This window comes from Hyphomicrobium sp. (assembly GCF_041674905.1).
GTDB lineage: Bacteria > Pseudomonadota > Alphaproteobacteria > Rhizobiales > Hyphomicrobiaceae > Hyphomicrobium_B.
Genome location: NZ_JBAYUV010000004.1, coordinates 57,672 through 148,712 on the forward strand (window position 1 = coordinate 57,672; position 91,041 = coordinate 148,712).

The 91,041-nt window shown below is 61.3% G+C and carries 78 protein-coding genes, 1 tRNA gene, 1 pseudogene and 1 riboswitch (1 of these 81 cut by a window edge); of the genes and pseudogenes, 27 read left to right on the forward strand and 53 right to left on the reverse strand.

Annotation, left to right across the window (positions count from 1 at the left end):
* Nucleotides 1-906, forward strand: the 3' portion of a protein-coding gene (locus WC026_RS02735; protein WP_372709271.1) for a 5-(carboxyamino)imidazole ribonucleotide synthase. 189 nt of this gene lie to the left of the window's left edge; the window shows 906 of its 1,095 coding nt (coding positions 190-1,095); its start codon lies beyond the left edge, outside the window; it ends in the stop codon at nucleotides 904-906.
* Nucleotides 907-1,121: 215 nt separating this feature from the next.
* Nucleotides 1,122-1,415, forward strand: a pseudogene (gene rpsU / locus WC026_RS02740) (30S ribosomal protein S21); the annotation flags it as partial.
* Between the two features lie 211 nt (nucleotides 1,416-1,626).
* On the opposite strand, the gene WC026_RS02745 reads toward rpsU, so the two are convergent.
* The 9 genes from WC026_RS02745 to WC026_RS02785 all read right to left on the reverse strand — a co-directional run bounded on the left by WC026_RS02745 (nucleotide 1,627) and on the right by WC026_RS02785 (nucleotide 12,185).
* The gene (locus WC026_RS02745; protein WP_372709272.1) at nucleotides 1,627-2,445 is read right to left on the reverse strand and encodes an alpha/beta hydrolase; all 819 of its coding nucleotides are present in this window, start codon (nucleotides 2,443-2,445) and stop codon (nucleotides 1,627-1,629) included.
* A 58-nt stretch (nucleotides 2,446-2,503) separates the two neighbouring features.
* Nucleotides 2,504-3,892: a YiiX/YebB-like N1pC/P60 family cysteine hydrolase gene (locus WC026_RS02750; protein WP_372709273.1), complete on the reverse strand. Its 1,389-nt coding sequence runs from the start codon at nucleotides 3,890-3,892 to the stop codon at nucleotides 2,504-2,506.
* A 216-nt stretch (nucleotides 3,893-4,108) separates the two neighbouring features.
* Nucleotides 4,109-5,530 (reverse strand): NAD(P)(+) transhydrogenase (Re/Si-specific) subunit beta, encoded by a 1,422-nt coding sequence (locus WC026_RS02755; RefSeq protein WP_372709274.1) that lies wholly within the window; start codon nucleotides 5,528-5,530, stop codon nucleotides 4,109-4,111.
* Nucleotides 5,531-5,582: 52 nt separating this feature from the next.
* Nucleotides 5,583-6,149 (reverse strand): hypothetical protein, encoded by a 567-nt coding sequence (locus WC026_RS02760; protein ID WP_372709275.1) that lies wholly within the window; start codon nucleotides 6,147-6,149, stop codon nucleotides 5,583-5,585.
* Nucleotides 6,146-6,574 (reverse strand): NAD(P) transhydrogenase subunit alpha, encoded by a 429-nt coding sequence (locus WC026_RS02765; RefSeq protein WP_372709276.1) that lies wholly within the window; start codon nucleotides 6,572-6,574, stop codon nucleotides 6,146-6,148. Before WC026_RS02765 ends, WC026_RS02760 begins: the two co-directional genes overlap by 4 nt.
* A gap of 105 nt (nucleotides 6,575-6,679) precedes the next feature.
* Nucleotides 6,680-7,822 carry a Re/Si-specific NAD(P)(+) transhydrogenase subunit alpha gene (locus WC026_RS02770; RefSeq protein ID WP_372709277.1) on the reverse strand — a complete coding sequence of 381 codons (1,143 nt, stop codon included), beginning with the start codon at nucleotides 7,820-7,822 and terminating at the stop codon, nucleotides 6,680-6,682.
* Nucleotides 7,823-7,930: 108 nt separating this feature from the next.
* Nucleotides 7,931-8,074, reverse strand: coding sequence for an aa3-type cytochrome c oxidase subunit IV (locus WC026_RS02775; RefSeq protein ID WP_372709278.1), 144 nt, complete (start codon nucleotides 8,072-8,074; stop codon nucleotides 7,931-7,933).
* A gap of 168 nt (nucleotides 8,075-8,242) precedes the next feature.
* Nucleotides 8,243-10,153, reverse strand: a complete 1,911-nt coding sequence (locus WC026_RS02780) for a potassium transporter Kup (protein ID WP_372709279.1) — start codon at nucleotides 10,151-10,153, stop codon at nucleotides 8,243-8,245.
* A 184-nt stretch (nucleotides 10,154-10,337) separates the two neighbouring features.
* Nucleotides 10,338-12,185 carry a M3 family oligoendopeptidase gene (locus WC026_RS02785; RefSeq protein ID WP_372709280.1) on the reverse strand — a complete coding sequence of 616 codons (1,848 nt, stop codon included), beginning with the start codon at nucleotides 12,183-12,185 and terminating at the stop codon, nucleotides 10,338-10,340.
* A 358-nt stretch (nucleotides 12,186-12,543) separates the two neighbouring features.
* Here WC026_RS02785 and WC026_RS02790 point away from each other — a divergent pair, with 358 nt between their 5' ends.
* From WC026_RS02790 to WC026_RS02800, 3 genes are all read left to right on the forward strand, one after another.
* A complete protein-coding gene (locus tag WC026_RS02790) occupies nucleotides 12,544-14,052 on the forward strand; it encodes a sigma-54-dependent transcriptional regulator (protein WP_372709281.1) in 1,509 nt (502 codons plus the stop codon).
* Between the two features lie 334 nt (nucleotides 14,053-14,386).
* On the forward strand, nucleotides 14,387-16,351 hold the full coding sequence (locus tag WC026_RS02795; protein WP_372709282.1) for a murein L,D-transpeptidase: 1,965 nt from the start codon (nucleotides 14,387-14,389) through the stop codon (nucleotides 16,349-16,351).
* 222 nt (nucleotides 16,352-16,573) lie between these two features.
* On the forward strand, nucleotides 16,574-18,112 hold the full coding sequence (locus WC026_RS02800) for a DUF882 domain-containing protein (RefSeq protein ID WP_372709283.1): 1,539 nt from the start codon (nucleotides 16,574-16,576) through the stop codon (nucleotides 18,110-18,112).
* A 37-nt stretch (nucleotides 18,113-18,149) separates the two neighbouring features.
* On the opposite strand, the gene WC026_RS02805 is transcribed toward WC026_RS02800, so the two are convergent.
* From WC026_RS02805 to WC026_RS02815, 3 genes are all read right to left on the reverse strand, one after another.
* On the reverse strand, nucleotides 18,150-19,079 hold the full coding sequence (locus WC026_RS02805) for a LysR substrate-binding domain-containing protein (RefSeq protein ID WP_372709284.1): 930 nt from the start codon (nucleotides 19,077-19,079) through the stop codon (nucleotides 18,150-18,152).
* Between the two features lie 312 nt (nucleotides 19,080-19,391).
* On the reverse strand, nucleotides 19,392-19,685 hold the full coding sequence (locus WC026_RS02810; RefSeq protein ID WP_372709285.1) for a DUF2312 domain-containing protein: 294 nt from the start codon (nucleotides 19,683-19,685) through the stop codon (nucleotides 19,392-19,394).
* Nucleotides 19,686-20,560: 875 nt separating this feature from the next.
* On the reverse strand, nucleotides 20,561-20,869 hold the full coding sequence (locus WC026_RS02815; protein ID WP_372709345.1) for a DUF1244 domain-containing protein: 309 nt from the start codon (nucleotides 20,867-20,869) through the stop codon (nucleotides 20,561-20,563).
* Between the two features lie 179 nt (nucleotides 20,870-21,048).
* Here WC026_RS02815 and WC026_RS02820 point away from each other — a divergent pair, with 179 nt between their 5' ends.
* The 3 genes from WC026_RS02820 to pyk all read left to right on the forward strand — a co-directional run bounded on the left by WC026_RS02820 (nucleotide 21,049) and on the right by pyk (nucleotide 24,299).
* Entirely contained in the window at nucleotides 21,049-22,344 is a 1,296-nt protein-coding gene (locus WC026_RS02820) for a glycerate kinase (protein ID WP_372709286.1), read from the forward strand.
* Nucleotides 22,345-22,410: 66 nt separating this feature from the next.
* Nucleotides 22,411-22,857, forward strand: coding sequence for a DUF1036 domain-containing protein (locus WC026_RS02825; protein WP_372709287.1), 447 nt, complete (start codon nucleotides 22,411-22,413; stop codon nucleotides 22,855-22,857).
* Nucleotides 22,854-24,299 (forward strand): pyruvate kinase, encoded by a 1,446-nt coding sequence (gene pyk / locus WC026_RS02830; RefSeq protein WP_372709288.1) that lies wholly within the window; start codon nucleotides 22,854-22,856, stop codon nucleotides 24,297-24,299. Before WC026_RS02825 ends, pyk begins: the two co-directional genes overlap by 4 nt.
* A gap of 467 nt (nucleotides 24,300-24,766) precedes the next feature.
* On the opposite strand, the gene WC026_RS02835 is transcribed toward pyk, so the two are convergent.
* From WC026_RS02835 to cpdR, 4 genes are all read right to left on the reverse strand, one after another.
* Nucleotides 24,767-25,489 (reverse strand): tetratricopeptide repeat protein, encoded by a 723-nt coding sequence (locus WC026_RS02835; protein ID WP_372709289.1) that lies wholly within the window; start codon nucleotides 25,487-25,489, stop codon nucleotides 24,767-24,769.
* A gap of 83 nt (nucleotides 25,490-25,572) precedes the next feature.
* On the reverse strand, nucleotides 25,573-25,698 hold the full coding sequence (ykgO, locus tag WC026_RS02840) for a type B 50S ribosomal protein L36 (protein WP_013216601.1): 126 nt from the start codon (nucleotides 25,696-25,698) through the stop codon (nucleotides 25,573-25,575).
* A 19-nt stretch (nucleotides 25,699-25,717) separates the two neighbouring features.
* A tRNA-Val gene (locus tag WC026_RS02845) sits at nucleotides 25,718-25,792 on the reverse strand.
* An 89-nt stretch (nucleotides 25,793-25,881) separates the two neighbouring features.
* Nucleotides 25,882-26,268 carry a cell cycle two-component system response regulator CpdR gene (gene cpdR / locus WC026_RS02850; protein WP_013216602.1) on the reverse strand — a complete coding sequence of 129 codons (387 nt, stop codon included), beginning with the start codon at nucleotides 26,266-26,268 and terminating at the stop codon, nucleotides 25,882-25,884.
* A gap of 265 nt (nucleotides 26,269-26,533) precedes the next feature.
* On the opposite strand from cpdR, the gene WC026_RS02855 reads away from it, so the two are divergent.
* Nucleotides 26,534-27,433: an N-formylglutamate amidohydrolase gene (locus WC026_RS02855; RefSeq protein ID WP_372709290.1), complete on the forward strand. Its 900-nt coding sequence runs from the start codon at nucleotides 26,534-26,536 to the stop codon at nucleotides 27,431-27,433.
* Between the two features lie 549 nt (nucleotides 27,434-27,982).
* A complete protein-coding gene (gene hisN / locus WC026_RS02860; protein WP_372709291.1) occupies nucleotides 27,983-28,813 on the forward strand; it encodes a histidinol-phosphatase in 831 nt (276 codons plus the stop codon).
* Between the two features lie 24 nt (nucleotides 28,814-28,837).
* On the opposite strand, the gene WC026_RS02865 is transcribed toward hisN, so the two are convergent.
* Complete coding sequence (locus WC026_RS02865; protein ID WP_372709292.1) at nucleotides 28,838-29,806, reverse strand: alpha/beta fold hydrolase; 969 nt, start codon at nucleotides 29,804-29,806, stop codon at nucleotides 28,838-28,840.
* 204 nt (nucleotides 29,807-30,010) lie between these two features.
* Between WC026_RS02865 and WC026_RS02870 the strand changes: the two genes are divergently transcribed.
* The 3 genes from WC026_RS02870 to WC026_RS02880 all read left to right on the forward strand — a co-directional run bounded on the left by WC026_RS02870 (nucleotide 30,011) and on the right by WC026_RS02880 (nucleotide 37,265).
* A complete protein-coding gene (locus tag WC026_RS02870; protein ID WP_372709293.1) occupies nucleotides 30,011-30,463 on the forward strand; it encodes an Hsp20 family protein in 453 nt (150 codons plus the stop codon).
* 591 nt (nucleotides 30,464-31,054) lie between these two features.
* A complete protein-coding gene (gene gltB / locus WC026_RS02875) occupies nucleotides 31,055-35,779 on the forward strand; it encodes a glutamate synthase large subunit (protein ID WP_372709294.1) in 4,725 nt (1,574 codons plus the stop codon).
* A 46-nt stretch (nucleotides 35,780-35,825) separates the two neighbouring features.
* On the forward strand, nucleotides 35,826-37,265 hold the full coding sequence (locus WC026_RS02880; RefSeq protein ID WP_372709295.1) for a glutamate synthase subunit beta: 1,440 nt from the start codon (nucleotides 35,826-35,828) through the stop codon (nucleotides 37,263-37,265).
* 82 nt (nucleotides 37,266-37,347) lie between these two features.
* On the opposite strand, the gene WC026_RS02885 is transcribed toward WC026_RS02880, so the two are convergent.
* Together WC026_RS02885 and WC026_RS02890 are read right to left on the reverse strand one after the other, a co-directional pair.
* Complete coding sequence (locus WC026_RS02885; protein ID WP_372709296.1) at nucleotides 37,348-38,700, reverse strand: DUF459 domain-containing protein; 1,353 nt, start codon at nucleotides 38,698-38,700, stop codon at nucleotides 37,348-37,350.
* 105 nt (nucleotides 38,701-38,805) lie between these two features.
* Entirely contained in the window at nucleotides 38,806-40,059 is a 1,254-nt protein-coding gene (locus WC026_RS02890) for a lytic murein transglycosylase (protein ID WP_372709297.1), read from the reverse strand.
* Nucleotides 40,060-40,369: 310 nt separating this feature from the next.
* On the opposite strand from WC026_RS02890, the gene galU reads away from it, so the two are divergent.
* Nucleotides 40,370-41,266 carry a UTP--glucose-1-phosphate uridylyltransferase GalU gene (gene galU / locus WC026_RS02895; protein ID WP_372709298.1) on the forward strand — a complete coding sequence of 299 codons (897 nt, stop codon included), beginning with the start codon at nucleotides 40,370-40,372 and terminating at the stop codon, nucleotides 41,264-41,266.
* Between the two features lie 65 nt (nucleotides 41,267-41,331).
* Here the strand turns inward: galU and WC026_RS02900 are convergent, their stop codons facing one another.
* The gene (locus tag WC026_RS02900; protein WP_372709299.1) at nucleotides 41,332-43,002 is read right to left on the reverse strand and encodes an outer membrane beta-barrel protein; all 1,671 of its coding nucleotides are present in this window, start codon (nucleotides 43,000-43,002) and stop codon (nucleotides 41,332-41,334) included.
* Between the two features lie 204 nt (nucleotides 43,003-43,206).
* Here WC026_RS02900 and WC026_RS02905 point away from each other — a divergent pair, with 204 nt between their 5' ends.
* The gene (locus WC026_RS02905; RefSeq protein ID WP_372709300.1) at nucleotides 43,207-44,235 is read left to right on the forward strand and encodes an SIS domain-containing protein; all 1,029 of its coding nucleotides are present in this window, start codon (nucleotides 43,207-43,209) and stop codon (nucleotides 44,233-44,235) included.
* Between the two features lie 32 nt (nucleotides 44,236-44,267).
* Here WC026_RS02905 and hemH read toward each other — a convergent pair whose 3' ends face one another.
* The 5 genes from hemH to thiS form a co-directional block, all read right to left on the reverse strand.
* The gene (hemH, locus tag WC026_RS02910; RefSeq protein ID WP_372709301.1) at nucleotides 44,268-45,329 is read right to left on the reverse strand and encodes a ferrochelatase; all 1,062 of its coding nucleotides are present in this window, start codon (nucleotides 45,327-45,329) and stop codon (nucleotides 44,268-44,270) included.
* A gap of 41 nt (nucleotides 45,330-45,370) precedes the next feature.
* Complete coding sequence (locus WC026_RS02915; protein ID WP_372709302.1) at nucleotides 45,371-46,420, reverse strand: CHAD domain-containing protein; 1,050 nt, start codon at nucleotides 46,418-46,420, stop codon at nucleotides 45,371-45,373.
* Between the two features lie 98 nt (nucleotides 46,421-46,518).
* The gene (locus WC026_RS02920) at nucleotides 46,519-47,133 is read right to left on the reverse strand and encodes a thiamine phosphate synthase (protein WP_372709303.1); all 615 of its coding nucleotides are present in this window, start codon (nucleotides 47,131-47,133) and stop codon (nucleotides 46,519-46,521) included.
* A 16-nt stretch (nucleotides 47,134-47,149) separates the two neighbouring features.
* On the reverse strand, nucleotides 47,150-47,965 hold the full coding sequence (locus WC026_RS02925) for a thiazole synthase (protein ID WP_372709346.1): 816 nt from the start codon (nucleotides 47,963-47,965) through the stop codon (nucleotides 47,150-47,152).
* A gap of 18 nt (nucleotides 47,966-47,983) precedes the next feature.
* Nucleotides 47,984-48,202, reverse strand: a complete 219-nt coding sequence (gene thiS, locus WC026_RS02930) for a sulfur carrier protein ThiS (RefSeq protein WP_372709304.1) — start codon at nucleotides 48,200-48,202, stop codon at nucleotides 47,984-47,986.
* A gap of 174 nt (nucleotides 48,203-48,376) precedes the next feature.
* Between thiS and WC026_RS02935 the strand changes: the two genes are divergently transcribed.
* The gene (locus WC026_RS02935; protein WP_372709305.1) at nucleotides 48,377-51,823 is read left to right on the forward strand and encodes an acyl-[ACP]--phospholipid O-acyltransferase; all 3,447 of its coding nucleotides are present in this window, start codon (nucleotides 48,377-48,379) and stop codon (nucleotides 51,821-51,823) included.
* On the opposite strand, the gene WC026_RS02940 is transcribed toward WC026_RS02935, so the two are convergent.
* Both WC026_RS02940 and ggt read right to left on the reverse strand, forming a co-directional pair.
* Nucleotides 51,776-52,783, reverse strand: coding sequence for an FAD-dependent oxidoreductase (locus WC026_RS02940; RefSeq protein ID WP_372709306.1), 1,008 nt, complete (start codon nucleotides 52,781-52,783; stop codon nucleotides 51,776-51,778). The genes WC026_RS02935 and WC026_RS02940 overlap by 48 nt on opposite strands.
* A 31-nt stretch (nucleotides 52,784-52,814) precedes the next feature.
* The gene (gene ggt, locus WC026_RS02945; protein ID WP_372709307.1) at nucleotides 52,815-54,560 is read right to left on the reverse strand and encodes a gamma-glutamyltransferase; all 1,746 of its coding nucleotides are present in this window, start codon (nucleotides 54,558-54,560) and stop codon (nucleotides 52,815-52,817) included.
* A 99-nt stretch (nucleotides 54,561-54,659) separates the two neighbouring features.
* On the opposite strand from ggt, the gene WC026_RS02950 reads away from it, so the two are divergent.
* The 5 genes from WC026_RS02950 to otnI all read left to right on the forward strand — a co-directional run bounded on the left by WC026_RS02950 (nucleotide 54,660) and on the right by otnI (nucleotide 59,209).
* A complete protein-coding gene (locus tag WC026_RS02950) occupies nucleotides 54,660-55,106 on the forward strand; it encodes a cupin domain-containing protein (RefSeq protein WP_372709308.1) in 447 nt (148 codons plus the stop codon).
* Between the two features lie 246 nt (nucleotides 55,107-55,352).
* Nucleotides 55,353-55,610, forward strand: a complete 258-nt coding sequence (locus tag WC026_RS02955; protein WP_372709309.1) for a hypothetical protein — start codon at nucleotides 55,353-55,355, stop codon at nucleotides 55,608-55,610.
* A gap of 378 nt (nucleotides 55,611-55,988) precedes the next feature.
* Complete coding sequence (locus tag WC026_RS02960; protein ID WP_372709310.1) at nucleotides 55,989-57,077, forward strand: L,D-transpeptidase; 1,089 nt, start codon at nucleotides 55,989-55,991, stop codon at nucleotides 57,075-57,077.
* Between the two features lie 168 nt (nucleotides 57,078-57,245).
* Entirely contained in the window at nucleotides 57,246-58,205 is a 960-nt protein-coding gene (gene lipA / locus WC026_RS02965) for a lipoyl synthase (RefSeq protein WP_372709311.1), read from the forward strand.
* A gap of 215 nt (nucleotides 58,206-58,420) precedes the next feature.
* Entirely contained in the window at nucleotides 58,421-59,209 is a 789-nt protein-coding gene (otnI, locus tag WC026_RS02970) for a 2-oxo-tetronate isomerase (protein WP_372709312.1), read from the forward strand.
* Between the two features lie 16 nt (nucleotides 59,210-59,225).
* Here the strand turns inward: otnI and WC026_RS02975 are convergent, their stop codons facing one another.
* The 13 genes from WC026_RS02975 to WC026_RS03035 all read right to left on the reverse strand — a co-directional run bounded on the left by WC026_RS02975 (nucleotide 59,226) and on the right by WC026_RS03035 (nucleotide 71,532).
* Nucleotides 59,226-60,158 carry a CysB family HTH-type transcriptional regulator gene (locus tag WC026_RS02975; RefSeq protein ID WP_372709313.1) on the reverse strand — a complete coding sequence of 311 codons (933 nt, stop codon included), beginning with the start codon at nucleotides 60,156-60,158 and terminating at the stop codon, nucleotides 59,226-59,228.
* Nucleotides 60,155-61,249 carry a sulfate/molybdate ABC transporter ATP-binding protein gene (locus WC026_RS02980; RefSeq protein ID WP_372709314.1) on the reverse strand — a complete coding sequence of 365 codons (1,095 nt, stop codon included), beginning with the start codon at nucleotides 61,247-61,249 and terminating at the stop codon, nucleotides 60,155-60,157. Before WC026_RS02980 ends, WC026_RS02975 begins: the two co-directional genes overlap by 4 nt.
* Entirely contained in the window at nucleotides 61,246-62,139 is an 894-nt protein-coding gene (gene cysW / locus WC026_RS02985; RefSeq protein WP_372709315.1) for a sulfate ABC transporter permease subunit CysW, read from the reverse strand. The genes WC026_RS02980 and cysW overlap by 4 nt, the downstream gene beginning before the upstream one ends.
* A complete protein-coding gene (cysT, locus tag WC026_RS02990) occupies nucleotides 62,139-62,975 on the reverse strand; it encodes a sulfate ABC transporter permease subunit CysT (RefSeq protein WP_372709316.1) in 837 nt (278 codons plus the stop codon). The genes cysW and cysT overlap by 1 nt, the downstream gene beginning before the upstream one ends.
* 139 nt (nucleotides 62,976-63,114) lie before the next feature.
* Nucleotides 63,115-63,756, reverse strand: coding sequence for a helix-turn-helix domain-containing protein (locus tag WC026_RS02995; RefSeq protein ID WP_372709317.1), 642 nt, complete (start codon nucleotides 63,754-63,756; stop codon nucleotides 63,115-63,117).
* A gap of 325 nt (nucleotides 63,757-64,081) precedes the next feature.
* Nucleotides 64,082-65,413 carry a porin gene (locus tag WC026_RS03000; protein WP_372709318.1) on the reverse strand — a complete coding sequence of 444 codons (1,332 nt, stop codon included), beginning with the start codon at nucleotides 65,411-65,413 and terminating at the stop codon, nucleotides 64,082-64,084.
* Between the two features lie 251 nt (nucleotides 65,414-65,664).
* Nucleotides 65,665-66,258, reverse strand: coding sequence for an RBBP9/YdeN family alpha/beta hydrolase (locus WC026_RS03005; protein ID WP_372709319.1), 594 nt, complete (start codon nucleotides 66,256-66,258; stop codon nucleotides 65,665-65,667).
* 240 nt (nucleotides 66,259-66,498) lie between these two features.
* Nucleotides 66,499-67,542, reverse strand: a complete 1,044-nt coding sequence (locus WC026_RS03010; RefSeq protein ID WP_372709320.1) for a sulfate ABC transporter substrate-binding protein — start codon at nucleotides 67,540-67,542, stop codon at nucleotides 66,499-66,501.
* Between the two features lie 251 nt (nucleotides 67,543-67,793).
* Nucleotides 67,794-68,363 (reverse strand): DUF3299 domain-containing protein, encoded by a 570-nt coding sequence (locus WC026_RS03015; protein ID WP_372709321.1) that lies wholly within the window; start codon nucleotides 68,361-68,363, stop codon nucleotides 67,794-67,796.
* 31 nt (nucleotides 68,364-68,394) lie between these two features.
* The gene (locus WC026_RS03020; protein WP_372709322.1) at nucleotides 68,395-69,654 is read right to left on the reverse strand and encodes an ABC transporter permease; all 1,260 of its coding nucleotides are present in this window, start codon (nucleotides 69,652-69,654) and stop codon (nucleotides 68,395-68,397) included.
* On the reverse strand, nucleotides 69,651-70,409 hold the full coding sequence (locus WC026_RS03025) for an ABC transporter ATP-binding protein (protein WP_372709323.1): 759 nt from the start codon (nucleotides 70,407-70,409) through the stop codon (nucleotides 69,651-69,653). The genes WC026_RS03020 and WC026_RS03025 overlap by 4 nt, the downstream gene beginning before the upstream one ends.
* Nucleotides 70,410-70,413: 4 nt before the next feature.
* Nucleotides 70,414-70,986, reverse strand: coding sequence for a DUF2796 domain-containing protein (locus WC026_RS03030; RefSeq protein ID WP_372709324.1), 573 nt, complete (start codon nucleotides 70,984-70,986; stop codon nucleotides 70,414-70,416).
* Between the two features lie 159 nt (nucleotides 70,987-71,145).
* Nucleotides 71,146-71,532, reverse strand: a complete 387-nt coding sequence (locus WC026_RS03035; protein ID WP_372709325.1) for a hypothetical protein — start codon at nucleotides 71,530-71,532, stop codon at nucleotides 71,146-71,148.
* Nucleotides 71,533-71,741: 209 nt separating this feature from the next.
* Here WC026_RS03035 and WC026_RS03040 point away from each other — a divergent pair, with 209 nt between their 5' ends.
* Entirely contained in the window at nucleotides 71,742-73,760 is a 2,019-nt protein-coding gene (locus tag WC026_RS03040; protein ID WP_372709326.1) for a sensor histidine kinase, read from the forward strand.
* 374 nt (nucleotides 73,761-74,134) lie between these two features.
* A complete protein-coding gene (locus WC026_RS03045; protein WP_046847968.1) occupies nucleotides 74,135-74,308 on the forward strand; it encodes a DUF1328 domain-containing protein in 174 nt (57 codons plus the stop codon).
* A gap of 94 nt (nucleotides 74,309-74,402) precedes the next feature.
* Here WC026_RS03045 and WC026_RS03050 read toward each other — a convergent pair whose 3' ends face one another.
* The 7 genes from WC026_RS03050 to cbiE form a co-directional block, all read right to left on the reverse strand.
* Complete coding sequence (locus tag WC026_RS03050; RefSeq protein ID WP_372709327.1) at nucleotides 74,403-75,209, reverse strand: response regulator; 807 nt, start codon at nucleotides 75,207-75,209, stop codon at nucleotides 74,403-74,405.
* Nucleotides 75,210-75,283: 74 nt separating this feature from the next.
* Nucleotides 75,284-75,847 carry a sigma-70 family RNA polymerase sigma factor gene (locus WC026_RS03055; RefSeq protein WP_372709328.1) on the reverse strand — a complete coding sequence of 188 codons (564 nt, stop codon included), beginning with the start codon at nucleotides 75,845-75,847 and terminating at the stop codon, nucleotides 75,284-75,286.
* 3 nt (nucleotides 75,848-75,850) lie between these two features.
* A complete protein-coding gene (locus tag WC026_RS03060) occupies nucleotides 75,851-76,033 on the reverse strand; it encodes a NepR family anti-sigma factor (RefSeq protein ID WP_372709329.1) in 183 nt (60 codons plus the stop codon).
* Between the two features lie 198 nt (nucleotides 76,034-76,231).
* Nucleotides 76,232-77,554 carry a cobyrinate a,c-diamide synthase gene (locus WC026_RS03065; RefSeq protein ID WP_372709330.1) on the reverse strand — a complete coding sequence of 441 codons (1,323 nt, stop codon included), beginning with the start codon at nucleotides 77,552-77,554 and terminating at the stop codon, nucleotides 76,232-76,234.
* Nucleotides 77,555-77,568: 14 nt separating this feature from the next.
* Nucleotides 77,569-78,324, reverse strand: a complete 756-nt coding sequence (gene cobM, locus WC026_RS03070) for a precorrin-4 C(11)-methyltransferase (RefSeq protein ID WP_372709331.1) — start codon at nucleotides 78,322-78,324, stop codon at nucleotides 77,569-77,571.
* Entirely contained in the window at nucleotides 78,321-78,704 is a 384-nt protein-coding gene (locus WC026_RS03075; RefSeq protein WP_372709332.1) for a cobalamin biosynthesis protein, read from the reverse strand. Before WC026_RS03075 ends, cobM begins: the two co-directional genes overlap by 4 nt.
* Nucleotides 78,701-79,924, reverse strand: a complete 1,224-nt coding sequence (cbiE, locus tag WC026_RS03080) for a precorrin-6y C5,15-methyltransferase (decarboxylating) subunit CbiE (RefSeq protein WP_372709333.1) — start codon at nucleotides 79,922-79,924, stop codon at nucleotides 78,701-78,703. Before cbiE ends, WC026_RS03075 begins: the two co-directional genes overlap by 4 nt.
* A 17-nt stretch (nucleotides 79,925-79,941) precedes the next feature.
* On the opposite strand from cbiE, the gene WC026_RS03085 reads away from it, so the two are divergent.
* Nucleotides 79,942-80,727, forward strand: a complete 786-nt coding sequence (locus WC026_RS03085) for a cobalt-precorrin-6A reductase (protein WP_372709335.1) — start codon at nucleotides 79,942-79,944, stop codon at nucleotides 80,725-80,727.
* On the opposite strand, the gene cobJ is transcribed toward WC026_RS03085, so the two are convergent.
* From cobJ to cobW, 6 genes are read right to left on the reverse strand one after another with little or no spacing between them, the layout of a single operon-like run.
* A complete protein-coding gene (gene cobJ / locus WC026_RS03090) occupies nucleotides 80,697-81,455 on the reverse strand; it encodes a precorrin-3B C(17)-methyltransferase (protein ID WP_372709336.1) in 759 nt (252 codons plus the stop codon). The two genes, WC026_RS03085 and cobJ, sit on opposite strands and share 31 nt — an antisense overlap.
* A complete protein-coding gene (locus tag WC026_RS03095; RefSeq protein ID WP_372709337.1) occupies nucleotides 81,452-82,195 on the reverse strand; it encodes a precorrin-2 C(20)-methyltransferase in 744 nt (247 codons plus the stop codon). Before WC026_RS03095 ends, cobJ begins: the two co-directional genes overlap by 4 nt.
* Nucleotides 82,192-82,833 (reverse strand): precorrin-8X methylmutase, encoded by a 642-nt coding sequence (locus tag WC026_RS03100; protein ID WP_372709338.1) that lies wholly within the window; start codon nucleotides 82,831-82,833, stop codon nucleotides 82,192-82,194. The genes WC026_RS03095 and WC026_RS03100 overlap by 4 nt, the downstream gene beginning before the upstream one ends.
* Nucleotides 82,830-84,107, reverse strand: a complete 1,278-nt coding sequence (gene cobG, locus WC026_RS03105; protein ID WP_372709339.1) for a precorrin-3B synthase — start codon at nucleotides 84,105-84,107, stop codon at nucleotides 82,830-82,832. The genes WC026_RS03100 and cobG overlap by 4 nt, the downstream gene beginning before the upstream one ends.
* A complete protein-coding gene (gene cobN / locus WC026_RS03110) occupies nucleotides 84,104-87,391 on the reverse strand; it encodes a cobaltochelatase subunit CobN (protein WP_372709340.1) in 3,288 nt (1,095 codons plus the stop codon). Before cobN ends, cobG begins: the two co-directional genes overlap by 4 nt.
* Nucleotides 87,391-88,428 carry a cobalamin biosynthesis protein CobW gene (gene cobW / locus WC026_RS03115; RefSeq protein WP_372709341.1) on the reverse strand — a complete coding sequence of 346 codons (1,038 nt, stop codon included), beginning with the start codon at nucleotides 88,426-88,428 and terminating at the stop codon, nucleotides 87,391-87,393. The genes cobN and cobW overlap by 1 nt, the downstream gene beginning before the upstream one ends.
* A 153-nt stretch (nucleotides 88,429-88,581) precedes the next feature.
* Nucleotides 88,582-88,764, reverse strand: a riboswitch (cobalamin riboswitch).
* Nucleotides 88,765-88,823: 59 nt separating this feature from the next.
* Here cobW and cobU point away from each other — a divergent pair.
* The 3 genes from cobU to WC026_RS03130 form a co-directional block, all read left to right on the forward strand.
* A complete protein-coding gene (gene cobU / locus WC026_RS03120) occupies nucleotides 88,824-89,348 on the forward strand; it encodes a bifunctional adenosylcobinamide kinase/adenosylcobinamide-phosphate guanylyltransferase (RefSeq protein ID WP_372709342.1) in 525 nt (174 codons plus the stop codon).
* Nucleotides 89,349-89,350: 2 nt separating this feature from the next.
* Entirely contained in the window at nucleotides 89,351-89,971 is a 621-nt protein-coding gene (cobO, locus tag WC026_RS03125) for a cob(I)yrinic acid a,c-diamide adenosyltransferase (protein WP_372709347.1), read from the forward strand.
* Nucleotides 89,972-90,229: 258 nt separating this feature from the next.
* On the forward strand, nucleotides 90,230-91,041 hold an 812-nt coding region (locus tag WC026_RS03130), incomplete at its 3' end, for a cobyric acid synthase (RefSeq protein ID WP_372709343.1).

Genomic DNA, 91,041 nt, shown 5'->3' on the forward strand with positions numbered 1-91,041 from the left:
GCGTTCGCGAAGGCCGTCGACGTCGCCACTTATGAATTCGAGAACATTCCGGTCGCAACCGTCGAGTTTCTATCGCGACGAATTCCTGTTCGCCCCGGTGCGAAGGCGCTCGCCTGCGCGCAGGACCGTCTCAACGAAAAGTCTCTGGCGCGTGAGCTTGGCGCGATGACGGCGGCATTCGCGACCGTCGATAGTCTCGCCGATCTCGAAAACGCGCTCGACGGCGGGTTCGCCATTCCATCCGTCCTGAAGACGCGCCGCTTCGGCTATGATGGCAAAGGGCAGGCAAAAATCCTCCATCGCAAGGATGCGGCGACGGCGTGGGCCGCGATGCGCGATGCGCCATCGATCCTCGAATCCTTCGTCGACTTTCGCGCTGAAGTTTCCATCGTTGCGGCGCGCGCGGCCGACGGAACCTTCGCCGCCTTCGACGTCACCGAGAACGAGCATCGCGACCACATCCTGCATCGCTCCGTCGCTCCGGCGAGCCTCGCTCCGGACGTTGCGGATGAGGCGATCGCCACGGCGCGAAAGATCGCGGAGCGGCTCGATTATGTCGGCGTGTTCGCGATTGAGTTCTTCGTCGTCTCGGACAATGGCCGCGACGGGCTTTTCGTGAATGAAATGGCGCCGCGAGTACACAATTCCGGGCACTGGACGATCGACGGGGCGCTGACCTCGCAATTCGAACAGCATATTCGAGCGGTGGCCGGCTGGCCGCTCGGCGCGACGGACCTCAAGGCTGCAGGCGCCGAGATGATCAATCTCATTGGCGACGACATTCTGACGTGGCCCGAGATTGCCGCCTCGCCCGGCTCGTTCTTCCATCATTATGGCAAGAGGGACGTTCGGCTGGGCCGCAAGATGGGGCACGTCAACCGGCTGCTGAGCAAGGCGCCCGGCTGAGCGAAGCTGGCCCAGTTTTCTGCAGCTTTGAGTTGCGGGCCGGCCCGGCTGGCTCCTCGACCGGCCAGGATTATCCAGGTTTAGCCCCGATTGCCAATCTTCACCGTGTTTGCTACAAGCCCTCAAGAAATCAACGCGAGCCTCGGCGGCAAGGCCCCGGAGCTCGTGTTTTCGTGCATTCAACATCGTCATAATTCTATAGAGGATACAACCGCTTGCAGGTTCTCGTTCGCGATAACAATGTTGATCAGGCTCTGAAGGCGCTCAAGAAAAAGCTACAGCGCGAGGGCGTCTTCCGTGAAATGAAGCTTCGCGGACACTTCGAGAAACCTTCGGAAAAGAGAGCGCGCGAAAAGGCGGAAGCCGTGCGCCGCGCCCGCAAGCTGGCTCGCAAGAAACTGCAGCGCGAAGGTCTTCTGCCGAGCAAGCCGGCGACGGCTCGCGGCGGCCCTGGCGGTAAAGGTGGTCCGGGTGCGGGTCGTGGCGGTCCGGGTGCCGGTGGCGCGGGCGGTGGTTTCCGTGGCGGTCAGTCGGGCGGTGGCTTCAATAGCGGCAACACCGGCGGCGGCTTCAGCGGTGGCGGTGGTGGCTTCAGCAGTGGCGGCGGTGGTGGCGGCGGCTTTAACAGCGGTAGCGGTAGCAGCTTCTAAGAAGCCCTGCTTTTGCGATCGGAATTTCGAAGGCTCGCGATTTTCGCGGGCCTTTTATTTTGGGCAGGGCTCATTCCGCGGCGGTCGCCTGAGCCGAGCGCAACTTGTCGATCCAGAGGTTGATGATCGCAAACGTCATGTCATCGTGCACGGCATGCCCAACGCCGGGGATTGTGATGATGTCTTTCGGGTTGTTGGCGGCCGCAAAAAGACGGCGACCCATTTCGACAGGCACGATGTCGTCGGCCTCTCCGTGCATGACGAAGACTGGCTCGTGCACGTCGCGGATATGGAGCATCGAGTCGTAACGATCCTTGAGCAGGAAGCTCACCGGCAGCCACGGATAGAACTTCTCCGCCAGCTCGACCATCGACGTAAATGGACTGTCGAGGATCACGCCTGACGCCTTTTTCTCGGACGCGACCTGAACGGCGACACCGGTGCCGAGAGATTCTCCATAAAGAATGATGTCTTGCGAGCTTACGCCTTCTCCGAGGAGAGCATCGTAGGCGAGCTTGGCGTCGGCGACGTTCGCCGTTTCCGACGGCGATCCGGTCGAGCCGCTGTAGCCGCGATACGACATCATGAAGATGCCACGGCCGCGGTTGAGATAGCGGCGGATGCTGGCGCTCCTGAATTCCAGCGCACCGCCGTTGCCGTGGAAATAAAGCAGGGTCGGTTGCCCGGGCTTCGCCTTGCCGTACCAGGCGATCAGTTTTTCGCCGTCTGGCGTTGCGATGATGCGCTCGGCGACGTCGGGAAGTCCGGCGGCCTGCGGAAGCGTGCGGGACGGTTCGGGGAAATAGATGAAGCGGCGTTGCGCATAATACATCACTGCCGAGGCGACCGCATAAAGGCCAACGCCGATGATGATAACGGTCTTGAGCAAGACGGTGCCTCAGGCTGTCTCAACACCCCGGAATTCAACTTCGGATCGCCAGTGTTCACTAAAAGCCCTGCCGCACCAAATATCCGATCCGATTGCCGCAACGCTCGCGAATGGATTCGAGTGCTGAAAAGATGTCGAGGCCATGCATCGGCACGCCAGTCTCCATGACCAGTTGCTGATTTTGGCGCTGCAGTTCGTGATAGATCGGTTCGGCCGTCTTGTGAAGCATGGCGACGACGGCAACCGTTTTCCTCGGCATGTTTGAGGGAACGCGCGGAAACACCGAGGACAGCGTCTGCTTCGCGCCTTCGGAAAAATACGATGAAAATCGCCCGAGGAGCGAAACGAGCTTGATCGCCGACGTTTCTTCGAAACGATAGTTGTAGCGCTCCATCCATTCGAACAGCTTGTCCATCGTGAAATCCTGCAGCCGGATGTTGGCTGTCTCACGATAGTCCTGCCATTCGGCGACGAGGTCGAAGCTCGATTCCATATCGATGTCGGCGGGCGCGAACGTCATATCGGTTGCGACGCCGACGCGATCGAGAAAATCGCGGTTCTTGCGGGCGATGTGGGTCGGATACGTCGGCAGAACGAAGCGGCCGCCGCTGGCCTGAGAGAACGCCAGCCTGACGAGCTTCGAGCAGAACAGATTGCGCGTCTCATCAGTTCGCATCGAGAAGTCATAAAGGATGCGCTTGCCGCCCCTGACGCGCGACGCCGCGACGTAATCGAAAATCGATTTGGCGGCGCGGGCCGCGAAATCGGCGTCGCGATTGCGATAAAGCACCGCGCGGACGATGTTGTGGTCGAGCGCCTTACCGAGCGAGCCGATGATCGCGCCGTCCTCAATCAGGCTTTCCACCATCCAGTGGCTGCCGTGATCGTCGATGTGAACGATGCCGATGTGGCTGAACTGGCTGTCGACGTCTCCGATGCGCGCGATGGCGGCGCTATTGTGGGCGCGCCCCCGAACGAGGATGACATCGCCCGACTGGAACGCCACCGCCCGGCCATCGCGGTAGAAGGCGTAGTTGATCAGCGTATTGTTTTCTTCACCCGTAAAGCCGCGCAGCAGGTAACCGGGGTCGCCGGAGTTGGGCTCCAGGCTGGCGATTTCGCCGAGCATGTCCGACATATAGCGAAGCACGCGGAAGACGTCGCGAAAGCCCTGGACGGCGGCGGGCGTCATCAAGCCCAGCATTTCGTAATGCGCGAGCTTTTCGCGCAGGCCGACACGCAGGTCGAAGATCCGGTACATCACCGCGGGCGCGACCCTGGCGATGCTCACGACGTCGTAGTCATCGAAGCGGGCGGCGGCGGCCTGTTCGTAGATGCAGTTCAGGTTGCGTTCGAGAAGCGCCGAACTCGTGACGGGGGAAGCAGCGAGGATCTCGATGCGCTCAAGATCGTTTTCAAATGACGACGACGCCACGGGAGCCAACACGCAAAACCCTCAACCACGGAATGCTGCGCTTATAGCAGACCAATCCGGCTGCCGAGCAGGCGATGCAGCGATGGCTGCACACCTGTTGCAGATCAGCCCCGGACGGCGCGCAGAAAAGACCTAGAGCCCTTCCGCTTCGTTGAATGCGGATCGGCTCTCAATCTTTGTTTATCGTGCTTCTTACCGGAAAACCGTTCCCACTTTTCCGGAAGCACTTTAATGGGCGAGCGCTTTAACAATCTCGTCGGTCATTTTCTTGGCGTCACCAAGAACCATGACCGTATTGTCGCGGTAGAAGACCGGGTTGTCGATACCGGCATAGCCGGACGCCAGCGAACGCTTATTGAAGAACACGGTTCCGGCTTTCCAGACCTGCAGGACGGGCATCCCGTAGATCGGCGAGGTCTTGTCATCTTCCGCTGCCGGGTTGACCACGTCGTTGGCACCGATCACGTAGACGGCGTCAGCCTGGGAGAACTCGCTGTTGATGTCCTCAAGCTCGAAGACCTCGTCGTAGGGGACGTTGGCCTCGGCCAGCAGCACGTTCATGTGGCCCGGCATGCGGCCGGCCACCGGATGGATGGCGTACTTAACCTCGACGCCCTTCTTCTTCAGGGCATCGGCCATTTCGCGAAGCGCGTGCTGCGCCTGGGCGACCGCCATGCCGTAGCCCGGGACGATGATGACCTTGCTGGCGTTGCCAAGCACGTAGGCGGCGTCCTCGGCCGATCCGAGCTTGACTGGCTTCTGCTCGCCGCCACCTGCGGCCGCCGCCGTCTCGCCGCCGAAACCACCGGCGATGACCGACAAGAACTGTCGGTTCATGCCTTTGCACATGATGTAGGACAGAATGGCGCCCGACGAGCCGACGAGCGCACCGGTGATGATCAGCGCGATATTGCCGAGCGTGAAGCCGATGCCAGCCGCGGCCCATCCCGAATACGAATTCAGCATCGAGATGACGACCGGCATGTCGGCGCCGCCGATCGGGACAATGATCAGGATGCCGATCAGCAGGGAGAGAAGAACGATCAGCCAGAACAGCAGCGCCGATCCGCCCGACTGAATGAAGCTGTAGACAACGAAGATCAGGATCAGGCCGAGCGCCGCATTGATGAGATGGCGCGCCGGAAGAAGGATCGGTTTGCCGGACATGCGTCCCGATAGCTTGGCGAACGCAATCACGGAGCCCGTAAACGTGATGGCGCCGATGGCGACGCCGAGCGCCATTTCGAACAGGCTGCCGCCCTTGATGCCAAGCGCGGGGTTGGCGGGGTCGGCAAGAATTCCGAACGCCGACGGCGCGTAAAGGGCGCTGGCCGCGACGAACACGGCGGCAAGACCGACGAGCGAATGGAAGGCCGCGATCAGCTCGGGCATCATCGTCATCGGGATTTCGCGCGCCGTCTTGGCGCCGATGAAGCCGCCGATGCCGAGGCCGAGGCCGAGAACGATCAAGATCCAGGACGTCGCCGTCGGCGCCGCAAGGCCGAGTGTTGTCAGGATGGCGAGCGTCATGCCGATGATGCCGAACAGGTTGCCCTGCCGAGACGTCGCCGGACTCGACAAACCTCTAAGCGCCAGAATGAAGAGCACGCCCGCGGCGAGGTAGGATAATGCGGCGACGTTGGCGCTCATGACGGTATCCTTTGACGGCAGGGATTTTTGGAGTTCATGGCGGAGGTACGCATCAGTTCAGCGTCTCCGTGGTGCTCTCGGGAAATTTCTCGGCGACAAAATTTGGGTAGGCTTCGCGCAGAAGCATGACCTGTTGATCTTCGCTGACGCGCACGAGATACCAAGTTTCTCCGTCAAGCAGCGCCAGCGTGTGCGTCGAAACCTTGAAGCGCTGGCCTTCGACGTTGAGAGAAACCTTGGTCGGGATCAGCGCATAAGGATCGCCATTAGGCGTTTCCTTGAACGCTGCATGCTCCACGTCCATGCTGAAGTCCTCGAACGGGGCTTCCTGCATCGTCGACTTCAGCATGCGCGTCATCGTTTCACGGATCACGGCGGCGTTGATATTCGCCTTCTTGGCGAGGAGGTCAAAAATTCTCGGCGGGACGGTTTGCGAGATGCGGTCGATATTGGCGGACTTGATGGCGCCGTTGAAGTCGCTGACCGTTGTTGAAAGCGACGTCTTCTCCGCATCGCTCAGCGCGCGCGCGTGGCTTGCGCCAGCCAGCGCCAGCGTCAGGCTCAACGCCAGGGCGATGGCCGCGCCTAAAATCCGGAAAATCGAGCCGAGGCCGGTCATTTTTTCGGTGCGTCTTTCTTTTTGTACATCGAGAGCATCCGATTGGTGACGAGGAAGCCGCCGAAGATGTTCACGGAGGCCATCGTCAGCGCGAGAAACCCGAAGATCTTGGCCACCACGCTGTCGGCGGCCGTCAGAGATACACCGACCGCCAGCAGAGCTCCGACGACGATGACGGAGGAAATCGCGTTCGTGACGCTCATCAGCGGCGTGTGCAGCGCCGGGGTCACGGACCAGACGACGTAATAGCCGACGAAGATCGCGATGATGAAGACCATGAATTCGTAGACCGCAGGGCTGACCGGACCGCCACCCTCGGACGCGAAGGCCGCGGTCGGAAGCAACAGCGCCGCGATCAGCGCCGGCAGGAAAGTGCGTCCTGCGGGGGTTGGGTGAAGCGCCTCTAGAGATTTTCCCTTCGGCATTTTGACACTCCAAATGATCGTTCGAACGGCGTGTTTCGTATCGTTTAGGTCCCCCGCCCGCGCCCTCCCCGTAATGGCGAGGGGCGTGCAGCGGCGGCTCAAATTCTAGCTTGCCTGCGTCTGCAAATTGGGATGGACGATCTGGCCGCCCTTGGCGACCAGCGTGCCCTTGATCAGTTCGTCGTCCCAATTGACCGCCAGCGTCTTTTCCTTCTTGTCGAACATCGTCCCGTCGAGGAACGCGAGAAGGTTCTTGGCGTAGAGGCTCGAAGCGTTGACGGCGATGCTGCCCGCAAGGTTGAGGGGCGCGAAAATCCTGACGCCGTTCGGCGTCTCGATCGTCTTGCCGGGTTCCGTCAACTCGGTGTTGCCGCCGCGCTCGGCCGCGAGATCGACGATCACCGCGCCCGGCTTCATGCTCTCGATCATGGCACGCGAAATGAGCTTTGGGGCCGGGCGGCCGGGAATCAGCGCAGTTGTAACGACGAGATCCTGATTCTTGACGTGTTGCGCGACAAGCTCGGCCTGTTTGACCTGATACTCCGCGCTCATCGGCTTGGCGTAGCCTGCCGCTGTCTGGGCCTGCTTGAACTCGTCGTCCTCGACAGCGATGAATTTCGCGCCCAAGGACTGAACCTGCTCTTTGGTTGCGGGGCGAACGTCCGTCGCCGTCACCTGCGCACCGAGGCGGCGCGCCGTCGCGATCGCCTGCAGACCCGCGACGCCGACACCCATGATGAACGCCTTCGCGGCTGGAACGGTGCCAGCCGGAGTCATCATCATCGGCAGCGCCTGGCCGAACATCGCCGCACCGTCGATGACGGCCTTGTAGCCTGCGAGGTTTGCCTGGCTGGACAGCACGTCCATCGACTGGGCGCGCGTCGTTCTCGGCATGAATTCCATCGAGAAGACCGTGGCGCCGGTGCCGGCAAGCGCTGCAAGCGCCGCCCGGTCGCCGTAAGGGTCAATCATCGCGGCGACGATGGCGCCGGGCTTCAACGCGGCGACATCCTCAATGCTCGGCCGCCGGACGGCGAGGAGAATGTCGGCGCCGTGAAGCGCTTCCGAGCGAGTCACGGTCTCCGCGCCAGCGGCCCGATAAGCGTCATCGGAGAAGCGCGATCTCGCTCCAGCCCCCGATTCGATACGCACCTTGGCGCCAAGCGCGGTGAATTTCTTCACCGTATCGGGCGAAACCGCAATGCGTGGTTCGTCCGCCGATTCACTGGTGACAGCTATCGTGACCATGTCTCAGCCCAATTGAATTGAAGTGATGTGGCCGGAAGCCGGGATCAGAAAGGGCAGAACCCGTGAGAGCCTGCCCCGCATGAAGTCACTTGCGTGGCCTGTGGGGCCTCAGACCAAGAAGACTTTCATGCCGAGAAGTATGAGTGCCGCGAATATGATGCCAAATTTCGCAAACCGCAGGAAACCGGCATAGGTTTTCTGATGCTCTGAATAGTCCATGGCAGAGTGGCCGTTCGAATAATCGACACTCACGTTTCTTCTCCCCGGATGCGGATCAGTATTTTCTACCCAGGTAGGTACCTTAAGACTTCGCGTGCTTCAAGTAATTCAGCGGCTTGACTTTTGGTACATGAGGCAGTCCGCCCCGCGCCTTTCGGAGGAGAAGCGGTTGCACCGGCGGCCGCCGCAGCCGCCCCGGGGCTAAATCGCGACCTGGGTTCCGACCTCGACGACACGGTCGGTGGGGATTTGGAAATAGGTCGTGGCGTCCTCGGCGCTGGCGGCAAGGAGGATGAACAGGCGCTCCTGCCAGCGCGGCAATTCCGACTTCGGCGTCTTGCGCAAGGAGCGGCGCGACAGGAAGAACGAGGTTGCTCCGATATCGATGTTGCAATCCTTGCGGCGGGCGTGCTCGAGGATTTTCGGCACGCTCGGCGTTTCCATGAAGCCGTAGCGGGCAACGATACGGATGAAATGATCGGAAATGCGCTCGATCGTGATCCGTTCATGGCGCGCGACGCGCGGCGTTTCCACCGTGCGAATGGACAGCAGAATATTGCGTTCGTGCATGACGCGATTGTGCTTCAGGTTGTGCATCATGGACGTTGGGGCGGCATAGGGATCGCCGGTCAGGAATACCGCCGTTCCGGGTACACGGTGCGGAGGTTTGGCTTCGAGCTTGCGCACGAGCCAATCGAGATCGGCCTCGTTGCGCTTCGTCAGCTTAACCAGCAGTTTCGAACCCTTGACCCAACTGAACATGATGATCGCCAGCATCAAGGCGATGACGAGCGGCACCCAGCCGCCTTCAAACAGCTTGAGCACGTTGGCTGAGAAGAATGCCTGTTCGATCATCAGCAGCGGAATGACAACCAGGGCGACGCGCCATAGCGGCCATCGCCAGCACTTCCAGATCACGAAGAAGGCCATCAGCGTATCGATGACCATGGCGGCCGTAACCGAAACGCCATAAGCGGCCGCAAGATTGGACGATGTGCGGAACGCGAAGATTGCCAGCACGACGAAGACGAACAGCATCCAGTTGACGCGCGGAATATAGATCTGGCCCGCGATGCTCTCGGACGTGTGGCGGATTTCGAAGCGCGGAATGAGCCCGAGCTGGATGGCCTGGCGTGTCAGAGAAAACGCGCCGGTAATGACAGCCTGGCTGGCGATCACAGTCGCGAACGTCGAAAGGATCAGCATCGGGATCAGGGCGAACTGCGGATAGAGACGGTAAAACGGATTCTCGATGGCGTTCGCGTCGTTCATGACGAGCGCGCCCTGGCCGAAGTAGTTCAGGACCAGCGCCGGCATCACAAAATAGAGCCACGACACCGTGATCGGCCTGCGGCCGAAGTGGCCAAGGTCGGCGTAGAGCGCTTCGGCGCCGGTGCAGGCTAGAAACACAAGGCCCATGACGGTCAGCCCGAGCACGCCGTTGGAATAGACGAATTCGATGCCGTAAAGCGGGTTCAGAGCCAGAAGAACGTGCAGGTTGTCGGCGATGTGCATCAGGCCGCCAAGCGCCAGAACGGCGAACCAAACCACCATGATGGGGCCGAAAAACCGGGCAACCCTCGCCGTGCCGTGGGACTGCATCCAGAACAGCACCGTCAGCACGATCAGAGCCACCGGAATGACGGCGACCTCGAACTGCGGCGCGATGAGCCGCAAGCCTTCGACGGCCGAGAGGACCGAAATTGCAGGCGTGATGACCGCGTCGCCGTAAAAAAACGAGGCGCCGGCGATCCCGAGAGCCCCAAGCAAGGGAGCGCTGCGGCGGGCCACAGTCTGGCCGAGGGCCATCAAGGCGAACATGCCGCCCTCGCCCTTGTTGTCGGCACGCAGCAGCAGGAGCACGTACTTGATCGTCACGACCAAGGTCATGCTCCAGAAGATCAGCGACAACACGCCGAGCGTCGCCTCCGCTACAGTAGCGTGGTGCGATGCCGCCGTGATCGCTTCCTTGAAGGCGTAAAGCGGACTCGTACCGATGTCGCCAAAGACGACGCCGACGGAGCCTAAAGCCAGAGCCCAGAAGTTTTTATCGTCGTGCCCCTCTGCCGCACCGAAGTCCGCGGCGGGGAGAGAGGCTTGCGGTTGTGCCATTCAGGCGCCTCAACCTGTGGAAAAGCTGCGATGCAGCAAAGTGGCGGGGGTCTACTCCGACAGGGTGGGAATGGGAAGCAACAAAATCGACCGCCCCCCGCCTGCGACAGGTTGACAATGCGCCGGGCGCCGGATTCGTTTCCCGGCGCTTTCGTAATTTCCCGCCAGCGTGCCCAATATGCACTCACGCCATGGTTTCAAGCTCGTCAATCATCCCCTCGATGACTTTCAGCCCCTTGTTCCAGAATTCAGGATCGCGGGCGTCCAGGCCGAACGGGGCGAGCAACTCGGAATGGTGCTTCGATCCTCCGGCTTTCAGCAGGTCGAAGTATTTCGCGACAAAGCCCGGATGGGCTTCCGCGTAGAGGCCGTAAAGCGAGTTCACGAGGCAGTCGCCGAAGGCATAGGCGTAAACGTAGAACGGCGAGTGGATGAAGTGCGGAACGTAGGTCCAGAACACTTCGTATCCGGGCTTGAGATCAATCGCCGGCCCTAGGCTTTCAGCCTGGACTTCGAGCCAGATGGCGTTGATCCGGTCGGACGTCAGCTCGCCTTGCCGCCGCTCCTCGTGGACTTTGCGCTCGAACGTGTAGAACGCGACCTGGCGCACGACCGTATTGATCATGTCCTCGACCTTGCCCGCGATCATCGCCTTGCGTTCGCGCTTGTCCTTCGTGTCGGCGAGGATGGCCTTGAACGTCAGCATCTCGCCGAAGACGGATGCCGTTTCGGCGAGCGTCAGCGGCGTCGGAGCGAGAAGCGGGCCCTGGGCGCGCGCCAGCCACTGATGCACGCCATGGCCGAGCTCGTGCGCCAGCGTCATCACATCACGCGGTTTGCCGAGGTAGTTCATCATCACGTAGGGATGGACCGACGGCACGGTCGAGGCGGAAAAAGCGCCCGGCGCCTTGCCCGGTTTCACCGCCGCGTCGATCCAGTTCTTGTCGAAAAACTGCTTGGCGATCGTCGCCATTTCAGGCGCGAAATTGCCGTAGGCTTTGAGGACAATCTTCTCGGCTTCCGCCCAGCCGATCGTGCGCTCGGGCTTGTCGGGCAACGGTGCGTTGCGATCCCACGACGCCAGCTTCTTCTTGCCGAGCCACTTGGCCTTCATCGCGTAATAGCGATGCGAAAGCTGCGGATAGGCGGCGCGGACACTTGCAACCAGCGCGTCGACGACAGGGGCCTCGACCCGGTTCGCGAGGTTGCGGCTGTCGGCGACATCCTTGAAGCTGCGCCAGCGGTCGGAAATTTCCTTGTCCTTTGCCAGCGTGTTGGTGATCAGCGTGAACAGCGGCAGATTGGCCTTGAAAACCTTGCTCAAGGCTTCGGAGGCGGCCTTGCGCTTCTTTTCATCGGGGCTCGACAGGAAATTCAGCGTCAGCTCGAGCGTCAGCGGTGTTTTTTCGCCTTTGACCTCGAACTTCAGCGCGGACATCGTCTCGTCGAACAGACGGTTCCAGGCGCCGCGGCTCGTCTGCGATTTCTCCGTGAAAAGCCGTTCGATCTGTTCATCGAGCTGATGCGGCTTTTCCTTGCGAAGGTCTTCGAGCCACGGCTTGTAGCGCTTCAAGTCCTTGTGCTTGACCGCCGCGTCGATCGTCGCGTCGTCGATCTGGTTCAGCTCAAGCTCGAAGAAAATCAGGTCCGTGTAGAGTTTCGTCAACGCTTCGGAGACGTCGCCGTTGAACTTGGCGCGCACCGGATCGGTCTGATTGAGCACGTAGTAAAGACCCGAATACGATCCGAGCTTGCCGACCAGATCCGACAGCTTTTCATAGTCCTTGATCGCACCCGCGAGCTTGCCGCCGTCCTTAGCGAGGTCGCCGAGACGGCCTTGATATGCCGTCTTGATGCGCGCCGCTTCCTTCGCCGCAGCCTTGAGATCGCGCTGAACCTCCGGCGCGTCGGGCGCCTTGTAAAGATCGCTCAAGTCCCATTCCGGCATCGCGCCAAGCCGCGGCGCTTTCGTCGAGCGGCTGGATACGGCTCGCGGCGCGGACGTCGATTTGCGGGAAGGTTCGCGGCCCATGGAATTCCTTTCGGGGGACTTGGTGGTGGCTGGGAGGGTGAGTGGCTGGGAGCGTTATCACACCCGCAGCGAAACAAATTTGGCGATCGGCCGGCGAGCGCGCAAGGCCTTGCTGACCGCCATCCCCGTCCGCGAAGCCACACGCCCGACGGATTAGCAGCCGGAGTGCCAACTTTTCATGGTGTTTTAACTCGCTCAAAAAATGCAGCACGCGGAAACGATCCATTTACTCAAATACGTCACTCTCGCCCCTGTTGCGTTATTTGCCGGTCACCGAATGTCAGAAGCTGGGTCAATCCCGGCTCGGCGCCAGGGGGAGACGGCGCCCAGTGTCAGTAAATGTAAAGTTGCGTGCCCCATGTCCAAGCGTGTTCTGATCGTTGATGACGATCCTGCCCAACGGCGTATTCTCGAAGAGACGGTCAAGCGTTTCGGCTTCGAAACCAAGACGTGCGGTTCGGGCGAACAGGCCCTGCAAATTCTCGAATCCCAGGATCGCGACCCCATCGCGCTGGTGATCCTTGATCTCGTCATGCCCGGCGTCGACGGCATGGCCGTCCTCGAGCGTGTCGGTCACGCACAGGGGATGCCGCCGATCATCGTGCAGACCGCGCACGGCTCCATCGAGACGGCGATCAACGCGATGCGGCGCGGCGCGGTCGACTTCGTCGTCAAACCGGCGTCGCCGGAGCGGCTCGAAGTTTCGATCAAGAGCGCGCTGAAAATTGAAGCCCTGGCGGGCGAAATCAACCGTATCAAGAAGAAGGTCGAAGGCACGCTGACGTTCAGCGACCTCGTCATGCGCGGCGACACGATGAAACGCGTCATCTCGCTCGGCAAGCGCGCGGCCGCATCGACCATTCCGGTTCTCATCGAAGGCGAAAGCGGTGTCGGCAAGGAATTGATCGCACGCGCCATCCAGGGCGAGAGCGATCGCGTGGGCCGTCCGTTCATCACCGTCAACTGCGGCGCGATCCCCGAGAACCTCGTCGAAAGCATCCTCTTCGGGCATGAAAAGGGTGCGTTCACCGGAGCCGTCGACAAGCGGATCGGCAAATTCCAGGAAGCCGACGGCGGAACGCTGTTCCTCGACGAAGTCGGCGAACTCCCCCTCGACGCGCAGGTGAAGCTGCTGCGCGCGCTGCAGGAAGGCGAGATCGATCCCGTCGGGTCGAAGAAGCCCGTGAAGGTCAACTTCCGGCTGATCTCGGCGACGAACCGCGACATGATCCAGCAGGTCAAAGACGGCAAGTTCCGCGAAGACCTTTATTACCGGCTGAACGTGTTCCCGATCTTCGTGCCGCCGCTGCGCGAACGCATCGATGACGTGCCGGAGCTGGCGCGGCATTTCGCGGCCCGGTTCGCTGCCGAAGAAGGCAAGCGCGTCGCTGCGATTTCCGAGCGCGCCATGTCGCTGCTGCAGGCCTACTCGTGGCCGGGCAACGTGCGTCAGCTCGAGAATACGATTTTCCGCGCCGTCGTGCTTGCGGATGGGCCGGAGTTGACGGTCGCGGAGTTCCCGCAGATCGCCGCTCATGTCGACGGTTTCGAGACGGAAATTCCGGCGGCGCCCGCAACGGTTCAGAAGCAACCCGCCTACACGGGACCAGCGCTCATCGGTGCGGAGAATACGGTTCCCCATACGGTTGAAATGAAATCGCCGTCATCGGGCAGTTCGCTCGGCATTCAGGCGGTCGCAGAGGACGGAGAGATCCGTTCGCTCGAAGCGATCGAGGCCGACATGATCCGCTTGGCGCTCGGACGTTATCGCGGACACATGACCGAAGTCGCCAAGAGGTTGAACATCGGCCGCTCGACGCTTTACCGGAAAATGCAGGAATACGGCCTCGAGCCGAGGCCGAACTGAGGTTTCCGTCCGCGTAACTGCGGACGGGACTGCATGTGCGCGGGTCCGGTGGGACGGCCGCGCGCAACCGGAGCGCATCCGTGCCACCACCATACCTCCGTCGGCTCGACATCACGCTTGTCGAACCCAAGCGAGTGCGAACCCCCCTGTCGCCCTCGACGCAAAAGCCTCGGCTGCATCCGGGGCTTTTGCATTTTCTGGCGACGCGGAAGCGGCAACACTTTCGCCATAGCTTCATGCAATACAGTTATCCGGCCATCGGGCTGGTCAGGCAGAATGCCGGCGGCTATCAGTGAACTTCGCAGGCTCCGACGGGTGGAAGGTAAAATTCGTAATGCGGGTGTCGTGTCTCGTTGCAGTCGGCCTGTTGCTGGGCTGCGGTTCTGTTTCGACCGTGTACGCGGCAAACACCGAAGAAAGCTCGGAAGGTTCGCCCACTGCGCGCGGCGACACCGAAACCGCGATGCGGCCGCAATCCGCGCCGACGGAGGCGCCTTCAGCCAATGCCACAGCCGAACCGGTCAAGCCCGACGAACCTGCTCCTTCCGTAGCCGCATCCGATCATCTCGTTTATCCGCAGGTCGGGCGCTACCTGGACGCGAATAAGAAGAAGCTGTTCGCCAATATCGATGGCGGCGATCGTGAGGCGCTGACGCAATTTTATGCGGCGCGCATGGGCGCGGCGCTGTGGGTCGACAAGAGCGGATATACTCCAGACGCTCAAAGCCTGATGACGACTCTTCGCGATGCGGACAACTGGGGGCTGCGCTCTCAAGACTATAAAATTCCCGACCTCAAGGCAGCGGCGGACGGCGGCTACAGCCTCGACGATCTAACGGACGCCGAGACGCGGCTATCGCTCAGCGCGCTGGCCTATGCGCGCGATGCGCGTGGCGGCCGGATCATCAACCCGCCCGAGCAGCTTTCGGCCTATCTCGATCGCAAGCCGCAGCTGATCGCGCCGCGAACGGTCATCGAGGCGCTGGCCTCGGCGACGGACAAGGGCGCTTATCTCAAATCGCTGCAACCGCAGCACAAGCAGTTCGAATTGCTGCGTCAGAAGCTTCTGGCCCTCCGATCTGGCGGCAACGGCGAAACGGTAAAAATTCCGGATGGCGCGAACATCGCGCCCGGTAAAAGCAGTCCGCAGATCGTGCTGATCCGGAAGGCTCTGAAGGTTGCGCCGCCGCCGGCCAATGCCGATGGCAAGCCCGTCGATGAAAGCTATTTCGACGACGAGCTGGCGCGCGCGGTCAAAGCCTACAAGATCGAGAAGGGCATCGAGCCTGCGACGCCAACGATCACGACGGCGCTTCGCCGTTCGTTGAACGGCGGCGACGGTATCATCGAAGCAAAGCTGCTCGCCAATATGGAAGAGTGGCGCTGGATGCCGGACGACCTCGGCGACTTCTACGTCACGGTCAACATTCCCGACTTCAAAGTCCGCGTCGTCAAAAATGGCGAAGTGGTCTTCGATGAGCGCATCGTCACCGGCAGCGTCAACCGGCAAACGCCGATCTTCTCCGATATGATGCGCACCATCGTTTTCCAGCCGCGCTGGAACGTGCCGGATTCGATCAAGGTCAAGGAATTGCTGCCTGGCCTCCGGGCCGGTGGCGATCCGCTTCGCCGCCAGGGTCTGGTGATGGAACGCAACGGCCGCCGCATCAGTGCGACGAGCATCAATTGGTATCGGAGCGATATCCGGAACTTCCACGTCTATCAGCCGCCGAGCGGCGGAAACGCGCTTGGCGTCGTAAAATTCCTGTTCCCGAATGCGCACGCCGTTTACCTGCACGACACACCGAGCAAGGGGCTGTTCAACGAGAGCGTCCGGGCGTTCAGCCACGGCTGCATGCGTGTGCGCAATCCGCTGCAGCTTGCGGAGGTCGTCCTGGCTCAGGACAAAGGCTGGGATAAAAGCGCGGTCAACGAACTCGTCACTAAGGGGCCGGAAGAAAACGAAATCGCGCTCGACCGGCCGATCCCCGTCCACATCACCTATTTCACCGCGCGCGCCGGCGATGATGGTGCGATCGAGAGTTTCGGCGACATCTACGGCCACGAAAAGCGCATCACGCTGGCGCTCGCAGGCAAGTGGAATCAGATCGACGTCACCAAGGAACCGAAGGTCACGCCGGACGATATCGGCTTCGACGAATACGCCGACAGCCGGCGGCGCAATGACGATGACTGGTTCGGCATGAGTGACAACGACGACCGCGACCGCCGCAAGCGCGGTAAAAAGTACGACGGCGGGCTCAATAACTTCTTCCAGAAGGTCCTCGGCGGCCTCTGAGTACGCCACATCATCCGCTCACTGACGGGGCTATCCGACTGTTCGGCTAGCCCCTTTTTGCGCGGGCGAGCACCCCCGCCCTTTTGTCGCCCCTTCCCGGTCGTTAGATGCGTGCGCCGGATAGTTACCGGGTCTTAAGGGTTTTGGGGTTAACCCATTGGGAGCCGAGCATTGTCGGCCCCAGTCGGGCTCGGGGGTTTTGCGTAGGGACGGGGGAATTTCGTGGCTCTTCGCCGCACAGGCGTCGTTTTAGGTTTTGCTGCGCTGGCCGCGGCCACGTTCCTGCATGCCGATAACATCACGGCTGCCGGGCCAGCCAACGAGCGCACGATCTCGTTTTATCACATCCATACGCACGAACGCCTGACGGTTACGTACAAGCGTGGCACGCAATACGATCCCGAGGCCCTGAAGCAGATCAACTGGATCATGCGCGACTGGCGCAAGAACGAGGTCAAGGAGATTTCTCCGGCGACCATCGATCTTGCCTGGGAGATGCACGAGGAACTCGGCTCCAAGGAGCCGATCAATATCATTTGCGGCTATCGCTCGTCGGGTACGAACGAGATGCTGCGGCAGACGCGCGGCGGGCAGGCCAAGGCGAGCCAGCACATCACCGGCAAAGCCATCGACATCACCTTCCCCGACGTTCCGCTCAAAAGAATGCGCTACTCGGCGTTGATCCGCGAACGCGGCGGCGTCGGCTATTATCCGACGTCCGGCATTCCGTTCGTCCACGTCGATACCGCGAACGTCCGGATGTGGCCGAGGATGCCGCGCTATGAGCTGGCGCTGCTATTTCCGAACGGGCGTTCGAAATACGTGCCGACCGACGGGCGTCCGATCACGCCGGGCGACGTGCAAGCCGCGCAGAGCAAGAATCGTGAGCTTGCCGTCCAAGTTGCGGATTTCTTTCGTGCGCGATTGACGCCCGGCTCGCGCACAATGGTCGCCTCGGCGGAATTCGGAACCGGCAGCAAGCGTCTCTCGGTCGTCGCCTCTCTCGGCGGCGGCTCGACACGGCGCAGCGTCAATCTGACGACGGAGCCTGATCCGGCGATCAAAGATCCGAAGCCATTCGCCCCGGCGCGGGTCGCGTCTCTGTCTCCCGCCGTCATCGGCGAGGGCGCCCCGCATCTCGTGTCGACACCGCGTGCCGTCGAGCGTCCGTCGCGCTTCACGCCGACGCCGTCGAAAGCCGACCGTTCGAAGCTCGATGCGCTGGTCATGGCGGCCGCGACGACGCCGATACCGGAACTGGTCGCGGGTCCGAAACCGGCCGTGCGTCCGCAAAAGGCACTGGCCGCCGCGGCATTGGCTGAATCCGGCCATGCGCCGAAAGCTCAGCCGACGGCGCGCGTCGCGAGCCTCGATCCGGCCGCCGCAGCCAGCGTTTCCGACATGAGTCCGGACAGCCTCGGCAACGGCTGGGCGGAAGCTCCGGCATTCGATGAGGATCATCCGGAAGAGCTGGCTTACAGGCCGTTTCCGCTGGCGCCGCTCCTGACCGACAATGCCGAAGCGCGCGATGCGCCGCTCGCGGACCTGCAGCGTCCGGACGTTGCGGCGACGCTTGACGCCCTCGATGACAGGGGCAGCATTCCTCCGATGAAGTTCCGGCCTGGCCAGCAGTTCGCCGAGGAAATGTGGGCGCAGCAGTTCCAGGGCAAGGCCGTACATGCCGAAGCGCTGATGGAGTTGGCGCAGCGTCCGCCGCCGTCAGGCATTGAGAGCCGCTCCGTACAGACCAGCGCGCGCTGATCCGGCTTTAAGGTCGCGTCGCGGGAATTCTGCCTGCTCAGGCCTGCATCGCCGAGGCGCCGCGTTTCAGCGAGGCTTGCCAGGCGACCGAGATCAGCTTCGATAGAGCCAGGAAATCTTCGCGTCTCGGGCTTGTGCGGCGCCAGGCAAGGCCGATCTCGCGCGACGGCTCCGGCTCGACGAAGCGCATGACTTTGATCTCACGATTGCGCCCTTCGACCCCGACGCAAATCTCCGGCAGCAGCGTGATCCCGAGACCGGCCGAGACCATCTCGACGATCGTCGACAGGCTCGACGCGCCAAACGTGTTGACGGCATCGACCTGCCTCAAGGTGCAATAAGTCAATGCCTGATCGCGGAGGCAGTGCCCTTCTTCGAGCAACAGCAGCCGATCGCCCTCGACCATGTCCTTGGTGGCCCGCACGCGGCCCGACAGTTTTTTCGATTTCGGAACCGCCAGCAAAAAGCGGTCGTCGAAGATCGACAATGTTTCGACGTCGGAATTCTTGATCGGCAGCGCCAGCAGCAGGACATCGAGCTTGCCTTCGACAAGCTCGTCGGTCAGCAGCTGGGTCTGCGTCTCCCGAACGTGGAGTTCGAGATTCGGGTATTTGTCTTTCAGCAGAGGCAACAGCGGCGGCAGCAGGTACGGCGCGACGGACGGGATGACGCCGAGACGTAGCACGCCGGAAAGAATGCCGCCGGTGTGCTGAGCGTAATCGATCAGATTGCGCACGTCATTGAGCAGCCGCTGGGCACGGTTGGCGATTTCCTCGCCCTTGGGGGTCAGCTTGATGCCGTTTCGCGTGCGCTCGACGAGGGAAATACCCAACGAGGCTTCGAGATCCTGGATCTGCATCGAGAGCGCGGGCTGGGTCACCGCGCACGCCTCCGCCGCCCGGCCGAAATGCTGCTCCCGCGCCAGGGCGTCAAAGTACCGTAACTGCTTCAGAGTAACGTGCGCCATCAGCTAGCCTAATGCCCAGAACAAGAAATTGCGATTTGTCCTTATCATAGACTGGGCCTACCTTGCCAGCAACGGATGCGCGGGTGAGGCTTCACTTTTCCGAGCGCAACCGCTGAATGGCAGTCGCGAGGCTGTCTCTGCCAGCGCCGCCTGACCCTATCGCCGAATGGGGACAAGCGGCGCTGCTTTTGTTCAGAGCGTCGATCAAGCAAAAGATCGAGCCGCAGCGACGAATGCCGTGCGGCCCTTTCAATCTTCTTATTTGATGCGGGCTTTTTAGGCTGGCTGGGGCGTTCCGCCCTGGCGGAGCCTTTATTCGGCGGCGATCATCGTGTCGACGACGTGCTCCGCCGGAGCCTGGTCGAGCATGCCCAGCGCATGCATGTAGACTTCCAGGATGCTTTCTTCTTCCTGGCGCTCCTGGTTGGATTTCTTGCGCAGGCGCACGATCTGGCGAAGCGCCTTGACGTCGAAGCCGACAGCCTTCGCCTCCGTGTACTTATCGCGGACGTCGCTTGCGATCTGCTTCTTTTCCTCTTCGAGGCGTTCGATCTGCTCGACGAACTGCCGCAATTGATTTTGCGCCGATGCCTGAAGCGTACTCATGAAGGCTCCTTGCTGATTTCAAGCTTTGCCGGACGCTATCGGCGCGGGCCGGATGCAGCAAGGCGAGAAGCGAAGCAATCCATAGGGATATGTCAGAGGATGCACTTGACGTCGTGAATGCCGCGCACCGACTCAGTCGCCGGGCGTGTGTGCATGTCGTGGATGGCCGCCTGCGCGGCCATGCCGTGTGGGCATGCGTTCAGAGCCTTGGCATAAGCGCGCGCAAAGTTTTGCTCGCGCGCCATGACGTATGTAGGGAAAGTATCGAACCAATAACCGTGGCGACGACGGGACTATGATCCGCTTCCTATTACCGTCACGGCGACGCAGGCGGCCGTCTCCGGCAAGCAAGCCGACGATGCGCGGATCGCAGCGTGGATGGCCGCCTCCGCGGCCATGACGTGAATTATGTCTTTGATGATGTAGCCCATGCGCGGTTGCCTGATAAGTCATCAACGAATGACATCCCAGCGACTGGACTGATCCTTGGTTTCTTACGTCGTTTCAGCCGAACGCCGCGCCTCGGCAATCAACAGCTCCCGGGCCGAGTTTTGATTGCAGCGCAAGACCTTCGCAGACCAAGCACCGATCCCCCGCCGTCACGGCCGCGCAGGCGGCCGTCTCCGGCAAGCAAGCCGACGATGCGCGGATCGCAGCGTGGATGGCCGCCTGTGCGGCCATGACGTGAGGATATGCGTTCAGAACCTTGGCATAAGTGCGCGCAAAGTTTTGTTCGCGCGCCATGACGGCGATAGCTGGCGCGACTAAATCCCGTCGATGCCGCGATTTGCTGGTTCGACATTTCCCACATTCGTCATGGCCGCGCAGGCGGCCATCCACGCGACGTCAGGCAGTGGGACGCGGACTTGGATAGGCTAATGCCCGTGCGGGTGAGATTTTGCGAGGGCCGCCTGCTGCTCGGCGGTCGCTTCCTTCTGATACTTGGCCTGCCACTCGCGATACGGCATGCCGTAGACGATCTCGCGCGCTTCGTCCTTCGATAGCGCGAGGCCCTTGGCCGACGCCGCTTCGGCCATCCAATTCGACAGGCAATTGCGGCAAAATCCGGCGAGATTCATCAGGTCGATGTTCTGGACGTCGGTTCGCTCGCGGAGATGTTCAACGAGCCGCCTGAAGGCCGCCGCCTCCAACTCGAGCGTCGTCTGAGCATCGAAAGACTTCATCATGATCTCCTAGTGAACGTCCCGGACCAACCGGTCCTACCCAGCAAGATAGGCCGGAATTGGCCTGAGGCACAGGCTCGGCGCGCCTTCTATAAGCCTGCGGCCGATGATGCCTTGACGGGGGGAAGGCGATTGCGCAAATCACACCGATAACAAAGTACCAATGGCTGGGGATGGATATGGCAGACGGAACGAACGGCAGCGTTCGCCAGACACTCGGCGCGCTGTTTGAGGCCGCCTACACCACCGCGCATCCCTCCACGTGCCTTCCTCCGCACCTGCCGCCGGTGCCACCGGGCGGGCGCATCATCGTCATCGGCGGCGGCAAGGGCTCTGCGGCTATGGCGGTCGCGGCCGAAGAGCATTACGTCGCCGCCGGAGCCGCTGACGGCATTTCGGGGCTCATCTCGACGCGCCATGGGTTCGGGGTGCCGACGAAGATCATCAAGATCCTGGAGGCCGGGCATCCGGTGCCGGATGCGAACTCGGTCGTTGGGGCACAGAAGGCTATTGAACTCGCGAAGAGCGCCGGACCAAACGATCTCGTTCTGTGCCTGCTCTCGGGCGGGGCGTCGGCGATTTGGGCGGCGCCGGTTCCGGGCGTCAGCTTCGAAGCCAAGCAAGCGCTGACCAAGCAGCTTTTGAAATCGGGCGCGCCGATCTCGGAAATGAATTGCGTCCGGAAGCATATCTCGCAGATCAAGGGCGGCAAGCTCGCGGCGGCTGTCTATCCGGCGAAGCTCCTCACGCTCGCCATCTCGGACGTGCCCGGCGACAATCCGGATGAAATCGGATCGGGGCCGACCGTCGCCGATCGCTCGACGCTCGCCGACGCGCGCGCCGTACTTGCCAAATGGAAGATTACGCCCGATCCCGAGATCGCGCGCGCCCTGGACGATCCGCAAAACGAGACGCTCAAGGCGGGCGATCCAAGGCTTGCGAATTCCAGCTACGCCATCGTCGCCGCGCCGAAAGCCTCGCTCGAGACAGCCGGGCGCATCGCCAGCGATCTCGGCTACCGCGTCGTCATTCTCGGCGACGATCTCGAAGGCGAAGCGCGGGAGGTTGCGCGCAAGCACTCCGAGATGGCGCTCGACGCCAAGCGCCGCGGCGAGAAGATCGCCATCATGTCGGGCGGTGAACTGACTGTCACGGTGCGCGGCAACGGCTCGGGCGGACCGAACCAAGAGTACGCTCTCGGGCTTGCGATCGCACTCAATGGCGAGCCTGGAATTTCCGGGCTTGCCGGTGATACCGACGGCATCGACGGCGGCGGGGGCAATGCCGGCGATCCCGCGGGGGCGATGGTCTTCGCCGATACCCTTGCGCGGGCAGAAGCTTTCAACCTCAATGCTGCCAGAATGCTTGAGAACAACGACTCCACGGGCTTCTTCCGCCCTATTGGCGACCTCATCCTGTGCGGACCTACGCAGACCAACGTCAACGATTTCCGGGTCATTCTCGTCGATCCGTAGGCGAGGTCGTCATCGGCGCGTCGCCAGGCGCATCCGAAACGTACCCGATGCAGACGGAGGGCAAACTTGCCGCCATATTTCATTTCGCGCGCCGCCATGCATCCTCTGGCGCTGTCGCTCGGTCTCCTTCTCTCGGTTAATGTCGCGCATGCCGACCTGAAGTTATGCAATATCACGTCGAGCCGAGTTGGTGTTGCAATCGGCTATCAGGACAAAACCGGCTGGGCGACCGAAGGCTGGTGGAACATCGCCTCGCAGACGTGCGAAACACTGCTCAAGGGTGCGCTGCCAAGCCGCTATGTTTACGTTCACGCCCTCGACTACGATCGCGGCGGCGAATGGGGCGGCAAGAACGATATGTGCACCAGTGAAAAGTCGTTCGCCATCCGGGGGGTTCAGGATTGCGAAAAACGCGGATATAAGCGCACGGGATTTTTTGAAGTTGATACCGGCGAGGCGAAGGAATGGACCATCCGCCTCACTGATCCGGGGCAAGGAAAAGCGGAAAAATGAGACGTAACCGGCGGGTCAAGATCGTTGCAACGCTTGGCCCCGCATCTGCCGCTCCGGAGATGGTGGAACGTCTTTTCATCGCGGGCGTCGACGTTTTCCGGATCAATATGAGCCACTCGTCGCACGATGGCTCAAAGGCGCTTTACAATACCGTTCGCGCATGCGCGGCGCGCCACCGCCATCCGATCGGCATCCTCGCCGACCTGCAAGGCCCCAAGTTCCGCATCGGAAATTTCGAGACCGGGCGCGTGCAGGTCAAATCCGGCTCGATCTTTAAATTCGATCTCGATGAGACGCTCGGCAACAACGAGCGCGTTTACCTGCCGCATACGCAGATTTTTGACGCCATCAAGCCGGGGCACATGCTGGTGCTGGACGACGGCAAACTGCGGATGCGCGTCGTCGAAGCGTCAAAAGTCCAGATCCGCGCGGAAGTCACTACGGGCGGCATGCTGGCGAGCCGCAAGGGCATCTCGATGCCCGATACGCTCCTGCCGATCAGCCCGTTGACCGAGAAAGACAAAGCCGACTTGGCTCATGCCTTGAAGCTCGGCGTCGACTGGGTGGCGCTGTCGTTCGTGCAGCGCGCCGAGGACATTCAGGAAGTCCGCAATCTCATCGGTACGCGGGCCGCGATCCTGTCGAAGATCGAGAAGCCGTCGGCGGTTGCCGATCTTGAAAATGTCATTGCGGCATCCGACGCCATCATGGTGGCGCGCGGCGACCTTGGCGTTGAAATGCCGGTCGAGCGCGTGCCGGGCATCCAGAAAAAGATGACGCGCATGGCGCGCGCCGCAGGCAAGCCCGTCATCATCGCGACGCAGATGCTCGAGAGCATGATCTCGTCGCCGATGCCGACGCGCGCTGAAGTTTCCGATGTCGCCAACGCCGTGTTCGACGGCGCCGACGCGATCATGCTGTCGGCGGAGAGCGCGGTCGGCCAATATCCGGTCGAAGCGATCCAGATGATGGACAAGATCGCCATCGAGGTCGAGCACGACCCAATTTACGAGCCGATGCTTTATGCGACGCAGACCGAGCCGCAGCCGACCGGCGCCGACGCCATCGCCGCCGCCGCCTCGGCGATCGCCGATACGGTGCAGCTCGGCGCCATCGTCTGCTACACGGCGACGGGTTCGACGGTCTTGCGCGTGACGCGTGAGCGGCCGGGCATTCCGGTCATCGGGCTGACGCCGATCGAGTCGACGGCGCGGCGTCTGTCGCTCGTCTGGGGCGTGCAAACGATCCTCACCGGCGACCCCGAGAACCTTTCGCACATGGTGCGTAAAGCGTGCCGCATCGCGTTCGAGGAAGGCCTGGTGAAGGCGCGCGAGGGCGTGCTCATCACGGCGGGCATTCCGCTCGGCAGCCCGGGCGCGACGAACATGATCCGCATCGCGTTCGTGGACGAATCCGGTGCGCCGATCGCGGAAGAAGTGTGAGCCTCGCTCCGCCTCACGTCGATAAATCCAAACATCTATCTCACGTCATGGCCGCGAAGGCGGCCATCCACGCCGTGAGCAGCGTATCGACGGCTTACTTGCCGGAGACGGCCGCCTCCGCGGCCGTGACGGGGGAGGAGGCGGCATGTCTGTTGACCACGCAAAAGTTGGGCTTCGATTGCGCCTCAGGCTAATCGTTCGCAGAATTTCCGGCCTTCAACGCGGGCGTTCTTGATTGGCATTACCGACCCTTCTGCGTCGAACCTGTCGGCAAACGCATAATTCACGTCATGGCCGCGAAGGCGGCCATCCACGCTGCGATCCGCGCATCGTCGGCTTGCCTGCCGGAAACGGCCGCCACGGTGGGGGGCGCATTGCCGACTCGCCTGCGTCGAGCCGACCAGGAGTGCCATCGGCGCGCTCGGCAAAGGATGACGGCGGCCTAATGCGGGTCCTCCGTCAAACGATCAGATGCCCTGGCCTTCGACGGCTTTCTTGAGTTCGTCGCGGGACGTTTGGGCGCCCTCGATGTTCGGGTGGATTTTCAATAGCTGATCGTAGGCTTCGAGCGCGGCTTTCTTCTCGCCCATCTGCATCAGGATCTTCGCCATACCGTCCAGCGCCCGGAAATGGTTCGGATCGAGCGCCAGAGCACGGCGCAAATCTCCCAGCGCCGCCGGATAATTATTGAGTCGGTATTCAATATAGGCGCGATGGCTCCAGGCCTCGGCGTAGTCGGGCGCCAGATCGACCGCCGCGTCGAGCAGCGGCATTGCCTTGTCGTTCTCGTTCTTCGCGGAGAACAGCTCGGCGCGATCGATCAGCAGGTTGACCGTATCGCCGCCAGAGAGCCGCCAGAGCCGCTCGATGGAGGCACCGATCTCGCCGCCAAGCTGATGGTCATCGGTCGTCGCCAGGAACGCGTAGAGATTGCTGAGGGTCTTGAAGGCTTCCTCCGGCGACTTCGGCCAAGGCAAGCCCATCATGCCCGGATCGCCGCGCTCAGCCGTTCTCGGCGCTGGAGCGGTTGGCGGTGGGGACTCGCGCTTCGGTGGCACTGATGGCGGCGGTGCCGGGACTTGCCGTTCGGGAAACGGCTGAGTTTTCAGAAGCTCGTCGTCTGCTGCCGCAGGCGCGGCAGCCGCAGCTATGGCTAGTCCGACGACAAGAATGCGCGCGCGAGCTATCATTCCCCGACCCTAGCGAGCGGCGGGGAAGCGGTCAAAAAGAGTCTCGTGAATTCGCAGTAACGTCCAGGGGCGCCAAACGGGCATCAGCCCTGGCGCGCCTTGAACCTGCGATGCGTCTTGTTGATCACGTAGACGCGACCCTTGCGACGGACGACGCGATTATCGCGGTGTCGCGAACGAAGGGATTTCAAAGAATTTCTAACTTTCATAACGACACCGGTTAAAGGATGGTGGGCACTACAGGGATCGAACCTGTGACCCCTACCATGTCAAGGTAGTGCTCTACCGCTGAGCTAAGTGCCCGAAGAAGCGAGCTTCTAGGGGGATTGATCCCTGTTGGTCAAGCCCTGACCGAGGGGTTTCTTGAATTATGCCGGAGTTGCCGCATGGGATCATGCCGCAAGCAGGCGATCCACCTCACGCACAAGGTCCTTGAGGTGGAATGGTTTTGACAGGACACGGGCCTCTTTCGGCGGCTGGTTCTCGCTATTGAGCACCACCGCGGCAAAACCCGTTATGAACATAATCTTGAGGTCGGGATCGATCTCGCTGGCGCGACGGGCAAGCTCGATGCCGTCCATCTTCGGCATCACGATATCCGTGAGCAGAAGCGTAAACGGCTCGCGCTTCAAACGCTCATAAGCCTCTTCGCCGTTTTCGAAGGCGACGACGTCGTAATTCGCTTTTTCCAGCGCTTTAACGAGAAAGCCGCGCATCGAATCGTCATCCTCCGCAAGCAGGATGCGGCGCAGCGGCAGACTTGATGGCTTAACAGGCATGGGAACTCTGAATTGAAGCGGAACTTGAACGTAACCGATACTGCACAGTCCGTCTGGCGCAAACTTGGCCCCAGTTTGGTAAACGTTGCATGAAATTGTGGAGAGTTGCAGCGAAGTCGCGCTTCGAGAACTTCTCCAGGCATTCGGCGTTATCTCCCGCCGGCTAGCTTAAGTCACGCATGGACTTCCCCGCTACTCGTTGGCAGAGTGTCAAATCTTTCGTCGCCAATTTGTCGCGGAAGCAATCGAAGGCATCCTATCCCGAATGTCCGAAGCCCACCTTCACAGCGTGCCGTCCGCCTTCTTTCCATCCTTCGATGTTCTTTCGCCGCGTCTGCAAACTGCGCCTTTCGTTTTTTCGTCGCCGCATTCGGGCAGGCTTTATCCGCCGGAATTTCTAGCGATTTCACGGCTCGATCCGAAAACGCTGAGGCGATCGGAGGATTGCCTCGTCGATAAGCTGTTCGAGCCTGTCGCCGCGATGGGCGCGCCGCTGATCAGCGCCCGGTTTCCGCGCGCATATCTCGATCTCAACCGCGAACCCTATGAGATCGATCCGGAACTTGTCGAAGACGACGTGCCCGCGCATGCCAACACGCAATCCGTTCGCGTGGCGGGCGGACTTGGAACGGTGGCGCGGATCGTCGCTGATGGAGAAGACATTTATCCCAGCCGGCTGAGCCTCGACAGCGTGCTCTCGCGAATCGAGCAGCTCTATTTTCCGTTCCATGCCGAACTCTCGCGGCTCATTGCCCAGACGAGCGAAATGTTTGGCTACGCGGTCCTGATCGACTGCCACTCGATGCCGTCGGCGGCGATGGCGCCGGGCGGGGCGCTCCGGCCCGACATTGTGATCGGCGACCGGTTCGGAGCTTCATCCGACCCGCGGCTGACGCTGCTCGTCCGCGACGAGTTTCAGCGGCAAGGTTTCAAGGTGCAACTGAATCGTCCCTACGCGGGCGGCTACATCACCGAGCATCATGGTCGTCCGGCGCACGGCACGCATGCCATCCAGCTGGAGATCAATCGCGGGCTTTACATCAACGAAATGACGTTCGAGCCGAACAGCGGCTATGTCGCGCTCGCCAGCGCGCTCAAGGACATCGCGCAGCATCTCTTTGCGGAAGTGCCGGCTCTGCTCGATTTCCGCACTGCAGCAGAGTAACTGCCCTCGCCTCCTTATTAACCTTCCGAGACATGCCGGCTACCGGCGTCGGTGCGGCCAAGAAAAAAGGGCCGTCCGATACCGAACGGCCCAAGTCTAGGGAGGAAACGCCCAAGGAGGGCTGCGAAGCGCGAGCACAAGCTCACATATCGCACTGCACAAAATAACGATGCATTGCATTACAGACAATTGCGATTTATGCAGGTCTGAGAAGTGGAAAGCGCGGATCTCCCATAGCCTTATGGCGGTGCAATATGCCGCATAAAGAAAGGCCGTTCGTGAGAACGGCCCAAGTCTAGGGAGGAAACGCCCAAATTGGGCAGCGATCGCGAAAAGCGTGTTCACACAACCGCATCATAAAGATGATATGCTTCGGTGCCGCTCGCAATCTCTACGAGTATACCGATAGCGCATTCACAAATAGATGTATCTAGCGCGCCACAACTTAGGTTACTTGGATGTAACTATTTTAATATTGTACCTTGTTCTCAATAGATTTGCTCAAGTTGTACAATCAGAGGCAAGCAACTGAATTCACGGGGTGAGCGCGTGTCCGGGTCGTTACCCGCAGCAGATTTTCAAGCCATCGTGCGAGTGGCCCATGAACTGGCCGATATCTCCGGACCGGTGATCCTCAAGCACTTTCGCAAAGCCGTACCTGTGGAAAACAAGGCTGCGGGCGGCGCCTTCGATCCCGTCACGAAGGCCGACCGGGGCGCCGAAAAGGCGATCGTACAAGCTCTCGCGGCAAAAATGCCCAACGACGGGGTTGTCGGCGAGGAATTCGGCACGAAGCCCGGCACGAGCCCCTATCAGTGGGTGATTGATCCAATCGACGGGACGCGGTCTTTCATCATCGGATCGCCGCTGTGGGGCACTTTGATCGGCGTCCTCCGAGACGGAAAGCCGCTCTTCGGGCTGATGGACCAGCCGTTCACGGGCGAACGCTTCTGGTCCGGCGACCGCGCGTCGTATCATAGCGTCGGCGGCGGGCGGCCTCAGCGCCTCAAGACACGGGCGTGCGCGAGCCTCGAAGACGCGGTGCTGGCGTCAACACATCCGGATCTGTTCGAGGGCGACGATCAGGTTGCGGCGCTGAACAGCCTCAAGGCCGTTGCACGACTGACCCGATACGGCGGCGACTGCTACAATTACTGCCTGCTCGCGGCCGGGTTCATCGACATCGTGCTGGAAACCAATCTGAAGCCCTACGACATCGTCGCGCTCATTCCGATCATCGAACGGGCGGGCGGGCGCGTCACGACATGGACGGGCGGCGACGCGGCGAGCGGCGGCGACGCGGCGAGCGGCGGCGACGTCATCGCGTGCGGGGATGCCCGCCTGCACGAAGCCGTGCTGCGGCTGATCAACAAGGCTTAGACTTTTCAGTTTCAGGCTTTTTCTTCACGCTTTTTCAGGCGATGCGGCCGTGATGCCCATGTAAGCGTCGAAGGCCGCCCAGAAGCGCTGGCGCACGGAGTCCGTCTCTTGCAGGATTTCGTGGCGCGATCCCGGCATCAGGATCTGCGCACCAAACTTCAGGTCGACGGCGAAGTCTTCGATCGCCTGGGTGGAGACGACCTTGTCGGCTCCGGCAGCGAATAGCATCATTGGCACGCAGACATACTTCGGATATTCCGGCCGAAGCAGCATCGCCGTGCTTCTGAGCGCCGCTCTCAGCCAACCGACGGTCGGCGAACCGGTCGCGAGTTCCGGCGCGGCTTCGATGATCGCCTTGTTGCGCGACCAGCGCACATGGTCCGACGTCAGCCGGTTGGTTTCGAAATCCTTGAAGTCATCCGGCTCATCGCCTCCGCCCCGGACATACGTGCCCGCGAAGCCGAACAGGCACGCGACATTGGCATATATCCGCGCGACAGCGGGGCTGACGCCGAGCATATTTTCGTGAATCGCGATCATCGGCGCCATGAGGATCATGCGGGCGAAGGGACTCGCCTCGTCCTGCGCGCCGCGGAGCAGGATGTTGCCACCGAGCGAATGCCCCAGCCCGATCAACGGTTGCGGCAGCGCCGGCTTTACGATCTCGTCGATGAAGATCGCCAGATCGCGGTCGTATTCCGTGAAGGCGAGTACGTGGCCCTTGCGCGGGTTCGACAGGAGGCGCTCGGAGCCGCCCTGGCCACGGAGATCGAAGGTCGCGACGGCGAAACCGCGGCGGCGGAGGTCGGCGATCACTTCGAAATATTTTTCGATGAACTCGGCACGCCCTTGCACGATGCAGACGGTTCCGCGAACGGGGCCGCGCGTCGGCTCCCACAGCGCGTAACGCAGCTTCAGGCCGTCGTAGCCGTCAAATTCCGAAACCGTCGCGCCGCTCGGCACCGGATTGATCGAGAGTGATACGAGTTTCATGGCGCTCTCTGGCTTTCGGACGCATCGACGGCATTAACGAAGTCTAGCGTGCCCGGGCCATGCTTGGCAGCCCATCGTCAGACCTCTTGAAGTGGAATTTGGCCTTCCTACTTCTCTGTTGCGGTTGCCGCGAAGCGGGGCCGCAACGAAGAGCCGGACCCGATCCGGACGGCTCACATGTCGCTTCTCATGGAGGATATGTTCATGCGACACACTGAATTTGCTCCCTTCTATCGTTCCGCAATCGGTTTCGACCGCCTGTTCCAGATGCTGGACCAGTCGACGGGCTTCGATAGCGAATCGACTTATCCGCCGTACAATATCGAGCGGACCGGCGAAAATGCGTATCGCATCTCTCTCGCGGTCGCAGGTTTTTCGTCGGAGGAGCTGAAAATCGAAGTCAAGGAGCAGACGCTGTCTGTCTCCGGTGAGAAAGCCGCGGAGACCGAAGGCAAGACGTTCCTGCATCGTGGCATCGCGGCGCGCGCCTTCGAGCGGCGCTTCCAGCTTGCCGACCACGTCGACGTGACGGGCGCCAAGTTCGAGAACGGCTTGCTGCATGTCGATCTCGTGCGCAACATCCCGGAAAGCAAAAAGCCGCGAACGATTGCGATCGGCTCGAGCGAAGCTAAGCAGCTTGAGGCGAAGGCCGCCTAAGCTCGCATTCGAAGTTATTTGAAAATACTTGGCAGCCGCGCTCCCCCCGGACGCGGCTGCTTTGCTGTGCCACCGAGTGCAGGCGCTGCCTGACGTCCCGTGGATGCGGCCTGCGCGGCCATGACGACGGGAGGGAAACTGCGTCGTGAGGCCTGCAAAATATAGCGCTCACTGCAATTTTTGAATGCGAAAAACATCGTCCAAAAGTTATATGCTTTTCCGCTTGTGCGGTGAACGCAAATATGTAGAATGCAGCACATAGGTCAGTATTACTGACCTTTATTGGAACGCCGATGCTGCATTTGAAAGCACGTCCGCCAGATGTCCGGTCGCCCTTCACGGCGGCCGCGATAAAACGCATGCGTCGAAAATCGACGCGTTAATCGCCACGGCCCCTGCGCGCTTTTCCGGCATCCTTCGGCAGACGCTGAGCCTGGGACATAGTTTCGCCGACACGTAAGCGCGCAGTTCGGGGGCACCGCCGCCACTCATATAGAAATGCAAATCGCGGCCATCTCTCACGAGCGAGCCGCGCGACCCGACCCCGACAGACATTCGCAGAGAGGCCCAACGAGGCCTGACGAGGCAGAGATGAGCGAAGGTTACCTACCCCCGCTGGAAGATGAGACCGGACCGGACGGCCGCCCGGCGCCTGAGGGACTTTTTGATCCGGCGCTCGAGCGGGATGCGTGCGGCGTCGGCTTTATCGCCAATCTGAAGGGTAAGAAATCGCACTCGATCGTCGAGAGCGCGCTCAAGATTCTGGAAAACCTCGAACACCGCGGCGCGGTCGGAGCCGATCCGCTGTCGGGCGACGGTGCCGGCATCCTCATTCAAATCCCGCACGATTTTCTGCAGGCAGAAACGAAGGCGCTCGGCTTCGATCTGCCGAAGTTCGGCGATTATGCAATCGGTCATGTGTTCATGCCGCAAGACGAGCGGCTGCGAGCGCATTGCGAACGGGTCTGGGCCAGATGCGTCAAGGAAGAAGGCTTGAAGTTCCTCGGCTGGCGCTCGGTTCCGGTCGACAACGGCTGTCTTTCGCCGGCGGTGCGCACCAGCGAGCCGGTGCACCGTCAGGCTTTCATCGAGCGTCCGAGTTCGATCGCGGACCAGGATGAGTTCGAACGGCGTCTTTATATCGTTCGCAAGGTCGTCTCCAATGCGATCCACGACGCCTACAAGGGCCGTGACATTGGCCACTATACCGTGTCGCTGTCGACGCGGACGGTCGTCTACAAGGGCATGTTCCTGTCGTACCAGGTGAAGGCCTACTTCAAGGACCTGTCGGATACACGCCTGACATCGGCGCTGGCGCTCGTGCATCAGCGCTTTTCGACCAACACGTTTCCGTCGTGGAAGCTCGCGCATCCCTACCGGATGGTCGCTCACAATGGCGAGATCAACACGCTGCGCGGCAACGTCAACTGGATGGCGGCGCGGCAAGCCTCGGTCTCGTCGCCGTTGTTCGGGTCCGACATTTCGAAGCTCTGGCCGATCTCCTACGAAGGTCAGTCCGATACAGCATGCTTCGACAACGCGCTCGAATTCCTGACGATGGGCGGCTACAGCCTCGCGCACGCGGCGATGATGCTGATTCCGGAAGCGTGGGCCGGCAATCCGACGATGGATACGAAGCGGCGCGCGTTCTACGAATATCACGCCTGCCTGATGGAACCGTGGGATGGCCCGGCGGCGATGGCCTTCACCGACGGCCGTCAGATCGGCGCGACGCTCGACCGGAACGGGCTCCGGCCCGCGCGCTATCTCGTGACCAAGGACGACACCGTCATCATGTCGTCGGAGTCCGGCGTGCTGCCGGTCGAGGAAGACCGGATCATCAAGAAGTGGCGGCTGCAGCCCGGCAAGATGCTGCTGATCGACCTCGAAAAGGGTCGCATCATTTCGGACGAAGAATTAAAGGCCGAGATCGCGGCGAGCCATCCTTACGAAACTTGGCTGAAGCGCACGCAGATCAAAGCGTCGGAGCTGCCGCTGCCGGCCAAGTCCGCTGCTTCGGCGAAGTCGAACATCGCGCTTCTCGACCTGCAGCAATGCTTCGGCTACACGCAGGAAAGCATCAAGTTTCTCCTCGCGCCCATGGCCGAACGCGGCGAGGAAGCGATCGGCTCGATGGGTACCGACACGCCGATTTCGGCGCTGTCGTCGAAGTCGAAGCTCTTACACACCTACTTCAAGCAGAACTTCGCGCAGGTCACCAATCCGCCGATCGACTCGATCCGCGAAGAGCTGGTGATGAGTCTCGTCTCGTTCATCGGGCCGCGTCCGAACATCCTCGAACTCGAAGGCACGTCGAAGCAGAAGCGCCTCGAGGTCGACCAGCCGATCCTGACGAACGAAGACCTTGAACGCATTCGCGGCATCGGCGCGGTCAAGGACAACGATTTCGCGTCGATCACGATCGATATCACCTACCCGGCCGAAAAGGGCGAGCTGGGCATGGGCTCGGCGCTCGACGGCGTCTGCGCGGAAGCGGAAGAATTCGTGCGCGCGAAAGAATACAACATCATCATTCTGTCGGACCGTCGCGCAGGCCCGGATCGCATTGCCATTCCGTCGCTGCTCGCGACGTCGGCGGTGCATCATCACCTCATCAAGCAAGGTCTCAGAACGTCGGTCGGTCTCGTCATCGAGACGGGTGAAGCGCACGAGATCCATCAATTCTGCACGCTCGCCGGATATGGCGCGGAAGCGATCAATCCCTATCTCGCATTCGAGACGCTGTATTCGATGATCCCGGATCTGCCCGAGGGCACGACGCCGGATCTGGCCAAGAAGCGGTTCATCAAGGCGATTGGCAAGGCCATCATGAAGGTGATGGCGAAGATGGGCATCTCGACCTATCAATCCTATTGCGGCGCGCAGATTTTCGATGCTGTCGGCCTCAGGTCGAGCTTCGTCGATCGCTACTTTACCGGCACGCACACTCAGGTCGAAGGCGTCGGCCTGCGTGAGATCGCGCGCGAGACGGTCGAGCGCCACAAGGCGGCGTTCGGCGATTCTCCGGTACTGGAAAACGCGCTCGACGTCGGCGGAGATTACGCCTACCGCGTGCGCGGCGAAGCGCACATGTGGCGGCCGGCAACGGTTGCCGACCTGCAGCATGCTGTACGCGGCACCGATAACGCCGCCGCGATGAGCGGTCGCGTCCCGCAAAAGTTCCGCGACTATTCGAAGTCGATCAACGATCAATCCGAACAGCTGATGACGCTGCGCGGCATGTTCCGCATCCGCTCGGCGGAAAGCATGGGCCGCAAGCCGATTCCGCTCGACGAGGTCGAATCGGCGGCCAGTCTCGTGAAGCGCTTTTCGACCGGCGCGATGAGCTTCGGCTCCATCAGCCGCGAAGCGCACACAACGCTCGCGATCGCAATGAACCGTATCGGCGGCCGCTCCAACACCGGCGAAGGCGGCGAAGAATCCGATCGCTTCAAGCCGCTGCAGAACGGCGACTCGATGCGCTCGGCGATCAAGCAAATTGCGTCCGGCCGCTTCGGCGTGACGACGGAATACCTCGTCAATTCCGACATGATGCAGATCAAGATGGCGCAGGGCGCGAAGCCCGGCGAGGGCGGGCAGCTTCCGGGACACAAGGTCGACGCGACGATCGCGAAGGTGCGTCACGCGACGCCGGGCGTCGGCCTGATCTCGCCGCCGCCGCATCACGACATCTATTCGATCGAAGACTTGGCGCAGCTCATCTACGATCTGAAAAACGTCAATCCGCAGGCTGACGTTTCCGTCAAGCTCGTGTCGGAGGTCGGCGTCGGCACCGTTGCCGCCGGCGTCGCGAAGGCGCGCGCGGACCATGTGACGATCTCAGGCTTCGAGGGCGGCACAGGCGCGTCGCCGCTGACGTCGATCAAGCATGCAGGCAGCCCGTGGGAAATCGGCCTTGCCGAAACGCATCAGACGCTGGTCGGCAATCGCCTCAGAGGGCGCATCGCGGTCCAGGTCGACGGTGGCGTCCGCACCGGGCGCGACGTCGTGATCGGAGCGTTGCTCGGCGCAGACGAGTTCGGCTTTGCGACCGCGCCGTTAATCGCGGCGGGCTGCATCATGATGCGCAAGTGCCATCTCAATACCTGCCCGGTCGGCGTCGCGACGCAGGACCCGGTTCTGCGCGCCCGGTTCACCGGCAAGCCCGAGCACGTCATCAACTTCTTCTTCTTCATTGCGGAAGAGGTGCGCGAGATCATGGCGCAGCTCGGCTTCCACACGTTCAGCGAGATGATCGGGCAGACCGACCAGCTCGACAAGGATCGCGCTATCGAACACTGGAAGGCGCGCGGCCTCGATTTCACGAAGCTATTCCACAAGCCGAACGCGCCGAAGGGTGTGGCGATCTACAATAGCGAGCGCCAGAACCACGGCCTCGAAAAGGTTCTCGACGTCAAGCTGATCGAAACTGCGAGGCCGGCGCTCGAGGCGAGGAAGGCGGTCAAAGCCGAATTCGCGATCAAGAACGTCAACCGTTCGACCGGCGCCATGCTGTCGGGCGAGGTCGCGCGGCGCTACGGCCATGCGGGGCTTCCCGAGGACACGATCTGGCTGTCGCTCAAGGGCACGGCGGGGCAGGCCTTCGGCGCGTGGGCGGCGCACGGCGTAACGCTGGATCTGATCGGCGAAGGCAACGACTATGTCGGCAAGGGTCTTTCCGGCGGCAAACTGATTGTGCGGCCCAATCCGAAATCCAGTATCACGCCGGAAGATTCGATCATCGTCGGCAATACGGTGCTGTACGGCGCCATCGCGGGCGAATGCTATTTCCATGGCGTTGCCGGTGAGCGGTTCGCCGTTCGCAACTCGGGCGCCTATGCGGTCGTCGAGGGCACAGGCGACCACGGCTGCGAATACATGACCGGCGGCGTCGTCGTCGTGCTCGGCGCGACGGGGCGCAATTTCGCGGCCGGGATGTCGGGCGGCATTGCCTACGTGCTCGACGAAAAAGGCGAGTTCGAAAACCATCTCAACAAGGACATGGTGCAGCTCGAGGCGCTGACGGCCGATCCCGGCTCTCTGCAGAAGCTGGCGCAGCAGGGCGGAGACGTCGCGATTGCGGTGCGTAACGTGATGGTCGACATGCGCGAGCAGGATGCTGAGCGCCTGCACACGCTGATCGCGCGTCATGCGCATTACACCAACTCGAAACGGGCGCAGACCATTCTCAAGGACTTCGGCGCCTACCTGCCGAAGTTCAAGAAAGTCATGCCGGTCGAATATCGCCGCGCGTTGACCGAGCTAGCGAAGTCTCGCGAGACGAACCGCGAAGCTGAAACTTCGGCGAAAGTCTAATTGAAATCGCGACCGGACAACGGAACGAACAGGAAGTCGAAATACAATGGGCAAGCCGACGGGTTTTCTCGAGATCGATCGCGCCGAGCGCACTTACCGGCCGGTCGAGGAGCGACTGAAGCACTGGAAGGAGTTCATCGAGCCGCTGGCGGAAGCGAGCGTCAAAGGCCAGGCCGCGCGCTGCATGGACTGCGGGATTCCGTATTGTCACAACGGCTGCCCGGTCAACAACCAGATCCCCGACTGGAACGACCTCGTCTTTCACGGCGACTGGAAGAAGGCGGCGCAGAACCTCTATTCGACGAATAACTTTCCGGAAGTTACGGGGCGCATCTGCCCGGCGCCTTGCGAAGCGTCCTGCACGCTCAATATCGACGACAAGCCGGTGACGATCAAGACCATCGAGTGCGCGATCGCCGACCGCGCGATCGAGGAAGGATGGCTGCAACCGCAGCCGCCGCACAGAAAGACCGGCAAGAAGGTTGCGATCATCGGATCGGGTCCGGCGGGGCTCGCGGCGGCGCAACAGCTGGCGCGAGCCGGTCACGACGTTCACGTCTACGAAAAGAATGCGCGCCCCGGCGGTCTGCTCGTTTACGGCATTCCGGACTTCAAGATGGAAAAGATCGTCATCGCGCGGCGCGTGAAGCAGATGGAAGCCGAGGGCGTGACATTCCATTGCGGCATTCATGTCGGACAGGATCTTTCGGCGAAGTATCTCGAAGGCAAGCACGACGCGGTGCTGCTCGCGTTGGGTTCGGAGACGCCGTTCGACTTTTTCGCCCAGTCGTCCGGCCGCGATCTCGAAGGCCTGCACTATGCGATGGATTTCCTGCCGCAGCAGAACCGGCGTAACGCTGGCGAACCGCAGAAGCCGAAGACCGACGAGATTTCGGCGAAGGGCAAGCATGTGATCGTCATCGGCGGCGGCGACACGGGCTCGGACTGCATCGGCACATCGTTCCGGCAGGGTGCAAAGAGCGTCACGCAGCTCGAAATCATGCCGGTGCCACCGACGAAGGAGAACAAAGCTCTGTCCTGGCCGCACTGGCCGCTGAAGCTGCGCATCTCGACGTCTCAGGCCGAGGGCGCGAAGACCGAGTACTCGATTTCGACGACGGGATTCGGCGGCGAAGGCGGCAAGGTGAAAAAGCTGAACTACACGCGCGTCAACGCGAACCTGCAGCCGATCAAGGGTACGGAAGGCGCGCTCGATGCCGATCTCGTCCTGTTCGCGATGGGCTTTTCCGGCCCGGCCGAGGGCGACGTCGTCAAGGAGTTGCAGCTTCCGGTCGTTGCGCGCGGACGCTTCAAGGGTCTCGATGCGACGGATCGCGACTATAAGCTCGGGAATTCACCGAAGCTGTTCTGCGCCGGCGACGTTCGCCGGGGCCAATCGCTCGTCGTGTGGGCGATCCGCGAAGGTCGCCAAGCCGCGCACGCGATCGACAAGTTCTTGATGGGAACGACGGAGCTTCCGCGCTGAAGGCGGCAAAGGTCGAAGAAGAGCGCGGACGCTTCGAGCTACGTCAACGCTTCTCTATTAGAGAGGATCGCGTTTTCGCGCCTCAGCCGCGCGGCAGCGGGTCCGCCGGTTTTGCGTCCGTGGTCGAGTCGTTTTTCGGCGGCCAGGAGACATCATCGGCGCGGCCAGGCTTCGGCTGCAGGCGCTCACCCTTGACGAGCAAGCGGAAGTAAGGCGCCTGCGTCGGCGACAAACGCCCGCGATCCCGATTTCCGGGCGGCGTGATCGAACTCATCAACGTCAGGCCGCCGCCGATCTGATCGACGACGAGATCGCCGCGAGACACCGAACCCTCGCGCCGCGCCATCAACGCGACGACGGACGCCGGGATCGCCGGGCGGAGAACCTCGATCGTTTGCGTTTCCTCGCGGCCGTTGCTGCCGATGAGCCTCAGCGTGATTTTTCCATTGTCGGCCTTCTGATCGCCGGAGGCGGCGCTCGTCGACGACGGCGGCGTGCCATCGGTCGCGGTATTGCGAACCACAGGGACTTTCGCATTCGCCGACGCTGCATCGGCAACGGGCGACGACGGCGCGGGCGTTTTGACTGCGTTTCCGGGATTGATCTTTTCCTGTTCGGCTTCAGCGCCGAGCAGCGGGAGATTGCGATTGCTCTTGGCCTGCGTCAGATCGGATCGCAGTTCCTTTTCGACGAAGTGCGCCAGCCTGCGATTGCCCGCCGCCGTGAAATTCACCCCATCGCGCCCACGCAGCAGACGGATCGCACCTTCGAGATCAGGCCCGTAAGCGGAGTATGCGCCGTTTTCGTCGGCAAACCCCTGATAAACGTCGATGTACTTATAGCCGTTGAGATAAGCGCGCTCGCGAATGACGTCGTTCATGCGCTGCGCCAGCTCGCTGGCGTCGCCACGCGCGAAGTTCGGCAAGCCCACCCAATAGACGCTGGTATTCTTGCGTTTGAAGGCGCGCATCAGCCTGTCGATGCGTCGCGTGTATTCGGTGATCCAGGCATCGCTGCCGACTTGAATGCGCTTGCTGTCGGGATTGCGGAACGGGTTGCGGTCGTCCTCGCCCGTCATCACGACGGCGATATTGAGCGGCTGCTCGGTGATCTTCTGTTCCAGCGCGGCCGTCTTGCCTTCGAAATCCCAAGTCGAGATATTGGCGATCGGCGTGATCTGGCGCTGAACATTAAGGCGGACATCGGAGCCGAACGCCTGCACGAGGCCGGCGAGCAGGCCTTCCGCAAAGCCATCTCCGAAAACGGTCACCTGATAGATATCGTTGTCGGGGAAGGGCGTCAGAAAGGTTGTGCCTTGCTCCATATCCACGGCGTTTGCCGGGACGGGAACGGCCGCGCCGAGTGCGATCACGAGTGCGATCAGGGTCGCAATCGCCGCGAACGAACGCCGGAGTTTCTGCCAAGCCTCAGCCATTCGTGTTCGTGCCTTCGCCTTTCCGAAACGCGATTTCAGACCCCGCGATTCCTGCCGGACCATAGCGCGTCGGCGGCCGCACTCCAACGCCTGGACGCGCAGGGCTCAGCGATTTGCCTGCGCATTGGCGGAGGCCAGCACCGAATCCGACGGCCAGCAGTCGATTTTGATGCGCGCGGCCTTCTGATAGAGCCCGATCTGCTTGCGCGTATTCGAGCCGATCTTGCCGTCGATCTTGTCCATCGGGTAGCCGAGTTTCTGAAGCTGGACCTGCAGATTGTGGACGGTCGTGGTTCGCGGCTGCGCGAAATTTTTCCACGGTGTCACGAAGTTGCCGCCGCCGCGAATCCGGTCCGAAAGGTTGCCAACGAACAGCGCGTAGAGGTCGGATGTGTTGTAGAGCCGGATGACGCGGAAATTCTGCCCCGCCAGGAACGCCGGGCCGTAAGCGCCGCCCGGCATCATCAAATAGGCGTCCTGCTGAAGTTCGTCGCGCGAAAACGGTTTGCCGCCGGCGCGCTTGAAACCCATCCGCACCCAGTCGGCGATCGGACGCGCGTCGGGCGGACCTTCGAGCGAGCAATCGGCGTGATCCGGCGCGATGACCTCATATCCCCAGCGCGCGCCACGCACCCAGCCCTTGCCTTCGAGCTGCTTGGCGGTGAAGGCGAGCGCGTCGGCCACCGAGCGCCAGATGTCGATCTTGCCGTCGCCATCGCCGTCGATGGCGAATTGCAGATACTCGGTCGGCATCGCCTGGGTCAGTCCGACGGCGCCGGCCCAGGACGATCGCATGTCCGAACGCGGGACGCCCATCTGAAGCATCTTCAGCGCCGCGATCAGCTCGTCGCGAAATTTCTCCTTGCGCTTGCCGGTGTAGGCGAGCGTCGCGAGCATGCGGATCGCATCCTTCGGCGGATGATACGATCCGTAGGCGGTCTCGCGTCCCCAGATCGCGACCAATGTGAAACGGTCGACGCCGGTCAGCGCCTCAATGCGCTTCAGCGCCGTCTCGTGATCCTTCAAAAATGCGCGGCCCTGACCTCCGAGCTTTTCGAGATACGGCGCCGACAGATAATCGGCGGCGGTTTTCGTGAACTCAGCCTGGCCGCTGTTGTCGATCTTGGGGCGGTCGGGCAGATCGAGGTCGGGAATGGAGTAGTCGGGCTCGACGCCGGCAAAAGCCGCGTCGAAGGTCTTGCGGCTGACACCGGCGGCCTTCGCGTCCGGCCAAACGCTTTCGACGAACGTCTTGAAATCCGTGGCCGGGCGCGCGTTGACTGCCGTACTGACAACGATCGACGCGAGGCCAAGGGCAAGCGCTGCGGCGAAACCTTGAATCATCATGTTCAGCCGCATCTCGCCGTTATTCTCCCTGATCGGGGCGCGTTGCAATCGTGTCCCGGATGCTCGGATTTCAGGGCATTTTTGCGGCCTTAGGGGCCAGGGGAGATTTTCAATTGCCGATGTCTCGCCGAGGCGAGCGCCGCGTCTCGAGTTTTATAGACATATTGTTCGCGCCAGCAGGAGCAGTCTACCCGTGGCGGCAAATTGGCGCTAACAGTCGCCGCCGCCGCGTTTTACGCACGCCTGTGCGTTTACGGCAGCCGGCAGGTTTGATCCCTTCTCAGACCGCTCTCGCCAGCAGGTTCCATTTCCGGAGCAAGACATGAACGCCGCGATCAGGCCTATCCGTAAAGCCGTATTTCCAGTCGCCGGGCTGGGGACGCGCTTTCTTCCCGCAACCAAGGCCGTCCCGAAAGAGATGCTGACGGTCGTCGACCGGCCGGTGCTGCAGCACGTCGTGGACGAAGCGCGCGCCGCCGGGATCGAGCATTTCATTTTCGTCACCGGGCGCAACAAGGGCGTGATCGAAGATCATTTCGACAGCCAGTTCGAGCTTGAGGCGACGCTGGCGTCGCGGAACAAGACCAAGGAACTCGAAGCGCTGGCGCGCGATCTTCCCGCCGCGGGTCAGACGAGCTTCACGCGTCAGCAGGCGCCTTTGGGGCTCGGCCACGCCGTCTGGTGCGCGCGCGAGATTGTCGGCGACGAGCCGTTCGCGCTGCTGCTTCCGGATATGATTCACCACGGCCGAACAGCATGTCTCGCGGAGATGATCGCCGCTTACAGTAAGAATGGCGGCAATCTCATTGCCGTTGCGCCGGTGCCGGACGACCAGACGCATCAATACGGCATCGTCGGCGTGAAGGACGCGAAGGCCGGGGTTTCCGAAATCACCGGAATGGTCGAGAAGCCGAAGCCCGGAACGGCACCGTCCAATCTGCACATCACGGGGCGCTACATTCTACAGCCGGAGATTTTTTCGCTGCTCGAAAAGCAGGAACGCGGCGCGGGCGGCGAAATCCAACTCACGGATTCGATGATCCGGCTGATGCAGGACGGCAAGCAGCCGTTCCATGCCGTGCGTTTCGACGGCACGATTTACGACTGCGGCTCGAAGCTCGGGTTCCTGACAGCGAACGTGGCTCTGGCGCTGGAACGCGATGAGCTTGCGGGCGACTTCAAGCGCGAAATTCAGCGGTTGCTCGGCGACAAAGCGTAGGGACGGCCCCTTATCCGGCCTCCGGCCACCTTTTCCCCGAGGAGAAGGAATTGGAAAGCCATGCGTCAGCGGCGGAGCCTCACTCCGACGTGGATTTCGTCGCCGACGTAGTCGTTCGGAATGCCGATGCCGTCGAAATTGACATGCTCATATCGACCGTAAAGCACGGTGTTGCGGTCGGCGAAGTATTCGATGCCCAGGATTTCGCGGAACTCGTTGTCGCTGATGACGCCGTCCTGCGAATCCTGGTTCGAATAATTGAAGGCCGCCGAGACGACGAGATAACGTCTCAGCTCGTGGCGGATACCGATGCTAGCGGATCTGTAGAAAGCGCCGCCGACGTCCGCCGTCGTCGTTTCCGACACGTCAGACATGGCGTTGAACAGGATCGACGTCAGCGGCGTCACGCGCCAGGTGGCGTTGGCGTCGATGATCAGGCCGTCGACGGGATGCAGTCGCCGGTCGCTCGGTGTCTGGACGCCGTAGCCGAGGCTGATTTCGCCGCGCACGATGTCGCCGTCGTTTCCGAATGAGATGCCGAAGCGATAGCGCTCACCATTCGACGTGCGATTGATGCCGTCCGACTGCGCGGCTTCCGAATAGTCGCGATGGTTGACGGCGACCTCGAAAAACGGCGAGAGCTGGGGCTTCAGTTCCCACGTCGCGCGCGCGGCTTCTTCGTATTGCGTGTAGTCGCGATCCTTGTTGTTCGTGACCGTGCCCGCATCTTCGGTCGAACCGTAGCTGTAATCGCTGATGCTGCCGCGAAATTGCAGCGACAGGCGATTGAATTTTTGATTGTAAGCCGCCACGGCTTGATCTTCGATGATTTTGGCGCGCGTGCCGGCCGAACTCGCATCGAGCGCGGAACGATCCTCGAAAGACTGTTGACGCGAGATCAGCGCCTGGATGTTGGCGCGGCTCGTGATGTCCAGCCGGCCGCGCGCTTCCAGTTGATAATCGCGATCGTCTTCCGTCGCGTAGTCGTTATAGAAGCTCAGGATGCCCGTGGCGCTGAATTCCAGTGCGTGACGCGACCAGTTCGAAACGAGCCGCGCGGACGGCACGACGTCGAAGGCAACGTCCGACTTCGCGGACGGTGCGTGAAAGACATTGGAATAGTAGGACGTTCCGAGGTCCAGTTCCGGGAAGAGAACGAAGCTGCCAATTTTTATGCCGACCGGATCGTAGGGCTCCTGGCGAAACAGGCGTGCCGTCGTCCGGTTGTCGGTAATCGGATTCAAATCCTCGATTTGATAGAGCAGCGGATCCCGGCGTGCCGCGCGCTGATCGGCAAGCTCAATTTCGGCTGTATCGCGAGCGCTTGCAGGAGAGACGTCGACGCCTTGCGGCGGCGTCAGTGGTTCGCCGCTGGCGAGGTCGCCTACATTGACCTCGCCCGGATCACGCGCGACGGCAGGCGGTGCGCTCTCATCGTTATCGTTTTGATCAGCGGACGAATTCGGGTCTGCCGGGTCGGTTGCGTCTTCCGGCGCCGGATTATCGTCGGCATCGGGCGAGGCTGCGGCGGGATTTGGGTTGCTTTCATCGAGGCCCTGGGTGTCGGTATCATCCAATCCAGGTTCAGATGTGCCGGCAGCGCCGGTGTCTTCGATGCTGGAGACGCTTTGCTGGCTCGTGCCTCGAGCATGCGCGAATCGCGCTACTGCAGGCACCGAAATCAGTACCGCAGCGACCAAGCTCCACTTAAACCAGGCATGATGCCGGTCGCTCATTTGCGAGCGTCCCCATGAGAGAATCACGTGAACGCAAACAATTGAACGCAGTCACCGTAGAAACCGTTGGTTAATGTGCCTTTAAAGTCGGGGGTAAGCGTCGGCTACGACGTGGCGGCAAGCTCGTGGAATTGCTAAGCTAAACTCAGATCTTGCGGGCTCTCTCAAAGACTCGCCTCAAACGGGGAAGGACACGTCTCAACAATGGCCAAAGTCGTCCCGTTCCGCGGCGCAGCGAAAGCAAGCGCTTCGAGCGCAAAGTCAGGCGTCAAAGCCAGCGTCGCCTCGGCGGTCAGAACGCTCAATCTCGAATCGGAAGGACTGGTTCAGCTCGCAAGTGAGCTGAACGGCGAACTGGCCGGTCCGTTCGATGAGGCGATGCGCCGTCTCGTGGCCGTCAAGGGCCGGGTCATCATCACCGGCATCGGGAAAAGCGGCCACGTCGGGCAGAAAATCGCCGCCACGTTCGCCTCGACCGGGACGCCCGCGTTTTTCGTGCATCCGAGCGAAGCTTCGCATGGCGACCTCGGGATGGTCACGCGCTCCGATCTGATCCTGGCGTTGTCATGGTCGGGCGAAACCGTTGAACTGAAGCCGATCATCACCTATTCGCGCCGCTTCGCCGTGCCGCTGATCGCGATTACCTCGCAAGCGAAGTCGGCGCTCGGCGAACAGGCCGACGTCGTGCTGCTTTTGCCGCGCGCGAAGGAAGCCTGTCCGCACGGGCTCGCACCCACGACGTCGACGACGATGCAGCTCGCCCTTGGCGATAGTCTCGCGATCGCGCTGCTCGAATCCCGCGGGTTCACCGCTCACGATTTCAAGATTTTCCATCCCGGAGGTTCGCTCGGCGCCAATCTCAAGTATGTCTCCGATATCATGCACAAAGGCGAACGGTTGCCGCTGATCAAGAGCGGCGAGTCGATGGCCAACGCGCTGGTGGCGATGACGGAAAAAAGCTTCGGCTGCGTCGGAGTCCTCGAAAAGCGCGGTCGTCTCATCGGGGTCATCACAGACGGCGACTTGCGCCGTCACATGGGCGCCGATCTGCTCAAGGCCAGCGTCGATCAGATCATGACGGCGAAGCCGAAAACGATCTCGCCAACGATGCTCGTGTCAGCGGCGCTCGAACTCATCAACGCGTCGTCGATTACGGCGCTGTTCGTGGTCGAGAAGCAGAAGCCCGTTGGCCTCGTGCACATCCACGACCTGCTCCGTCTCGGAGTTGCTTGAGGACGCAGCGTTCGGGACGCAGCCTTCGGTTCTTAAATCCAGCCTTTCAACTCGCGGCGCGTGACCGCCTCGATGACGTCGATGCCCTCGGAGCTGTCGTTGAGCGCGGGCAAGTAGGCGAATTTCTCGCCGCCGTTCGATTCGAAATAATGCCGGTTCTCGCCGTTGAGTTCTTCCAACGTCTCGAGACAATCAGCGGAAAATCCCGGCGCGACGAGCGCGATCCTTTTCGTTCCTGATTTAGCGAGGGCTTCGACCGTCTTATCCGTATAAGGCTGCAACCACGGATCGTTGCCGAAGCGAGACTGAAATGTCGTCAACCAACGATCCGGAGCGATGCCGAGCGTCTCGCGCAGAAGCCGTGACGTCTTCTGGCATTGGCAGTGATAGGGATCGCCCGCCGCGAAATACTTCTCGGGCATTCCGTGGAACGTCGCGATGATCTTCTCCGGCTCGAAGTCGAGCTTGCCAAGGCTTTGCCGCATCGAACGCGCCAACGCGTCGATATATGCGGGATCATCGTAGTAGGCGGGCGCCAGGCGGATCGCCGGCTGCCATCGCATTTTCATTAAAGCCCGAAAGGCTTGGTCCGCGGCCGTCGCGGTCGTCGGCGCGGCGTATTGGGGATAAAGCGGAAACAGCAGGATGCGATCGCAGCCTTGTTCCTTTAGCGCCAGGATGCGGCTTTCGGTCGTCGGATTGGCGTAGCGCATCGCCCAGTCGACGATGACGCCGTCGTGGTCTTGCAGACGCTTAGCGAGTTCTACGGCTTGGTTCCGGCTGATCGTCTTGATCGGGCTTTCGTTTTTCTCTGTGTTCCAGATCGTCGCATAATCCTTGCCCTTGCGGCCGGGCCGGACCGTCAGGATAACGAGATTGAGGATCGGCCACCATTTCCAGCGCGGCTCTTCGATGACCCGCTCGTCCGACAGGAATTCCTTGAGATAGCGGCGCATCGGCCAATAGCCAGTGCCGTCGGGTGTCCCGAGATTGAGCAACAGGACGCCGATGCGTCCGTGCGCAACATTCTTATGACCCGGCGGGAAGGCCGAGGCCGTATCCGCAGGTGCAATCGACTTCGACGCCTCGTTCATCAGCAATCCGTTCCGTAAAATCGTTAGCACAGACTAGCGGATCAAGCGCGCCGTTGCGATGGCGATGGGGTCTCCTCCTTCGCCGCAAGCCGGGGCTTGGCCAGCGCGGGTTTGGCCTCGCTATGGGCTTTCGGAGTGTCGGACGCCGCCAAGTGCAGGGGCTGCGGTTCTTCCGGATGTGTGCGATACGCGATTTCCAGTGGCCGCATCGCGCTCCCGAACTTCCAGTAGGCTCGCATGCGCTTGATGAAGGCGTCCGGCGTCTCGGCAAAAAGCCGCTTGGCACGAAATTCTACCGCGAGACGCAGCGCCTGCTGCTTGCGACGGCATACGGCGACGATATCTTCCTTCTGCTCAGCTGATATATCGTCAGCCCTCGCGGTCTCGGCAATCAGCAGCGCCAGATCGTGATCGTCTCCGAGACTTTGTGACAGCTCCCGCGCATCCGTCACCCTGATCGCGAATTCCTCGGGCCAGGCGCGGGCGAGCAGGCTCATCTGCCGCCAATGCCACTGCACCGATTTGCGCAACGTGTGGAACGTTTCGTCCGCCGGCTCGCTGTAGGCGATTTTCAAAGATTTGCGGGCGTGGCGATAACTTTTCTCAAGCCCGCCTTCGAGAGCGTCGAAACCTCTTTTGTGAATTCGTACGCGTGAAAACTTCTTGGCTTCTTGCAGAAGCATCAGCCGGGCCTGCGCAGCAGAACCCGGATCAAGCGGTTGCTCGGCATCGGCTGAGGCCTTGACGAAATGCGCGGTTAAGGGCGCGAGCGTTGCCGCTCCATCCGGACCGGCCTCTCCCTTGAGCTTTCCCAGCGTCTCAAGCATGACCGCCTGATCGCGGTGACCAGCCAGCAGCTGCGCAATCTCGCTTAGGGCTTTTCCGCGCTTGCGTGCCTTGTCCGTGCCGAGCGCGGACGCCGCCAATCGAACGAGCGCGCGCAGACGCTTCAGCGCCTTCCGGCTTTCGTGCACGCCCTTGGGTTGCACGTCCGGGGCGGCGAGTTCCTGCAGGGCCAGATCGAGCTGCTCGCGCGCGATGCGCCGAAAACCCTTCTCAACCGGCTCGTCGATTTTGAACCTGTACGGCATGCGCGCGAGGCACCTTCATCGGTTATCGGAGAGTTGAGCCGGGAATTAATCCACCGGAACCGGCGCCGCTGTCAAATCGGCTTCTGCAAGCCGATTGGTTAAAGCCGTTTGCCAGCCGCCCAATCAAGCCACTCCCCGATGCGGGCATTTGGATCTGCAGCGGTTACGAAATCGGTAATCACCGCCAAGCTGTCGGCCCCGGCATCAGCGACGCCGCCGGCTCTTTCAGGCGTCAACCCTCCGATGGCGACCAGCGGAAGCGTCCTGATCTTTCCGCGCCATAACTTAAGGCGTTCAAGGCCTTGCGGCGCCCAGGGCATGACCTTCAATTTGGTTTCATAGATCGGTCCCAGCGCGATGTAGTCCGGGTTTACCGATAAAGCCGTCGCAAGCTCAGTTTCATCATGCGTCGAGACGCCGAAGCGGATACCGGATTTCCTCAGCGCGGCGAGATCGGCGGTCTGAAGGTCGTCCTGGCCGAGGTGGATGAAATCCGCGCCGGTTTCGATGGCCACATCCCAGTGGTCGTTCAGGATCAGCTGGCAGCCATGCGCGCGGGTGACGTCGAGTGCACGTCGCGTCTGCACGACGATGTCAGCGCGCGTTGCATCCTTAATCCTAAGCTGCACGAGCTTGACGCCGAGCGGCACGATGCGCTCCAGCCATCCGATATCCGGAACGATGGGATAGAAGGGCGCGAGCTTCACCGGCATGCGAATCACATCCGGCCTATTCGATATCGAAAAAGGGCGTGCCCGCGACCGGCGTCGATGGGACGGCCATGTCGCGCGGCGGCATCAAGCCTGCTTCGTAGCCAGTGCGTCCGGCTTCGATTGCCTTGGCGAAGGCCTCTGCCATGCGGACGGGATCGGCAGCTTTGGCGACAGCGGTGTTGAGGAGCACGGCATCATAGCCAAGCTCCATCGCGTGTGCCGCATGCGAGGGTGCGCCGATACCGGCGTCGATCACGAGCTTTGCATCCGGAAAATAGGCGCGCAGACTTTTCAGCGCCGCGACGTTCGCAAGGCCCCGGCCACTGCCGATCGGCGCCGCCCACGGCATGATGACCTCGCAGCCCGCCTGCTGCAGCCGCTCGGCCACCGAAAGATCATCCGTTGTATAGGGAAACACCTTGAAGCCGTTGGCATTGAGGATGCGCGCGGCTTCGACAAGTCCGAACACATCGGGCTGCAAGGTGTCGTCGTTGGCGATGACTTCGAGCTTGACCCAATCGGTGCCGAACAGCTCGCGCGCCATTTCGGCCGTTGCGATCGCGTCGCGCGCCGTCCGGCATCCGGCGGTGTTGGGAAGCACGCGAACGCCCAGATTTTTGACGATGTCGAGAAACCGTTCACCGACCTTGCCTCCCGCCGCTTCACGACGGAGAGAAACCGTCACGACGGACGCTGCGGAGGCTTTGGCGGCGTCCGCGAGGATTGCAGGCGATGGATAACCGGCCGTGCCGAGCAGCAGTCGCGACGGCACCGTCACGCCGTAGAACGACAGCGTTTGCTCTTTATGCAGACTTTGATCCCGGACGTTCATTGATTTTGGAATGCTCACTCAACCGCCCTGGCGCGCGGAGACGATCTCGACGCTATCGCCAGCCTGGATGTTTGTCGTAGCACGCTTGGCCGCGGGCACGAAATGACCGTTCAGCGCGGTCGCGACCCTGGCATCGGAGAGCTCCTGCTCATCCAAAAGCCCGGCCAGCGTTTGTGCTCGCGTTTCCGACTTACGGCCGTTGACGATCAGTTCAATTTTCGGCATCGCGTTCAGCATTGGCTCGTCCTCGCGCACCCGCTGCAAGTAGGCCTTTTCGCGGCGTTTGCTAGAGGATTTTCTGAATTATTACAGTAAACGCCGTGAACGGGTCAAAGTACCGCCAATCTGCCGTAATGCCTGAGTTCCTTCCCCGCCTGGCTGACCCGCACACCCGCACCGAGGATGACCCGGATGTTTTCGCACTTGATGGCCTCCCGACGCTTCGCTCCTCTGTTCTGGAGCCAGCTGCTTGCGGCGCTGAACGACAACCTGCTGAAGAACGCGCTGGCGATGCTCGTCGTCTATCGGCTGGCAATGGAAAACGGTCCGGCGATCGGGACGCTGGCGGGGGCGGCGCTGATCGTGCCGTATTTCCTGTTTTCGGCACTCGCGGGGCAATATGCCGATAAGTTTGACAAGGCCCAAGTTGCGGCGCGCGTCAGGCTCGTCGAAATCCCAATCGCGCTGGCGGCGGCGGCCGGCTTCCTGCTGCCTTCGGTCGTCTTGTTGTTCGTCACGCTCGTCCTGTTCGGCACGCTCAGCGCATTTTTCGGGCCTGTGAAATATGGTCTCCTGCCGACGCATCTCGAACTCAAAGAGCTTCCAGCGGGCAACGCGCTGATCGAGGGCGCGACGTTCATTGCCATCCTGCTCGGCACGATCGGCGGCAATCTGGCATCCGGCGGCGACCGCGAGATCGGCCTCGTCGCTGTCGCCATCGTCGCGATCTCGATCGCAGGCTGGCTGTGCGCGCGGCTTATTCCCCCGGCACCCTCCGCCGTTCCGGACCTCGTCGTCGACAAGAACATCGTCACGTCGACGATGACGCTCATCAAGGATCTGCGCAGCGACAAGCGCATCTGGCAGGGCGCGCTCATTACGTCGTGGTTCTGGCTTGTCGGCGCGATCGTGCTGGCGCTGTTGCAGAACCTCATTCCGCATACGCTGAACGGAGCGCCGTCCGTTTATACGCTGGCTCTCTTCACGTTTGCGGTCGCGGTCGCAGCCGGCTCGATGGTCGCCGCAAGCGCAAGCAAAAACAGGCCGAATCTGGCGCTCGTTCCGATCGGCGCGCTGATGATGGGGTTGTTCCTCATCGATCTCGCGCTGCTGGCGTCGCGGATCACGCTAGCTCCGCAGCCGATCGGCATTTCCGAATTGCTTGCCTCGTTCAAGGGCATTCACATGCTCATCGATCTCGCGGGCATCGCGTTCGCGGGTGGGCTTTACATCGTGCCGTCGTTCGCCGCCGTGCAGGCTTGGTCGCCGGTTGAACGCCGGTCGCGGGTGATTGCCGGATGCAATGTCCTGTCGGCGGCATTCATGACGCTCGCTGGACTGGGGATCGCCGCGCTCCAGTATGAAAAGGTTTCCGTCGCGCTGCTTTATGCCGGCATCGGCGTCGCCAACCTCATCGTCGTTGCGCTTGTTCTGCGCGCCTGGGGCGCCGAAGGCGTCAAGGATGTCGGCGTCTTCCTGTTCAAAACCTTTTTCGGCGTGGAGGTGAAGGGCCTTGAATACCTGCCTGCTCCCGGCGAGAAGGCGATCATCGCGCCGAACCATGTCAGTCTTCTCGATGCCGGTTTGATGCACGCGCTTCTGCCCTCGCATGCGATTTTCGCGGTCGATACCGGCATGGCCAATACCTGGTGGGTGAAGCCGTTTCTCAAGCTCGCCAAATCCTACGCCATCGATCCGACACGGCCGCTCGGCATGCGACATCTCATTCAGGAGGTGAAGGACGGCTCGTCGCTCATCATTTTTCCGGAAGGCCGCCTGACGGTAACCGGCGGGTTGATGAAAGTTTACGACGGCACGGCAATGATCGCGGACAAGGCTGATGCGCCGGTCATTCCAGTTCGCATCGACGGTCTCGAGCGATCGCACTTCGGATATCTGAGCAAAGCACAAACCAAAAAAGCGTGGTTCCCTAAAACGACGGTCACGATCCTGCCGCCCGTCAAACTGAAGATTGATCCGAACCTGCGCGGCAAGCAGCGGCGGTTGGCGGCGGGCGCGGCTTTGCAGGATGTGATGACCGACTCCGCCGTTCTGACGACGCCGATCGACCAGACACTGTTTGAAGCGCTTGTTCAGGCACGGCAGACACACGACACCGGCAAGCCCGCAATCCAGGACCCGCTCGGATCGAAGCTTTCCTACAAGAAGCTCATCATCGGCGCGCAAGTGCTTGGAGCAAAGCTCGTGCCGATGCTGCCGGAGCCCGGGCAATCGGTCGGCGTTCTTCTGCCGAACTCGGCTGGCGTCGCAGTGACGTTCTTTGCCCTGCAAACTGTCGGCCGGGTGCCTGCGATGCTGAACTTCACGGCTGGTCCGGCGAATGTCATCGCAGCCTGCAAGGCGGCGAACGTCACCGTCGTGCTGACGTCGCGCGTATTCGTCGAGAAGGGGCATTTCGAAGCGCTCGTGCAGGCAATCAGCACCGTTGCGCGGATCGTCTATCTCGAAGACGTGCGCGCGACCGTCTCCTTTTCCGACAAGATCAAAGGACTTGCACAAGGCGGCAAGCCGCAGGTCGAGCGCGACTGCAACGCTCCGGCGGCGATCCTTTTCACGTCGGGTTCGGAAGGCTTGCCCAAGGGCGTCGTTCTTTCCCATCGCAATCTGCTCGCCAACTGCGCGCAGAGCCTGACGCGCGTCGCGTGCAACGGCAGCGACAAGGTTTTCAACGCGCTGCCGGTCTTTCATTCGTTCGGGCTGACGGCCGGATTGCTGATGCCGCTGGTCGCGGGCGTGCAAGTCTATCTCTATCCGACGCCGCTGCACTATCGCATCATTCCGGAACTCGTTTACGGCTCGAACGCGACGATCATGTTCGGCACGGATACGTTCCTCGCCGGCTATGCGCGTGTTGCACATCCTTACGATTTCGCGCGCGTGCGCCTCGTGCTCGCGGGCGCGGAGGCCATCAAGGATCGTACGCGGCAGCTCTACATGGACCGTTTCGGCGTGCGCATTCTCGAAGGCTATGGCGTGACCGAGACCGCACCCGTGCTCGCCATCAATACGCCCCTCGCCAACAAAGCCGGGACTGTCGGGCGCCTGTCGCCGCTGATGGAGGCGCGTCTCGATCCGGTGCCTGGGATCGAGACGGGCGGACGGCTCTACGTGCGCGGGCCGAACGTCATGCTCGGCTATTACCGCGCGGAAAATCCCGGCGTTCTCGAGCCGCCCTCGAACGGCTGGCATGATACCGGCGACATCGTCGAGATCGATCCGCAAGGCTTCATCACGATCAAAGGACGCGCGAAGCGCTTCGCCAAGATCGCGGGAGAAATGGTGTCGCTATCGGCCGTCGAAGCGCTGGCGGCGGAACTTTGGCCCAACCTGACCACGGTCGTCGTCGCGCTTCCCGATGCGCGCAAAGGCGAACGTCTGGCGCTGCTGACGACCGATCCGAAGTGCACGCGCGAGGCGTTCATTCAGTTCGCGCGGCGCAAGGGCGCGACGGAGCTGATGGTTCCCGCGGACATCCTTGTCGTCGGTAAAATTCCGCTGCTCGGCTCCGGCAAGTCCGACTATGTCGCGTCGCTCGAGCTTGCGAAAAAGACCCTTGCGGAAAGGCAGGGATCAGGCGCCGGGACTGTCGAACAGCGGACTGTCACGCCTGCCGTCTGACAAGAAACCGGCGACAGCCCGTGCCAGCGCGGGCGCCAAAAGAAATCCGTGGCGATAGGTGCCGTTCACGCGGATCGTGCGACCTTCGTTTTCGATGACCGCGCGTGGAATGTTGTCCGGGAAGGCGGGCCTGATACCGGCGCCCATATCGAGAATCGACGCTTCGCCGAAAGCGGGGTGCAGCGCGTAGGCGGAGCCTAAGAGATCGAGCGCCGACTTCACCGTCATCGGGATGTCGTCCTCGCGCTCGAGCAGGCTTGCGCCGATGACGTAGCGGCCGCCGCCTTGCGGCACGATGTAGATCGACTGGCGCGGATGCAGCAGGCGCACCGGTCGTGACAGCCCGACGTCGCGCGATTGAATGAGGATGCGTTCACCGCGAACGCCACGAAGCGACGGCAGTTCCTCCCGTGCGCCTATTCCGCGACAGTCGATCGTTACGTCTTCGCCATTAGGCTTATACGCGTGGCCGAACTCTGTCGCGATTCCCAGAGCGCGCCCTTCGGACAGAAGCCATCGCAATGCCTCCGTCGCGACGACGTGGGCTTCGTCCGGATAGAAAAGCCCGCGCTCGAAGCGTCCGGAGAGATCGGGTTCGAGCTTCGCGATCCCTTGCGCGGCAATGATCTCGTGCCGTTCCGTCATCTGCTCGAACCGCGTCAGGTCGGCGCCGTCGCGCGGCGGCGCAACGACAAGCGTGCCGTTGACGACCGTGCTCGGATACGCGTTGCGCCACAGCGCGATGCTTTCGCGGCCGAGATCGCGAACGATTGCAGGCGCGCCTTCAGCTTCGCATTCCGGCGCGATCATCGCCGCCGCCAAGCGGCTTGCGCAGGTGGAAAAAGGCTCGCTGCTTCGCTCGATGAGGCGGACGCGGTGACCCGCGCGTGCGTGCGTATAAGCCTGCCACAACCCCGTGATGCCGGCGCCGACAACAGCTATCGATAGTTTGCTCAACATTTCTCTCCTAATCGCGCGCCATCCCGTTGCGTCAATCGCCCAGCGCCACGCCTTCACGGCGCGGATCGGCTCCGCCTTCCAGATGCCCGTCCTTGCGCACGATCGTATGGATGCCGGAGGTCATCGTCGAGTTGCCGATGGCATGTCCATAGGACGTCAACTCGAACGCGGGCCAGACGTAATATGGAGAATATTCGATTATGAAAGGCCCGCCTTGACTTCCGAAGTTCGCCAGCGAGGCGGACTTCTGCGCATCGAGGCCCCAGTCGAGCAATCCGATGAGCGTTTTGACGACATAGAGAATGATTTGCGATCCGCCCGGCGATCCAGTCACGATCTCGGGCGTCCCTTGCGCATCGAGCACGATTGTCGGCGCCATCGAGCTGCGCGGGCGCTTGCCTCCGGCGACGGCGTTGGCAACCGGCACGCCTTTGTCATCGAAGGGGACGAAGGAAAAATCGGTCAGCTCATTATTCAAAAAGAAACCGGCCGCCCAGAGATGCGATCCGAACGCGCTCTCAATCGTCGCCGTCATCGACAGCGCATTGCCGTCTGCATCCACAATGGAGATGTGCGTCGTGCCCGGAACTTCGTTGGTGAAATCCTTGCCGAACGTTTTCTTGGCGAGCCCAGGTGGAAGGCCGGGCTCTGCCTTGTCCATCGCCTTTTGCGGATTGATCAGCTTTCGGCGCTCGGCGAGATAGGCCTCGTCCATCAGCCCCGACGGAATGGAAATCTGGTCGGGGTCGGCGATGTAGCGATTGCGGTCGGCAAAGGCGAGTTTCTCAGCTTCCGCGATGATGTGGAGCGCGGGGGCGCTCATCATGGCCGCCGAACCCTGCACCTCGGGGAAGGGTTCGATCAGCTTCAACACCGTTCCGACAGACATCTCGCCTGACGACGGCGGACCCATGCCGCAGACTTTCCTTGCGCGATAATCGACACAAACCGGATCGCGTTCCTTCGCGACGTAGCCTGCAAGATCAGCCGCCGTCATATCGCCCGGAATGCTCGACGCACTTTGCACAGCCTTTACGATCGCGTCGGCGATAGGCCCGGAATAAAATGCGTCGGCGCCCTTCTCGGCGATCGCCTTCAGCGTTGCCGCATAGGCGGCGTTCATCATGACGTCGCCTGCCGCGGTCGGCCTGTCGTTCTCATCGAAAAAGCGGGCGCGCGCACCGGCGGAGAAGTTTTCGGCTTTCGTCGCCGCGAGTAGAGCCGCGAGGCGCGGGGAGACGGAAAAGCCTTCCTCGGCGAGCTTGATGGCCGGTGTAACGAGCGCCGCCCACGGAAGCTTTCCGAAGCGCTTATGGACCGCCTCCAGCGTTCGCATCAGACCGGGAACGCCGACGCTCAGACCGGAGCGCACCGCCGCCTCGAACGGCATCGGCTTGCCGTCACGCAGAAAACGATCGGGCTTTGCGGCTGCGGGCGCGGTCTCCCGGCCGTCGAATGTCGCAAGCGACCGGGATTGCGCATCCCAGTACACAAGAAACGCCCCGCCGCCCAAGCCCGACGACTGCGGCTCAACCAACCCGAGAACGAGTTCCGTTGCGATGGCCGCATCCGCCGCCGATCCGCCCTGGCGCAAAATCTCGCGCCCGGCTTCGGCGGCAAGCGGGTCGGCGGCGACGACCATCTGGTGCTGCGCGACGACAAGCGACTTCTCCGTCGTGCCCGATGCACCTTCCGGTGCAGGCCGGGCTTGCTCGGCTGCCAAAGTCGACGCGCCGGCGAGAAGGCACAAAAGAGCGGTCAGCGATCGGGACGTCATTCGTGCTCCTGGGCGGACTGCGGGACACAGTTGGCGGTGGACGAGAACGCGAACATACCTCATCGTCGCGTTCTTAAATCAAAGCCGCGAGAGACACACATGTCCATTTTGAAAGGCCGGGACCTCCGGCTCGGCATCGTCGCGCTTGCCCTTTTTGCAGCTGGAGCGGCGAGCACGAGGGCCCTCGACGCCACGACGCGGGTGATCCCGCTTCTTTCGACCGGAAAAACCGTCATGGACGAGCCGATCGTCTATCCAACAGGCGCGCCAGCGAAGATCACGGCCGCGATCGTCGAGATGCAGCCCGGCGCTGAGACTGGCTGGCATACGCATGGCGTTCCGCTGACGGGGCTGATCCTCGACGGCGAGCTGACCGTCGACTACGGCGCGAAGGGCACGCGCACGTACAAGAAGGGCCAGTCGGTCGCGGAAGCGATCAGCATCCCGCACAACGGCCGGAACACCGGCACGGGCGTTATGAAGCTGTTCGTCGTCTATATCGGCGCGGAAGGCGTCGCGACATCGATCGCGGACAAGCACCCCTGAAGACCGGCCCAATGGCGAGGTCCTTGCCGGAAAGCGAGGCGAGTGTGCCGCCTGATCGTCGAGACGCGTCCGCGCCGTGCGCGCATTCAAACCAGACGCCGGGTTTAACGAATGAGTTGCAATTGCAGCACGTCTTCCAATTCGTTGCTGTCGATGTGCGTCGCACGTTGCGGCGTCTGTTGCGGGGGGTGGAGCGCTCCACTAGGTTCCGGCGCGATATCGTTGCTATATCCTTTGGAGGGGCAAATGCGTTCATTCAAAATCGGCGTCGCGGCAGCGGCCATCGTGTGCGCGCTTTCAGTGACGGCAGAAGCCGGCAGCTGCGTGAAGGTCGGCGCCATCGGCGACGGGCTGACGCATGATCTGGCCGTCGTCATGTCGACCCACGGCTTGGCCAACATCATCGAAGCAAAGGGCTTGAAGGGCAAAGGTCCGGTGCACACGACGTGCGCGCCAGGCTCGGTGCTGACCGAATGCCGGTCCTCGCAGCTCGCCTGCAAGTAGCCTCCGCGATTTCAAATTCGCAGATCAGATGCCATCGCACGGGGCGCGTGCGGTGGCTTTTTTTTGCATCGCACTCCAGTGAGGCCGTGCTTAGACCGTGTTCTTCTTTTGTTTCAAAAACGCCCACCTCGCGCTTCCTCAAGTGCGAGACAAAAAACGAACTTCGCAGGCGGCGTCGTCAAATGGCAACATAGGACGTCAGAAAATTTCAAAAACATCAACAAACTCAGGCTCAAGGGTGGAATCATGATTGAACTGTGACTTCCCTGCTCTGCCGTTGAAAACGGGACTGATTTATACCCGCCTTTCATTAATCAGGGCCAGGATAACCCCCGTTACCCTGTGCCTTAAGTTTTGTCGCCATTGGAGCATCCCCCGATGACCCTTCACCGCCGTTTGAGTGGAATTGCCGTCGCCGCCCTGATCATGGCCGGAGGATTTATCTCCTCGACCGCTGCCCAGGCCGAAGATCTGGTCGATTTCCTCTGGGGGGGCAGCGAGGAATACGGTGGCGGACGCCGGGTGGTTTCCTTCGATTCCAAATATAAGCCGGGACAGATCATCGTTTCGTTTTCTGATCGCCGCCTGTACTTCATCACGAAGCCAGGCGAAGCCATTACGTATCCCGTCGCGGTTCCCAAGGGCGACGCGCGCTGGCAGGGCGTGACGTCCGTTACCAACAAGCGGGTCAATCCGTCGTGGACGCCGACGCCCGAGATGGTGCGCGAAAATCCGCGCCTTCCGCGATGGGTGCCCGGCGGCCATCCGATGAACCCGCTCGGCATTCGGGCCATGTACCTCGGCTCCAGCGCCTACCGCATTCACGGAACCGATGCGCCGTGGACCATCGGCCAAGCCGTTTCGCATGGCTGCATTCGCATGACGAACCAGGACGTGCTCGATCTTTATCCGCGCGTGCCTGTCGGTATGCGCGTGACGGTGACATGGCAGCACTTCACGACCGGATCGGCCGTCTCCAGCAACGCCTATCCGCGTTACGGCGACGACCAGGACGGCAAGTCGAACAACAACAACGGCTACGGGCAGGCCGCCACGCCGACGCGTGCGACCTACACTCGGCCGCAAAACACTTCCGGAGCCCTGTTCTCCTGGGATGACGATGCTCCGCCGCGCACCCAGCGTGCCAGCGTTCGCTCGGAACAGCCGAACGATGCCATCGATTCCGGCGACGCCGTCGATGCGACGGTAGATGCACCGATCGAGACGCAGCCTGCAAAGAAGAAAACCGCAGCCGTCGCAACGCAATCCGAGTCGAAGCCGGTTGAACCGAAGAAAAAGAAGCCTGCCGTTGTCGAGAAAAAGTCTGTCTCGACACCGCCGGTCGTGACGCCGGCTCCGGCCCACTCCCGTTCGGTTCCCGATCCGGTCAAGCCGCGCGAGGCTGCGCCGGCCGATCCGACGCCGACCAAATCGTCCATGGTCGCGCATCCGGAGAAATCGTCCTAACGTCTTCTGGCGATCTGAGTTCGACGGGCGGCCCAAGGGCCGCCCGTTTTTGTTTCGTTACCTACTATTCGGGGATTGCCTACGGGCCGCCTGTCCGCCATGTCAGGCTGTAAGATATCGGCGATCGGGTTATCATCCGGTCATCGCTCGAACCTGAGTTGAACAGCCTTGGTAACGCTTCTCGATACGACCGACCCCAAGCCGCGCCTGCGCCATCCGGAAAAGGCTTCGCGGCCGGACACCCCTTATTTGCCGAAGCCGCCTTGGCTGCGCGTGCGGGCACCCGGTTCGCGGGGATTTTCGGATACGCATAAAATCATGCGCGATCACGGCCTCAATACGGTCTGTGAGGAAGCCGCCTGCCCCAACATCGGCGAATGCTGGGAGAAGCGTCACGCGACGATGATGATCATGGGCGACATCTGCACGCGCGCCTGCGCCTTCTGCAACGTCGCCACCGGCCGGCCGGGGCATCTCGATGCCGATGAACCGGCGCGCGTCGGCGATGCGGTGGCGCGTCTGGGACTCGAGCACGTCGTCGTCACGTCGGTCGATCGCGACGATCTCGCAGACGGCGGAGCGCAGCATTTCGCGGAGACGATCGCCGCGATCCGCAGGCTCGCGCCGCGGACCACGATCGAAGTCCTGACGCCGGACTTCCTGCGCAAGGACGGCGCGCTCGACATCGTCATCGCGGCCCGTCCCGATGTCTTCAATCATAACCTCGAGACCGTACCCGGCCTCTACCCAAAAATCCGCCCCGGCGCGCGCTACTTTCATTCGCTCCGCCTGCTGCAGCGCGCGAAAGAGATCGACGCGCGGATGTTCACGAAGTCCGGCATCATGGTTGGGCTCGGCGAAACGCGCGAAGCCGTTCTACAGGTGATGGATGACCTCAGGTCGGCGGACGTCGATTTCCTGACGATCGGGCAATATTTGCAGCCGACGCGAAAGCACGCCGCCATCGAGCGGTACATGCCGCCCGAGGAATTCGAAGCGCTGGCAACATCAGCCTACGCCAAGGGCTTCCTGCAGGTCTCGGCGTCTCCGCTGACGCGCTCGTCCTACCATGCGGGAGATGATTTCCGCCGTCTTCGTGAGGCTCGCGAGGCGCGTCTCAGCGCCTAGAGCCTGTGCGCTTTTCGTTGAACCGCGGATCGGCTCGAGGTCTTTGTTTTGTGATGCTTCTTGCCGGAAAACCGGTTCCCACTTTTCCGGAAGCTCTCTAAAGCCTTTCCGATTGGTGGAATCCCGGAAAGGCTTTAGCTTTCATTTTTGTCGTGCTTCTTGCCGGAAAACCGGTTCCCACTTTTCCGGAAGCTCTCGTCAACGAAAGCAAATCCATGCCGAGATTCGCGGCCAACCTGTCGATGCTCTTCACCGAGCTTCCGTTTCTCGACCGTTTCGACGCGGCGGCATCGGCGGGCTTCGAGGGCGTCGAATTTCTCTTTCCCTACGACTACGACGCGGACGATCTCGCCGCGCGGCTCAAGGCGAACGGGCTGACGCAGGTGCTGTTCAACCTGCCAGCGGGCAACTGGGCCGCCGGAGACCGGGGCATCGCGATCTATCCGAACCTGACGGCAGAATTCCGCGAAGGCGTTCAGCGCGCCGTAAAATATGCGAAGGCGCTCCGCTGCACGCAGCTTCACTGCCTCGCGGGAACCGCGCCGCCTGGCGCCGATCATCGTACAATGCGCAAGACCTACGTCGATAACCTGACATTCGCGGCGCGCGCGCTTGCCGATGAAGGCATGACGCTGCTGATCGAGGCGATCAACACGCGCGACATTCCAAATTATTTCCTGAATTTCACGGCCAAGGCGGCGGACATCATCGAAAGCGTCGCGGCGCCAAATCTGCGGCTTCAGTACGACGTCTATCACATGCAGATCATGGAAGGGGATCTGACGCCGACGATCGACAAATATCTGCCGCTCATCGCGCACGTGCAGATCGCGGATACGCCGGGGCGGCATGAGCCGGGAACGGGGGAAATCAATTACCCGTTCGTGTTCGACCATCTCGATCGCGCGGGCTATCGCGGCTGGGTCGGCTGCGAATACAAACCCCGCACGTCGACTTCCGACAGCCTTCAGTGGTGGCGCAAGCTGAAAACGCCACCCGCCTGACAATAGCCGATACGCATCACGCTTCGGCGGTTACTTCGGTTCCGGCCTTGACGACCTTTTCGGTGAGATCCGGCGCGCAGAGTTCGATGAACCGATACGCGAAGCGGCGCAGGAAGCGCCCTCGTCGCAATGCGACGCGTGTCGTCGTCTTCGGGAAGAGGTGACTGTTGTCGAGCAGCCGGAGCCCCGCGTCCCTCTCCTTGTCGTATGCCATCGACGCGACGATCCCGATGCCGAGCCCGACCTCGACGTACGTCTTGATGACGTCGGCATCGAGCGCGACCATCACGATGTCCGGCGTCAATCCTGCCTTCGCGAATGTCGCGTCGACGCCAGGGCGACCCGTGAAGCCCTCATGATAGGTGATGATCGGCCACTCGGCGATCTTCTCGATCGTCAGCGGCTTGACGCTTTCGAGAGCATGCCCCTTCGGCACGATGACGCCGTGATGCCAGGAGTAGTAAGGAAACGAGACAAGCTCGGGTGAATTTTCCAACGCTTCGGTCGCGATGCCGATATCCGCGAGGCCGTCGTGCAGCATGGCGGCGATCTCTCGCGGCGATCCCTGCTGGAGCACCAAATGGACATTCGGGAATTCCTTTCGGAACGCCGAGATCGGGCCGGGAAGCGCGTAGCGCGCCTGCGTGTGCGTCGTTGCGATTGTGATCTCGCCGCGATCGGATTTCGCGAACTGATCGGCGAGGCGCTTGATGTTAGCGGTGTCGAGCAGGATACGTTCGACGATCTGGGCAAGCTCCTTGCCCGGCTCGGTCAATCCTAAAAGTCTTTTGCCGCGCCGAATGAAAAGCTCGACGCCAAGCTCGTCTTCGAGATCCTTGATGTGCTTGGAAACACCGGATTGCGACGTATAAAGCGCGTTCGCGACCTCGGTGAGATTAAAGTTGCGCCGTAATGTTTCGCGGATAATTCTGAGCTGTTGAAAGTTCACGACGCGGAGATACCGTTCTGTTCTAGGAAGACGCTGAGGCGGCGGCTTCTGATTTTCACGCGCTGCCCCGTAGAGAGGCCAAGCGAGGTTGCCTCGGTTCCTGGGATTTCGACTTCGAAGAAGTCTTTTCGACCCTCGCGAGCCTCGCCATTCGCCACCAATTCTACACGCGCGACGGCGCCTGTGCCAAGAATCCGATGGACGCTTGCCGTGATACCGTCGTCGGCGGAGACATCCGGCACAATTTCCGTTTCATGGGGACGAACGAATGCGATGACCGCCTGCCCGTCCTCGAAATGTCCGGCATGATGGCGGAGCCGCTCATCGCCGACGCGCACGTAGTCGCCCTCGATGCGGCCCCGGAATTCGTTAACCGCACCAATGAAGCCATAGGCAAACGCCGTCGCCGGGCGCTCGTAAATCTCTTTCGGCGGCCCGATCTGCTCGACGCGTCCCTTGTTGATCAGGACGATGCGGTCGGAGACCTCCAGCGCTTCTTCCTGGTCATGGGTCACGAAAATCGACGAAATATGCAGCTCGTCGTGGAGCGTTCTCAGCCAGCGCCGAAGCTCCTTTCGAACTTTTGCGTCGAGCGCGCCGAATGGCTCATCGAGCAAAAGCACGCGCGGCTCGACGGCAAGGGCGCGTGCCAGCGCAATGCGTTGTCTCTGGCCGCCCGAAAGCTGCGAGGGGAAACGGTTCGCGACCCAGGAAAGCTGCACGAGTTCCAGGAGCTGTCCGACCTTGGCGCGGATGTCTTTCTCGCTCGGGCGCTCACCGCGCGGCCTAACACGCAGTCCGAATGCGATATTCTCGAACACCGTCAGATGCCGGAACAGCGCGTAGTGCTGGAACACGAAGCCGACGCGCCGCTGGCGGACGTCCTTGGTCGTGGCGTCGTCTCCGTCGAGGATGACGCGGCCGCTGTCGGCATGCTCGAGGCCGGCAATCACGCGCAGCAAAGTCGTCTTGCCGCAACCCGATGGGCCGAGCAACGCAACCAGCTCGCCGTCTGGGAAATTGAGCGAGACGTCATCGAGTGCCTTGAACGTGCCGAACGCTTTATTGACGTTGCGAACCTCGATGCTCATTGGCCTTGCCCTTCCACCACAAGTTTACTTGCACGCCACTCGACATAGGTCTTCAACGCCAGCGTCACCAAAGCCAACAGAGCGAGGAGCGAAGCAACCGCGAAGGCGGCTGCGAATTGATATTCGTTATAAAGAATTTCGACGTACAGCGGCATCGTGTTGGTCTCGCCCCGGATATGCCCCGACACCACGGACACCGCGCCGAATTCTCCCATCGCGCGCGCGTTGCAGAGAATGACACCGTAGAGAAGCGCCCATTTTATATTGGGAATTGTGACGCGGAGGAATGTCTGCAACCCGGACGCGCCGAGCGAAATGGCAGCTTCCTCTTCGTCCTTTCCCTGCGCCTGCATCAACGGAATGAGCTCGCGTGCGATGAAGGGAAACGTGACGAAAATCGTCGCGAGAACGATGGCGGGGACGGCAAAAATTATCTTGATGTCATGATCGATAAACCAGGGGCCGAACCAGCCTTGGCGGCCGAACACGAGGACGTAAATCAAACCGGCGACGACGGGCGAAACCGAAAATGGCAGGTCGATCAGCGTGATCAGCAGGTTCTTTCCCCGAAACTCGAACTTCGCGATCGCCCAGGCTGCCGCGAGGCCGAAGACCAGGTTCAATGGAACCGCGATGGCCGCCGCGAGCAATGTCAGCTTCACGGCCGACAGCGCGTCAGGCTCGATGAGCGCCGAGAAGTAGGTATCGGCGCCCTTGCGAAAGGCTTCGACAAATACGGCGATGAGCGGAAGCAGGAGAAAAATCACGAAGTACGTCAGCCCAAGGCCGAGAACGACCAGCTTGACCCAGCCGGCATCCCGCGTCGCCGGGTTGGCCTCGAATTTTCCTGCGCCGTGCAAGCGCGCGTCGAATGTTGCAGCGGCAGTCATCAGACCGTCCTTCCAAAGCGGCGGGCATTCCAAGCCTGCAGCGCATTCACGATGAGAAGCATGATGAATGAGATGATGAGCATCACGGCCGCGATGGCGGTTGCGCCGCGATAATCGAATTGCTCAAGCTTCGTGATGATGATCAGCGGCGTGATTTCCGAAACCATCGGAATGTTCCCCGCGATGAAGATCACCGAGCCGTATTCGCCCACGGCACGGGCGAAGGCGAGCGCAAAGCCGGTCATGAGCGCAGGCAGCACAGTCGGAAAAACCACCCGTATGAAAGCTGTCCAGCGGTTGGCGCCAAGGCTTGCCGCCGCTTCTTCAAACTCAGTTTCGAGATCTTCGAGAATTGGCTGCACGGTCCGCACGACGAACGGCAAGCCGATGAACACCAGAGCGACGAGAACGCCCGCCGGGCCAAAGGCGATCTTGATGCCGAACGGATCCAGCAGGCTACCGATCCAGCCGTTCTTGGCGTAAATCGCCGTCAGTGCGATGCCGGCGACGGCTGTCGGCAAAGCGAACGGCAAGTCGATCAGCGCGTCCACGAGCTTTCGGCCGGGAAACGTGTATCGCGTTAGACCCCACGCCAGCAGCAAGCCGAAGACCGCGTTGATGCACGCGGCGAGAAACGCGGCCCCGAACGTCAGCCGATAGGATGCCACGACACGCGGCGCCGTCACCGCGGTCCAGAATTCGTTCCACGTCATGGTCGACGATTTCAGGAACACGGCGGACAACGGAATGAGAACAATTAGCGAAAGATAGACGAGCGTGAAGCCGAGCGACAGCCCGAAGCCCGGCAATACTCTCTTGTTAACGCTGGCGCTCATCGTGCCGACCCTCGGAATTTTCCAGGAAAGCGAATGTTCTGCACACTATGCGAGAGGCACACGTCTTCGAACGAAGAAGACTTGCAATTGATATTCTTGTGCTTGGAATGCTGCGAAATCGGCCAGTCGACGCCGAATTCTAAAAGCCGCGCGGATGGGATCTGGTGCGATCGACCGGGGCGACGACCAGGAATGCTTTGGCGTCTTTATCGCCTGGATTGTGAAGCGTGTGCGGAGAATCGGCGTTGAAGATAATTGAATCGCCTTCGGAGAGCCGCGCAGGAGAATCTTCTCCGACCTTCAATTCGATTTCGCCGGCGAGAATGACAAGCGCCTTTTTAACCCCCGGCTCGTAGGCCGCGACATCTTCACTGTGCCGGGCGACGATCGTCACCTCATAGAGTTCGATGCTCAGCGGGTCGCCCCATGGGAATAATGCGCGACACGTGAAACCGCCGCTGCTGGAGGCAAGCACCGTTGCCCGGTCGCGCGGAACGATGACGGTTCCGCCGGAACCCGAATTCGAAATGAGACTCGGAACCGAAACCTGCAAAGCCTCGGCGATACGGCCCAGGAGATTGATCGTCGGCGCGCTTTTCCCGGTCTCGATTTGACCAAGCATGGCGCGGCTGACGCCTGATTTTGCTGCCAGTTGCTCGAGAGACAGGCCCGATTTGCGACGGAGATGCCGGAGGTTTTCTCCGACGACGATCGAGAGTTTCGTCACGGCACTCTCCGGATGCTGTGGATCAGCGTGAATCTGCTTTCCGATCATCACCATCACACGCCGCCTCTCGCTCGTTGACCTCTGCAAGTACGGATAACCGGCCAAGCATATCGGCGGAACGAAGAAAAATTGCTGAGCTTATGCGATCACATCAGGAGGTGCCGCAGGGTAAATGCCCTAAAAATAGACAGCAGATCCGCACTTATGCCGAAACGCCGGCACCGCGCAGATCGCCTAGTTCCACTCAAGGAGATGCCGCGTTCACTCCGGCCGAGACGCGCGGGAGCGCCATAGCTTGTTCTCGAGGTCAAAAAAAAGAGCGGCTATTCGAGCCGCTCTTTCTGTCGAAGCTCTGACGAAGCGTCAGACATCGAGAGCCTTAGAAGTTGACCTTCGCGCCTGCGATAACCTGTTGCAGACTATCGATGTTCGTTTTGTTTGCCTCGCCCGCGACCTGCACGTCGCCATCAGCATGCTGATAAACGAGATAGAGCATCGTTTCCGCATTTTCGAGATACTGCGCGAGACCGCCCGAAATATAATCGATTTCAGCATTCTCGGTGCGCAACGTGCCCCTATTCACGTTAGAGCCAGGTGTATCGTGCCGGTAGTTCACGAAAATATTGGTCTTTCCGAGTGAGATCCACTTAGTCTCGATGCCGCCCTGGACGAACCAGGTGTCGTCGGTTTTATCGACGAGCGCCGGATTGCCGACAGTGACGTCAGCTGCACGCGTGTTGTCGATCTGCTGACCATAGCCCGAGAAGAGAAACAAACCCGTCGGCTTATGCTGGATAAAGCCGGACACGCCCCACCATTCGCAATCAGCGCGGAAGTCGGCCGGACCGGTGTGGCAAAGGTTGTTGGTTTCATCGGACGAGTGGCCGTAGCCGGCGCGGGCGTTCACGTCGAAATCGCCAAAGCCGCCCTTGTAGATGAGCGCCGTGTCCCAGATGTCGTCCTCGCCCCAGGACGCCGTGTACGTGAAGCCGGCGATGGTCGGCGAATCATATCTGACGATGTTGCGGCGGCCATTGTCGCCCGGCGTCGAGTTGTTGAAGCCGCGCGCGATGTCGGACCATCGCAGGTTGCTGCCGCCAGCCGGACCCGGAATAAAGCTTCCGCCCGAACGCGCGAAGAAGCTTGCCTGATAGTCCGGCGGGCCTTCACCGTCGAAGAAGTTACGGGTCATCGTCGTGTCGGCGTCGTCGAGAAGATGATACGTCGACGTCCCGTCCTGGCCGATCGTGACCTTGCCAAGCTGGCTGCTCTTCAGGAACCAGCTGCTTTTGCGAACGGAAATGCTGTTTGGGCTGGTGCCATCCGGCGTGTTCTGGTCCCACTTGCCGCCATTACCGCCGAAGACGCCAAGCTCAAGGACATAACCCGCCGACCAGTCCTTATCGATCTTGGCTTCGCCGATGAACCGAACTCGGGATTGCTCAACCGGATTCGTGCCGACGTAGACGTTGCTTTCCGTGCCGTCGTCCCAGAAGGCCACCTGCTCACTAACCCAACCGGATATCGTCAGGCTGACCTTGCGGTTGCCTTTGCGAGCCGTCGTGGCTTCAAGCTCCGCGATGCGCTCTTCGAGATCGGCGCAGCAATTTCCACCGAGATCCGCGGCGGCCGCAGGCAGCGCCGATCCACCGATTAGCGCGCTTGCCGCGCCAAGAAATAACGTATGCCGAAGCCCCAGCGTGCGTGCCATTATATTCGTCCCGTCTGCCATATTAGATTTGTGTAATTCAGATTTGATTGCTGCTCATTCTCCGTCAGCCAATTCGATTTTTTGCATTTGCTTGTGAATGTCAATTAACTAAGTATTTTCATTCTATTATCTGTTATATTGCCGTCTCTCTCCTACATCACGTGTTCTCTTCAAACGGGATTGCGCCACCCCTCCTCTCGGAAAGGCGGCGCGACATGCAGTCGACGATGTGACGGATCAAGCAGAAGCTTTCAGGATGCCCATTGGTGGCCGTAGAGCTGCCCCGCCCGGGATAGCCGGAATGCAGCAACTCGTTCTGCCGCCAAACGAAATTCCGCAGCTCGCTGTAAGCGCTGGAGCAACGCGAGAGCCTCCGGCCATGGCCCGAAACCGGCATCGGCGTTGATGTGGCCAGCCTCACCAAGGTTCACGAAGTCCGCTTTCCAAAGCCGCGACCAATGGGTCGCGCGATCTAAAGCCATCCAGGGATCATTTGTACTTGCAACGACAATTGCCGGAAATCCCAAAGGCTTTGACGGCAGAAATTCCGCAATTCCGAATCGATCGGGATCAGCAGGCGCGACGAGCATAACGCCGCCGATTCGTTCCCGGTGATCACTCGCCGCCTGCACGGCAGCTAATGCACCAAATGAATGGGCGACAATAAAGACAGGATCAGTTGCGCGCGCAATTTCTCGCCGAACGCGGCTCGACCAGTCCGGCAGATGCGGGTCGTTCCAGTCGCGTTGCGTTACGCGCAGGCTTCCGGCGACGCGGTGCTCAAGCCAAGTCTGCCAGTGGGTCGGTCCGCTCGATTTCAGGCCAGGTACGATGAGGGTCGGCATGGAATTCGTCCTTCGATGCTTGAGGCGACTTCGGGGCCTGCGCGTTACGGCGGCATCCGAAGCAAATTCGGGGCGGCTCGATCAGGAGCGCGCGCCACTACACATCTCTTGGATCAGCATCGTTGCCATCTCCGCACCGGGTAACCTGCTTCGTGCGCCGCCCGGCTTCATGCCCGGACGATTGGAGGAGTGCCTGCTCTACGACGAGCGGCGCACGAATTCTTTTAAGTCAGGCAGAGATCAGCTCTTGTTGCCCGGCGTATAGATCTGATCAAAAATCCCACCGTCGCCGAAGTGCGTGGCCTGGGCTTTCGTCCAGCCGCCAAACACCTCGTCAATCGTGAAGGTTTTGATCGGACCGAACTGGGCTGCGTGCTTCTCGGCGACCTTCGCGTCGCGCGGACGATAGAAGTTCTGAGCGGCGATCTCCTGGCCTTCAGGGCTGTAGAGATGCTGCAGGTAAGCTTCGGCGACTTCGCGCGTGCCGCGCTTATCAACGATCTTATCGACGACCGCGACGTTCGGCTCAGCAAGGATGGAGAGCGACGGCGTGACGATCTCGAACTTGTCGGAGCCGAATTCCTTCAGCGACAGGTAGGCTTCGTTTTCCCAGGCCAGCAGAACGTCGCCGATGCCACGCTCGACGAACGTCGTCGTCGACCCGCGGGCGCCCGAGTCCAGCACCTTCGTGTGCTTGTAGATGTCGGAAACGAATGCCTTCGCCTTATCGTCGTTACCGCCCGGCTGCTTCAGCGCATAGCCCCACGCCGCGAGATAGTTCCAGCGCGCGCCGCCGGATGTCTTGGGGTTGGGAGTCACGATCTCGACGCCGTCCTTAACGAGGTCGGACCAATCCTTGATGCCTTTCGGATTGCCTTTGCGAACCAGGAAAACGATGGTCGAGGTGTAAGGAGCGGAGTTGTCGGCGAAGCGCTTGATCCAATCGGCCTTCACAAGCCCGCCGTTCTTGTGAAGCGCGTCGATGTCGGCAGCCAGCGCCAATGTTACGACGTCGGCGTCGAGCCCGTCGATCACCGCACGCGCCTGCTTGCCGGATCCGCCGTGCGACTGTTTGATGGTGACATCGTCGCCCGTCTTCGCCTTCCAGAATTTCGTGAATTCCTTGTCGTAAGCGGCGTAAAGCTCGCGAGTCGGATCATAGGAAACGTTGAGAAGCGTAACGTCTTTTGCGAATGCGGATGGCGTGGGACCTGCCAGCCCGGCGATGCCGAGGCCGAATGCAGCAACGAGCGCCGATCGGCGCGTTAATGTCGTGAAGGGCATATCAACCTCTCAAGTTGGAGTTAACCTGAGAGCGAAGGTATTTGGCGCTTTCGCATCCGCGAACGAAGAAGAATTGCTGAGCTTATTAGAATGTTTGCTGCCTGCAATGGAATTACGAGCCGTCAGCATCCACTAAAATTGTAATCTACGTCTGCCGGTCTAAACGCGATTTTGAACCCGACATCGGGTTCAATCCAAAATAACGGATTTCGTGCGCGGCTAACGCGCTGCAAAATCGATATGCCTTCGCGTCATTTCGTGCGCGGTTCGACGGTGTCGGCCGTGATCGTGTAGCCCGCATCGGCCAAGCCGGTGAATGCAACCGTCGTGTTGATCTTGCCGGTCACCGTGACGGGATCGAACTGGCCGCCGACCTCAAAGCCTTTCTCCGTTTTCACGTAGATGATCTGGTTCGCCGGGGGCGGCGGCACGTGAATGCAGGCGCCGACGAATGGCACCAGCAGAAATTCTTTCACCGTCGTCGCGTCGAAATCCAGCGGCACGACATAGCCGCCGATCGAAACGCTCTGACCGTCGAGTTCGGGAACGACGGCTGGCGGACGATCATTGCCCGGCTGGCGGCGCTTCACCGACATGAACGTGCCCTCCGCGAGCGGCGGAGGCGGCGGACCGCCGTCCGGCGCAGGTGTCGAGCCACCGAAGAAGGTCTTTCCCTGCAGTGGTTGCGCGGGCATCGTCTTGGGCACGAGGTCAGCCCATTTGAGTTGCCGAGCCACATCCGCCGCAAAGGCCGAGGTTGCCGCGACCGTTGCCGCAAGCAGAAGCGCGCCTTGCAACAATCTTCTTTGCCCTGCCGTCATCGGCAATTCCTTTCTTTGCGGCTGCGTTCGATCACGTACGAACCATCATGCCGTCTGCAAGTGATAATCTGTAAGCTCTGAGCGCCGGCAATAGCCCCGCGACAAATCCCGCCACGACGATCAGACCGAGCTTCACCCATTCATCGGTTCGCGGCGGGTCGATCGCGAGGCTCAATCCATAAGCGTGATCGATGTATGGCCGAGCGAAATAGAGTCCGACGTAAAGTCCGATCGCGCCGAGTGCGACACCCGCAAGCGTCAGAAGCCCGCCCTCCGCCGCCAGCAGACCGAGCACGGTTGTCGGCGTCGCGCCGACGGATCGCAGGATTGCCATTTCCCTGCGCCGCTCGTTCAGTGTCGTCAAAATCATCGTCATCATGCCGAGAAGAGCCGTCACCACGACCATCGCCGACACCGCCGACAATGCCGTTTCCGCCGTACCGATCAGACCCCAAAGCTCCTGCAAAGCGACGCCCGGCATGATCGCCGACAACGGCTCTTCGCCATAGTTGTTGATGGCGCGCTGAATTTTGAAGGTCGCGAGCTTCGAATTCAGCCCCACCATCGCCGCGGTGATCGCTCTCGGCGTCAAATCCATTTTTCGCACGTCGTCGGGAGACACGCTTTCGCCGGGAACCGGCGCTCCGTTCTGCCAGTCGATATGGATGGCTTCGATCGCTTCGAGGCTGATATGCACCGTGCGATCGATCGGCGTTCCCGTTTTTGCGAGGATACCGGCGACGCGGAACGGCTTATCCGCGTGCTCGACGAACGAGATATTTCCGACGCCGTGCGCGATGACGATTTTATCGCCGACCTTGTAGTGAAGTGTGTCGGCGACATCCGCTCCGATCACGGCGTCGAAGAGATCCTTGAAAGGACCGCCCCCCGCAAAGGTCATGCTTTGGCCGCGGCGAAACTTGTAGTGCGTGAAGTAATCGGTGTTGGTTCCAAGCACGCGGAAGCCGTGGTGACTGTCGCCTAGCGATAACGGGACGATCCACGAGACTTCCGGCAGCTTCGCGATATCCTCGTAGCTTTTCCAGGTTACGTTATTGGTTGCGTTGCCAATGCGGAATACGGAATAGAGCAGCAGGTTGAGGCTGCCGCTGCGTGCGCCGACGATCAGATCGGTTCCGGATATCGTGTCAGCGAAACTCTGCCTGGCGCCGGTGCGAACTTTTTCGACGCCGAGCAGAAGCATGACGCTGAGGGCGATGGCGAGCACCGTCAGCAACGCCGTCACCCAGCGATTGAGAAGCGACTGCAGCGCGAGACGCATGATCATCATGAGAGCGCTCCCCGCGTCGCGACGGCGATGTCATCGAGCCGCACAATGCGATCGAAGTAGCGGGCGAGGCTTTCATCGTGACTGACCATGATCACGCTGGCTCCCGCCGAACCGCTTTGTGCAAAAAGTAAATTCAAGAATGTGCCCTCGGTGTTGCGGTCAAGCGCGGATGTCGGTTCGTCGGCAACGATAATCTGCGGAGATCCGATCAAGGCACGCGCGGCCGCGACGCGCTGCTGCTGGCCGACACTCAGATTTGCGGTTTTCGCGGTGGCGATGACGGTCTTGTCGATGCCGAGCGTCGTGAGGAGTTCGGCCGCCACGTCGTCCGGCGCACCGTGGACGCGCGCGCGATTACGCCGCGTGCGCGAGAAGTGCAGCGGTAGAAGCACGTTGTCGATCAGCGAGCCATAGGGAAGCAGATTGAACATCTGGAAGATGATGCCGAAATGGTCGACGCGAAAGCGATCACGCGCGGCGCCGCTCAACCGCGCCATGTCGGTTCCGAGCACGGCGATCTTGCCTTTGTCCGGAACAACGATGCCAGCGAGGAGACTCAGAAACGTGCTTTTTCCGCTTCCCGAGGGACCGAGCAGCAGCAGCTTTTCGCCACGCGCCAACGTGAAGTCCGAAATCGCGAGCGTGAACGGCGACGAGCCCGGCCATGTGTATTCGACGTTCGCGAACGAGACAGCATCGGGAGAGCCAGCGCTCTCCCCCTGCCGTCCGACCTCTGCGGTCAGAAGATCGCTCATCCGTTTACATCACGCCCGTGAGATCGAGCGTTGGCTTATCGCGGCTCATCTGCGCCTGCGTCTGCCCTTTCGACGTCGTGATGTTCACATTGAGAAGTTGCGCGCCGGCGAAGTTCGTAAAGTACACTGTCTCCAGACCCGTGACGCTTTCAGGCGCTTCACATGTGATCGTATACGTTGCGTGGAACTCTGAGTGCTCGGGTGCGCCGGGCTTATCATCGTCATCGTCTTTCTCGCCCGGGTGATGCGTTTCCTTGCGATTCTCTACGTTCGCCGTGTCGGCTTTACATTTTGCAGCCGCCGGTAATTTGAAGACGCCCAAGACGTCCGTCAGCTTTGCCTTACCCTTTTCGACTTCCGCCTTTTGCGCGTCGGTCGATGGAACGTGCTCAAACCCCACGATGTCCATGCCGGGAACCACGAGTTCCATCGAGATTTTCTTACCTTCGATGGCGATGTCGAGCGTGCCCTGTCCGTGAACGTGAGGGCCAAGTTGCCTGTGTTCTGCCTCGTCGGCTGCGGCGGGTGAAACAAGAACAAAGACAGCGGCCGCGAGGCCTGTGAATGTCTTCAACATGATGATCTCCAGAATTGGATTGACTATTGCGGTGTCCGGCAAATGCGAAGCGGCGCTCAGGCCTTCATCGCAATGAGCCGAGGCGCACCTCTGCGCGCGATAATGGAAAGCGTGATCGAAGATGCTCAACCGTCGCGGCGAGAAATCTTTCTTAAACGCTCACGCGTCGTCGGCTTCCGGCGGTCCCCGAGCCTGAAAATGATCGCGATGAATGAGGTCGACCGCGGCCACATCGCGGGTATCGAAACGTGCGCCACCTTCGAGCGGCGGCGCGGAAATCTGAGGCAGGGACGGCGGCTCTAGGGACGTCTGTGCGATCGCTGATGCCCAGCACAGCACGCAACCATCGTGAGAGTGCTGACCGCGATCGGGGTCGCAGGGCCGGTTGCTCAAGGGCGCACAAAGCCCGGCCGTGATAGCTCGCGCGGCAATGCCCGATCCGCGATTAACCTCGTGGTGATGATGCGATGCCGCAACGGCGAGCTGCACGCTGAACGCTATTAACGTCAGCACCGCGAGCCAGCAGCGATTTCGCAATATTTTCATCCTGGCCCGCAACCCTCGCCCTTCACTACGAGTCACCCTTCCATATGTCATAATCGTGGCGGCTGAGGCTGCGCAAATGAGACAGCAGAAATTTCGGGCGACGGGGAACAAACCATTCTCCCGGGCAATTCCATTGACGCGAGAGTCTGGCAGATTTTTGGAATAATATAAAGTATCAAATTGTGACCAAGAGGAGGCAAAACCTATTTTTGCGACTTTGGCCGCGTCGGTATCAGGACGCCGGTCAGAATGGCGCCGTTCCGGCTCTCCGCAGGTTTGCCCTGCCCATCATGGTGCTTTTGCCCTGGATCGCGCTCGGCATCGTCTTGCTTCGCGCGCTTGATACACGAGCGAGAGATGCGCTCGAAAGCGAAGCTCAGGTGCGAGCATCTGCCTATGCCGCGCTTCTCGATCAACAGATCCGCAATGTTATCGTCTCTATCGAGCGGTCGTGGATAACATCGAAGGCGAGTGGCGATACAAATGTCGCGAGCGCGTCCGGTTCCGATGTCCCGGATTCCCGCAGTGTATGGCTTAACGCGACGGATGGCGCGTTTACCGCAATGACGCCAGCTTCTGTCGATGTCTCTGCCTCCGATGCGCTGGATGCGCGATCGCTTTCCACTGCAAAGGCCGCGCTCGCGACGAAAACGCCTCGCGTGGCGTCCTACGTCGATGATGCCGGGCTTAGTGGACTCAATTTGTGGCTGCCATTTTTCAAGGACGGCAATGATCCTATCCTGCTGCAGTCGCGCCTGCCGGCGTCGGCGTTAAGCGCATCGCTGCAATATATCGCATCGCGAAGTCCGTGGGACATGACCGTTACGGATGCCGACGGTACAGTCCTTGCCAATTTCATTAACGATGCCGAGAGGGGGAACGCGGCCAGGAGCGCATCCATTTCATCACGCGCGGATTTTGCTCCAGACGGAGCTTACGTAACAGCCACATCCGAACTCTCGCCGTTTGGATTTCGCGTGCGCGCGATGACGCTGCTCGCGTCTATTGAAGACGAGAGCCGGCGCAACTGGACCAGCTTCTTTATCGTTACGTGTATGCTGACAGCGGTAACCTTGGCGGCCGATAGAACCATGTTTCGGAAACGAGTAAGCAAAGACGCCGAGAGGCAACTCGACTCGTTTGCATCGAAGGGGCTTGTCGCAGGATCTGCCGCAGGTGAGCACGGCCTCGAAGAAGCCGGATCAGCCCCATCGAATCCGACGCTAGATCGCGCACGAGGTCTCGACGAAGAGCGCCTGCACCAAGCGCTCGTTGCTGGCGGCATTTGCATTTGGGAGTGGCGTCGAACGAATAACACGATCGTATGGGAAAATTCGCCGGCCACGCTGCTGCGTCAGTCCGGCGACATGCCCCCACCCAGCGTGCGCGCTCTTATTCGGCGGACGTTTCCTCATGAGCGCCGTCGCGTGCTGCATTCGATCCGTATCGCGCTCGCCGATGGCCGGCCGCTTTCGATTGATGTCAGGCTGACATGCTTCGACGGAGAGCAGAGGTGGATCGCGCTCAGGGCCAACCCGATCCGCAGCGACGCCGGACACGTCATCGGTTTCGTCGGTACGGCCCAAGATGTGACCGATCAGAAGCGCGGACTGTCACGAACCGACGCGTTGCTGCGAGAAGTCTCGCATCGATCGAAGAACATGCTGGCGCTCATTCTCGCCATGGCCCGGCTAACGGCGCGCGATGCGATTGATGTCAAATCGCACTTGAAAGAATTCACGCTACGCGTTGCAGGGCTTTCCGCATCGCAAGATTTGATCGTCGCGGCGGAGTGGCAAAGCGTCGATCTCACGAGGCTTGCTTCGGCGGAAATTGAGGCCGTGGCACGCTCCGACGCCTCACGCGTGAAAATTTCCGGCCCTCCCGTGCTTGTTACACCGGAGGCTGCGCAGACGCTGGGCATGATCCTGACCGAGCTTGCGCTGAATGCGATGGCGCACGGCGCGCTTTCGACTGCGTCAGGCGAAGTCGTTCTTTCCTGGGCATTTCCGAACGCTTCGATAATCCGGATCTCTTGGCGGGAAATCGGCGGTCCGGCCTACGACGCCGATCGTTCCAAGGGGTATGGCCTCTCGGTGATCGAGCGGTTCTCCTCGCAGGGACTGAAACTCGACTCTCGCGTTACGAGCGACGGCGATAACGTGACCTGGACCCTCGAAGGCCCGCTCGCGCACATCGGCATGCATTCGACACCTCGTCCGGCTTGAAGTCTGGAGGCGCAGGCGCTGAGACATTTGTTGCTGGTTAGACAGAACGCGCCCCAGAAATTCTGTCACGGCGATGTGAAAATATAATCGGCCGCGCGTGCATCCGCGCGGGAACCGTTGGGCCAAGACCACGTTTTATTATTGTGACCGTGCCCGTTACTCCCTCCCACTCCCCCGTGGCCCAAGGCACGGCGCATTTCATGAGCCCGCACGCCTCCCCCCGAGCGTCGCGGGCTCTTTATTTTTCCAGCAGCACTGCTAACGCCGCACGCTGACGATTATGGCAAAGAACTCAGGAATATACGGCCGGAATGCGGAACTGGCCGAGCGTCGGCGGCGTTTCAAGCCAATAACCGGAAAGTGGAGATTCACGAATGGGCAATCTTCTGCATTACGCCATCGTTTTCCTCGTCGTTGCAATCGTTGCGGCGCTTCTCGGGTTCGGCGGCGTGGCCGGAACCGCGATGGAAGGTGCGCGCCTGCTGTTCTGGGTCGCGATCGTCCTGTTTGTCGTTGCGCTGATCGCGAATTTCGTGCGCCGGGCTTAAACGCTTCGAAGCTTGCGGCATGAGTGAACGTAAATAGGGCGCAACGGTTGAAGCCGTTGCGCCCTTCTCAATTTTTAGGAAACGCGTCGAGATCTCAGGCGGCGCGCTGCCCAGCCTTCGTCGAGCGCAAACCGAAAAACAGCGACTGGCTGATCATTGCCTTGACCACGGCAGGTTCGAACGGCTTGGTGATGAGGAAGACCGGCTCCGGCTTGGTGCCGGTCAGGAGGCGCTCCGGGAACGACGTGATGAAGATTACCGGCACGCTGATCGTCTCGAGGATTTCGTTAACCGCCTCCAGTCCCGAGCTTCCGTCAGCCAAGTGGATGTCGGCGAGAACAAGAGAAGGCGCTTTCTTCGCGACTTCCGCGACGGCTTCCTTGTGCGTGCGGGCAACGCCCTGGACGCGATGACCGATATCGACGACCAGCGCCTCGAGATCCATCGCAATCAGCGGTTCGTCTTCAATGATGAGAACGTCGGCCGAAAGCTGCTCGGCGATTTCGGAACCGGCCATCTGTAGAAGCTCGGTGATGTGAGCCGGGGTGCAATCCAGGATTTGCGCGGCTTCCGCAGTCGTAAATCCTTCGACGGATACGAGAAGAAATGCCTGCCTCGGAAGCGGCGTAATGGATTCAAGCCGGCGCTCGGGCAAAGACTTCTCCGCCGCCGTCTGCTCTTCTCTCTCCTGATTTACAGGAACTGAATTCCAAACCTTCGTGAAGGCCCGATACAGCGCCGCGCGTGGCGACAGCGTCTTATCGAAGGAGCTTGAATCCGCAATCAGGGCTTCCAGCACGGCTGCAACATAGTTGTCGCCCGAATGCTGACTGCCTGTCAGCGACCGAGCATAGCGGCGCAGATAAGGCAGGTGCGGAGCGATAGATTCGGCGATCGACATGGTGAACCTCGCGCGTTCATGACTTCCAAGATGAGCAGTTTAGATATGGGGCCGGTAACGCTCTCGTGCCGGGATTACCCGCGTACGACAGATTGCCCAAGTCGAACGAGCCCCATGAATTCCGGATTCGATGTGAAATCCTCGCCCGATTCGAGGCCAAGTGCTTTGGTCAAGGCGACCCTGGCACGGTTGACTCGGCTCTTGACCGTTCCCACGGCCGCTCCGGTGATTTCGGCAGCTTCTTCATATGAAAATCCTTCCGCGCCGACGAGCAGCAGAACTTCCTTCTGATCGTCACTTAGAATTCCAAATGCCTTTTTAAAGTCGATGAGATCCATATGGACGTGTTGGTTCGGTAGGATCGACATGCGCTCGGCAAGCGCGTTATCGGCGTCTTCGACCTCGCGCCGACGCTTGCGCAATTCCGAGAAATAGGTGTTGCGCAGGATTGTGAAAAGCCAAGCCTTAAGGTTCGATCCTTTTTCGAAGCTGTCGAGATTGGTCCAAGCCTTGACAAGCGTGTCCTGAACGAGATCATCCGCACGCGTTGGATCGCCGCACAACGAATTCGCGAAGGCGCGAAGGTTCGGAACGGAGGCGATCAACAGAGTCTGAAGGTCGTCGGCGGGTTTGGTCACGTTTTACCCCCCCTGGCCTTTTTCCGGACCATCGCCCGGAGTTTTGTCTTCGCGTTCCTTCAACTGCTGCAGCAAGTTTATAAAACGATCCGGAACCGGCTCACAGATCAGCTCGTTGTAAGCTTCACGCAGACGTTTCCCGATTTGCCCCTGAAGCTCTGCAGGCAACTGTGTTTGCGACGGCATGGATTCCCCCAGTTTGGAGGCACTGCTCGCGCCCATATTGTGAAACCCCTTGTGTTAGATCCACGCGTGCTGTTGGAAGGCACCTCGGATCTAGTGGTCGTCTAGACCTAAATACCTGAACGTAACAAAAAGTTCCGTACCGCCTAAACGACTTTTGGTGTTTTAAATTTAATTATTTAAATCAATATCTTATTATGTTCAACAATCGACGACGTGGAGGAACGAGCCGGTCGTCCATGCGCGTCGGCTGCCGCGTTGCGCAAGCGCGTTGCCGTCTGAATCATAAAGGTGGAACAGAGGTGCGTCGGGCGACGACAGAACGCTCGCATAGTGGAATTCGTGGCCGGTCAGACAGTCGCCGGGGCGGCCCAGGACACACGGTTCGACGAGCTCGGCTTTTCTGTAACCGAGGTTGAGCTTGCGGCGGGCGAACGAGGTTTCCAATCCAAGAAGGCCAATCATCTCGTGACGTTCGCCAGAGGCGTCGACGAGGCCAGTGCCGAGAGCCATGTAACCACCGCACTCGCCGTGCACCGCGCGGGTCTCCGCAAATTTCCGGATCGCCGATTTGAACCGGTGGGCTGCTGCCAGCTGTCCGGCGTGAAGCTCGGGATAGCCGCCGGGCATCCAGACGACATGCGCGTCAGGATCTGGGACTTCGTCAGCCAGCGGTGAAAACGTGACGATTTCGGCGCCCGCCGCGCGCCAGGCCGCAAGAAGGTGCGGATAGACGAACGAGAATGCAGCGTCGCGCGCGAGCGCGATGCGCTGTCCGGGCAGCCGGATCGCAGCGGGCGTTCCGGAGGCAACGGAACCGGGCTTTGCAAGCTCAAGGATGCGCGCGATGTCGACGTTCGCATCGATGAAATCCGCGAGTGTGTCAAGGCGGCTCTCGAGTTCCGCTGTTTCCTCGGCCTGCACGAGCCCTAAGTGCCGTTCCGGTAGAACGAGGTTCGCCTCGCGCGGCAAGGCGCCGACGACGGGCAAGCCGACTGCCGTCAGCGCTTCCGACACGAAGCGGATGTGGCGCGCGCTGCCGACGCGATTGAGAATGACGCCGGCGATTTCGACACGATCGCGAAAGTTCTGGAAGCCACGCGCGACGGCGGCGGCCGTCTGCGATTGGCCGGAGACATCGAGCACGAGAATGACAGGCCATCCCGTCGCCGCCGCCAAATCGGAACTCGCCCCGTTTCCCCAATGCCCCGGCTGCACGACGCCATCGTAAAAGCCCATCAGGCCTTCCGCTATTACGATATCGGCGCCGCGCGACGCCTCAGTCAGAAGCCCGGCCACGCGTGGCCAGCGCATCGCCCAGCTGTCGACGTTGTAGGACTCGCGTCCCGCGGCGACGACGTGGAACGCGGGGTCGATATAATCCGGCCCGCATTTGAAGGGCTGCACGGCATGGCCGCGCCGCTTCAAGGCGCGCAGAAGCCCGAGCGTGACCGTCGTCTTGCCCGATCCCGATCGAGGTGCGCCGATCAGCAATCCGGGCGGAAGTGATGTTGCCTCAGCCATGTTTCAAACCCACATCAACCGCCGCGAAACCTACGACGATAGTCGACGCTATAAAGTGCGCTTTCACGGAAATCCTCGCGCCCGAGCGCTTCGCCGACAAGGATCAGCGCGGTCCGCTCGACAGACATTTCTGAGGCCTGAGCGACAATCGTCGCCAGCGTCCCGCGAACGACCTGTTCTTCCGGCCAGGATGCGCGATAGACGATGACTGCCGGGCAATCGACTCCGTAATACGGCAACACGCGCTGCACGACATCCGCGATCGCGTGAATGGAGAGATGCACGGCGAGCGTTGCGCGCGTCGCCGCGAAAGCCTCGAGCGTTTCGGTTTCGGGCATTGACGAAGCCCGGCCGGACGTGCGCGTCAGAACCACGGATTGCGCAACCTCGGGCAACGTCAATTCGCGTGCGAGCGCTGCGGAAGCCGCCGCGAATGAGGGAACGCCGGGTGTGATCGTATATGGAATTTTCAGCCGGTCGAGGCGTCGCAACTGTTCGCCGAGTGCGCTCCAGATCGAAAGATCGCCGGAGTGCAGGCGCGCGACGTCCTTGCCTTCGGCAGTCGCCTTCTCGATGCGGGAAACGATCTCGTCGAGCGTCATCGGTGCGGTGTCGACGATTTCGGCTCCGGCCGGGCAGTAGGCGAGCAGCGCTTGCGGCACCAGAGATCCGGCATAGAGGCAGACCGGAGAGCGCGTGATCAAATCGCGGCCGCGTATCGTGATGAGATCGGGGGCGCCCGGACCGGCTCCGATGAAATGCACTGTCATCGCGGGCTTTCTTTCGTATCGGCGGACTTCGCCGCCGCGACTGTTATGTTTCCGATGATGCGTCTCGGAGCGAGGAGCTGCGAACTTGGACCCGCTGCCGCCAGCGCCGAGGCTTCGGCAATAGATGCGACGCCGAAAAGATCGAGCGATCGTTCCGAACGCGTCCGGCAATCGTCATTTCTTTTCCGGAGTTCAGCAAGCGGCCATTCATGGCAGGTCATCGACTGCCGCGATGCTGCTGCTTCCAGAATAGCGCGAAACGGCGCGTCTTCGAGCGTTGCGACGAGGTCGCCACCGGTCTCGGCGTGAATGCTCACAAGTGCAGCGGTAAAATCTTCTTCTCGCGCTTTGCTGTTGGCTCCGACACCGATGGCGATCATATCTCGGCTCCCGGCTTGTTGCTCGCCCAATGGATGATGGGCAGCGCGGGCCGCCAAGTCAGGCGTTTGCCGAGCGGTTCGGCGCGCTCGACGCTGAGCCGCGTGAGCGTGCCACCATGCGCATCATATGCGCTGAGAAGGGCTACCTCCGATTCAAGCGTCACACTATTGACGACGATGCGGCCGCCCGGCTTCAAAGCGTTCCAGCATGCTTCGATGAGATCGCGGTCGGCCGTGCCGCAGCCGATGAAAATCGCGTCGGGCGACAGCAGGCCTTTGAGCGCATCCGGTGCCGATCCTTTGCGAACATCATAATGCGGAACGCCGAGCGCAACGGCATTGCGTGCGGCGCGTGCGGCGCGCGCCTCGTCGCGCTCCAGCGCGATCGCGCGGTTCGCTGGATGCGCCAGCAGCCATTCGATGCCGACCGATCCGCTTCCGGCGCCGACATCCCATAACAGCTCGCCAGGGCACGGCTGCAGCGACGACAATGTGACTGCGCGCACCTCGCGCTTGGTCAGCTGGCCGTCGCTTTCGAAATAAGCGTCCGGCAACCCGGCAACGAAAGGGATCGGCTGCGCTGCGGGGCCGGCCACGACATCGATGCCGATCACGTTCAACGGATTGATGTCAGACAGCGCGAACGCTTCCGCCGTCGCCGAACGGATACGTTCTCGCGGACCGCCAAGAGCTTCAAGGACGGTGATCTTGCTCGGGCCGTATCCAGCCGCCGTCAGCAATCCGGCGATCTCGCCCGGCGTCCCGCAGTTCAGTGCGAGAGCCAAAATCCTGCGTCTGTGGTGCACGTGACGGCGCAGAAGCGGCGTCAAACCGCGCATGTTGAGGCCGAGCGTTACCGTGTCCTGCAGCGGCCATCCCAGCCGGGACGCGGCGAGTGAAAAGCTCGACGGCGCAGGGACGACCAGCATTTCCTCGACCGGGATCGTGCGCGCCAGCGTAACGCCCGCCCCGAACCAGAACGGATCGCCGGAGACGAGCACAGCGACCGGCGTGCCGCGCCGTTCAATGATCTCCTGGCCCGTCGCCTCAAGCGGTGTGCGCCACTGCATCTTGACGCCGCGCGTCTCACCGACGAGCGCGAGATGGCGTTCTCCGCCGACGATCAGCTCAGCGGCGTCGATCAAGGCGTTTGCGGCAGAGCTAAGCCCAGCTCGGCCGTCTTCGCCAATCCCGATGATGGACAACCAGCGCCCGCTCATGGCATGGGGCTTTCATCATGGACGCGACGATGCAACGACCGCTCAAGCTGCTGCTGCTCGGAGGAACGAGCGAGTCTTCTCGTTTTGCGAAGGACGCGGCGCGCATGCCGGGCGTCGCAACCTTGCTTTCGCTCGCAGGGCGAACGAACCAAGCTGCTCCCAGTCCGGTGCCGGTCCGCGTCGGCGGTTTTGGGGGCATCGACGGCCTTGAAAATTATCTGCAGCGAGAAAACGTCGATGTCGTTGTGGACGCGACGCATCCCTTCGCGGCGCAGATCAGCAGCAACGCCATCGCCGCTTGCGCCAAAGCGAATGTGCCGTTGATTGCGATCGAGCGGCCACCGTGGGAGCGTCGCGATCGCGACACGTGGAGCGAGCACGCGACCGCCGAAGACGCCATCGCGGCGTTGCCCGAGGCTCCGACCACCGTCTTCTCGGCGCTCGGACGCTCGGCGATCCCGTTGCTTTGCGCGCGGCCGCAGCATCATTACGTCATCCGTATCGTCGATCCGATTGTTCCGCCTCCGGAGCTTTCGGACACAGTCATCATTTCTGCACGCGGCCCGTTCCAGGCGGAAGACGATATCGCTTTGTTTCTTGAATATCGGATTGCGCGCGTGCTGGCGAAGAACGCCGGCGGGGACGCGGCTTACTCGAAAATCGAAGCGGCGCGGCAGTTGCAGTTGCCGGTTCATATGGTCGAGCGGCCGACAATCGCGAAACGACTTGCCGTCAGAACGAGCGACGATGCGCTGGCGTGGATCACGCATCTTCAGGCATCCCGAACAAAACGCGGCGTGTAAACCCACGTGCGGCCGTCGCTGCCGTGAACGGCGCGCGTCGAAGGCGATCCAATCAGAACAACCGTGCGCATGTCGCATAGCGCTTTCGATGCATCGGCTAATGTCGTGATCTCGATCGACTCGTCGGTGCGCCCGACAGCCCGCGCAAATGCGACGATGGTTTGCGGTGCGCGGACCGTCTGCAAAACCCGGAACGCTTCCTGGATTTGATCGGGACGCGCCTTCGAGGCCGGATTGTAGAGCGCAATCACGAAGTCTGCCTCGGCCGCAAGACGTAGGCGCTTCTCGATCATCGCCCAAGGTTTGAGGTTATCCGACAGCGAAATCACGCAAAAATCATTGCCGAGCGGGGCGCCAATGCGCGCGGCCGCCGCCAGCACCGCCGTCACGCCAGGCTCGACGCGAATGTCGATTTCGTTTGCAAGCTCCGGCGCGTTGTCGACGGATTCGAACACCGCCGCGGCCATCGCGAAGACGCCCGGATCGCCACCGGAAACGATGACCACGCGTTTGCCGGACGATGCGAGTTCGAGCGCTCGCCTCGCGCGCGTAAGCTCCTCGCGATTGTCCGAGGCTTCGAATATTTGCCCGCGACGCGGCGATAATCGCGCGAGATAGCTCTCGTAACCGAGCACAACATCGGCGGTCGAGATGGTTGCATCAGCGGCGGGCGTGATCCACTCGGACGGTCCCGGTCCCAGCCCAACGACGGTCAGTTGTCCGCTCATGCGATGCGCCGTCCTCGCCCGCCGGGCAAAAGAATAATCGAGAAATAGGGAACGGCGCAGTCTTCGAGTTCCGCGAGTGGCACGACCCGTTCGCCCTGCATCGTCCCGCGTTCGACGTAGATCGCGTCGGCGCTGCGACCAGCTTCGACGAGCGCCTGCTTGATCTTGTCGATGTTGTGACCGACCTTCATGATCACCGCCGCGTCAGCCGTCTTCAGATGTGATGCGAGAGCGGCACCGTCGAGCGTTCCGGGCAGCACCATCAGGATGTCGTCACCGTAGGTGATCGGCGCGGCGGCAGCGGTCCAGCATCCGGACATGCCCGTGATGCCGGGAACGACGCGAACGGGAAATGAGCGCCTGATGCGGTCATACATATGAAGGAACGAGCCGTAGAAAAATGGATCGCCTTCGCAAAGCAGCGCCACGTCGCGACCCTCGGCGAGATGACCCATGATGGCCTGCGCGCTTGCCGTATAGAAATCGCGGATGGCGTCGACGTAGGCCTCTTCGCGAAAATCGATTTCCGTCGTCACCGGATATTCGAAGGCGGCCTCGCTTGCCTCACCCGTTAAATGCGGCGCGGCGATGGTCCAGGCATGGCCTGCCCGACCTTTCTTGCGGAAGTGCGCGATGACCGGCGCGGTTTTCAGAATGCGCGCCGCTTTGAGCGTCACGAGTTCCGGGTCGCCCGGACCGAGACCGACGCCATACAATGTTCCAGATGGATTGACCGTCATTCGGCCTCGCTTGCAAGCGCGTTGACGGCTGCGGCAGCCATGGCGCTGCCTCCCTTGCGGCCTTTTATGATTGCGAACGGAACCCGGCCGTCGTTCGCAAGCGCGTCCTTCGATTCCGCCGCGCCGACGAAGCCGACGGGCATTCCGATGACGGCCGCGGGCTTCGGCACGCCTTCGTCGAGCATTTCCAAAAGACGGAACAGAGCCGTCGGCGCATTGCCGACCACGATGAGCGAACCGGCAAGATGCGGACGCCACAGTTCCATCGCGGCCGCCGTGCGGGTATTGCCGATGTCGTTTGCAATCTGCGGCACACGCGGATCGCGCAGCGTGCAGATGACGTCGTTCTTTGCCGGCAACCGCGCGCGCGTCACGCCGTCCGCGACCATCATCGAGTCGCAGAGGATCGGTGCGCCGTTCTTCAAGGCAGCCGATGCCGATGCAGCGAACGTCGGCGACATGACGAGATCACGCACGATATCGACCATGCCACAGGCGTGAATGATGCGAACCGCGACGCGTTCTTCCTCGGGGGAGAGTCCTGCGAGATCCGCCTCCGCGCGGATGATCGAAAACGAGCGCGCATAGATCGCGGCGCCATCGCGGATGTAGTCTTGGGTTTTTATCGGAGTCGTCATCGGGCATGCTCGATAATGAAACGTGCGACGGCGGATTCGATGTTTTCCGGACTTACGGCTGCAAGGGCGACGGCGCCTGTCGGGCCGTCGTTGCAGATCACGTCGTAACGGCCATCGCGCGCGACGAGTGTCAATGCGGCGGCTCCGCGCCGGGCACAGCCTTTCTCACAGCCCGACACATGGATCGAGGGCAAAAACGCGTGGCCGCGAACACGATCGGCGATGCGGCGCGCATCGCGCCGAGTGTCCGTTGTCGCGTTCGCACATCCGCGAGAGCCCGGGCAGACGTCGAAAAAGAGCCGGGGATCGTCAGGCGCCGTGATCAGGCCCTGGCGTTCCGCCTCGTTCAAGATTTGATCGCGTTGCGCATCCCGATTGACCGGAAAGACGAGAACACGCTGCGGGCTCATGCGCACGGCATCAAGTCCGGCGCTCGACGCGGCAGCATGCAACGCTTCGAGCTGATCCGCATCGATGCGGCCGAAAGGAAGGCCGACACTGGCGGCGAAAACCTGTCCGCAATGATCGTGCGAGCCGACGGGCGGCACTGCGACCGCGTCGGACCGAGCGGCTGCAAGTATTTCCGATTCAAGACCCGCAGCCGCATAGATCGTTGCGCTACCGCTGCGCGCAACCGCATCTTTCATTCGGCCTATCGACGGATCACTGATGCGACGCTCGAGGAAGACGGCTGCCAGCCGCGTCACGGTTTCGACAACGCGGCTCGACGCGAGACGCGCACTGACCTCCGAAGCTCCATCCAGCGAAACCGCATATGTTTCGGGGGCAATCGACGCTACCATGATGTCGGTCGCGCGATCGCCGACGCGCGGCGTGGCCGTTCCGGAAAAGCTCCATCCGAACTTAGCGGGCAATTCCCAGAACGCGCGATCCGCCAGCAGAGCGGCTTCGAGCTTCTGAGCAAGCGAACGAATATCGGCCCGAACTGGGTCAATGCCGCTCAGCGGATCGACCATAATATTGCGGATTGCTTCGGCGCCCTCATCGGCATCGATCAATCCGCTTTCGCCCAAGACGGTCAGCGCTTGCACATGACTTGTCGCATCAAGGCCGCGCAGTTGCAGATTGCCGCGATTGGTCAGATCGATTTCGCCCGAACCAAACTTAGCGGCCACTTTTGCAATCGTCTGTAAGTCCGAGACATGCAACGTTCCGACGCGCGGTCTCACCCGCAATATCAGTCCGTCGCCGGATTGCATCGGCCGCAACGCACCCGGACACCAGCCCTTGCGCAGGAGAGATCGCGTCGTCATTCCGCGGCCTCTCGCGATGAAGGTTCATCTCGCTTTACGTCGCCCGAGGCGCGCAGGTCGACATCGTTGCGGCGCGGATGCCATAGGCCTCGCGCGATGGCTTCCTCGAAGCGCCGCCGCATCGCGTCGATTGCGGCGGGATTCTCGCGCGCGATAAATGCGGCGACAGCCGGGTCACCGAGATAGGCCTGATAAAGCCGTTCAAATCCGCCATCATCGACGGCCTTTGCCGTTGCCGCGAATGCAAACGCCGCATCGACGCTCTGCGCCATCTCGGCGGCGCCGCGAAAGCCATGCCGCATCTGACCGTCGATCCAGCGTGAATTCGCGGCTCGTCCGTGAACGACGCGCGCGCATTCCTCTGCCAGCGTGCGAACGCGCGGCGCGTCGGGCGTGCCGGTGTCGCCATGATAGAGAGAGACTTTCTCGTTTCCGACGGAGGCCGCCGCCGCCGCGAAGCCGCCCTCGTGCGCCGCGAAATCGCCGCCTGTCAGAAGATCGATCTCGCGATGATCCTGGATGTGAACGAAAGCGTCGGCGCTTTTAACACGCGATGCGAAGCCATCCTTGGCCGCTTCCGAAGTGCTGTCGGCATTATAGGTATACGCGGAGCTTTCGATATAGGAGGCGCCGAGTTCGGCTTGGCTCGTCCACGCGCCGCGATCGATCAACTGCATGACGCCTGCGCCGAAGCTGCCGTCAGCCGGTCCGAAAATGCGATCCAGACGCGTTTCGGTCTTGGCATATTCGACAAGCGGGTTGTCGCCTGCGTCTTCGCGAAGTTGGGCGACAAGCGCGACGGCTGTGTCGAACAGCGCGAGCTGCGCGCTGAACATATCGCGGAACAGGCCCGATATTCTGAGCGTAACGTCGACGCGCGGCCGTCCGAGTTCCGCGATTGCTTCTGTCTCGACGCCCGTGACCCGATACGAACGCTCATCCCAAACCGGGCGAACGCCTAATAATGCGAGCGCTGTCGCAAGCTCCTCGCCGCCCGTGCGCAGCGTGGCGCTGCCCCAGAGATCCAACACGATGGCGCGCGGCCAGTCGCCATGGTCGGAGACGTACCGTTCAAGGATCGCTTTCGCGGCGCGCTTACCGTTCGCCCACGCGGTCGGCGTCGGGACGGCGCGCGGATCGACACTGAAAAGATTGCGGCCGGTCGGCAGAACATCGGATCGGCCACGGCTCGGCGCGCCTGCCGGACCCGGCTCGATGAACTTGCCGTCGAGGGCGCGAGCGATAGCATCAAGTTCCGTATCGTTCAGAACGTGCAGGCCGTCGCGAATGCTCAGCTCCTTCACGTCGCAGAGGAACGCATCGATACGCATCAGCGCGTCGGCGGTTGGCATGCCCGCCGTCAAACCGCAGCGCTCGGCGATGCCGGCGCGCGCGGCCGCATCGACGATCTGCCCGGACAATGCTTTCCTGCGGCGCGGGTCTAATCCGTCTGCTGATGAAAATTCGTCGACGAGACGTTCAACGTCGCTCAAGGGGCCGGACATTCCGGCATCAGTCATCGGCGGCGGCTGGTGACCGAGCGTGACGGCCGCGATGCGCCGCTTGGCCTGCGCGGCTTCTCCGGGATCGTTGACGATGAACGGATAGACGAGCGGCAAGGCCCCGAGGATCGCGCGCGGGGCACAGGCTTCGCTTCCCGCGATCGCCTTGCCGGGCAGCCATTCGAGCGTGCCGTGCGCGCCGAGATGGATGAGCGCGTCGATCTTCGCGACGTTGCGCAGCCAAAGGTAGAACGCGACGTAGCTGTGGCGCGGCGGAGTCGCGGGGTCGTGATATTCGGCCTTGCGGTCCTGCGGCTGACCGCGCTCCGGCTGCAATCCGATGATGACGTTTCCGAACTGCGTGGCGCGGAATGCGAACGCGCGGTCCTTACAAAATGCGTCATTGCCGGGTGCGCCCCAGGCCGACGTTACCAAATCCTGAAAGCTCAGCGGCAACTTCTGAAATGCGGTTTCGTAGTCCTTGAGCGGCCAGGAGATTTGCTTCGTCTCGTGCAGGCTGTCGACGATGCCACGCGCTGATTGCGGGACATGCGTCACGGCATAGCCGTCGCCCTGCAAGCGCTCGACGATGCGCAAAGTGCTTTCAAAGCCATCGAGCCCGACGGCGTGTGCAATCTGATCCGGCCGTCCGGGATAGGTCGACAACAGAAGGCCGACTCGGCGCTCGCTTCGCGGCATAGCACGGAGCCGCATCCACGCGGCTGCGAGGTCCGCGACGTGCGCGATCCCATGATCATAGAGCGCATGCTTCAGAAGCGAGACGCCGGATTCATTGATCGTATCGTCGGGCTCCTTGAAGGAGACGACACCGGCGAACAGCCGTCCGTCGAGTTCCGGCAGCACGACATGCATCGCCAGATCCGAGGCACTGGCGCCGCGTTGCGATCGCTCCCACAGCGCTTGCGACGCATTCGTCAGGGCAACCTGCAAGACCGGGCAGTTGGCGACGTCGAGAGGCGACGCATGATCGCTGTCGCGCGCGGCGAATGCCGTTGCATTGATGATGACGGCGGGAGACGTCTTAATTAGCTCGCGTCGTAGCCAGTCGGCCGCATCGGGAGCCTTCAGGCTCGGAACGAACATCGCCGTGACCGCGAGCCCGCGTTGCTCCAGAGCGTCGGCAAGCGCATCGATCGGCGCGACATCACCGGCAAGTAGATGCGAGCGATAGAAGACGACAACGGCGGCACCGCGTGCGGCCTTGCCCGAATTTTCGCGATAGACGCCATAGGCCGGAATGGCGCAAACGGCCGGCATCGCTTCGGCGTTCCCGGTCGCACGCGCTAACAACGCAGTGAGCGCCGCGCGCGTGTTCTCGACGCCGCCTTCGTCGAGCAGGGCTTCGAGATGCGCCAAATCATCGGCCGAAAGTGTCGAGAGCGCGGCGAGGCGCAAGTCGGGCCGTCCGTCGCCGGGGACGATTGCCAACGCGATGCCAAGCTCGCGACAGCGCTTGCTCAGTTGTTCGCCGCCGTAGCGCCAATAATCGAGGCCGCCGAGCAGGCGCACGAGAATGGCCTTCGCGCCGTTCACCGTCGCATCGATAAAAAGATCGACGGACATCGGATGCCGGAGCACGCTTAAATTGACGATGCGCAAGCTCGGCCGCGCTGCTTCCGGCACGTCGCGGAATGCGGCGGCGGCCATCGCCAGGTCTGAATCTGAAAACGACAGAACCAGAATATTCGCGGGCGAGAGTCCGAGGTCCTGCACGGCGGCAGCCTCGTCGAGCTCTCGGGCCTCGCGAACAACGATATGCATCAGGTTTTGCCCGTCAGCGTGCGAACGATCGCGTCGCGGTCGAGACCCTTTTGTCCGATGACGACGAGGCGGCCGATGCGCGTCTCATCCGGCTGCCAGGCGCGCTCATAACGTGTATCGACGCGCTCGCCCACGCCCTGTAGCAGAAGCCGCATCGGCTTGCCGCCGATCGCCGCGTAACCCTTCACACGAAGAACATCGTGAGCGTTGGCGACGGCCTTGGCGCGCGATGCGAGATCGTCGGGCGAGGACACTTCCGGCACATCGACGATGAATGTTTCGAAATCATCGTGATCGTGCTCGGCTTCGTTGTCGTGATGCGAGGGACGTGCCGCAAGATCGTTTTCAGCGGCAGCGGACAATCCGAGCAAGACACTCGCAGGCACTTGTCCTTCGCGCGCGGCGACGATCTTGATTGCACGCGGTACGTTGCGTTTGATCTCGTCCGAGAGGGCCTTGATATCCTCATCCGACAGCAAGTCGGCCTTGTTCAGAACGACGAGATCGGCGCAGAGAAGCTGATCCTCGTACACTTCCTCCAAAGGATTTTCATGATCGACCGAGGGATCGGCGGCACGCTGCGCCGCGACCTTCTCCGGATCGTCCACGAAGCGACCCGCCTTGACCGCCGGTCCGTCGACGACGGTCACCACACCGTCGACCGTCACGCGATTGCGGATATCGGGCCACTCGAACGCCTTGACGAGGGGCTTCGGCAAAGCAAGGCCGGACGTTTCGATGATGATGTGCTCGGGTACGGGCGTGCGGGATAGCAGCGCTTCGAGCGTTGGTATGAAATCATCGGCAACGGTGCAGCAAATGCAGCCGTTGGTCAGCTCGACGATGTTTTCTTCCGGACAGTTTTCGATCCCGCACGAGCGCAGGATCGTACCGTCGACGCCAACGTCGCCGAACTCGTTGACGATCAACGCCAGACGTCGACCCTCGGCTGTTTCTATCGCGTGGCGGACAAGCGTCGTTTTTCCGGCGCCGAGGAATCCCGTGACGATCGTGACTGGAACCTTGCGTGCAGTCATTAGGTGCTCCCGATGCGAACATTCCAATATGGGGATGGCCGCGCATGCGCGCGACCGCGTGACGAATTTCGCATCAACTAAGGGAGCGCACCGAATGGCGCGATAAGAGCTGTGTGCTGCATATTAACCTTTCCGCGCCCCGCCGGCGCCGGTTCGAGTTGGCTGTCTGACGGCAGGTTTCCTGGCTCGCGGGTCGCGGCATCTGGCAACCTTCCCGGGATTACCCAGTGGTATTTTGCCATGTGCTCGCCGCCTACAGTTGCGGGGGCAGCTGCGGAGTTAAACCGCATTCCCTTTAAAACCCTCTTGCGAGGGACCATCAGCCCAATCGATAAGTGAGCCCCCGTGCTTCGTCAATCGCCGAACGCGCCTCACACATCAATCGAAAGCTGATTATGTCCGATCACATCCTGCCGCCGCTAACCTTGGTCCTTGGGGGTGCGCGGTCCGGCAAAAGCTCCTATGCGGAAGGACTGATGTCGGCGTTGCCCCTGCCGTGGGCCTACGTTGCGACGGCGGAAGCGTTGGATGATGAAATGCGCCGGCGTATCGAGCAGCATCAGGCCCGGCGCGGAGCCGGTTGGCTCCAATACGAAGCTCCGCTGGACATCGCGACGACGCTTTCCGGGGATGCCGCCGATCAACCGTGTCTCGTCGATTGCCTGACGCTCTGGCTGTCGAACCTGATGCACGCTGAACGGCATATCGCGCAGGAGACGGCCACACTCGTCGGCGCGCTTTCGAAACGGTCCGCACCCTGTATCATGGTCGCGAACGAGGTCGGACTGGGCATCGTGCCCGACAATGCCTTGGCGCGGCGGTTCCGCGATGAAGCCGGATGGCTCAATCAGCGCATCGCCGCAGTTGCGGATTGCGTTGTATTTATCGCCGCTGGATTGCCGATGACTTTGAAAGGTTGATGATGAGCGCTTCCGAACCCGCCGCAGACGATGCGGAACGTCACAAGTCGAAAATGGCGAAGCGCAAGGCCGTGCAGGACGCCGAAGTCGCGAGCAAGACGATCGAAAAAGGCGTGCTGCTCGTTCACACGGGGCCGGGCAAAGGAAAATCAACGGCGGCGTTCGGGCTGGCGCTGCGTGCGCTCGGCCACGGCTGGCGCATCGGCGTCGTTCAGTTCATCAAGGGCGCGTGGCGGACCGGCGAGCGCGATGCGCTGATGCGCTTCGGCGATCAGGTTTCCTGGCACACGATGGGCGAGGGTTTCACCTGGGAGACACAGGACAGGGAACGCGATATCGCCGCCGCAACGCGCGCTTTTGCGAAGGCGCAAGAACTGATGGCCGATCCGACGATTCGTCTTTTGATCCTGGACGAATTGAATATCGCGCTCCGCTACGACTATCTACCGGTCGACGATGTCGTCGCGGCGCTTCGCGCGCGGCGTAGCGATCTGCACGTCGTCGTCACGGGACGGAATGCAAAGCCGGAACTCATCGCGCTTGCCGATGGCGTCACCGAAATGGGCGCCGTCAAGCATCACTTCACGGCGGGCATCAAGGCGCAGGAAGGCATCGAGTTTTAGTGAGGTCCGATCTTGCACAAGTTTGCCTACTCTCCTCCTCCCCTCCCCCTTGCGGGGAGGGGTCGGGGGTGGGGGGTCTACGAAGACCTGATCGCGCGAGCAAGTCTTCGGCTCTTTCTTTCGCCAATCATTTTGGCAGGCCATCCGCCTGGTGCTTCACCCCACCCCTAACCCCTCCCCGTCAAGGGGAGGGGAATAAGCGGGAAGCGCACGACAAGAACGCGCATTAATGGCGGCGGTAAAATTTTGAGGGAAAATATGCCGGCGCGGGCGTTGATGTTTTCAGGCACGGGATCGGACGTCGGCAAGTCGCTGATCGTTGCCGGGCTCTGCCGTCTGCTCGCCAATCGCGGCGTCCGCGTCGTGCCGTTCAAGCCGCAGAACATGTCGAACAACGCAGCGGTGACGGCTGACGGCGGCGAGATCGGCCGCGCGCAGGCGTTGCAGGCGCGGGCCGCGCGTGTTGCGCCGACGGTGCACATGAATCCAGTCCTGTTGAAGCCGCAGAGCGAAACGGGTGCGCAGATCATCGTGCAGGGACGCATGGCGGGCTCAGCGGGAGCGCGCGATTTTCAGACGAAGAAGCGCGATCTGTTGCCTGCGGTGCTGGAAAGTTTTGCGCGTCTCAAGGCCGACGCTGATCTCGTCCTCGTCGAAGGCGCGGGCAGTGCCTCGGAGATCAATCTGCGTGTCAACGACATCGCCAACATTGGGTTCGCGCGTGCGGCCGACGTTCCGGTCGTGTTGATCGGCGATATCGACCGGGGCGGCGTCATCGCAAGTCTCGTCGGCACGAAGTACGTTCTCGACGCCGAAGACGCGGCGATGATCCGCGGCTTCATCGTTAACAAGATGCGCGGCGATGCTTCGCTGTTCGCGGACGGAATGGCCGCGATCGCGCGGCTCACGGGATGGGCGCCTCTCGGTCTCGTTCCCTATTTCGACGAGGCGCGAAAGCTTCCGGCGGAGGATGCGCTCGGGCTGCGCGATTTATTGAAATCGAGTTCGTCCGGGCGCACCGGCAAGTTGACGATCGCGGTGCCGATGTTGCCACGCATTTCAAACTTCGA

Excerpts from the sequence above, each read along its gene's own strand:
- gltB (WP_372709294.1), top strand. The coding sequence starts at position 31,055 with ATGAGCGAAGGTTACCTACCCCCGCTGGAAGATGAGACCGGACCGGAC.
- WC026_RS02835 (WP_372709289.1), bottom strand. The coding sequence starts at position 25,489 with ATGATAGCTCGCGCGCGCATTCTTGTCGTCGGACTAGCCATAGCTGCG.
- WC026_RS02935 (WP_372709305.1), top strand. The coding sequence starts at position 48,377 with ATGTTTTCGCACTTGATGGCCTCCCGACGCTTCGCTCCTCTGTTCTGG.
- WC026_RS02855 (WP_372709290.1), top strand. The coding sequence starts at position 26,534 with ATGTCCGAAGCCCACCTTCACAGCGTGCCGTCCGCCTTCTTTCCATCC.
- WC026_RS02765 (WP_372709276.1), bottom strand. The coding sequence starts at position 6,574 with ATGCCGAAGGGAAAATCTCTAGAGGCGCTTCACCCAACCCCCGCAGGA.
- WC026_RS03065 (WP_372709330.1), bottom strand. The coding sequence starts at position 77,554 with ATGGCTGAGGCAACATCACTTCCGCCCGGATTGCTGATCGGCGCACCT.
- WC026_RS02960 (WP_372709310.1), top strand. The coding sequence starts at position 55,989 with ATGACCCTTCACCGCCGTTTGAGTGGAATTGCCGTCGCCGCCCTGATC.
- WC026_RS02950 (WP_372709308.1), top strand. The coding sequence starts at position 54,660 with ATGTCCATTTTGAAAGGCCGGGACCTCCGGCTCGGCATCGTCGCGCTT.
- cobW (WP_372709341.1), bottom strand. The coding sequence starts at position 88,428 with ATGACTGCACGCAAGGTTCCAGTCACGATCGTCACGGGATTCCTCGGC.
- hemH (WP_372709301.1), bottom strand. The coding sequence starts at position 45,329 with ATGAACGAGGCGTCGAAGTCGATTGCACCTGCGGATACGGCCTCGGCC.
- thiS (WP_372709304.1), bottom strand. The coding sequence starts at position 48,202 with ATGCTGAACGCGATGCCGAAAATTGAACTGATCGTCAACGGCCGTAAG.
- cysT (WP_372709316.1), bottom strand. The coding sequence starts at position 62,975 with ATGAGCGCCAGCGTTAACAAGAGAGTATTGCCGGGCTTCGGGCTGTCG.
- ggt (WP_372709307.1), bottom strand. The coding sequence starts at position 54,560 with ATGACGTCCCGATCGCTGACCGCTCTTTTGTGCCTTCTCGCCGGCGCG.
- WC026_RS02865 (WP_372709292.1), bottom strand. The coding sequence starts at position 29,806 with ATGAAACTCGTATCACTCTCGATCAATCCGGTGCCGAGCGGCGCGACG.
- WC026_RS02870 (WP_372709293.1), top strand. The coding sequence starts at position 30,011 with ATGCGACACACTGAATTTGCTCCCTTCTATCGTTCCGCAATCGGTTTC.
- WC026_RS03030 (WP_372709324.1), bottom strand. The coding sequence starts at position 70,986 with ATGTTGAAGACATTCACAGGCCTCGCGGCCGCTGTCTTTGTTCTTGTT.
- WC026_RS02955 (WP_372709309.1), top strand. The coding sequence starts at position 55,353 with ATGCGTTCATTCAAAATCGGCGTCGCGGCAGCGGCCATCGTGTGCGCG.
- otnI (WP_372709312.1), top strand. The coding sequence starts at position 58,421 with ATGCCGAGATTCGCGGCCAACCTGTCGATGCTCTTCACCGAGCTTCCG.
- WC026_RS03025 (WP_372709323.1), bottom strand. The coding sequence starts at position 70,409 with ATGAGCGATCTTCTGACCGCAGAGGTCGGACGGCAGGGGGAGAGCGCT.
- cbiE (WP_372709333.1), bottom strand. The coding sequence starts at position 79,924 with ATGAGCGGGCGCTGGTTGTCCATCATCGGGATTGGCGAAGACGGCCGA.
- WC026_RS03015 (WP_372709321.1), bottom strand. The coding sequence starts at position 68,363 with ATGACGGCAGGGCAAAGAAGATTGTTGCAAGGCGCGCTTCTGCTTGCG.
- cysW (WP_372709315.1), bottom strand. The coding sequence starts at position 62,139 with ATGACTGCCGCTGCAACATTCGACGCGCGCTTGCACGGCGCAGGAAAA.
- WC026_RS03035 (WP_372709325.1), bottom strand. The coding sequence starts at position 71,532 with ATGAAAATATTGCGAAATCGCTGCTGGCTCGCGGTGCTGACGTTAATA.
- WC026_RS03045 (WP_046847968.1), top strand. The coding sequence starts at position 74,135 with ATGGGCAATCTTCTGCATTACGCCATCGTTTTCCTCGTCGTTGCAATC.
- WC026_RS02915 (WP_372709302.1), bottom strand. The coding sequence starts at position 46,420 with ATGCCGTACAGGTTCAAAATCGACGAGCCGGTTGAGAAGGGTTTTCGG.
- WC026_RS02755 (WP_372709274.1), bottom strand. The coding sequence starts at position 5,530 with ATGAGCGCCAACGTCGCCGCATTATCCTACCTCGCCGCGGGCGTGCTC.
- WC026_RS02790 (WP_372709281.1), top strand. The coding sequence starts at position 12,544 with ATGTCCAAGCGTGTTCTGATCGTTGATGACGATCCTGCCCAACGGCGT.
- cobU (WP_372709342.1), top strand. The coding sequence starts at position 88,824 with ATGTCCGATCACATCCTGCCGCCGCTAACCTTGGTCCTTGGGGGTGCG.
- WC026_RS02890 (WP_372709297.1), bottom strand. The coding sequence starts at position 40,059 with ATGCGGCTGAACATGATGATTCAAGGTTTCGCCGCAGCGCTTGCCCTT.
- WC026_RS03060 (WP_372709329.1), bottom strand. The coding sequence starts at position 76,033 with ATGCCGTCGCAAACACAGTTGCCTGCAGAGCTTCAGGGGCAAATCGGG.
- pyk (WP_372709288.1), top strand. The coding sequence starts at position 22,854 with ATGAGACGTAACCGGCGGGTCAAGATCGTTGCAACGCTTGGCCCCGCA.
- cobO (WP_372709347.1), top strand. The coding sequence starts at position 89,351 with ATGAGCGCTTCCGAACCCGCCGCAGACGATGCGGAACGTCACAAGTCG.
- WC026_RS02805 (WP_372709284.1), bottom strand. The coding sequence starts at position 19,079 with ATGGCGCACGTTACTCTGAAGCAGTTACGGTACTTTGACGCCCTGGCG.
- WC026_RS02785 (WP_372709280.1), bottom strand. The coding sequence starts at position 12,185 with ATGGGCCGCGAACCTTCCCGCAAATCGACGTCCGCGCCGCGAGCCGTA.
- ykgO (WP_013216601.1), bottom strand. The coding sequence starts at position 25,698 with ATGAAAGTTAGAAATTCTTTGAAATCCCTTCGTTCGCGACACCGCGAT.
- WC026_RS02900 (WP_372709299.1), bottom strand. The coding sequence starts at position 43,002 with ATGAGCGACCGGCATCATGCCTGGTTTAAGTGGAGCTTGGTCGCTGCG.
- WC026_RS03010 (WP_372709320.1), bottom strand. The coding sequence starts at position 67,542 with ATGCCCTTCACGACATTAACGCGCCGATCGGCGCTCGTTGCTGCATTC.
- WC026_RS02905 (WP_372709300.1), top strand. The coding sequence starts at position 43,207 with ATGGCCAAAGTCGTCCCGTTCCGCGGCGCAGCGAAAGCAAGCGCTTCG.
- WC026_RS02880 (WP_372709295.1), top strand. The coding sequence starts at position 35,826 with ATGGGCAAGCCGACGGGTTTTCTCGAGATCGATCGCGCCGAGCGCACT.
- WC026_RS02885 (WP_372709296.1), bottom strand. The coding sequence starts at position 38,700 with ATGGCTGAGGCTTGGCAGAAACTCCGGCGTTCGTTCGCGGCGATTGCG.
- cobJ (WP_372709336.1), bottom strand. The coding sequence starts at position 81,455 with ATGAGCGGACAACTGACCGTCGTTGGGCTGGGACCGGGACCGTCCGAG.
- cobM (WP_372709331.1), bottom strand. The coding sequence starts at position 78,324 with ATGACAGTGCATTTCATCGGAGCCGGTCCGGGCGCCCCCGATCTCATC.
- WC026_RS02795 (WP_372709282.1), top strand. The coding sequence starts at position 14,387 with ATGCGGGTGTCGTGTCTCGTTGCAGTCGGCCTGTTGCTGGGCTGCGGT.
- WC026_RS02810 (WP_372709285.1), bottom strand. The coding sequence starts at position 19,685 with ATGAGTACGCTTCAGGCATCGGCGCAAAATCAATTGCGGCAGTTCGTC.
- WC026_RS02815 (WP_372709345.1), bottom strand. The coding sequence starts at position 20,869 with ATGAAGTCTTTCGATGCTCAGACGACGCTCGAGTTGGAGGCGGCGGCC.
- WC026_RS03020 (WP_372709322.1), bottom strand. The coding sequence starts at position 69,654 with ATGATGATCATGCGTCTCGCGCTGCAGTCGCTTCTCAATCGCTGGGTG.
- cobG (WP_372709339.1), bottom strand. The coding sequence starts at position 84,107 with ATGACGACGCGATCTCTCCTGCGCAAGGGCTGGTGTCCGGGTGCGTTG.
- WC026_RS02770 (WP_372709277.1), bottom strand. The coding sequence starts at position 7,822 with ATGGTCACGATAGCTGTCACCAGTGAATCGGCGGACGAACCACGCATT.
- cpdR (WP_013216602.1), bottom strand. The coding sequence starts at position 26,268 with ATGCCTGTTAAGCCATCAAGTCTGCCGCTGCGCCGCATCCTGCTTGCG.
- cobN (WP_372709340.1), bottom strand. The coding sequence starts at position 87,391 with ATGCATATCGTTGTTCGCGAGGCCCGAGAGCTCGACGAGGCTGCCGCC.
- WC026_RS02820 (WP_372709286.1), top strand. The coding sequence starts at position 21,049 with ATGGCAGACGGAACGAACGGCAGCGTTCGCCAGACACTCGGCGCGCTG.
- WC026_RS02995 (WP_372709317.1), bottom strand. The coding sequence starts at position 63,756 with ATGGTGATGATCGGAAAGCAGATTCACGCTGATCCACAGCATCCGGAG.
- WC026_RS02925 (WP_372709346.1), bottom strand. The coding sequence starts at position 47,965 with ATGAACGTCCGGGATCAAAGTCTGCATAAAGAGCAAACGCTGTCGTTC.
- galU (WP_372709298.1), top strand. The coding sequence starts at position 40,370 with ATGAACGCCGCGATCAGGCCTATCCGTAAAGCCGTATTTCCAGTCGCC.
- WC026_RS02940 (WP_372709306.1), bottom strand. The coding sequence starts at position 52,783 with ATGTTGAGCAAACTATCGATAGCTGTTGTCGGCGCCGGCATCACGGGG.
- WC026_RS02780 (WP_372709279.1), bottom strand. The coding sequence starts at position 10,153 with ATGGCACAACCGCAAGCCTCTCTCCCCGCCGCGGACTTCGGTGCGGCA.
- WC026_RS03000 (WP_372709318.1), bottom strand. The coding sequence starts at position 65,413 with ATGGCACGCACGCTGGGGCTTCGGCATACGTTATTTCTTGGCGCGGCA.
- WC026_RS03075 (WP_372709332.1), bottom strand. The coding sequence starts at position 78,704 with ATGATCGCCATCGGTGTCGGAGCCAACAGCAAAGCGCGAGAAGAAGAT.
- WC026_RS03005 (WP_372709319.1), bottom strand. The coding sequence starts at position 66,258 with ATGCCGACCCTCATCGTACCTGGCCTGAAATCGAGCGGACCGACCCAC.
- WC026_RS02760 (WP_372709275.1), bottom strand. The coding sequence starts at position 6,149 with ATGACCGGCCTCGGCTCGATTTTCCGGATTTTAGGCGCGGCCATCGCC.
- WC026_RS03095 (WP_372709337.1), bottom strand. The coding sequence starts at position 82,195 with ATGACGGTCAATCCATCTGGAACATTGTATGGCGTCGGTCTCGGTCCG.
- WC026_RS03100 (WP_372709338.1), bottom strand. The coding sequence starts at position 82,833 with ATGACGACTCCGATAAAAACCCAAGACTACATCCGCGATGGCGCCGCG.
- WC026_RS02980 (WP_372709314.1), bottom strand. The coding sequence starts at position 61,249 with ATGAGCATCGAGGTTCGCAACGTCAATAAAGCGTTCGGCACGTTCAAG.
- WC026_RS03085 (WP_372709335.1), top strand. The coding sequence starts at position 79,942 with ATGGACGCGACGATGCAACGACCGCTCAAGCTGCTGCTGCTCGGAGGA.
- WC026_RS02920 (WP_372709303.1), bottom strand. The coding sequence starts at position 47,133 with ATGCCGGTGAAGCTCGCGCCCTTCTATCCCATCGTTCCGGATATCGGA.
- WC026_RS03050 (WP_372709327.1), bottom strand. The coding sequence starts at position 75,209 with ATGTCGATCGCCGAATCTATCGCTCCGCACCTGCCTTATCTGCGCCGC.